87 protein-coding genes and 3 pseudogenes are annotated in these 115,343 nt (G+C 38.4%); 38 read left to right on the plus strand and 52 right to left on the minus strand.

The window, feature by feature from the left end; translation table 11 throughout:
* Positions 1 to 522 precede the first annotated feature (522 nt).
* A complete protein-coding gene (locus CXF71_RS17685) occupies positions 523 to 3,657 on the plus strand; it encodes a S8 family serine peptidase (protein ID WP_101234272.1) in 3,135 nt (1,044 codons plus the stop codon).
* A gap of 671 nt (positions 3,658 to 4,328) precedes the next feature.
* Here CXF71_RS17685 and CXF71_RS17690 read toward each other — a convergent pair.
* Positions 4,329 to 4,850: a PEP-CTERM sorting domain-containing protein gene (locus CXF71_RS17690; RefSeq protein ID WP_101234273.1), complete on the minus strand. Its 522-nt coding sequence runs from the start codon at positions 4,848 to 4,850 to the stop codon at positions 4,329 to 4,331.
* A gap of 390 nt (positions 4,851 to 5,240) precedes the next feature.
* Between CXF71_RS17690 and CXF71_RS17695 the strand changes: the two genes are divergently transcribed.
* Complete coding sequence (locus tag CXF71_RS17695; protein ID WP_101234274.1) at positions 5,241 to 5,726, plus strand: DUF4124 domain-containing protein; 486 nt, start codon at positions 5,241 to 5,243, stop codon at positions 5,724 to 5,726.
* A gap of 104 nt (positions 5,727 to 5,830) precedes the next feature.
* Here CXF71_RS17695 and clpB read toward each other — a convergent pair whose 3' ends face one another.
* From clpB to rluD, 3 genes are all read right to left on the minus strand, one after another.
* A complete protein-coding gene (clpB, locus tag CXF71_RS17700) occupies positions 5,831 to 8,407 on the minus strand; it encodes an ATP-dependent chaperone ClpB (protein ID WP_101234275.1) in 2,577 nt (858 codons plus the stop codon).
* Between the two features lie 137 nt (positions 8,408 to 8,544).
* On the minus strand, positions 8,545 to 9,459 hold the full coding sequence (gene pgeF / locus CXF71_RS17705; RefSeq protein ID WP_101234276.1) for a peptidoglycan editing factor PgeF: 915 nt from the start codon (positions 9,457 to 9,459) through the stop codon (positions 8,545 to 8,547).
* Positions 9,437 to 10,414 carry a 23S rRNA pseudouridine(1911/1915/1917) synthase RluD gene (rluD, locus tag CXF71_RS17710; RefSeq protein ID WP_101234277.1) on the minus strand — a complete coding sequence of 326 codons (978 nt, stop codon included), beginning with the start codon at positions 10,412 to 10,414 and terminating at the stop codon, positions 9,437 to 9,439. The genes pgeF and rluD overlap by 23 nt, the downstream gene beginning before the upstream one ends.
* Positions 10,415 to 10,588: 174 nt before the next feature.
* Between rluD and CXF71_RS17715 the strand changes: the two genes are divergently transcribed.
* On the plus strand, positions 10,589 to 11,347 hold the full coding sequence (locus tag CXF71_RS17715; protein ID WP_101234278.1) for an outer membrane protein assembly factor BamD: 759 nt from the start codon (positions 10,589 to 10,591) through the stop codon (positions 11,345 to 11,347).
* A gap of 616 nt (positions 11,348 to 11,963) precedes the next feature.
* On the opposite strand, the pseudogene CXF71_RS17720 reads toward CXF71_RS17715, so the two are convergent.
* Positions 11,964 to 12,206: pseudogene (locus CXF71_RS17720) on the minus strand (transposase); the annotation flags it as partial.
* 481 nt (positions 12,207 to 12,687) lie between these two features.
* Between CXF71_RS17720 and CXF71_RS17725 the strand changes: the two are divergent.
* Positions 12,688 to 13,422, plus strand: coding sequence for a PEP-CTERM sorting domain-containing protein (locus CXF71_RS17725; protein WP_101234279.1), 735 nt, complete (start codon positions 12,688 to 12,690; stop codon positions 13,420 to 13,422).
* Between the two features lie 346 nt (positions 13,423 to 13,768).
* Here the strand turns inward: CXF71_RS17725 and CXF71_RS21975 are convergent.
* From CXF71_RS21975 to CXF71_RS17735, 3 genes and pseudogenes are all read right to left on the minus strand, one after another.
* A pseudogene (locus CXF71_RS21975) lies at positions 13,769 to 14,419 on the minus strand (IS4 family transposase).
* 33 nt (positions 14,420 to 14,452) lie between these two features.
* Positions 14,453 to 14,773, minus strand: coding sequence for a transposase domain-containing protein (locus tag CXF71_RS21980; protein WP_442871942.1), 321 nt, complete (start codon positions 14,771 to 14,773; stop codon positions 14,453 to 14,455).
* A 154-nt stretch (positions 14,774 to 14,927) separates the two neighbouring features.
* On the minus strand, positions 14,928 to 16,814 hold the full coding sequence (locus CXF71_RS17735) for a S8 family serine peptidase (RefSeq protein ID WP_232771538.1): 1,887 nt from the start codon (positions 16,812 to 16,814) through the stop codon (positions 14,928 to 14,930).
* A 352-nt stretch (positions 16,815 to 17,166) separates the two neighbouring features.
* Between CXF71_RS17735 and CXF71_RS21450 the strand changes: the two are divergent.
* Positions 17,167 to 17,721 (plus strand): annotated as a pseudogene (locus CXF71_RS21450) (IS1595 family transposase); the annotation flags it as partial.
* A 51-nt stretch (positions 17,722 to 17,772) separates the two neighbouring features.
* Here CXF71_RS21450 and glnB read toward each other — a convergent pair.
* A complete protein-coding gene (gene glnB / locus CXF71_RS17745; RefSeq protein WP_011044661.1) occupies positions 17,773 to 18,111 on the minus strand; it encodes a nitrogen regulatory protein P-II in 339 nt (112 codons plus the stop codon).
* Positions 18,112 to 18,261: 150 nt separating this feature from the next.
* On the opposite strand from glnB, the gene nadE reads away from it, so the two are divergent.
* Complete coding sequence (nadE, locus tag CXF71_RS17750) at positions 18,262 to 19,107, plus strand: ammonia-dependent NAD(+) synthetase (RefSeq protein ID WP_101234281.1); 846 nt, start codon at positions 18,262 to 18,264, stop codon at positions 19,105 to 19,107.
* A 92-nt stretch (positions 19,108 to 19,199) separates the two neighbouring features.
* Positions 19,200 to 19,841: a GspH/FimT family pseudopilin gene (locus CXF71_RS17755; protein WP_101234282.1), complete on the plus strand. Its 642-nt coding sequence runs from the start codon at positions 19,200 to 19,202 to the stop codon at positions 19,839 to 19,841.
* A gap of 34 nt (positions 19,842 to 19,875) precedes the next feature.
* On the opposite strand, the gene CXF71_RS17760 is transcribed toward CXF71_RS17755, so the two are convergent.
* Positions 19,876 to 20,991: an ABC transporter substrate-binding protein gene (locus CXF71_RS17760; RefSeq protein ID WP_101234283.1), complete on the minus strand. Its 1,116-nt coding sequence runs from the start codon at positions 20,989 to 20,991 to the stop codon at positions 19,876 to 19,878.
* 236 nt (positions 20,992 to 21,227) lie between these two features.
* Between CXF71_RS17760 and CXF71_RS17765 the strand changes: the two genes are divergently transcribed.
* From CXF71_RS17765 to CXF71_RS17785, 5 genes are all read left to right on the plus strand, one after another.
* Entirely contained in the window at positions 21,228 to 22,487 is a 1,260-nt protein-coding gene (locus CXF71_RS17765) for an efflux RND transporter periplasmic adaptor subunit (RefSeq protein WP_101234284.1), read from the plus strand.
* Positions 22,488 to 22,497: 10 nt separating this feature from the next.
* Positions 22,498 to 23,292 (plus strand): ABC transporter ATP-binding protein, encoded by a 795-nt coding sequence (locus tag CXF71_RS17770; RefSeq protein ID WP_101234285.1) that lies wholly within the window; start codon positions 22,498 to 22,500, stop codon positions 23,290 to 23,292.
* Positions 23,293 to 23,294: 2 nt separating this feature from the next.
* The gene (locus CXF71_RS17775; protein ID WP_101234286.1) at positions 23,295 to 25,733 is read left to right on the plus strand and encodes an ABC transporter permease; all 2,439 of its coding nucleotides are present in this window, start codon (positions 23,295 to 23,297) and stop codon (positions 25,731 to 25,733) included.
* A 156-nt stretch (positions 25,734 to 25,889) separates the two neighbouring features.
* Positions 25,890 to 27,254, plus strand: coding sequence for a sigma-54-dependent transcriptional regulator (locus CXF71_RS17780; RefSeq protein ID WP_101234287.1), 1,365 nt, complete (start codon positions 25,890 to 25,892; stop codon positions 27,252 to 27,254).
* Complete coding sequence (locus CXF71_RS17785; RefSeq protein WP_232771539.1) at positions 27,255 to 28,610, plus strand: sensor histidine kinase; 1,356 nt, start codon at positions 27,255 to 27,257, stop codon at positions 28,608 to 28,610.
* A 118-nt stretch (positions 28,611 to 28,728) separates the two neighbouring features.
* Here CXF71_RS17785 and CXF71_RS17790 read toward each other — a convergent pair whose 3' ends face one another.
* On the minus strand, positions 28,729 to 28,965 hold the full coding sequence (locus CXF71_RS17790) for an RNA recognition motif domain-containing protein (RefSeq protein ID WP_101234288.1): 237 nt from the start codon (positions 28,963 to 28,965) through the stop codon (positions 28,729 to 28,731).
* Positions 28,966 to 29,106: 141 nt separating this feature from the next.
* Here CXF71_RS17790 and CXF71_RS17795 point away from each other — a divergent pair, with 141 nt between their 5' ends.
* The 6 genes from CXF71_RS17795 to CXF71_RS17820 all read left to right on the plus strand — a co-directional run bounded on the left by CXF71_RS17795 (position 29,107) and on the right by CXF71_RS17820 (position 34,734).
* Entirely contained in the window at positions 29,107 to 29,451 is a 345-nt protein-coding gene (locus CXF71_RS17795; RefSeq protein WP_101234289.1) for a 5-carboxymethyl-2-hydroxymuconate Delta-isomerase, read from the plus strand.
* Positions 29,452 to 29,517: 66 nt separating this feature from the next.
* Entirely contained in the window at positions 29,518 to 29,829 is a 312-nt protein-coding gene (locus CXF71_RS17800; RefSeq protein ID WP_101234290.1) for a cupin, read from the plus strand.
* Positions 29,830 to 29,883: 54 nt separating this feature from the next.
* Positions 29,884 to 30,303, plus strand: a complete 420-nt coding sequence (locus CXF71_RS17805) for a hypothetical protein (protein WP_101234291.1) — start codon at positions 29,884 to 29,886, stop codon at positions 30,301 to 30,303.
* A gap of 90 nt (positions 30,304 to 30,393) precedes the next feature.
* Positions 30,394 to 31,788 carry a MipA/OmpV family protein gene (locus CXF71_RS17810; RefSeq protein ID WP_101234292.1) on the plus strand — a complete coding sequence of 465 codons (1,395 nt, stop codon included), beginning with the start codon at positions 30,394 to 30,396 and terminating at the stop codon, positions 31,786 to 31,788.
* 251 nt (positions 31,789 to 32,039) lie between these two features.
* Positions 32,040 to 32,855, plus strand: a complete 816-nt coding sequence (locus CXF71_RS17815) for a substrate-binding periplasmic protein (RefSeq protein WP_157826787.1) — start codon at positions 32,040 to 32,042, stop codon at positions 32,853 to 32,855.
* 400 nt (positions 32,856 to 33,255) lie between these two features.
* Positions 33,256 to 34,734, plus strand: coding sequence for a transporter substrate-binding domain-containing protein (locus tag CXF71_RS17820; protein WP_101234294.1), 1,479 nt, complete (start codon positions 33,256 to 33,258; stop codon positions 34,732 to 34,734).
* A 331-nt stretch (positions 34,735 to 35,065) separates the two neighbouring features.
* Here the strand turns inward: CXF71_RS17820 and CXF71_RS17825 are convergent, their stop codons facing one another.
* Both CXF71_RS17825 and CXF71_RS17830 read right to left on the minus strand, forming a co-directional pair.
* Complete coding sequence (locus CXF71_RS17825; protein WP_101234295.1) at positions 35,066 to 38,155, minus strand: efflux RND transporter permease subunit; 3,090 nt, start codon at positions 38,153 to 38,155, stop codon at positions 35,066 to 35,068.
* Positions 38,155 to 39,279 carry an efflux RND transporter periplasmic adaptor subunit gene (locus CXF71_RS17830; protein WP_101234296.1) on the minus strand — a complete coding sequence of 375 codons (1,125 nt, stop codon included), beginning with the start codon at positions 39,277 to 39,279 and terminating at the stop codon, positions 38,155 to 38,157. The genes CXF71_RS17825 and CXF71_RS17830 overlap by 1 nt, the downstream gene beginning before the upstream one ends.
* Before the next feature lie 175 nt (positions 39,280 to 39,454).
* Here CXF71_RS17830 and CXF71_RS17835 point away from each other — a divergent pair, with 175 nt between their 5' ends.
* The 3 genes from CXF71_RS17835 (at position 39,455) to CXF71_RS17845 (ending at position 42,544) form a co-directional block, all read left to right on the plus strand.
* Positions 39,455 to 40,333 carry a hypothetical protein gene (locus CXF71_RS17835; protein WP_101234297.1) on the plus strand — a complete coding sequence of 293 codons (879 nt, stop codon included), beginning with the start codon at positions 39,455 to 39,457 and terminating at the stop codon, positions 40,331 to 40,333.
* A 127-nt stretch (positions 40,334 to 40,460) separates the two neighbouring features.
* Positions 40,461 to 41,969, plus strand: a complete 1,509-nt coding sequence (locus CXF71_RS17840) for a methyl-accepting chemotaxis protein (RefSeq protein WP_232771540.1) — start codon at positions 40,461 to 40,463, stop codon at positions 41,967 to 41,969.
* Positions 41,970 to 41,989: 20 nt separating this feature from the next.
* Complete coding sequence (locus CXF71_RS17845; RefSeq protein ID WP_101234299.1) at positions 41,990 to 42,544, plus strand: cytochrome b; 555 nt, start codon at positions 41,990 to 41,992, stop codon at positions 42,542 to 42,544.
* Here the strand turns inward: CXF71_RS17845 and CXF71_RS17850 are convergent.
* On the minus strand, positions 42,541 to 44,628 hold the full coding sequence (locus tag CXF71_RS17850; protein WP_101234300.1) for a hypothetical protein: 2,088 nt from the start codon (positions 44,626 to 44,628) through the stop codon (positions 42,541 to 42,543). The two genes, CXF71_RS17845 and CXF71_RS17850, sit on opposite strands and share 4 nt — an antisense overlap.
* 132 nt (positions 44,629 to 44,760) lie before the next feature.
* Positions 44,761 to 46,278: a MocR-like pyridoxine biosynthesis transcription factor PdxR gene (gene pdxR / locus CXF71_RS17855; RefSeq protein WP_101234301.1), complete on the minus strand. Its 1,518-nt coding sequence runs from the start codon at positions 46,276 to 46,278 to the stop codon at positions 44,761 to 44,763.
* Positions 46,279 to 46,373: 95 nt separating this feature from the next.
* Here pdxR and CXF71_RS17860 point away from each other — a divergent pair, with 95 nt between their 5' ends.
* From CXF71_RS17860 to CXF71_RS17870, 3 genes are all read left to right on the plus strand, one after another.
* Complete coding sequence (locus CXF71_RS17860) at positions 46,374 to 47,009, plus strand: GNAT family N-acetyltransferase (RefSeq protein WP_232771541.1); 636 nt, start codon at positions 46,374 to 46,376, stop codon at positions 47,007 to 47,009.
* Positions 46,996 to 47,664 (plus strand): FMN-binding negative transcriptional regulator, encoded by a 669-nt coding sequence (locus CXF71_RS17865; RefSeq protein ID WP_101234302.1) that lies wholly within the window; start codon positions 46,996 to 46,998, stop codon positions 47,662 to 47,664. Before CXF71_RS17860 ends, CXF71_RS17865 begins: the two co-directional genes overlap by 14 nt.
* Before the next feature lie 142 nt (positions 47,665 to 47,806).
* Positions 47,807 to 49,858, plus strand: coding sequence for a M13 family metallopeptidase (locus CXF71_RS17870; RefSeq protein ID WP_101234303.1), 2,052 nt, complete (start codon positions 47,807 to 47,809; stop codon positions 49,856 to 49,858).
* A 105-nt stretch (positions 49,859 to 49,963) separates the two neighbouring features.
* Here CXF71_RS17870 and CXF71_RS17875 read toward each other — a convergent pair whose 3' ends face one another.
* From CXF71_RS17875 to CXF71_RS17885, 3 genes are all read right to left on the minus strand, one after another.
* Positions 49,964 to 50,470 (minus strand): nuclear transport factor 2 family protein, encoded by a 507-nt coding sequence (locus tag CXF71_RS17875; RefSeq protein WP_101234924.1) that lies wholly within the window; start codon positions 50,468 to 50,470, stop codon positions 49,964 to 49,966.
* 38 nt (positions 50,471 to 50,508) lie between these two features.
* Positions 50,509 to 52,233 carry a 2Fe-2S iron-sulfur cluster-binding protein gene (locus CXF71_RS17880; RefSeq protein ID WP_101234304.1) on the minus strand — a complete coding sequence of 575 codons (1,725 nt, stop codon included), beginning with the start codon at positions 52,231 to 52,233 and terminating at the stop codon, positions 50,509 to 50,511.
* 158 nt (positions 52,234 to 52,391) lie between these two features.
* Entirely contained in the window at positions 52,392 to 52,937 is a 546-nt protein-coding gene (locus CXF71_RS17885; protein ID WP_101234305.1) for a carboxymuconolactone decarboxylase family protein, read from the minus strand.
* Positions 52,938 to 53,174: 237 nt separating this feature from the next.
* Here CXF71_RS17885 and CXF71_RS17890 point away from each other — a divergent pair, with 237 nt between their 5' ends.
* Complete coding sequence (locus CXF71_RS17890) at positions 53,175 to 54,074, plus strand: LysR family transcriptional regulator (RefSeq protein ID WP_198559907.1); 900 nt, start codon at positions 53,175 to 53,177, stop codon at positions 54,072 to 54,074.
* Between the two features lie 201 nt (positions 54,075 to 54,275).
* Here CXF71_RS17890 and CXF71_RS17895 read toward each other — a convergent pair whose 3' ends face one another.
* From CXF71_RS17895 to CXF71_RS17910, 4 genes are all read right to left on the minus strand, one after another.
* Positions 54,276 to 54,827: an outer membrane beta-barrel protein gene (locus tag CXF71_RS17895; protein WP_101234306.1), complete on the minus strand. Its 552-nt coding sequence runs from the start codon at positions 54,825 to 54,827 to the stop codon at positions 54,276 to 54,278.
* 420 nt (positions 54,828 to 55,247) lie between these two features.
* Positions 55,248 to 56,456, minus strand: a complete 1,209-nt coding sequence (locus CXF71_RS17900; RefSeq protein WP_101234307.1) for an aromatic amino acid transport family protein — start codon at positions 56,454 to 56,456, stop codon at positions 55,248 to 55,250.
* A gap of 210 nt (positions 56,457 to 56,666) precedes the next feature.
* Positions 56,667 to 57,812 carry a bifunctional chorismate mutase/prephenate dehydrogenase gene (tyrA, locus tag CXF71_RS17905; protein ID WP_101234308.1) on the minus strand — a complete coding sequence of 382 codons (1,146 nt, stop codon included), beginning with the start codon at positions 57,810 to 57,812 and terminating at the stop codon, positions 56,667 to 56,669.
* 174 nt (positions 57,813 to 57,986) lie between these two features.
* Positions 57,987 to 59,081, minus strand: a complete 1,095-nt coding sequence (locus tag CXF71_RS17910; RefSeq protein WP_101234309.1) for a 3-deoxy-7-phosphoheptulonate synthase — start codon at positions 59,079 to 59,081, stop codon at positions 57,987 to 57,989.
* A gap of 754 nt (positions 59,082 to 59,835) precedes the next feature.
* Between CXF71_RS17910 and CXF71_RS17915 the strand changes: the two genes are divergently transcribed.
* Entirely contained in the window at positions 59,836 to 61,236 is a 1,401-nt protein-coding gene (locus CXF71_RS17915; protein WP_101234310.1) for an alanine/glycine:cation symporter family protein, read from the plus strand.
* A gap of 161 nt (positions 61,237 to 61,397) precedes the next feature.
* Here CXF71_RS17915 and CXF71_RS17920 read toward each other — a convergent pair whose 3' ends face one another.
* The 3 genes from CXF71_RS17920 to CXF71_RS17930 all read right to left on the minus strand — a co-directional run bounded on the left by CXF71_RS17920 (position 61,398) and on the right by CXF71_RS17930 (position 65,359).
* Complete coding sequence (locus tag CXF71_RS17920) at positions 61,398 to 62,873, minus strand: M20 family peptidase (RefSeq protein ID WP_157826788.1); 1,476 nt, start codon at positions 62,871 to 62,873, stop codon at positions 61,398 to 61,400.
* A 118-nt stretch (positions 62,874 to 62,991) separates the two neighbouring features.
* Complete coding sequence (locus CXF71_RS17925; protein WP_101234312.1) at positions 62,992 to 64,629, minus strand: AMP-binding protein; 1,638 nt, start codon at positions 64,627 to 64,629, stop codon at positions 62,992 to 62,994.
* A 439-nt stretch (positions 64,630 to 65,068) separates the two neighbouring features.
* Entirely contained in the window at positions 65,069 to 65,359 is a 291-nt protein-coding gene (locus tag CXF71_RS17930; RefSeq protein ID WP_101234313.1) for an ArsR/SmtB family transcription factor, read from the minus strand.
* Positions 65,360 to 65,466: 107 nt separating this feature from the next.
* On the opposite strand from CXF71_RS17930, the gene CXF71_RS17935 reads away from it, so the two are divergent.
* Together CXF71_RS17935 and CXF71_RS21895 are read left to right on the plus strand one after the other, a co-directional pair.
* Positions 65,467 to 66,405: a permease gene (locus CXF71_RS17935; protein ID WP_198559908.1), complete on the plus strand. Its 939-nt coding sequence runs from the start codon at positions 65,467 to 65,469 to the stop codon at positions 66,403 to 66,405.
* 25 nt (positions 66,406 to 66,430) lie between these two features.
* Positions 66,431 to 66,547, plus strand: a complete 117-nt coding sequence (locus tag CXF71_RS21895; RefSeq protein ID WP_332871784.1) for a M14-type cytosolic carboxypeptidase — start codon at positions 66,431 to 66,433, stop codon at positions 66,545 to 66,547.
* Positions 66,548 to 66,678: 131 nt separating this feature from the next.
* Here CXF71_RS21895 and acs read toward each other — a convergent pair whose 3' ends face one another.
* Positions 66,679 to 68,625 (minus strand): acetate--CoA ligase, encoded by a 1,947-nt coding sequence (gene acs / locus CXF71_RS17940; protein ID WP_101234315.1) that lies wholly within the window; start codon positions 68,623 to 68,625, stop codon positions 66,679 to 66,681.
* 620 nt (positions 68,626 to 69,245) lie between these two features.
* Complete coding sequence (locus CXF71_RS17945) at positions 69,246 to 69,566, minus strand: DUF6172 family protein (RefSeq protein ID WP_101234316.1); 321 nt, start codon at positions 69,564 to 69,566, stop codon at positions 69,246 to 69,248.
* Positions 69,567 to 69,582: 16 nt separating this feature from the next.
* On the opposite strand from CXF71_RS17945, the gene CXF71_RS21850 reads away from it, so the two are divergent.
* Positions 69,583 to 69,717 carry a hypothetical protein gene (locus CXF71_RS21850; protein ID WP_269800825.1) on the plus strand — a complete coding sequence of 45 codons (135 nt, stop codon included), beginning with the start codon at positions 69,583 to 69,585 and terminating at the stop codon, positions 69,715 to 69,717.
* Between the two features lie 7 nt (positions 69,718 to 69,724).
* Here the strand turns inward: CXF71_RS21850 and pip are convergent, their stop codons facing one another.
* The 10 genes from pip to CXF71_RS17995 form a co-directional block, all read right to left on the minus strand.
* Positions 69,725 to 70,681 carry a prolyl aminopeptidase gene (gene pip, locus CXF71_RS17950; protein ID WP_101234317.1) on the minus strand — a complete coding sequence of 319 codons (957 nt, stop codon included), beginning with the start codon at positions 70,679 to 70,681 and terminating at the stop codon, positions 69,725 to 69,727.
* Between the two features lie 115 nt (positions 70,682 to 70,796).
* A complete protein-coding gene (locus CXF71_RS17955) occupies positions 70,797 to 71,174 on the minus strand; it encodes a DUF2237 family protein (RefSeq protein WP_101234318.1) in 378 nt (125 codons plus the stop codon).
* Between the two features lie 179 nt (positions 71,175 to 71,353).
* A complete protein-coding gene (locus CXF71_RS17960) occupies positions 71,354 to 72,013 on the minus strand; it encodes a sensor histidine kinase (RefSeq protein WP_101234319.1) in 660 nt (219 codons plus the stop codon).
* A gap of 433 nt (positions 72,014 to 72,446) precedes the next feature.
* Positions 72,447 to 76,871, minus strand: a complete 4,425-nt coding sequence (locus CXF71_RS17965; protein WP_101234320.1) for a PKD domain-containing protein — start codon at positions 76,869 to 76,871, stop codon at positions 72,447 to 72,449.
* A 471-nt stretch (positions 76,872 to 77,342) separates the two neighbouring features.
* Positions 77,343 to 78,710, minus strand: a complete 1,368-nt coding sequence (locus CXF71_RS17970; protein ID WP_101234321.1) for a tetratricopeptide repeat protein — start codon at positions 78,708 to 78,710, stop codon at positions 77,343 to 77,345.
* Positions 78,711 to 78,831: 121 nt separating this feature from the next.
* A complete protein-coding gene (locus CXF71_RS17975) occupies positions 78,832 to 79,479 on the minus strand; it encodes an energy transducer TonB (RefSeq protein WP_101234926.1) in 648 nt (215 codons plus the stop codon).
* A gap of 56 nt (positions 79,480 to 79,535) precedes the next feature.
* Positions 79,536 to 79,946 carry an ExbD/TolR family protein gene (locus CXF71_RS17980; RefSeq protein WP_033084043.1) on the minus strand — a complete coding sequence of 137 codons (411 nt, stop codon included), beginning with the start codon at positions 79,944 to 79,946 and terminating at the stop codon, positions 79,536 to 79,538.
* A 96-nt stretch (positions 79,947 to 80,042) separates the two neighbouring features.
* Positions 80,043 to 80,570, minus strand: coding sequence for a MotA/TolQ/ExbB proton channel family protein (locus CXF71_RS17985; RefSeq protein WP_101228544.1), 528 nt, complete (start codon positions 80,568 to 80,570; stop codon positions 80,043 to 80,045).
* 3 nt (positions 80,571 to 80,573) lie between these two features.
* The gene (locus CXF71_RS17990; RefSeq protein WP_101234928.1) at positions 80,574 to 81,971 is read right to left on the minus strand and encodes a MotA/TolQ/ExbB proton channel family protein; all 1,398 of its coding nucleotides are present in this window, start codon (positions 81,969 to 81,971) and stop codon (positions 80,574 to 80,576) included.
* Between the two features lie 140 nt (positions 81,972 to 82,111).
* Entirely contained in the window at positions 82,112 to 82,936 is an 825-nt protein-coding gene (locus CXF71_RS17995) for a DUF3450 domain-containing protein (protein ID WP_101234322.1), read from the minus strand.
* Positions 82,937 to 83,439: 503 nt separating this feature from the next.
* Here CXF71_RS17995 and CXF71_RS18000 point away from each other — a divergent pair.
* Positions 83,440 to 85,950, plus strand: coding sequence for a hypothetical protein (locus CXF71_RS18000; protein ID WP_101234323.1), 2,511 nt, complete (start codon positions 83,440 to 83,442; stop codon positions 85,948 to 85,950).
* A gap of 213 nt (positions 85,951 to 86,163) precedes the next feature.
* On the opposite strand, the gene CXF71_RS18005 is transcribed toward CXF71_RS18000, so the two are convergent.
* The 3 genes from CXF71_RS18005 to pdsO all read right to left on the minus strand — a co-directional run bounded on the left by CXF71_RS18005 (position 86,164) and on the right by pdsO (position 90,074).
* On the minus strand, positions 86,164 to 86,835 hold the full coding sequence (locus CXF71_RS18005) for a class GN sortase (protein WP_101234324.1): 672 nt from the start codon (positions 86,833 to 86,835) through the stop codon (positions 86,164 to 86,166).
* Positions 86,828 to 89,035, minus strand: coding sequence for a marine proteobacterial sortase target protein (locus CXF71_RS18010; protein ID WP_101234325.1), 2,208 nt, complete (start codon positions 89,033 to 89,035; stop codon positions 86,828 to 86,830). Before CXF71_RS18010 ends, CXF71_RS18005 begins: the two co-directional genes overlap by 8 nt.
* 160 nt (positions 89,036 to 89,195) lie before the next feature.
* Positions 89,196 to 90,074: a sortase-associated OmpA-like protein PdsO gene (gene pdsO / locus CXF71_RS18015; RefSeq protein WP_101234326.1), complete on the minus strand. Its 879-nt coding sequence runs from the start codon at positions 90,072 to 90,074 to the stop codon at positions 89,196 to 89,198.
* Positions 90,075 to 90,150: 76 nt separating this feature from the next.
* Here pdsO and CXF71_RS21455 point away from each other — a divergent pair, with 76 nt between their 5' ends.
* The 3 genes from CXF71_RS21455 to pdsS are packed head-to-tail and all read left to right on the plus strand — an operon-like array spanning position 90,151 to position 93,290.
* On the plus strand, positions 90,151 to 90,324 hold the full coding sequence (locus CXF71_RS21455) for a hypothetical protein (protein ID WP_157826789.1): 174 nt from the start codon (positions 90,151 to 90,153) through the stop codon (positions 90,322 to 90,324).
* A 15-nt stretch (positions 90,325 to 90,339) separates the two neighbouring features.
* The gene (gene pdsR / locus CXF71_RS18020; RefSeq protein ID WP_101234327.1) at positions 90,340 to 91,056 is read left to right on the plus strand and encodes a proteobacterial dedicated sortase system response regulator; all 717 of its coding nucleotides are present in this window, start codon (positions 90,340 to 90,342) and stop codon (positions 91,054 to 91,056) included.
* A gap of 2 nt (positions 91,057 to 91,058) precedes the next feature.
* Entirely contained in the window at positions 91,059 to 93,290 is a 2,232-nt protein-coding gene (pdsS, locus tag CXF71_RS18025) for a proteobacterial dedicated sortase system histidine kinase (protein ID WP_101234328.1), read from the plus strand.
* A gap of 158 nt (positions 93,291 to 93,448) precedes the next feature.
* Here pdsS and CXF71_RS18030 read toward each other — a convergent pair whose 3' ends face one another.
* The 3 genes from CXF71_RS18030 to CXF71_RS18040 form a co-directional block, all read right to left on the minus strand.
* On the minus strand, positions 93,449 to 96,139 hold the full coding sequence (locus CXF71_RS18030) for a TonB-dependent receptor plug domain-containing protein (protein ID WP_101234329.1): 2,691 nt from the start codon (positions 96,137 to 96,139) through the stop codon (positions 93,449 to 93,451).
* A 128-nt stretch (positions 96,140 to 96,267) separates the two neighbouring features.
* Positions 96,268 to 97,935 carry a hypothetical protein gene (locus CXF71_RS18035; RefSeq protein ID WP_101234929.1) on the minus strand — a complete coding sequence of 556 codons (1,668 nt, stop codon included), beginning with the start codon at positions 97,933 to 97,935 and terminating at the stop codon, positions 96,268 to 96,270.
* A 255-nt stretch (positions 97,936 to 98,190) separates the two neighbouring features.
* On the minus strand, positions 98,191 to 99,492 hold the full coding sequence (locus CXF71_RS18040; RefSeq protein ID WP_101234330.1) for an ammonium transporter: 1,302 nt from the start codon (positions 99,490 to 99,492) through the stop codon (positions 98,191 to 98,193).
* A gap of 275 nt (positions 99,493 to 99,767) precedes the next feature.
* Here CXF71_RS18040 and hemF point away from each other — a divergent pair, with 275 nt between their 5' ends.
* Complete coding sequence (gene hemF / locus CXF71_RS18045) at positions 99,768 to 100,706, plus strand: oxygen-dependent coproporphyrinogen oxidase (RefSeq protein ID WP_198559910.1); 939 nt, start codon at positions 99,768 to 99,770, stop codon at positions 100,704 to 100,706.
* Positions 100,707 to 100,795: 89 nt separating this feature from the next.
* Here hemF and CXF71_RS18050 read toward each other — a convergent pair whose 3' ends face one another.
* Positions 100,796 to 101,014 carry an alternative ribosome-rescue factor A gene (locus CXF71_RS18050; RefSeq protein WP_101234331.1) on the minus strand — a complete coding sequence of 73 codons (219 nt, stop codon included), beginning with the start codon at positions 101,012 to 101,014 and terminating at the stop codon, positions 100,796 to 100,798.
* A 206-nt stretch (positions 101,015 to 101,220) separates the two neighbouring features.
* Between CXF71_RS18050 and CXF71_RS18055 the strand changes: the two genes are divergently transcribed.
* Positions 101,221 to 101,958 (plus strand): dienelactone hydrolase family protein, encoded by a 738-nt coding sequence (locus CXF71_RS18055; RefSeq protein ID WP_101234332.1) that lies wholly within the window; start codon positions 101,221 to 101,223, stop codon positions 101,956 to 101,958.
* Positions 101,959 to 102,044: 86 nt separating this feature from the next.
* On the opposite strand, the gene CXF71_RS18060 is transcribed toward CXF71_RS18055, so the two are convergent.
* The 7 genes from CXF71_RS18060 to ffh all read right to left on the minus strand — a co-directional run bounded on the left by CXF71_RS18060 (position 102,045) and on the right by ffh (position 110,478).
* Positions 102,045 to 104,333, minus strand: a complete 2,289-nt coding sequence (locus tag CXF71_RS18060; RefSeq protein ID WP_101234333.1) for a sensor domain-containing protein — start codon at positions 104,331 to 104,333, stop codon at positions 102,045 to 102,047.
* 275 nt (positions 104,334 to 104,608) lie between these two features.
* Positions 104,609 to 104,962, minus strand: coding sequence for a 50S ribosomal protein L19 (rplS, locus tag CXF71_RS18065; protein WP_101234334.1), 354 nt, complete (start codon positions 104,960 to 104,962; stop codon positions 104,609 to 104,611).
* Between the two features lie 26 nt (positions 104,963 to 104,988).
* The gene (gene trmD, locus CXF71_RS18070; protein ID WP_101234335.1) at positions 104,989 to 105,780 is read right to left on the minus strand and encodes a tRNA (guanosine(37)-N1)-methyltransferase TrmD; all 792 of its coding nucleotides are present in this window, start codon (positions 105,778 to 105,780) and stop codon (positions 104,989 to 104,991) included.
* Positions 105,781 to 105,819: 39 nt separating this feature from the next.
* The gene (gene rimM / locus CXF71_RS18075; RefSeq protein ID WP_101234336.1) at positions 105,820 to 106,350 is read right to left on the minus strand and encodes a ribosome maturation factor RimM; all 531 of its coding nucleotides are present in this window, start codon (positions 106,348 to 106,350) and stop codon (positions 105,820 to 105,822) included.
* Between the two features lie 26 nt (positions 106,351 to 106,376).
* Positions 106,377 to 106,622, minus strand: a complete 246-nt coding sequence (gene rpsP / locus CXF71_RS18080; RefSeq protein ID WP_101228528.1) for a 30S ribosomal protein S16 — start codon at positions 106,620 to 106,622, stop codon at positions 106,377 to 106,379.
* A gap of 283 nt (positions 106,623 to 106,905) precedes the next feature.
* On the minus strand, positions 106,906 to 108,525 hold the full coding sequence (locus CXF71_RS18085) for a putative bifunctional diguanylate cyclase/phosphodiesterase (RefSeq protein WP_101234337.1): 1,620 nt from the start codon (positions 108,523 to 108,525) through the stop codon (positions 106,906 to 106,908).
* Positions 108,526 to 109,104: 579 nt separating this feature from the next.
* Positions 109,105 to 110,478 carry a signal recognition particle protein gene (gene ffh, locus CXF71_RS18090; protein WP_101234338.1) on the minus strand — a complete coding sequence of 458 codons (1,374 nt, stop codon included), beginning with the start codon at positions 110,476 to 110,478 and terminating at the stop codon, positions 109,105 to 109,107.
* A 198-nt stretch (positions 110,479 to 110,676) separates the two neighbouring features.
* Between ffh and CXF71_RS18095 the strand changes: the two genes are divergently transcribed.
* From CXF71_RS18095 to CXF71_RS18105, 3 genes are all read left to right on the plus strand, one after another.
* Complete coding sequence (locus tag CXF71_RS18095; protein ID WP_101234339.1) at positions 110,677 to 111,777, plus strand: SO_0444 family Cu/Zn efflux transporter; 1,101 nt, start codon at positions 110,677 to 110,679, stop codon at positions 111,775 to 111,777.
* A gap of 115 nt (positions 111,778 to 111,892) precedes the next feature.
* A complete protein-coding gene (locus CXF71_RS18100; RefSeq protein WP_101234340.1) occupies positions 111,893 to 112,690 on the plus strand; it encodes a cytochrome C assembly family protein in 798 nt (265 codons plus the stop codon).
* Between the two features lie 99 nt (positions 112,691 to 112,789).
* Positions 112,790 to 114,073: an HlyC/CorC family transporter gene (locus tag CXF71_RS18105; RefSeq protein WP_101234341.1), complete on the plus strand. Its 1,284-nt coding sequence runs from the start codon at positions 112,790 to 112,792 to the stop codon at positions 114,071 to 114,073.
* Between the two features lie 329 nt (positions 114,074 to 114,402).
* Here the strand turns inward: CXF71_RS18105 and CXF71_RS18110 are convergent, their stop codons facing one another.
* Positions 114,403 to 115,023: a transglycosylase SLT domain-containing protein gene (locus CXF71_RS18110; RefSeq protein WP_101234342.1), complete on the minus strand. Its 621-nt coding sequence runs from the start codon at positions 115,021 to 115,023 to the stop codon at positions 114,403 to 114,405.
* Positions 115,024 to 115,343: the final 320 nt, after the last annotated feature.

Below are 115,343 nucleotides of genomic sequence, written 5' to 3' on the forward strand. Positions count from 1 at the left end.
CCGTTGATGATTCATTTTGCGTGAACCCTTTGGAACTGGAGCGCATTATAGAGAGTGTTAGCTTTAGTACAAGGACTAATTCACCCTTTTTGTTTGTTTGCACAGTAAACACACAACCTATGATACTTCCTACACACAATTAAGTAAGCGTCAGTTTTTTTTACAATAAATTAACAAGATTCACATCTTATCAACAAGCAGGGTAAATAACTTAAAATACAATAAGATAACAAAAGATTTGCATGTGAATATTTAAAATAAGACAGATAACATGACTGTAATTGCAATATATCCACATAAATATGTAAATATTTTTTACAATAACGACTGTAATCTTAATGAAAATATCTTCTAGTTCCCCTCTAACCCCCAGCATGCCTTAATTGTTAACATTATTGCAACAAAGGCATTATTATTGCTTATGAATAACACTCGCTATTTTTCATTCAGCTTTGCTAATGAAGATAAAGAAAGTGTAATAAATATGCACAGCGAAGATATAACAATAAATCGGAGATAAACATGCATTTCAAGAAATCCATAATAGGGAGTCTGATTACATTAGCTTTTACAGCTGCTGCGTCTAACGCTGCTGTTGCTAACGAAGTTACTGGTGATATCAGTAAATTCAAATCAGCAGGTAATGAAGTAAGTACTTCGAAACAAGCTACTAACTTTATTGTTCAATTAAAAGGTAATACTGCAATTACCCAAGCCCAAGATATTGGTGAACTTTTACCAAGCAATCAACTAGTCGCTAATACAGGTAATCGTTATAACGCTTACACGCCTGCAATGAAGGCTTATACACAGGCAATGGAAAATAAGCAGAAACAAGTTGCTGCTTCAATTGATTCAATCAAAATATTGCACTCTTTCAAACATACCTATAACGGTTTTACAGCGAAACTTAATGCTAAGCAAAAACAGCAATTAGAAGCTCATCCTGACGTTCTTGGTGTATGGGAAGATAGATTAGAAATTATTAACACAGCTAATACCCCTGAATTTCTTGGTTTAACAGGTCCTGGTGGTCAACACACCATGAATGTTAAAGGTGAAGGCGTTATTATTGGTATTATCGATACGGGTATCTGGCCTGAAAACCCAAGCTTTGCTGATGATGGTTCATATTCGAATGCTGCCGAACTTGGTTGGCAGGGTGCTTGTGATACCGGTACAGATGCCGAGTTCACTTGTAATAATAAATTAATTGGTGCTCGTTACTTCGGGGACAGCTTTAGTTCACAACACACCATTCAATATGCATTAGGTGAATTTGATTCTCCACGTGATGCTGATGGTCACGGTAGTCATACGGCAAGTACTGCTGGTGGTAATGAAGGCGTAGCAGCAATTCTTTCTGGCGCTGCTGCTGGCACAGTTTCAGGTATGGCACCTCGTGCACGTATCGCAGCTTATAAAGCATGTTGGAACAGCGATTATGAGACCCCAGAAGGTGCAAAAGAAGCAGGTTGTTTCTATGGCGATACTATGGCAGCAATTGATGCTGCGGTAACTGATGGTGTTGATGTTATCAACTACTCAATTGGCGGTAGTAAAACTGACTTAACTATTCCATCAACAGCTGCAATGTTAAATGCTGCTGCTGCTGGTGTATTTGTTTCAGTATCTGCAGGTAATAGTGGTCCAGATAAAGAAACGGTTGGTACTCCTGCTCCATGGGTAACCAGTGTAGCTGCATCGACTTACAATGGTACTTCGACAATCATCGGCAAAGCACTTGATATTACCACTGGCGCTCTTGCAGGTTCTTCATTGATGTCTGTGCCTGCTGGATTTGTTCCAGCAGCTGCGAACCTTGCTGGTGAATTAGTTCTAGCTGAGCCAGTTGTGGCTTGTGATGCAACGCCTCTAACTAATGGTCCTGATTTAGCAGGTAAAGTTGCTTTAATCGCTCGTGGTGCATGTGCTTTTACTGAAAAATTCATGAATGCACAAAATGCTGGAGCTATTGGTGTAATTGTTTATACCACAGAAGGCACTTCACCATTCTCGATGGGTGGTACTGATCCTGCCGTAGTTACTCCAGGTTCAATGATATCATTTGAAGATGGTCAAGCACTAACAGCAAGTATACTAGCTGAAAGTACTTCAATTATTTTCACTGATAACGCAGCTTCAGGTGAAGCTGTTGAAGTAGGTAATACTATTGCATCATTCTCATCACGTGGTCCAAACCTAAACACTTACGATATTATCAAACCTGATATTACCGCCCCTGGTGTTAAAATATTAGCTGCAACAACTTCAGCTCCTATGTTTGGTACGCAAGGTGAAACATTTAAATACCTACAAGGTACTTCAATGTCTAGCCCACATATAGCTGGTTTAGCTGCATTATTTAAAGAGTCGAATAGCTCTTGGACCCCTGCACAAATTAAATCTGCAATGATGACAACTGCTCGTCAAGATTTAACTAAAGAAGATGGTACTACACAAGCTGACCCATATGATTTTGGTTCTGGTCATGTAGCACCAGTTTCAGCGTTAGATCCAGGTCTATTATTTGATACTAATCTTGCTGATTATTTAGCATTCCTTTGTGGTCAAGACAAAGAAACATTTGTTTCTGGTTACGGTACTACTTGTGCTGAGTTAACAACTAACGGTTTCAGTACTGATGCGAGTCAATTGAACTTACCTTCAATTGCAATTGCTGAGTTACTTGAAGATGAAACTATATTCAGAACAGTTACTAATGCAACTTCTTTTGGCTCTTCTTACACTGCAACAATTGAAGCACCTGCTGGTTTTAACGTTAGCGTTCAAACTTTTGATGTAGATGGTAATGAAACACCTACTTCTACATTAGATGTAGCTGCTGAAGGCGGTAAAGCAAGCTTTGCATTAACGTTTAGCAAAACAGATACAACTGAGATTGAAGCATGGAAGTTTGGTGCAATTACGTGGACAGATAGTGCTGGTCACTCAGTACGTTTACCACTAGCAATTAAAGCGGTACCAACAGTTAAAATTGAAGTACCTGAGTTAATCTCTGGTGATCTTAACCGTGGTCGTTTCCGCTTCCCAGTTAAGATGCTTTACTCTGGTACTACAAGTATTTCACATACCGGTTTAGTTGCACCATTTGGAGCAGCTGGTAGCGTAGAACAAGATGCAGATGCTGAATTTAGCTTTAACGAAGCTGGTTTGGGTACGCACTTCTTTAATATCCCAGAAGGTACACAAGTAGCGCGTTTTAGTTTAAGTGACAGCTTAGTAGGTGATGGTTCTGGTGCTGCTGATTTGGATATGTACGTATATCGTTGTGATAAATGGTCATGTACTCAAGTTGCTAATTCATTAAATGCTGGTTCTAACGAGAATGTTATTTTAACTAATCCCGAAGGTCGTAGTGATATTGATGTTGGTGATGTTTATTTAGTATGGGTACACGGTTATAACACTGCAGGTGTCAGCCCTCTAGATTACACTATGGTTGGTTGGGTTGCTGACCAAGCAGATAGCGCTACCCGTGTTATCTCAAGCCGTAGAGCAATTACAGGTCGCTTTAATTACACTACTATATTAACTCGTGGTTTACCTACGGATACTACTTATATGGGTGCAGTAACTTACTTCAACGCCGATGGTGAAGCTGAAGGTACTACTGTACTTGAGTTAAATAATTAGTTGAACACAATATTAAAGGCTAACTCGCTAATTTAGTGACTTAAACTAAGTAATATAAAAAAGCCTTCTTAAAGATAATTTAAGAGGGCTTTTTATTAACTATTTATAAGTATGATTCAAACGTTATTTTTCTGTAAAAGCTTATTACATTATCCTAACTACTATTTATACTACTACAACAGCTCTAGTAAATAAGTTTAAGTAAAGCTTCTCAATACTGCCTTCTGTAATCTATTCCAACAACATTAACGTCATACAGCGCATTACCATACGCAGACTCAGTCCTCACTAGTTAATGAGTATTAAGTCACAGTAAGCTGTCACTTAATAGCTAATAGCAAAACGTCACCATGCTTACCCGTGTATATTTTTAAGCGAGTAACAAGTTTAATGACAGCGTAGACTTAAGGTAAGGCAACTAACTTAAAATGACACTAATGCCTTTAGTGGGCTTAGCTTAATGCTAGTTTGAAAAGCGGATGCATTATAATTATGAAATTAAAAAAGGAATTGATTAAAAGAAAATGAACATCACTCGAAGCTTAAAGCATTCTATGAAAGACAGTAAATAACAGGCACAAAAAAGGCCTTACCGAAGTAAAGCCTTTTTGTATTATTTTAATCGCTAGCCCAAATAATATAAGCCGCTATTTACAACTAACAGTTTTAAATTAGCTATTTTTACGACGTGCAGCTAAACCTGCAACAGCAGTTAAAAACAATACTAATGTAGCAGGCGTAGGAACAACAGTAGTATTCCCAAAAGCTAAAGTACCAGTAGTAACTAAACTAGCATCAGCATTATCGAAGAACGAATATGTAAAACCTGCAGTTGGATCATAACCATCGATGAAGCCAGAAAAGCTAAGGCTACTAAATAAAGTAACATCGAAATCAAGTGACTCAATACCTGCAGAAATGTTATCTAAATCAACAAAAGCTGAAAATAAGTCCGCAGAAGTATCAGCCTCATAACCGTAAAAAGTGAATGATTCCCAAACAGATACCATTCCCCAATTATCAATCGTATCTAAGCTAATTGTTATATTACCAATAACTTCAAATTCATCAACGGTATCAAGCGCAGAATCGAAAAGAATATCTTGACTGATTAAAGTTGCATTAGCTGCACCAGTAAAACTTAACGCAAGAGAGATTGACAAAAAAGCGTTTAAAATTAATTTATTTAACATGTTACTTCCTATTTATAATATGGCTATTTTATTTTTGTAGTATTAATAGCGGTAAGCTTAAAGGAATATTCATAAAGCATTAAACCAATACCGACATTACTGTAGATAAAGCAATAATCACGCCCAAATATAATTAGATAACAATTACAGCTACATACCACTAAACAAACAAATAATTTACCTTTAATTAACAACAAGGATGATGAGTGTAAAAAAAACTGACACCTTACTTTGTAAGGCCGTAAAATTAACAAATTGTTATTAGATTAATAATTTGCTAGCTTATGGTCATAAAAATTAAAGCTATACTTACTTCTGCCAACATGGATTGGTATATTAGCTATGCTATTCGTTGTACTATTACCTATAAGTTATCAATAAGGCTTTTCTATGAGCATAAAAAAATTATCTTTCACTGCAGCACTATTAACTGGCGCACTACTCACCTCATCAATCGTTAATTGTGTAAATGCAAAAGAAATTGCTATTTATCGTTGGGTTGATAACAATAACGTCGTTCATTTTAGCCAAAATCTTCCGAAAAATGATGAGTATAAAGAATTTAGTACTATTTCATCTTATAAAGCTTTGTCTAAAGCCGAAAGAAAAATGATTGCAGAACAGGATAAAGCTAATAAAAAAGTTGAAGATCAAGAAAAACAGTTAGATGAAGTTACCGCTAAAAATAAAGCACTCTATGAAAAAAACTGTAAAGCCGCCAAGCTTAATATTAAAATGTTAAACTCGTTGGATGAAATTCATGTTAGTGAAGAAAAGAGTGATGGCACTATAGGTAGTCGCCCATTAACTCCTGCTGAAAAAGAAGAAAAACTAGCATTAAGTAAAAAGCACGAAGGCCTCTACTGTAGTAAATAGAGAGATTCGTTTTACTTAATCCCACTACCTGCAATGGTAGTTGGATTAAGTAAGTAAGCTAAGTGATATTATTACTTAGCTTATTTCCCAAGTTATCGTTAAGATTACTTACCTGAAAAGGCTAATTTCCCGTCGACAACACCCACCTCAATTGTGCTACCCTTAGCAAAATAATTACCCAGTATTTTTTGTGCTAATGGATTTTCAACACCTTGCTGAATTGCACGTTTTAGCGGTCTTGCTCCAAATATAGGATCAAATCCAGCCGTAGCAATTAACGAGAGTGCTTCTTCATTTATAGCTAAATTTAAATCTTGCTCGATTAAACGATCCGCCAAGGCTTTAATTTGTATTTTTGCAATTTGCTTAATTTGCTCTGCAATAAGTGGATGGAAAACTACTGACTCATCCACACGATTAATAAATTCAGGTTTAAAGTGCTGACCTAATATATTCATTACTTGCACTTTCATTTCCTGATACTGACTATCACCCTCAAATTCTTGAATGATATCTGAGCCAATATTTGAGGTCATGATGATCACGGTATTTTTAAAGTCTACTGTTCGACCTTGTCCATCAGTTAATCGACCATCATCAAGCACTTGTAATAATATATTAAATACATCTGGATGAGCTTTTTCTATTTCATCGAGCAATATTACTGAATAAGGTTTTCTACGTACCGCTTCAGTTAAATAACCGCCCTCTTCATAGCCAACATAACCAGGAGGTGCTCCTACTAAGCGCGCAACTGAATGCTTCTCCATAAACTCTGACATATCCACACGAATTAATGCATCTTGTGAGTCAAATAAAAACTCTGCAAGCGCTTTGGTTAATTCAGTTTTACCAACCCCCGTTGGCCCTAAGAACAAAAAGGATCCTATGGGCTGATTTGGATCACTTAAACCTGCACGAGAACGTCTAATTGCATTAGACACTGAAGTTACCGCTTCATGTTGACCAATGACATTCTGATGTAAATCATCTTCCATATGCAGTAATTTATCACGCTCTTGTTCCAACATTTTAGCAATAGGAATACCGGTAGCGCGACTAAGAACATCAGCTATTTCAACTTCGGTAACTTTGTTTGCTAATAAAGTCATTTCTTGCATTTCAGCTTGGCTAGCTAAGTCTAATTGCTTCTCTAGTTCAGGTAATCTTCCGTACTGTAGTTCAGACATGCGATTTAAATCGCCTGTTCTTCTTGCCGCTTCAAGCTCAATTCTTGCCTGTTCAAGCTCTTCTTTTATCGTGTGAGCACCATAAAGCGCCGCTTTTTCTGTGGTCCAAACTTCATTTAACTCATCATATTTTTGCTGTTTTTCAGAAATCTGCTCAGAAATGATTGCTAAACGCTTGATAGTCGCTTCATCTTCATCTTTTTCTAACGCCCTTTGTTCAAGTTTTAATTGAATTAAGCGTCGTTCGAGTCTATCTAGATCTTCAGGTTTAGAGTCCATTTGTAAACGAATACTTGAGGCCGCTTCATCAATGAGATCAATCGCTTTATCAGGTAATTGTCTATCACTTATATAGCGGTGAGATAACGTTGCAGCTGCCACAATAGCGGGATCAGTAATATTTACCGAATGATGTAGTTCATAACGCTCTTTTAAACCACGTAAAATAGCAATAGTATCTTCCACACTAGGCTCTTCTACCAATACCTTTTGAAAACGTCGCTCAAGCGCAGCATCTTTTTCAATGTATTTACGATATTCATCAAGCGTAGTGGCCCCTACACAATGTAAATCACCACGCGCTAACGCGGGTTTTAACATATTACCGGCATCCATAGCACCGTCTGACTTACCAGCACCGACCATAGTATGTAATTCATCAATAAATAAAATGACTTGTCCTTCTTCTTTGGCCAATTCATTCAAAACAGCTTTTAAACGCTCTTCAAACTCACCCCTATATTTTGCTCCCGCAATAAGGCTGCCCATATCCAGTGATAATACCCGCTTATTTTTCAACCCCTCTGGTACTTCATTATTTACGATGCGCTGAGCTAAACCTTCAACTATCGCCGTTTTACCGACCCCTGGTTGTCCTATTAACACTGGATTATTTTTAGTACGTCGTTGTAATACTTGTAAAGTCCGGCGGATCTCATCATCTCGACCGATAACAGGATCGAGTTTTCCTTGCTTAGCAAGTTCAGTTAAATCAATGGTATACTTATTTAAGGCTTGGCGTACATCCTCTGCATTTTGCTCTTCAACATTTTGACCACCACGGATATGATCTATTGCCGACTTTATCCGTTGTTGATTTGCGCCTAATTCAGCGAGCATTTGTCCTAAAGAGCCTTTATCATCGATAGCAGCGAGTAAAAACATTTCTGATGATATGAATTTATCTGACATTTTTTGCGCATGTTTATCGCAAAGGTTTAAAATTCGACCTGAGGCTGCTGATAATTGCACATCGCCAGCGCTGTCTTGCACTTGGGCGAGTGAACTTAACGCTTCTTCAAGTTTTTGACGCAAAGAGCGCACATCAACACCAGCACTCTTCAATAAGGCAATAACTGAATTTCCATTTTGATTCAGTAACGCCATCATTAAATGGACGGGTTCGATAAACTGATGATCCTTGCCAAGGGCAAGTGATTGCGCATCGGCAATGGATTCTTGAAATGATTGGGTAAAACGATCTAATCTCATTTTATATCTCCTAGATTTTTCCTATAACACATAGTTAAGTTATAGGGCTAAAAGATTATTTTTCAATGAAATTTAAAGATATGATTGATATAAAACAATAACGAGTACGTTAAATACGCTAGTTAAATAACAAACAACTAACGTCGACAGATTACACTCGCCATACGACCCGTTATTTGCTCTTTGCGATAGGAATAATATTTTTCTGTTGTGTGGTAAGTACATTCTTCAAGATTAGCAATGACAGTGACACCTAAAGACTCTAGTTGTCGTCTAGCTATTTGCTGTAAATCGGCTAGGTACTTGCCATTTTCTTGCTTTAAAAAAGCATTATTAAAAGTCTGGTCTTGCTGAGTAAATGCCTGTTTAACGTCACCACCCACTTCAAAAGCATCTTTGCCAATACACGGTCCAAGCCAAGCGACAATATCAGCCGGTTTGCTGCGCATACCTTCTATTGTCTTAGCTATAATATTAGCAACTAACGGCCGCCAACCACCATGAATTGCAGCAATCTCAATACCTGCCCTATGACTTAATAGTATGGGTAAGCAGTCGGCTGTCATTATTGCTAAAGCAATATTTTTCTGACGAGTGATACTAGCATCGGCAATCATAGGTTGTTCATCTACACTAGTCACTGTCACTACTTTATTACCGTGAACTTGTTCTAGCCACTGAATTTTTAGCTCTGCAACTAGTTTTTTATTGGGCAAAGCAGAGTTAGTTGATAGTTGTTGGCTAATAAAGTGTTTTAGCTCGTTACGATTGGCAATTACTCGCTCAGCATTATCGCCAACATGTAAGCCTAAGTTAAAGCTATTAAAAGGTGATTCTTCACTGACTAACGTTTTAATTTCAAACGGGGGAGCAGCTGAAACTTGATCATTTAGGGCTAGTGCTTTTGTTTGTTGAAGAGGAAAACGTGTTGTTTGTAGAGCGAGGACTTTATCATCGAGTGCATCCGATGGATAAAGTGGCCATTTTACCAACTCAAAAGTAGTGTTGGTAAAATTAGCCGGTTTATTATTATAAATATTCGTCTTGGGCATTAAGCTTGGTATCTTCTTGAAGCAGTTCAATTAGCTCAACAAAGTCTTCTGGTAAGTCTGCATGCCAAGTCATTTCCTCTCCCGTTATAGGATGGAACAAAGATAACATAGCCGCATGTAAAGCTTGGCGTTTAAAGGCACGTAACTTCATTAATAACGCTTCAGTTGAGTTTTTTGGTGGACGGGGACGACCGCCATAAACAGGGTCACCTACTAACGGATGCGTTATATAAGACATATGAACACGGATTTGGTGTGTTCTACCTGTTTCTAAACGTAATCGTAAACGTGTATGTAAACGATATTTCTCCATCACTCGGTAATGTGTTACCGAAGGTCGGCCAATAAAAGACACAGCCATTTGCGTACGCTTAGTAGAATGACGACCAATAGGCTCATCAACTAAACCGCCAGCAGTCATTACACCATTTGCTACGGCTTCATATTCACGCGTGATCTCACGTAACTGAAGAGCTTCAACTAAGTTAGTTTGCGCTGGAATAGTTTTAGCCACTACCATCAAACCAGTAGTATCTTTATCAAGACGATGAACAATACCGGCTCTTGGTACTACGCTGAGTTGAGGATAGTGATGTAACAATGCATTGAGCAAAGTTCCATCCGGATTACCCGCACCAGGATGAACAACTAAACCTACAGGTTTATTTATTACTAAAATATGCTCATCTTCATAAACGATATTTAACGGGATATTTTGTGCTTCAAAACGTATTTCGTCTTCAACGGTTGCATTGATTTCAATCTCTTCGCCGCCATACATTTTCTCACGAGGAATAATTAAAACTTCTCCATTTACTCTCACTTGTCCGGCAACAATCCAATCTTTTAACCGTGATCGTGAATAATCAGGAAACATTATCGCTATTGTCTGGTCAAACCGTTTACCTAAACATGACTCAGGCACTATATCTTTATGTTGAATGATTTCTGACATTAAATTCTCTTTTAACTGGTTTAAACCTAGCGAATTAATCAAATTACCATTTGCACTGTGCAAGGTAAGATTGCTAGGGTAGAATGCATATTCTTAAATATAGAAACATTTTACCCGTTTACGTGGTGGTTTGATATTTATTTTAATTAAAACAAAGTAGCGATAATAAATTTCATGGCAAAATTGACAGTAAAAATTATTTTAACCGTTCTAGCATTGGCTCTAACTGGTTGTTCATCCTCTCAAGATGACATAGAGAAAGTTCCTGATAAATCAGCACAAGCGTTATTTGTTGATGCGAGGTCTGCACTTGATAATGGTTTGTACCAAAAAGCCATTCAAATATTGGGAGCTATTGATTCACGCTTTCCATTTGGTCCTATCTCTCACCAAGTACAGCTTGATTTAATTTATGCTTACTATAAAAGTGGAGATGCAGCGCAGGGCATTGCGCTAACTGATAGGTTTTTACGCCTAAACCCTAATAACTCAAATATTGATTACGTTTATTACATGCGTGCACTTATCAATATATCTACCGAAGAAAACTTATTTCAAGATATGGCCGGCATTGACCGTACCGATCGAGATCCTGAAGCTTCACGTAGTGCTTTTAATGATTTTAAGAAAATAATTACTGAATTTCCAGATAGTAAATATGCTGCAGATTCACGTAAACGTATGATTTCAATAAAATCTCGCCTTGCACAATATGAAATTGCAGTCGCTAAATATTATATCAAACGTGAAGCTTATGCTTCAGCAGCTAATCGCGGACGTTATGTGGTTGAATATTTCGCACCTAGCCCTGAAATAGAACAAGCACTTGAAATAATGATTGAGTGTTACGATAAGCTAGGACTAAAAGATTTACATAAAAATGCAATGCAGGTACTTGCTGCTAACTACCCAAACAACAAATTAGTTAACTAATAGTCATTTATAAAATCGGTTCTCAGAGCACTGATTTTAATTAAAAAAGCTAAATTACCTAGGTAATTTAGCTTTTTTGTTTCTGTACGCTAACACCGACTAGCAAACTTAACTGTCAGCTATTTTTACAACTACTTAATACTAACAAGCAATATGCTTTTAAATAGTAAAGTCGTGCTTGATATTGGCTATAAGGCTACACCAGTACTTTTCAACCGCAGTAATATCAAAATCACACCAAACAGCATTAATAAGCTGGCTCTTGGTTCAGAGATGACAGTCGTACCATCATCAAGAATAGGGTCATGTGCATAAAGTGATATATGAGAAATAACATGTCCGCAGGACCAATTAAAAGTACAGGATAAATTATATACCCGTGACCATTCGAAATGAATATTTCAGTGGGAGGTAAAAACGATTAAAACAAGGCATTGATTGCAGAGAATGGTTGTTCCATTCTCAAAATCAATAACGACGTATCAATCGTTTTTAGCCCCATCACAGAAACGCTTGAGCAAAATCATTTTATTGTTGCGCCAAAGAAATAGGGATGGCCATGATTTAATTGACGCGCCTCAAACTGGCATTGCTCAAGCACTCTGAATCGAGCATTTTGATCTCGTTTAAAGTGCTTTTTGACAAATTTATCCACGCTGAAATGACAAATACTGTCGACCACTTCCATTGTAATAAGCCCTGATTTTTTATCCTAGCTTTGACAAGCGATTAGCACATTATTTTTTCCTGCTGCGCCACGACCTCGTTTGCCTTTTTGTCTACCGTCAACAAACGCATCATCTAGCTCTATAGTGCCACTTAGTTGATACAAACTATCTCTATGCCCCATCGCGTTTCTAAATCATTAACGAATGCTCAGAGCTTGCATAAATTACTCATTATATTGCTTTGGAAAAGCTTAAAACCCTGATTTTAGCAAGTGACCTAGTTTAGCGCTGATATAGGAGTAAACAGGGCTGACAAAAATAATGACTACGAAATTCAAGGTGTAAAAAATGAAATAGAGAGTTTGTAATGTTAACTTATTTTAACTTATTTTAAAAAATAGGATTAATTTCTTTAACTATTTATACCAATCAGTGGTTAGAACTCTAGTGATAAAGTGTCCATTTTTTTTACACTGCTATCGCACACGTGAATTGGTTGCTTTTCAACCAACTAATAAATAAAGCTAAAAAATAATAGGTATGTAATATGCACGTATTTAGCGTGTGCACAGCCGTTAAAATAAGCTTGGTGCATACACTTACTTCTTAACAATAACGTGAGAATAATCTCTTTTGAATTTATATATTGGGATTGTTAATAAGGAATTTACTATGAGAATATTTACAAGATTTACTAGGTTTATAAGCATAGTGTTTATTGCGCTTGCTAGTTTTTCCTACACAGCTCAAGCAACATTGATTATTGAGTTGGATACGATCTTTGCAGAAGATGGCGGCGGATTAAAGCCCACACCTGCGGGTAGCGCTCCATGGTTGACAGCAACCTTTGAAAATTATGGGATTGATGGAGATACGGTTAGGTTAACAATGGAAAGTAATCTGGGTGGCGATGACTTTGTTGGTGGTTGGTATTTTAATCTGGATCCGCTTCTTAGCGCTGTTGATTTGACCTTTAATCGAGTTGATGTGGGGTCAACCTCTGGACTTGTGCCTGCTGATATTTGGCAAGATGGGCCATACAAGGCTAATGGTGAACATTATTATGATATTTTGTTTGATTTTGTACCTTCAGGCGGAACCAAGTTCGATGGAACCTCTACATTAGTCTACGATATAATGTTCAGTAATTTTAGTTTGTTAGATGAATTAGATTTTGACTTTTTCGGTAGCGGTGGAAAAGATAAAGGGGGACCTTTCAACTCAGCTGCCCATATTCAAGGTCTTGATGGTGGTCTTAGCACTTGGATAGGAGGCGATGGAGAAGCTGGTTGTACTGGTTCTGACTGTGGTGGCGGTGGTGGCGGTCAATCCATTCCTGAACCCAGTATTTTGTTTCTACTTGCGGGTGGCCTAATTGCCTTAAGCTTACGTAAAAAAATTGGTTAACAATTATCGTAATAATAACCAAAAAAAGACACTGCCATGGCAGTAATGCCGTTAACTTAAGGTGAACGGCATTTTTATTTCTAGCATATCGTTGTGGTCTAGGTTTAACTTGTCGAGGAAATTCTCTTTCTCGTCGAGGCGGTAAAATAAGGCTTTCTGCCATATTATAAAAATTCTTTAATTATCTAGGTACTGCTCCAGGCGTGGAATACGGCAAACCAACAAGTAGTCGCATTATGTGTGCTAATGCCCCATTAAAACTCAGCGGATAAGGCAAGTAATTTCCTTTTAACGTATGACACATTTTTACCATTTGATAGCGGAGCATATTATAGGTCAGTAATATTCACCATAACTCTTGTTTCACTAACTCTGGTAGCCGACTCCTGAGTGTTAATCGGTTTCCGAGCTTGTATTGCTTTTGCTCTCGATAACCAAGCTCTATTTCCCAGCGATGCCCGTATAAATCAGCTATATCACACGATGAAAAACGCATTGGGTCAACCATTGAGGTAAGTACATCGTATTGTTTCCTTTTGATTTTACGTGAAACTAGCGTACAACGAGTGTCTCAGGTACTGTAGACCAAAGCTTTCTAGCACTAGGGTAGTACCAACTTGTCATTACGCCCAAGCTTACGAATTTATTCATACTGCACATTCTTTTTAAGTGGAATAAGCCAGTGACGCTCTGCCCCTGTTGATTGCCATTGGTGCAGTAATCCAAGCGAATAGAAGCCCTTATCGAATAGTGTAAGACTATTGCCAGGTGTAGTATCGATGAGCTTTTCTGCCAATATCATTTCATTTACCGTGTAATAATCAAAGGCACTGGCGGTAGTTAGGTGACTGCTTAGCTCTATTTGGCACACCATACGTACTTGAGGATATTGTGTGTTTTGGGGGACAGTAAATGCTTCATTATTCGCTTCAGAGTCAGGGGCTCTGTAAACAACACCATCGACACTCAATAAAGTAAGGCCGTTCCATTGTGGCAAGTTAGCTTGCTCAAAATAATGCGCTTGAGTACATTAAAATAAGGCTTTCATTGCCGCCTCACCTAAATTTTTTCTGCGTTGTGTTAAAGCACTTGGCGCAACAAAATGTTTACCTGTTCGGTCAACGATATCGAGTTGGTTAACAATATCAGCCATTGATTTGTCATTGTAGATAGCCATACCGACAAGTAACCACGCTATAGATTCTAAGGTTAACTTACGTTTTCGCATAGTCACAGTATCAGTTAACGCATAAGCTTCATTGATTAGCTCTAGCGGTAAGAGGTCGGCAAGTGTTTCAACTTGATTAGGTTTCCATTGATTAATGATGTCTAGTGCTTGCGATACTTGCATAAAGTAAAGGCTTCTAAGTAAACTTAGAAGCCTTTATACAGAGTATGGGTGATCGTTCAACCGATCTGTTTTAGCTTAAATAATCAGCATTACTGCCATGGCAGTGTCTTTTTATTTTAAGTGTTTTAATAAAACACTATGTTGTTCGATAGCTTTATTTACGACCTTTTGTCTTTGCCACTAAATTGACTTGAATACTGGTTTGACTCTGATTGCCAGCAGCATCAAAAGCCTTGCTTACAATGGTGTGATATCCTTGCGTCACTTTACGAGTATTCCAACTATAAGACAGTGTAGACTCAGTCGTTTGTGTTTTTAGTTGGCCATCTATATAGAGTTCAATTTTAGTTACTGCGGTGTTGTCTGATGCACTAACATTAATCTCTTGGCTACCGCTTATGTTACTACCGTTAACAAGGTTGGTAATGTTCACAGTAGGTGCTGTGGTGTCTGCGACATCAACTATATTGTCGATAGTCAACCAGTGAGTTGAAGAACTACCTTGATTGCCTGTTGCATCATACGCCTGAGCGGTGAAAGCTACACTACCATCAGCAATATTATTACTGTCAAAGTTAACGCTATATGGCGCGACAGTATCCGTGCCAATTAACATGCCATTGGCATAGATTTTCACTGAACTGACGGCCATATTATCTTGTGCATTGGCGTTGATATTAAAGAGGCCAGATTGAAGACTATTTTCTGTCGGAGAAGATATAGCCACTGTTGGTGCTTGCTGATCAATAGTCGGTGTATTTGCTACCATGGCAACCGCAGCCGCTGCATCAATTCTGCCATGACCATAATAGCTATTAAATGAACCGCCATTTTTGGACTTATCTGCGCTAGTCTCTAAAATATTTTCAAGTTCATCATTACTAAGGTTGGGGTTAGCTGATTTTATCAGTGCTAATGTTGCTGCCGTTGCCGGGCTGGCAAAAGAAGTACCACTGACAGCACCATAACCACCACTCTTGGTCGTGGTCCAGATACCTACTCCAGGCGCTGCAACATCAACACAATTGCCGTAATCTGACCAGCTGGCTTTATTATCAGCACTGTCTGTGGCTGATACTGTGATAATGCTTGGGTTATCGGTACAATTTAAGTTTGCACCGCCGTTGCCTGCTGAAGCAACAACCAAACCACCTTTATTGCGCATGTATTGTGCCGCATTGGTTACTGTTGAACTTGTGCTTACTTTATAGCTAATATTGGCAATGTCAGCGCCGTTGTCAGCTGCCCAAGTTAAGCCATTGGCTACATCGCTCCAATAGGCATAACCCGCACTATCGTTAGTGATACGAATAGGCATAATTGATGCGTGCCAAGCGATAGACGTTACGCCGTTATTATTATCACTTATTGCCGCTACAACACCAGCAACCTGGGTGCCATGACCATTGATGTCATCAGTGTCGTTGTTACGACTAACACTGTTCCAACCGGCAACCATATTGGCTGATAAATCAGTGTGGTTACCGTTAACACCACTATCTAGGATAGCAACGACTACGCCACTGCCCTTGGCAGATTCCCAAGCGGTTGGTAAGTTCATGGTATTAATATGCCAAGCATTATCATAATAAGTATCGTTGGCGATGATTTCGCTTGGTTTGACTAATAAATCTAACTCAGCAAATTCAATGTTAGGGTTATTAGATAATGCTCGGACAATGGCTTGTTCTGCATTTTCCGGTACATTGATGATATGGGTGCGTAATTGATTTAACTTACCTTTAGAGCTAGTCTTATGTTTATCGAGGATTTTTTGAAAGTTTTGCTCTGATAAACCCGGCTGTGGCTGTACTAAAATTTGACCTTTGGCCCAAGCAGCTGAATGTTCTTCAGTCTCGGTACCTGCCGCCGTTGGAAATGATTCGGCCATTTTATTGATTTGATAGGTTTGATATTCATGCCACGCTTGGTAGCCAATAAAAGCGAGCAATAAAACGATCACTCCAGTCAACACAATAAACTTTGGCGACCTCATCTTGGTAGTGAGGCTTGCTGTGAAAATTTCCCGTAGTTTAAACATAATCAATCCCCTTAGTACAATCTTTATGGTGACTATCGCTAACTTTACAATCACCGAAGGGCCCATGCAGATTCAATATTAAGCATTTACAAATAAAGTGTCACGCAGTTGACTTGACTTTTTTTGTAAATGGCTCTACTCGGGCGTTTATGCTATTAATAATAGTCGATATTAGAGCTAATACAACTTCAAAACCGTTTGTCAAACTAGATTAATGACAGTTCCCTTGTAGCAATAATATAAAAATATTCGATACATTACATAGGATACTGAAAAGGTTGGTTTTACTATTAGCTAACAGATTCAGGGCTTCAATGTCGGCGATCAATGATGGGAAAATGCACTAACAAAACCTATTTGTGGCAATGACCATAGTTATGACATTACAAGTCGTGATTTATAAGAGTGTACGCAATGTAAAAAGCAAAACTCAGTTATGGCCGGAACACTTTTTTACCGGAGTAAAATCACCTTAATCCAGTGTTTTATGGCCAGTTACTTTCTTGGCTCAGATAAAGGCAATATATCGGCGTTAAGGTGAAGTAAGCTGATAGAAGTCAATTGGCGAACAGCAAGACTGATTTTAAAGAAACTTACAATGGCTATTGGGCATAGAGATAGTTGGTATCAACTAAGTGGCACAATAGAGTTAGAAGATACGCTCGTTGGCGGTAGACAAAAAGGAAAGTTAGGACGTGGTTCCGCAGGAAAAAATACAATGCGTCTAGTCAGTGAAAGTAAAGATAAAAAAGGGTTTATCGCCATGGCAGTGGTCGATAGTATTAGTTATTTCAGCGTGAATAAATTTGTCAAAAAGCACTTAAAGCAAGGTAAATAAGTTTATTATGATGTATTGCCAACATTAGATATTAATGACCAAACACAAAACTACGAAGTACGAGCAACGGCTTCAAATAATATTGAACCGTTGCTGTGTGTGTAAAACCGAGATACTTTATTAAATCGCTTCTCGATTCTCTTCACCCGTTCTGATACGGATAACACGCTCTACGTCAGTAATAAAAATTTTACCATCGCCAATCTTACCGGTTTGTGCTGTTTCTAAAATAGCATTAACACAGCGCTCTACATCTTCTTTGGCAATAACAATTTCTAATTTCACTTTCGGTAAGAAATCGACCATATACTCGGCGCCGCGATATAATTCAGTATGTCCTTTCTGGCGGCCAAAACCCTTAACCTCAGAAACAGTCATACCTGTAACACCAATTTCGCCAAGGGCTTCTCTTACATCGTCCATTTTAAATGGCTTAATAATCGCTTCAATTTTTTTCATCTGCGTTGCTCGTCAGTTAAAGTTGTATAGATTTAAACAATAAAGATATTACAGCGTGTTTATTGTGATTTAGCAATATCCAATTGGCTTTTAATTTTGTTAAACTAGTGAAAACACCTTACTTTATACTCAAGCCAGCTAGGAATTCTTATGGATCAGCAAACCATCATTGCCGAAATGAAAGTTTTACCTGAAATTGATGTTCAATTTGAAATAAACCGCCGTGTTGCCTTTATCAAAAAACAATTAGTGCAATCAGGACTAAACAATTTAGTGTTGGGCATAAGCGGTGGCGTTGACTCTTCGACTTGTGGTCGATTAGCTCAACTTGCTATTAATGAACTCAATGAGCAACAAGAAGATAATGAACATAGCACTACATACCAATTTATTGCTGTACGTTTACCCTACGGTATTCAAGCAGATGAAGATGACGCTCAGCAAGCGTTAGATTTTATTCAACCTAGTCATTGCTTAACCACCAATGTATTAGCAGGCGCTGATGGCATCCATCGTGAAGTTTTACAAGCGATGAGTAAAGCCGAAATTTTAACGGCTAGCGATGCCCAAATAGATTTTTCGAAGGGCAATGTTAAGGCTAGAGCTCGTATGGTCAGTCAATATCATATCGCTGGAATTATTGGTGCTTTAGTAATAGGTACTGATCATAGTGCAGAAAACATTACTGGATTTTTCACTAAATGGGGTGATGGAGCTTGTGATTTAGCGCCACTTTTTGGTTTATCAAAAAGGCAAGTTAGAGCGATTGCAAAGGAACTTGGTGCACCCAGTATTTTAGTAGAAAAAGCCCCTACCGCTGATTTAGAAGAACTTGAACCCGGTAAAACAGATGAAGATGCCTTAGGTATTAGCTATGACCAATTAGATAACTTCTTGGAAGGTAAACAAGTCACTACAGCCGTTAGCGAACATATAATAAATATCTATAAAAAAACTCAACATAAAAGACAAACAATACCAACAATTTATGATTAAACGTTTATTGAAGGCCTGTTAATACTTAGCTAAATCCATTTTTATTATCTATAACTGAATAACACAGGGCAGTTAATAAAAATGGATTTTTTATGCATCATACTCAGCCGCATTACTATACCCAAAAAACAACGATAACCTCTACTTCTGATAGCCAATCAAAGCAATGTAAGATAAACCTATGCCAAGGCATGACACTGATTGAACTAATGGTCAGTATAGGAATTACCTCTATACTTACTACAATTGCTTTGCCTAGTTTTAATGATTTTATTGTTCGATTACGGGTCGACAATGAGATTTCACGTCTTGGCCGTTTATTACTCACCGCACGCAATCACTCTATTAGTAGCGAAAGTAACGTCATTATCTGTCCCATAGCAGATAATGGTACATGCTCGGTAAATTGGCATGAGCAGCTTAGTGTATTTATAGATAACAATGGCAATCAGCAATTTGATAGCGCTGAAGGTGAACTACTCATAGCAACAAAAAGCCCTGTAATCTCCGGGGATATACTAAAATACGCAACCAATAGAACCAAAATAACGTATCAGGCAACTGGCCATTTATTTGGTTTAAGCAATGGCACATTACGCTATTGCCCGAAAGGACATGAAGAGAAATCAAGGGCTATTGTAGTAGCGCGGTCAGGAAGATTTTATGCAACCACTGATAGCAATAATGATGGTTATGATGAAACACGGAGTAATCAGATAATTAGCTGTGATTAACTAACATAATTGCTATAACAAGATTTAGACTGCGTTAATTTTTATTCACCGTTAGGGGATTGAAAGCCTTAGCCAGATTTTCTACGGTGAAAGTTAAAGGCATTGTTGATGACAGACTAAATCGTGAAAAATCATAATAATCTAGCTTTTTATGACTTAATCTATCAGTGAAATTAATATAATGTGGACTTAAACTCGACTCAAATATGTCAATCACTTGGTGCCTTTTATCAAGAGTAAGACTATTACTATCAATATCTTTGAGCATAGCTAAAGACTTTGCACCTAACGCTACATGCCCACCAAAAGATAAATTCACCGGGTAATGCATATCGTCTACATCCCAATTAATACCACCGATGATAATTGGATGATCAATATTAGCCGCTAACAGTGCCTTTTTTGCCCCAAAGGCCATAGAATCGTTAGCTGTCCAAATGATATCAATCTTAGCTTGTTGCAAAATACCTTTTACTTTTTCATAACTTTGTTTCTTAGACCAGTTAGCGACTGTGCTATCAACAAGTTGTACCGACTTGTTAGCTTTTATAACATCTAATAACCCTCTTTCTCGCTCAAGAGATGCCGGTGTAGTGTAGTCCCCTTGCATGGCAAGCACATTGATTAATGGCTCAACATTGGCACTATTATCCTGTAATTTATTTTGCGAGCTATAGAGTGCAATCAAACCATTGAGTAGTTTTTTTCCTGCATTATAATTATTGGGGATAACGCTGCCTTTTAATAAAGATTTTTCTTTAGCCGACAACAATGCTAGATCTTTATCATTTAAATTATTCAACAGCATAAAACTTGCTATATCGCGACTAGCGAGCTGCTTAATAATATTTAACGCTATGCCTTTTTCATTGACTAAAACAACATATTTAGGCTGGTGTTCTGCTATTTCGTCCACTAATGACTTCATTAGAATATGATTACGATAAGCATATACAGTAACCAACTCAATATCTAAATCTACAGCCGCGGCGTCCATAAATTGAGTTACATTTACCCAAAAATTACCGGTAGCGTTTTCCTCTGGAAAACCTGGATTTAAAAAAACGACTTTAAAGCTTTTAGCGAGACTATAATCTGGCTGACATAGCAGAGCTAATAAGAATACCCATTTTAATAAATTTTTATGCATAGAAGTCTCTCATTTTATATTGGGAGCTGCTCTATCAAGCTTAGCTCACTTTCAATATAGACCTACTACCCTGCACTTTCATTCCCACTTTTAATTTTCAATTCCCTTAGGGGGGAAATGATTAAACTCACTGAAACATAAACTTCTTATAAATCAATGCATAAAACTTTGGCACGCATCTAGCTATTTAATATTCCATAACAACTTATTCCTTACATTATTGAAAAGGCCACAGCATGGACCTAACAACGACACTTCAAAAAAAGCCGCAAGGCTTTAATAAAAAAAGCCTACTCGTGATCTTCGTTTTATTGATGACCACAATACTCCTCTGGGGGGCAGCTTCACTTAACAGTGAACCACAGTTGGAGTTGACTTCACTGCGCATTGGAGAAGTAAAACAAGGTGACTTTAAGGTAAATGTCGCAGGTTATGGTCGTTTAAAAGCAAAATATCAACGCTTATTAACTAGTCAAACTCAAGCTATTGTCGAAAGTATTGCACTCTACCCTGGCGCTAAAGTCAGCAAAGATAGCATTATCATGACGCTATCTGATCCGCAACTTGAACAAGCAGTGATCAATGCAAGACTAGAGTTAGCACGACAAAATGCAGAGTTTAACCAGCAAATAATAGCCCATAAGAGTGAGCTTTTAGAGCACGATGCACAAATAGCCCTATTAAACAGTGAACTGGAAAATGCGCAATTAAGAGCCGAAGCTGAGCAGCAATTAATTGATAAAGGCATTGTTAGCGCACTTGATTTTAAACGTAGCCAGTTAGCTGTTCGTCAATTAAAGCAAAGAGTTTCCATTCAAAAAGTCAGACAAGAACACTTAAAAGCCATGCAAATTGAGCGCACAAAAATAGGCGAAGACCTTATTACCCAATACAAACACAACTTTACTATGATCAAAAAACGTTTTGATCGATTAACCGTTCGTGCAGGTCTTGATGGCGTACTGCAAACAATGCCTGTTGAGATTGGTCAAAGCTTATCACCCGGTACTCAGTTGGCGATGGTTGGCTCTGACAAAAAGTTAGTCGCGCAATTACGCGTACAGCAGAACCAAGCAGACCAAATAGCGATAGGTATGTCAGCCTCTATTCAAACCTCTGGTAACACTATAACGGCGACAGTGCTAAGAATTGACCCTGTAGTAACGGATGGTCGAGTCATGATTGAATTAGATTTAACCGGAGAATTACCAGCAAATGCTCGTCCAGAGCTAACAGTAGAAGGCAAAATTCACGTTAAAGAAATAAGCAATGCCCTTTATGTAGAACAACCTAACAACGTTTACGGTTTTAAAGAAAAAAACATCTATCGACTCAACCAAGATACACAAAGCGCGCAACTAACTTCAATAAAATTTGGTACACTTTCGGGTAATCAAATTGAGGTGCTTAGTGGTGCTCAACGCGGTGACAAACTCATTGTTTCAGATATGTCTCAATGGCCTGCCACCCAACAAAACCTACTTATAAATCAATAAAGGAATGATAATGAACAACACAACAAGCCCTATAAAAGCAGTAGAAAACACTAAACAAAAGCCAATAATTTCATTAAACAACATTTCAAAAGTCTATCATTCATCCAATATAGAAATTAAAGCGTTAACGGATATCAGTCTAGACATTATGGCCGGCGATTACTTATCTATCAGCGGACCGTCTGGCTGTGGTAAATCAACATTATTATCACTACTAGGTTTACTAGATTCACCAAGTAGTGGTGAATACCGTATTGAGAACGTTGAGACTCACAATTTAACCATGGACCAACAGGCAGAATTAAGAAACCTACATATAGGCTTTGTTTTTCAATCATTTAATCTAATTGATGAGTTAAGTATTTTCGACAATGTTGCCTTACCACTGACCTACCGAGAAGAGACGTTAACCAAAGTAGAGATAGAGCAACGTGTCATGCAAGCATTGACTCAAGTAGAAATGGAACACAGAAAAAGCCACAAACCCAATCAACTTTCAGGTGGCCAACAACAACGTGTCGCAATCGCTAGAGCACTCGCTGGTCAGCCAAGTATATTATTGGTCGATGAGCCTACAGGTAACCTAGATTCTAAAAATGGCGATGCGGTGATGGATATACTTAACAATCTAAATAAGCAGGGAACGACTATTTGTATGGTTACCCATGATGTTAGATATGCAGGCCATGCAACGAAACAAATTCAATTACTTGATGGTAAAGTTATTCATTTTTCACACGCCCAAGAAAACACACCAAGCAATGAAGATGTTATCGCTCACTTACCTGAAAAAGCCGTGGTGTAATTATGAATGCTTTTATCAAAACTAAAACGCAATTTAACCTTGCATTTAGGTCACTAAAAAATGCACCAGGCTTTGTTGCCTCGGTAATGGTTACCATGTCACTCACACTGGCAACCTTGTTTGTGGTTTTTTCCTTAGTAAATACGTATTTTTTAAAACCTCTCAACGTATTAGATGAACAAAAACTTTATGTCGTTGAGCAAGAAGTCGATACGCCTGCAGGTACTCACAGCGGTTATCAAAGTTATAAAGCTATTATTCATTGGTATAAAACTCAAAGTAGCTTTGACAAGCTTACCCCGGTAAGCCCTAATAATTTGATACTAACTAGTCTACCAGGTGAGCCTAAGGTAGTGGCTACTTTTGCCATGCCAGACTATTTTGACCTATTCAAAGTACCTATGTTGTTAGGGCAAAGTTTTGCTAATAACCTGTCTTTAGAACAAGCATCTGATAACGTTGTTATTTCAGAAGATTTTTGGCACAAATATTTTGACCGTAGTCCTGAGATTATCGGTCAAACAATTAACGATGGCGATCGCTCATTTACCATCATTGGTGTAGTCGCTAAAACGTTTGAAGCACCTTATATGTTCTATAGTGGCAAAACAGATATTTGGTTGCACTTTGGCTCTGACCAACGCTTCTTTAATAATGGCGCATTTGACAACCCATGGGACAATACTTATAAGTCATTAAAATTAGTGGGCACTGCAAAAGTAGGAACTAGCCAAGCAAGTATCTTGCAAGACCTTGATGATCGCATTGAAGATATTCGTGCAGAATGGCTCGAAGGTTACGAAACATCCATTGATTTTAGACCGCTTGTTACCCCTTATAGAACGGTCGAGTTAGGTGACAAGGGACATTTAAGCTTATTCTTATTAGCTGGTACTTTAGGACTATTACTTATCGCGGTAGTCAATGTCTGTAATTTATTTTTCTCTCGTGCTTTAGCCCAGCATAAAACCTTAGCACTTCAAGCAGTACTGGGCGCAAAACGTCGTTTATTGTTCAGTGCTATTTTAACTCAAACGCTACTATTGATGAGTTCATCGGTGGCAATTGCGCTATTTTTATCTGCTTGGGGCATAAAGTTATTTAAGCACCTCGCCATGGGTAAATTACCTTTAGTACAATCACTTACTATTGACGTTAACTTATTAGCCGTTGCTATCGCCCTAAGCTTATTTTTAGCCTATCTATTTGCCCTAGTCACCTCACGCTTAGTTGATTACAAGGCGTTAAAAAACCAATTACAATCGAGTGGTAAAGGTAGCGTCAATCAAGTTTCAGCCCGTACGGTAAAAATACTCATAACAACACAAATGACCTTTGCGAGTTTGTTAATCATCTTTGCTTGTTTAGCACTGACCAAAACCCATCAAACACTCGACCGTCCAATGGGCAGTAAAGTTGATAACATGTATTCTTTTACCGCCTTTATTCGAGGTGAAAATGAGGTGCTTTCAGTACCTGAGCGTTTTGATAAAAACCAAAGGGTTAAAAGAGCATTTGAGCAACTGCCTCAAGTTGAAAAAGTATCAAGTGGCAGAAGCCCTGTCGCGATTCGAATTACCAAATCAAACTTAACAGATATGGATGGTAAGGCGACCGACTTTGTACCACAGGTCTGGGTGGGCAGTGATTATTTCGAACATACCGGTCTAAAAATACTTAAAGGACGTACCTTTAGTGATGAAGCACTGCGTGGTGAAAAAAATGAAGTGATGGTTACCCAAAGTTTGGCCTTTCTTCTAGATCCAAGTGGCGATGTACTGGGCAAAGTCTATGATGGTCATAATCCAAAAAATGAAATAGTGGGTATTACCGAAAACTTTAATCACCCTAACTTTTTTGATCAAGATAAAGGCAGACATATTTGGTGGCCTAACCAACCCTTTAGCTACGACTTAATTGTTGAAACTAAACCCGGTTATGCCCTAGATCAAGAAAAGGTGTTATTAATTCTTCGCAAAGAAGATGCTCGCTTTAACATATGGGAGTTTCGTTCACTTGAGACAGTGTTTGAGCAGATCATTTATATGGATATAATCACCTTATATTTAAGCTATATACTTGCCGCTTTTACTCTACTACTTGCTAGTGTTGGTATTTATGGAGTGCTGAGTTATAACCTAGGTTTACGCCGCTTTGAGTTTGGTATTCGTATGGCACTTGGCGCTAAAAAAGCGAGGCTCTATAAATTGCTTATTAAAGATGCCATAGTACCTTTACTACTCGGCGTGGTATTGGCAAATATTATTACTTTGGTGATTTATAATCAATTTAAGGCAAGCTTAAGCCCTTGGTTAACCTTTGATATTAGCTTTGCCCTACCGGCAATATTAATAAGCACGAGTATTGCAATATATGCCAGTATCAGACCTATGCAAAAGATTATTAAAGCAAGACCAATGAAAGCCTTACGAAACGAGTAATTAATACAAGTTCATTATACATGTAACTGCATTAGCTAAGGTAAACTACTCAACTCAATAGCTAATGTCGTTACCTGTTTTATCAGTTGATGTATCTTAAATAATTTAATTGAAACTCACCTTATTGAATAAGCTAAATGGAAGTCTAGTCATACTATGAATAAAGTTCTGATTGTTGACGATCAACTTGATGTACGCATGTCAGCATCAATCGCCTTAAGCAACCACGGATTCTCTTGTGTTGAAGCCGATAGTCCGTTGCAAGCGATGCAAATAGTCACCACCGATAAGATTGACCTTATCTTGCTTGATATGAATTACTCCAGTGATACTACTTCAGGGCAAGAAGGACTCACCTTTTTACAACAGCTGCAAAGTAAAAATATTAATGTACCCGTTGTGGTAATGACGGCTTGGGCAAGTATTGATATCGCAGTGCAAGCTATGCAACTTAATGCGGTTGATTTCATCGAAAAACCTTGGAAAAATACTCGTTTGGTCGCTATTGTCAAACAGCAAATTAGCAGCGCACAATTACATCGTGAAAATGCTCGCTACACCGCGCTCAGTAAACCCTCTACTAGTCAAGATTACTTAGTACAATCGCCCGTTATGCTTGAATTATTGGCCAAAGCCAAGCGAGCAGCGCCAACGGACGCTAATATTTTACTTACCGGCGAAAATGGCACCGGCAAAAGTCTATTAGCCAATTATATTCATCAACATTCAAACCGAGCAGATAACCGCTTTGTTAGTGTCAATATGGGCGCGATACCTGAATCTCTTTTTGAAAGTGAATTATTTGGTCATAAAAAAGGCGCTTTTACTGATGCTAAAGAGAATCGCTTAGGGCGATTTGATATTGCTTCTGACGGTACACTCTTTTTAGATGAAATAGGCACGCTAGGCGCTAACTTACAAAGTAAGATTTTACGGGTACTAGAAAGTGGAGAATATGAAGTGGTTGGTTCAAGTCAAACAGAAAAGACCAACGCTCGAATTATTTCAGCCACCAATGCAAATCTTGAACAAATGATTGCCTCTGAGGGCTTTCGTCGTGACCTACTCTTTAGGCTAAATACTATTGAGCTTCATATTCCGCCGCTACGAGAACGCCCTGAAGATATCACATTACTTGCAGAGCACCTTTTAGCAAAACATGCGACTAAGTATCACCGTGGTGAGATGACATTATCTAGCGCTGCGCATGCTGCTATTTTACAACATCCTTGGGTAGGTAATGTACGTGAACTAAGTCATAGTATAGAGCGCGCAGTAATCATGTCAGAACACAACGTACTTGATGTTAACGTACTTAGTTTAAATAACCACAGCGAGAATACATCACAAAGTTGGCCGCTAATGACTTTAGATGAAAGTGAGAAAAGAACCTTAATTGCCGCGATAAAACATTTTCAAGGCAATGTTATTGAAGCGGGTGACTACTTAGGCATGAGTAAGTCAGCCATTTACCGACGACTAGAAAAATTTGCTATTGATCCTAAAAACTTGGAGCTTTAATTGAGTAAGTTGGCAAACAAAGAAGTAAGTAGTCACTTACGCGATAAATCATCACTAGAGGGTAAGCTGATCTACCTATTCAGCTTTTTGGCTTTAATGCCTCTAATCCCATGCGTTTACATTATCAACTCATTAGCATTAGAGTTACTTAGCGCTAGTACTTTACTTCTTGTTATGATTATTCCAAGTCTGTGGGCAGCCAATCGCTGTTTTCACTATGTTACCGATACCCTTGAACGCATTAGCTTACAGCTAGATTCTATAGGTAATGAAGAGTTCAATAGTTGGCATTTAGCTGAGTTTAATAGTGGCCGAGTAACTAATCTTAAACGTGATTTTGAAAAACTCAGTGGCAAGTTACAGGCAAAACGCTTTGAATACATGCACAATGAATCATTTTTGTCTGAATTCATTAAAGAGTTAAACTTGCCCATTCTGGTGCTGGACCATCATCAACAAATATATTCTGCTAATCATGCCATTGAATTATTGTTAAAAATACCAACAAATAACTTACTTGGTAAGCATGCACAAACATTAGGTTTAGCTTTTGAGGATAACAAATGGCAGCAGACCAATGATACTCAATTGGTACAACGCTTTGAAGTAACACATCACGTAGTAAAGCGCAGTGGTCGGAACTATCAACTACTGGTGTTATTTTCTATTGAACAACAACTCAGAGCCAACGAAAAACAGGTGTGGCAACGATTAATTAGAGTGCTCAATCATGAAGTCAGAAACTCATTAACGCCCATTTACTCTATGACACAGTCTTTACAAGAGATGAAACTCACGGGGCCATTAACACCTGAGCAAGAAGTCCTTGAAAAAAACATTTTACACGTCATCGAAAAACGCTCGTTACAGCTTTTAGAGTTTGTCGAAAACTATTCTGCCTTTAGTAAATTAGCGCCTGCAAAAATGGCGGTGGTTTATCCAAAAGACATCGCCCAGCGTATGCAAGCCATTTTCCCTAAGCTAATGGTAAAACTTGATGATAGTGAGTTGCCATTTCTCGCCGACGCTGGTCAATTAGAGCAAGCGTTAATTAACTTAATTAAGAATGCTTTTGAAGCCTGTGAAGGCAATGAAACTAATCCTGATGTACAAATGCAATGGCAACAAAGCAGCCAACAGACAATTATCAATATTATCGATTCAGGACAAGGCATAGCCAATAACGATAATTTGTTTGTGCCGTTTTATTCCACCAAAGCACAAGGATCCGGTATTGGCTTAATTATCAGTAGGGAGTTTATTCGTAATCAAGAAGGTGAACTGACTTTAAAGAACCGCAAAGATGCCAGGGGGGCTATAGCGAGTGTTAGTTTGTCGACTGTGCTTGAGCAATAGTATGTAATGCACAGATCTGAAAATAGTAAACTAGCTTAAGTATAATGACTTTATGACATAAAAAAACCAGCGATAAGGCTGGTTTTTTACTTTCAATAATATGACGAGAATAATAAATTTACTGAGCCATTTTTACTCGGATTTTATTCTTAGCAACTCTTGTTTCATGCAAGTTAGATAGTGCTACTTTTGCTTCTGCCTCATTAGGCATGATAACAAAGGCAAAACCTTTTGATTTAGCGGTTACTTGGTCTAAAACTAAGCTACATTCTGTGACTGCGCCATGGGCGGAAAATAAAATACGAAGTTCTTGCTCGGTTGTTGAGCGAGAAAGGTTACGAACTAAAAGTTTCATAATGAACCGTTTGATTGTGATTTATACGCTAATTGTCTCATAATTTGGTAATAGACCAAGCTATATTATGCATTTAAAACAAAATAACTTATTGTTGAGCTCTAGACCTTCAACAATTTCTCTCTCTGACAAGGAATAGCAATGCCACATTTTGTCATGGACTGCTCACAAAGCGTCTTAACATCACATAAAGAAAGCTTTATCATCGAACAAGTTCACTTTGTTGCTTACGCAACAGGATTATTTGAAGAGGGTGATATCAAAGTAAGAATGAACCCTTTTAAAAATTTTATTGTTGGTAATAAATCCGACGACTTCATTCACGTTTTTGCTCATATAATGCAAGGACGAACCACAGAACAAAAAGCATTTTTATCAAAAGAGATAGTAACTAAGCTGGCAACCATGTTTCCTGATATAAAAAATATTGCCATGAACATTAGTGACTTTGAAAAGGCCACTTATTGTAACAAAGCTATGCTGTAATCCTCCCTCCTTTAATATATTCATGAATAAAGTTGAAACTCCTATTTATAAAGTTCAGGAACTGTTTTGGAAATAACAAGAAGTAAAGAGTTTACCGCCACACGTGCTTGGGGCGCTAAAGACATCGCTAGTATGAACGGTATTACCACGCGTTTACATTGGACCGACAAGCCCTACCAATGGCACATTAATGATGGTGAAGAAGTCTTTGTCGTTTTAGGTGGTGTCGTCGAAATGCGTTATAAAGAAAATGACCTTGAGCTAACAACCCGATTAAATACGGGCGATATTTTTTATGCTAGTGTTGGTACAGAACATGTTGCTATTCCCCTAGGTGAAGCGAGAATATTAGTGATTGAATCAGAGGGCAGCATATAAGTTAGCTGTGCTCTAATCGCCCATAAATCATCTCTATAAGGACGTTACCAAACCATGAATATATATTTACTCATCGCTGGTTTATTAAGCGCTGTTGCTGCCCTTTTACATCTGGGCTGTATCTATTTTGGCGCCTCATGGTATCGCTTCTTCGGTGCAGGTGAACAAATGGCATTAATGGCTGAGCAAGGTAGTTTACAACCTACCATTATCACCTTGATTATTTTCTCCGTTTTATCATTCTGGTCAGCTTATGCTTTTTCTGCCGCAGGGCTTATTATTCGCCTGCCCTTTATTCGAATAGTACTTTCCCTCATTACCCTAGTATATATAGTGCGTGGCATAGCTGGCTTTACGCTAATAAATAGCCCTATGGGACGTAGCCCTGAATTTTGGCTGTGGAGTTCAGCAATTTGTTTAAGTTTAGGTGTTATTCATATTATGGGTTTAAAACAAGAGTGGGCGAAACTGTAGATCCAAAAAAATTTTTAGTACCACAATTGACTAATGATACACTAAACAAAATAAACACCACTTTGCCTTATAAAGTTACTTAGGATCACAATGCGTTACTTTGCTGCAATATCATTTACTCTCACCTTACTATTTTCATCAAGCCTTTTAGCGGAAACCTCTACAGAATCAGGTATTCAGAAAAGTACTCAAAATAGCTCTCAAAAAAATAGTAATACCACGCTAGAATCCAATGCAAGCAATAAAATTTTTCAAGAGCAAACATGGGGACTCGGTGTGCTCTTTAGAAATGCAGAAATCCCCTTCGATACTAAAGCTGATAATGTCACTAGCTTTGTTCCTATGATGTTTTATCAAGGAGAAACCTTTTTTCTTCGTGGCATTGAAGGCGGTGCTCACCTATACAAAAAAAACGATTGGCAGTTTAGTGCCATAGCACGTATGCGTTTTTTCGATATTCCTGCTGAATATCAAAATGAAGTACAAGGTGACACGGTAGATTTAGGCTTTCAAGCAAGAAAGTCATTCAGTAAAGGCAGTTTTTTTGATGTTGAACTCTTTAGCGATCTTGAAGGTAACCCTTATGCTAACTTGAGTCAAAGTTGGTACTTTCAACACGACAGTTGGGAGTTTATGCCCAAAGTTAGTGCCCGTTATAAGAGTGCCAGCTTTAATAGTCATTATTACGCCTTAACGGGGATAACTGAGATATCTGAACAAAATATTGGTGCGGGTATTGAAGTGAATGCCGGTATTGAAACTCGCTATCATGTAGCAAAAAACTTTTATTTGTTGGCCTCAGTCAATGGCACCTTACTTGATAAAAATGCCTATGATAGTGACGTAATTAGTCAGCGGTGGCAAAGTGAAGCCTATTTAGGCTTCGCCTTTTTTAATGATATCAGTAAACCCAAAAAATCAGACCTAACGAATCATGGCTATTTACGTTTAGCTCATGGTTGGGCAACGCCTTCTAATATTGGCGATATTCTCGCAGGTGATACGGTCAAAGATGAATATAATAATCAACTCTCCTCATTATTTTACGGACTACCATTAACGGATGAGTTATTTTCACTGCCGATCGATATCTATTTAACCCCTGGTTTTGTTTGGCATTGGAATTCAGAGGTTCAAGATTCAGAGCAAGAATATGTACTGGCAATAAAAGCCTACTACACCATAAATTGGCCTGTACGTTGGCGTGTAGGATTGGCAGAAGGATTATCTTATGTTTCTGATGTCTCTTACGTTGAAGCATCAGAAATGGAACGAAAAGGCTACCGCCCTAGTGAGTTAATGAACTATATAGATTTTACGGTAGATATTAATTTAGGTGATATTTTTAATGTGAATGCGCTCAATGAAACTTGGCTAGGTTATAGCATCCATCATCGTTCTGCTATTTTTGAATCCGCATCGCAATTTGGCCGTATTAAAGGGGGCAGTAATTATAATACTGTTTATGTACAATTTGACTTTTAATCACTATGACCTTAGTTAGTCTGGCTAAGTGACATGTTTTAGATGAATAACGTTAAGATTCCCAACAACTATATACTTCAAACGTTACCAAGCTAGTTGATTGATATCTAGTATATAAATATGAGATTCATCAATATTTAGCTTGAAAACTCGACTATCAATCAGTGAATAGCTTGTAATGTCGTGCTGGCAAGCTACTATATTTATAATAGTTTTATAATTATATACGTATCATGCTGAGTAGGATTATTATGTTTATCAAGGAGTTAAATAAAAAGAGTAAGCCAGATTTATTTACGTCTAACTGGCTAAAAATATCACTACGAAATAGGTGGTCACATTTAATTTTAATATTGATGTTAACTTTTCCCTCATCTGCCTCTTTTTCTCAAGCAGAAAAAATTAAAATAGCCATTGGCGACGATTTAGCACCATGGATATTTGGCAATGGCCAGTCGGGTATTTTAATTGATTTGGTTAGAGATTGCCTGAAACCTGCCAATTCTACACTAGAATTTATTGCCTACCCATATGGTCGACGACTTATGGCATATAAAAAAATGGATGTTGACGCCGTCATAGACATCAACACTAAAACTATTAGCAGTGAACAATTAGTGGGTTTTTTCACTGGTAATCTATATGCTTATGAAAATTTCGCTTTTTCACTTTCTGAAAATAACTTTTCAGTAATAAACATAACCGATTTAGAAAAGTATTCTTTGCTTTCGTGGCAAGGTGCTATCAATCATCTTGATGGCGAGTACGCAGATATGGCAAGAGGAAATCCAAATTATGCTGAAACTAGCCGTCAAAGTAATCAGGTAAGCATGCTGTTCAGAAAGCGAGTAGACTTTATTCAACTTGATTATCAGATATACAATTACTACAAAACAAAATTAATAGAGGCAAATGAGATTGACAGCAAGTTAGATGTGACCTCATTCGCACTGTTTGGTAAAAGCCCTAATGGACTGATGTTTAGAGATAAAGAATTAAGAGATATTTGTAGAAATGAATTAGAGAAAATTGAGATGAAAATTAAATATAAAGAAATATCACCATGAAACATAGTTGCGTTTAACTACAAACGACGAAGTTTTTCTCAACTTCACCGCATTAATGATGGTTGAGATTGTAACCTAACGGGTAGATATCATTCATCTTCGTTAGCCTATATCAGATAGGGTTCCGCTTTCCTTTTCTACTAGATACTCAGTGGAAGCCCTGCACAATCGATACTTTAACTCAGTAAGAAGCTATCGTGTTTTATCCCAACAAAAGGTGGTTTTGACATCTATTAAATAATTAATATCATTATACTATCGCTTTGATAAACTTGAACTTAAGAGTTAACAAACATAGCGCTGCTAGGTCTACGCTAAGTTAACTTAAAATTGTATTAAATTATCACAAGCATTTTCTATTATTTAGATGTATATATATATACTTGATAAAAGTTTTTAATTGAAAGAGGACTTGAATATTAAGGCTTTATTTTTTTTATTATATCTAATCAGTTATTGCTCTTATGCTCAACAATTAAAAATTGGGGCTGATGAGTGGCCAGGCTTTACAAATGCTAATGGCACAGGGATATATTTCGAATTATTACAACGTATATACTCTGAAAAAAACATTGGTATTAGAATAGATAGCTACAACAGAGTGCTTAATAGCTTTAATAAAAACGAGATTGATATCATTGTTGGTGTCTACCGAGAAGATGTCCAACAAGCCCTCATCCCCGACTGGTTTTTAGATACCGAATATCCGATAACCGCCTTTTATAACCCTGCACTGACCAAGATAAATAACGTCTCAGATATTAAGAATAAAAGAATATCCTGGAAGCGAGGTTATCATTTTGAGAAGTTTATATCTGATATTAAAGATGTTTACTTGGTTAATGAGGCTGACACTGGATTTGAACTGCTTAACAAAAATCGAATCGACGTCTTTATAGATTTCCCTAAGAATATTCCCAAAAAATATCAGCAACGTTTCATTTCTCTTGAAGTCGTTCCGTCTCGCCATATTTATTTGGCATTTCAAAAAAATAAACAAGGTGAATTATTAGCCAAACAGTTCGACGAAAAAATGGCTGACTTAAGAAGTTCAGGAGAGTTAGCTGAAATTTTTAATAATGAATACATTCATTCAGATTTAGATAATTTCAAGACAAATTTAGAACCTATAATTGTTATCACTGAAGATTCAAATCTCTCAATTCAGTATGAAAATTTAGATCAAAGCTCAACTGAAGGTCAAATTATCAATTTAATTCAAGCAAAGTTAGAAAATTACCGCATTGAATTTAAAGTTTTACTGTCTTTAGAAAATATTAATCAATACAGTAGTGAAGAAAGAACATGTTTTAATGTCATGTTAAAAACAGCTGAACGAGCTAAACGTTTTATATTCAGTGAGCCATCAAGTTTATATATGGGATTGCGTTTATACAGTAAAACAGATCTCCACTTGTCTGATCCAATAGAACTATCTGATTTATTAGCTGCACACCCAAAGGCTAAAATAGGCATTACACTAGGACAGAATTATGGCTCTCAAATAGAGCAACAACTAAGTAACATTAACCAAACTCAAATAGTACCTATGCCCGTTGATAAGTCTTCAAAGTATCATATGTTTGAAGACGATAACTTTACTTATATGCTGCAATATCCAGAAGAAATTGCAAGTAATTGGCCGAAAATTAGCGACGAGGATTTATACAGCTACGAATTAAAAGATGTGGATAAATATGTACTTGGTCATATGATGTGTAGTAAAACAAAATCTAGTGAAAATTTCATTCGAGCCTATAATAAAGCCCTAAAAGATACAATTCAAAGTGGTGTTTTTTTCGATATCCAATACCGTGTCGTGAGTAAAGATAGTCAAAAAGACTTTATTAAATATTTTAATAAAGTCTTCAACAACTGATGTGCTTGCTGCCCATTTCAATAAGTAACCTGAACTTTATAGCCGTTACCAATCAAAGTGCATGATTTTATTGATAATTAAAATGCCTTTAGGCAAGAGAAATAATTAAAGCATAGTTAGTCTATAGTTTAATTATTTAACGCTGTATAAAGTTATTTTAACCCCATCACAGCGCCTTGAATTGAAATTTATCGAACACTCTAAAACATGCATCTTGAATGATAACAGGTATAGATAAGCAGTACTTTTACTCAAATCGACTCACACCGGTAAATGGTCCAAACCATTTTCACTATTAAGCTCTCTTAGCCTTAAATATAGTAATGAGTCATTAACTTTTCTGTTCTGCCTTTTCAATTTCATTGGCAATCGCTTGCGGTGAGCTAGTATTACGGCATAACCAATAATAGGCGCCAGGGACAATAAATAAAGTAAATATACTCGCCAATGATACACCCGCAAAAATTACCACACCAATAACCATTCGACTTTCTGCGCCTGGGCCAACCGCTAATACTAAAGGAATAGCACTAGTTACTGTGGTGAATGTTGTCATAACAATAGGACGTAATCTTTGCTGTGAAGCACTAATTAATGCCTCTTCAAAAGCTATACCTTTGTCACGTAACTGGTTTGCAAATTCTACAATTAAAATACCATTTTTAGCCGCTAAACCAATCAGCATGACAATACCAATTTGACTGTAAATATTTAAACTCATGCCCATCAGTTCTAGCCCGGCAAGTGCCCCAACAAGCGCTAGCGGTACGGTGAGTAAAATAACAAAGGGATGAATAAAGCTTTCAAACTGCGCAGCTAACACTAAATAAGTAATTAACAGTGCCAATAAGAAAACAAACATGATGGAATTACCTGACTCTTTTAGCAATAACGACTCGCCTTTATAATCCACTTGTACATGTTCTGGCAGTTTGTTCTTAGTCACATCAACAAGGAAGTCTAGCGCGTCACCTAAAGCGTAACCATCAGCCAAGTTCGCGGTAACAGTAATACTGCGCAGGCGGTTATAACGATTCAGTCGAGATGACGTGGCATTTTCACCAATATTCAATACGCTAGCTAATGGAATGAGTTTATCTGTTGTTCTAGAACGTACATAAAGGTTGTCGATATCAGTCGGACTTTGAAATTGCTTTTCATCACCCTCAACAATGACATCATATTCTTCACCTCGATCAACAAACGTAGTAACACGACGTTGGCCTAGCATTGTCTCTAAGGTTTCGGCGATATCACCAACAGGTACACCTAAATCATAGGCACGTTCACGGTCTATTTGAACTAATAACTGAGGATATGTTTCTTGGTAATCACTGTTGATATTCGATAAGTTAGGATTCTTTTGCGCTTCAGTGATCAAAATATCACGCCACTGAGCGAGTTCTTCAAAGGTATTACCCTGTAGAACAAAAGACACTGGTGCATTACTACCGCCACCGCCACCAATACCACGTCGCATAATGGCAAAGGCACGTACATCAGTCACACTTTGCATATCAGAGTTTATTTTATTAATAAAACTAAAGGTATCAATGCTACGTTTATCCCATTCAGGTAAGCCAACAATAGCAATACCACCGCTGCCACCAAAGCCAGGTACGCGCACTAACACCCGCTCCAATTCACCTTCAGCTTGATAACCTAAAAGCTTCTCTTCAATTTTATGCATGTTTTTCACGTTACTTTCATAACTTGCACCTTCAGCGCTTTGCATCATTAAAAAGAAATTACCGCGATCTTCTTTAGGTGTGTATTCAGAAGGTAATTTATTAAACAGTAAAAAGACTGCTGCTAGTGCTAAACCCAACACAAGGACGATAAGCATGGGTTGATGAATGCTGCTTTTCAGGGCGCGACCATAAGACGCTTCAAGACTAGCAAAAGCACGATCTAACTTTTGACCAAAAGAAGAACTCCTTTCTCTGTGCTTCAACATTTTTGAACACATCATGGGCGTCAATGACAACGCAGTTAGGCTTGAAAATATTACCGCGGCGGCTATAGCGATAGCAAACTCGGTAAATAATCGCCCCATATTGCCGGATAAAAATATCAGAGGCACAAAGACGGCAACCAGTACTAAGGTAGTGGCAACAACAGCAAAAGCAACTTCCCTGCCCCCTTCATACGCGGCTATGAGTGGCGCTTGACCATTTTCAATACGACGATAAATATTTTCAAGTACAACGATGGCATCATCAACTACCAAGCCAATAGCGAGTACTAAGGCGAGTAGTGTTAATAGATTAATGGAGAATCCAAACCAAGATAACGCCATCATTGAACCAATTAAGGCTACAGGCACGGTAACAGCAGGAATCAAGGTCGCGCGAACATTACCGAGGAATAAAAAGATAACTAATACCACCATCAACATGGCGATAATTAACGTGTTATATACTTCATCAATCGAGCCTTGAATGAAAACAGAACTGTCGTAACTATTAGTAATAGTGGTACCAACAGGTAAAGTATTACGAATAGCGATCATCTCTTTTCTTGCTGACTTAACAACATCTAAGGTATTACCTTTTGATTGCTTGATTACACCTAAGCCAACCATATTCTTGCCATTACCACGAAACATGTTTTCATCATCTTGCGCGCCAATAAAAACCTCAGCAACATCGCCTAAACGTACCAATGAATTACTTTCAGAACGATCAATAACCATATTGGCAAAATCTTGTTCTGATAAATAACTACGCTCTACCCGAATAGAGAAATCTCTATCAACCGACTCAATACGTCCTGCTGGTAATTCAACATTTTCATCACGCAAAGTACGCTCAATATCCTGCACCGTAATATTACGCGCCGCCATTGAAGCACGGTTAAGGCGTATTTTCATTGCATAGGTACGTCCACCACCAACACGCACGCGAGCAACACCGTCAACCACAGCAAAACGGTCTACAATATAGCGGTTTGCATAATCAGTTAGCGCAAGTGTACTCATGGTTTCACTTTGTAAAACAAACCAAACAATGACGCTTTCATCATCATTAGCTTTAGAGACTTCAGGTGGATCTGCTTGCTCTGGTAAGTTATTGAGTGCCCGTGATATACGGTCGCGTACATCATTAGTCGCCGCATCAATATCACGGTCTAAATTAAACTCAATAGTAATGCTAGAACGACCAACACGGCTATTTGAGTTAATGGTTTTAACCCCTTCAACGCCACTAATTCTGTCTTCAAGTAATTGGGTTATTTTAGTCTCAACAATGGCCGCTGATGCACCGGGATAATTGGTGCTGATATTAACAATAGGCGGATCAATATCAGGATATTCTCGTAATGGCAGCATTAAAAAAGCAACAATACCAAAAGTGATGATAAGTAAGTTTATAACCGTAGCAAAGACCGGTCTTTTAACCGATAAATCAGATAAAATCACTAGGTCTTGCTCCCATTTTCAGGAGTAGCAATTTCAGCTTCTGGCTCAATAATACTTACAGCAGAGCCATCACGAAGTTTCAGTGCCCCTTCGACAACCACTTGTTCACCTTCAACTAGGCCTGATGTAACTTCAACCACACCAGGGTGACGTCGACCAATTTTTATTACCTTACGCACAGCTTTATCTTCATTAACAACAAACACGTAATGAATATTTTCTATCGGAATAATACTACTTTCAGGTAATTGCAGGATATTTTCTACTTGTAATAACACGCTAATATTAAGCAACATACCTGGGCGAAGTTTTAACGCTTTATTACTGATGGTAGCGCGAACTTTAATACTGCGAGTACTTGAGTCAATGCGGCTATCAATAGCGGTAATTTTTCCCACAAACTTTTTATCTTGGTAGGCACTATTAAAAGCAGTCACTTGTTGACCCACATGAATATGGGTAAGTAAACGTTCAGGTAAATGAAAGTCGACCTTGATACTACTTAAGTCATCCAAACTAGTAATAACATCACCAGCATCAATATAGGCCCCTTTACTCACTTCACGAAAGCCAAGCACACCAGAAAATGGTGCACGAATAGTTAAATCATTTAATTTAGCGTTTGCACTAACAAGTTGTGCTTCAATCGCTTTAGTTTTCGCTTCTTGCTGCTCGACTAAAGACTTAGAGGTTGCTCTACTTGACAGCAACTCAGTTAAACGCTTTAAATGCGCTTGTGATTCTGACAAATTGGCAGTTAACTCGTTAACTTTTGCCAACTCTTCTTGATTATTCAGCTTAACTAACACAGCGCCTTTTTTTACTTTCTGACCATCGTCAAAATAGATTTCATCAACAAGGTCTGAATATTTACTAGTGATAACCACTTGCTCATTTGCGCGTGCTGTACCTACTCCTTCAACACTTTCAATAAATTCAGTAAGTACCACAGGCACCATTTTAACGGCAACGACACGTTTAAATTGACTTTTTTCCTGCTTAGCTTCAGGCCATTGCAAATAAGCAATTAAGGTCACTAAAATGGCAACTAAAATGAATAAAGGTAAACGGCTAGTAAAAGTCGAAGTACTCGTTGGCGCTGTGGATACAGACTTATTTGACATAAAGATTCTCTAATAGAATATTGATAATGAGGTTAAACAGTACATTTAGCGACTATTTGCACACAAATACTATAACCTATAGCCTAGTTAATAGCATTTACCTAGCCGGTAACTTAGCTTAAAATATTAACCACTTAACGCAAATTAACTCAAATTAACGCCAAAGAGAAAGCCCTTGAACAAATTAGCCGTACTAGCCTTTGCCCTATTAATATTTCTTAGCACCATGTTATGGTATCTAGCTAATGGCTCTTTAAATGATTACCTTAAAAGCCAAGTTATATTACAGAGTGAATACTATAGCGCTCAACAAGCAAAACTACTCAGCGCTGATTTCTCAAATAATACCGGCATTACCAGCTTTACTGGCTTTTCACTGAGCAATTTAGATGGTTTAACTCAGCCTCAGCTATTCATTATTGATAAAATTAGCGCACAGCTGGCAGTGGTGCCTACCCACCAATTGGATTCGCCGAGCATACAGAAAAAAACGACTACTATCGTTCATGTTAAAGAGCTTAGCTTTGGTAACTTGCATGCTTGGTCTGAAGTGCCTAAAGCAAATGAAGCAGGTACAACTAATATAGAAATTTTGTTTAAAAAAATCAACACTCAACTTGCAATAGATTACCCCGCGTTATACCCAAGAATAAGTGCTGAGCTTTACGCAAAAATGTATCCGGAGCGAAGTGAAACATTGGCCTTAGAAGATTTGGACACCAAGCAAAGAGTACTAGAGGTTGAAACCAACCAAGCGATTATCGCCTCCAATGAAGCTAAACAGAAAAAACGTCTGTTAGGTAAAGCACAAACTCGCGTTATCATCACTTCGGTGATCATTGAGAAGTTAACTCTGACCATCATTAAAGACGACCAAGCAATAACAACACAGATGAAGAATGTAGAGTTAGGTCGTTTTGGTGATGAAAATGGTTTAGCGAGTAATCAATTGGGCGGTGAATTACTTAAAAGGATACTTGCTCAATTAATGAAGATAGAAAAATCTAACGTTTTGAAAAGCGAAGCTAATGAAAAAAATAACGATAATAAATAAATACTATTATTTATTAAACATTCACTCAAGTTAATGAGTTTTTGCCGATATAGATCAAAGCGATAAATTTATCTTACTGTTACTATTAACTTAACCACTTTATGTTGTGTAATCTATGTCATCTATTATGAAACAATTAATCTCTGTTACCGACTTAAAGGGTAACTACACCTACGTTAACCAAGCGTATTGCCAAACCACTGGTTATCAAGAAAGTGAACTGCTTAATATTGATACGCGTAGTTTAACGCATCAACAAATGCCTAAAGTCGTACTTGATGAATTATCGGCAACTTTATCAAAAGGATTTTCTTGGCAAGGTTTATTACAGCTAAAAAGCAAAACAGGTAAAAGTATCTGGCTTGATGTTTTTATCACGCCACAGTATAGCCAGAGTATAATTACGGGTTTTCAATGCATTAGTACCGTAGCAAGCACATCACTTGCGAATAATGCTGATAATATTTATCAAGCACTCAATAATAAAAATAACTGGGTAACGTTTGAATTCACTAAAAATCATAAGTTTGCCTTTTTAGTAGTACTCTCCGTTATTGCACAAGGTTTTATTTTTACACACTTGGGTTTTCTTGCCTCAATTATTGCTGGCGTGAGTGCCGTTACCCCTATTCTTATTTTTTGGTCTGATATTATTCCTACCGCTATGCGTGCACAACGCATGCAAAGCATGTTTGATTCCGTATCTCGTAAAGTCTACTTTGGCAAAGGCAGTGCCAGTGTTTTTGATTTTAACTTCTCACTGTTAAAAACCAAAATCAAAGCCATTATTGAACGTACACTTGACGCGGCCAAACCGATAAAAGCAGTGATGGCGAAAGTGAGCCAAGGGCTGACAGATACACGAACAACCTTAGCGCAGCAAAAAGATGATTTAGAACAACTCAGTACTGCGATGAGTCAAATGCAGGAATCTACGCAAGACATTGCCCAGAACACTGTGCATGTCGCCAGCGAATTAGAAGTAACTTTTGAGCACTGTGAGAAATCTCAACAAAGCATTTATGAAACCAGTGATAAAATAAGTCATTTAGCGAAAGCCGTGGAGAATGCTTCAAGCTCTGCTGATAGCTTAACTCAGTCGGCAAATAACGTTGGTGAGTTGATGGAAGATATTCAGTCAATTGCCGACCAAACTAACTTATTAGCGCTAAATGCTGCCATTGAAGCAGCACGTGCGGGTGAACATGGCCGAGGTTTTGCTGTCGTTGCCGATGAAGTACGTAACTTGTCATCCCGCACCCAAGAGTCTGCGGTAAAAATTCATCAACGTCTAACGATTATGCTCAATACCATAGAGCAATGGGTTGTCTTAATGAATAAAAATAAAGATGAAGCGCAATTCTGTGTTGATAGTGCTCAAGCATCTCATCAACAAATAGATTTAGTTGTAGAGAAAATGCAAAACATTAACCAAGCCGCAACTCAAATTGCGACAGCAGCAGAAGAGCAGTCTTGTGTGTCTCATGAGATCAATAGCCACTTAACTGATATTGCGCAAAATACTGAGTCGACTTGGCAGCAAACCGACCGTGTTGCCGAACAAATGCAAGAACTGGCAAAAAGTGTTGATGACATCGCTGACTTAGCGAGTACTTTCGTTCCCCAAAAAAAATAAAAAATAAATAAGGACTGCTCATGTCATGGAAAAACACTGCAAATCACTATGGTTCACTTTCAATGAAGATGCACTGGTTAATGGTGCTTTTAATGATTTGTGTTTTTGCCAGTATTGAAAGCAGAGTGTTTTTTGAAAAAGGCACTGAATTGCGAGATCTATTCAAGATGTGGCACTTTATGCTAGGTTTATTGGTTTTTATCTTAGTCTGTGCCCGTATCTATCTACGTAGTCAGCAAATTACGCCACAAATAACGCCGCCACTTTCGACCATGCAAACTTGGGCAGCCAAAACTGCTCACTTAACGCTGTATGTTTTCATGATTGCTATGCCAATATTTGGCTGGTTTGTGCTCAGCGCCAAAGGTAAAGTCATTCCCTTTTTCGGACTAGAGCTCCCGGCACTTATCCCTTATGACAAACCTTTCGGTAAAATATTAGAGGGTTGGCACAAAGAGGTTGGCTCATGGGGGTACTATCTTATTGCTTTTCATGCTGTGGCTGGATTAGTACATCACTACATTCAAAAAGATGACACGCTAATACGTATGTTGCCAATAAAGAAAAAGCGCTAAGGAACTAGCTCTTCGTTACTCTCAATAAAAACAGTTTTGCTGCCATCACAATGTAAGTCAGCAATTAAATGTGGTGAGCCATCATTATTGAGTTCTAAATAACCCAAGCCACTTTTAGGTTGCAGCCTTTGGTGGCCTATGTTCAAATTTTTATCTTGTACTTGGTCATGCTCATGCTCAACCATTAATTTACGTCCTTTAATACGCATAGAGCGGCGTTTAGTAAACAAATTAAGCGGTGAGTAAGGACCATAGAACCAACGATTCATCCGATCAAAAAAACCAATCAGTGGCTGAGGAAACTGGTTTTTAATGCCACTGGAGGTAATTTGCCAAATATGTGGTGAATGGTCACGAAACCTGAGCTCAACATCATAAACAAAAGAATAATGCACATCGCCTGAAAGAATAACAAAGTGCTGCGGTGTTTTCGGATGCTTGAAAATATTCAACAAAGTACTCGCCGCGCCCGGATGTGCCATCCAGTTTTCAGCATCTACTGCTAATGGGTAACCTGCTAAGGTAACAATTCGCTGTATCGTTTCAATAACCTTAACGCCAAAAATAGGTGCCGGTGAGACCAATAATATCGAGTCATGCCCTATCAATTCTTGCTGTAATTCACATAAGGCTTCCCAGTCCATTAACCCTGAAGGATCGTCTAAGGCATGCTCTGAACGCCAGCGACGTGTTCTACTATCAAGCACCACTAACTTAGGGTGACTATCAAGGGTGTACTGCCAATGGGAAAACTTTAATAAATAATCAATAAACCGATCTTGCGAACATAAGTCGTGTGAGTCCGTAGCTTTTAGGTCAGAGTCTTGTAAATCTGATCCTTGTTGCACGGGAGCGGTTTCTTTTTGCTTAGCATTAGCACTTTGGTAAGCATTGGCAACGTGATAAAAGTCGCCTTTAAATTGCTTGGGATCATTACCCCAACCTTGACATAACCAGTAAGCGAATAAGCTATTACCAATCATGCGTTTTGCCAACGGGTCTTGATAAGCAGCTTGTTCCCAGCTGGCAGTTAAATTCCAATCATCCGTAACATCGTGATCGTCAAAAATCATATAGCTTGGTGTGTGTGCTAACAAACGTTGGACTTTATCTAAACCACTAACAAAACTTTTAATTGAGGCTAATTCTTGCTGATGGATCGCTTGGTATTTAGTAGGAACATTAAAACCTTCCAATTCAACCTGTTGCCATAAGGTAGGTGACCACACTAAACAATACATCGCCATATTTTCAGCAAATGTAATCAGGTGATTATTCGCATAAGTGGAGGTAAAAATAGGATGTTGCTTTTTGGATGTGAAAAAATAGGCTCTAAAACAAGACGCAGCTGAAGTACTTGTAGGTAACAGTAACTCACGCTGAAAATACTGATCACCAAACTGATAAAGTTCACTACCACAGCTAATGCCCAGCTCAGCTAAGTTGCTATCGGTAAAAGTTTCATCATTTAAGCCCAATAAAGCGATAACTTGATGAATAGCATAAAGTGTAACGCCGGCAACATGATCCGCATAAACTTGATCGCCAGACATCATCAATAACGCTGGCCTTTTCTCAACATTCGTTAAGGTTTCTCCCACTAAATGATCACCTGCGATTAAACTATCTTGACTCGCATGATGTGGGTTTCGACATGAGCCATGCAGTAAGTTATTAATATTTTCTTGGATAATAAAGGAAGGTCTACTTTTACCAGCAAAGGTCAAATTTGGGATGATATCCGCTAGACAATGACTATTACTTTGACCGTCTAGTGGGTCTGTTAATAGTAAGTCATATTCAATATAGGTCTCAACAGGTAAATTAATGCTTACATCCAACAAATGAACAACTGCCTTTTTACCGACACGAAATGTCGTTAAATTATTCTCATCAAGCAAAGCTATAAAAACTGGCTGCTCTTTAAGTGAGCCGACATCGTTTAAACTAGCATCACCTGAGCTTACATCACTTAAGTAACAGTGAAATTCACCACTACACTCAAACGGACTAAGCCACCACAGCACTAATTGTTGTGATGTTAAGCGTCGTAATATTGGCCCTACTAAAATATCTGCTAGCACCTAAATCTCTACTATTTATTGTATGTGAAAAGTAATCGTTAAAAATAATGGCTAAAATGAGAAAACAAAAAGTGTTTATCTCGTAAAATTCCCTTAATAGCAAGACGAAGTTGTTACCTTATGTAATGAACATCAACCAGTAGGCTCGCTACTGCCGCTGTATAATAAATTCATTACAATGTTCAACCCTTGTGCAACTTCTGTTTCATTCATGGCGGCAAATCCTAAACGGATAAAACGATACTCTTCTCTAGGTAGTTCTTTACGTATATTAAATTCTAATTCAGTTTGTAAGTAGACTCCTTTTGACAATAGCTTTTCTTTCAAATTAACAATAGATTTTCCGGTATCAAGCCATATTGCCATACCGCCAGCGGGCACTTCAAAATGTATTGGCAGACCTTTTTCTTGATAGGATTTTAATTGCTGAACCATGAAATCACGACGCTTTTGGTACAAGCGGGTCATTCGTCGTAAGTGTCCTTCAAAGCCACCTTGTTGCATCCATTTAGCCACCGTTTGTTGCACTAGCACATTGCTCTTGTGGTTCATCAGCATTTTATAAGCCGCCAATTGTTCAATTAAGACATTATTGGCCACCACATAACCAATACGTGCGCTACCAAACATCAATTTTGAAAAGGTAGAAATATAAATAACTAAACCGGCAGGATCATCAGCAGCCATTGGCGCAATGGGTTGGCTGTCATAATGAAACTCATGATCATAATCATCTTCTACTATGGCGACCCCATATTGCACCGCTAATTGATAAATTTGCATACGTCTGGTGATATCTAAAGATACTGTCGTTGGGTATTGATGTAACGGCGTGAGATAAAGCAGCTTTACCTTACCCAGGGCAAGTACCTGCGCCAAATGCTCTGGCACTATGCCGCGTTCATCTTGGTTGATAGAGATTAACTCAGCGCCAGTTCGCTCAAAAGCAGCCCAAGCGGGTGGATAGCCAAGCTGTTCAACCGCGACCTTATCACCGGGTTGTAACAGTAATTGTGAAATCATATACAAGGCTTCTTGTGAGCCATTGCAAATCATTAACTCTTTGTCTGTTATTGAGCGAACACGTCGTAAGTAAGTCGAAATTTCTTTAATAAGCTCGACTTCTCCACGACTATCGCCGTAACTTAAATCATCAATTTTAGGTCGCTGACACGTTTGGGAAAAATGACTTTTAAATTCATCAAAAGGGAATTTTCTGATATCTGGCTGACCACCGGAGAAATTATAAGGATACTGGCTCGCTTTAACTTTTGGTGTAACAGGCACGTTTTGTTTTAGCCGAAATTGCCAGTCAAAATCTTGCTTCGCTTGTTTCACTTTACTGGCGGTAAAGCTACTTTGAATAGGTAGGTTTTCTACCACACGATAACCAGAACGCTCTTTCGCTTCAACCCAACCTTGTGCCACTAATTCAGCCAGTGCCGCCATAATAGTATGACGATTTACCGCTAACTGCTGAGCCAGCTTTCTCGCAGAAGGCAATGCTTCAGTCGGTGCAACCTGCCCTTCTTTAATGGCTTGTCGTAAGGCATTGGCAATAGCTAAGTATTTTGCTTGTTTAGCTGACCTATTATTTGCAGCTAAGTTCGGATCTGGGCTGAATTCTAAATTTAGGTTTAGCGCTTTCAATCTGGTCTATCAACTTATATAAATCTGGTTGTAGTAGTTATACCAAAGATATTCATAATAACAACCATCAACGAGCCCTTTTCATGGAATAATCAATGGAACAACCAATGTTACAACCAAGACTAAAACCTATTACCCTAGAAACAAGTTTACTCAAATTAGTCCCTATGACTATGCAACATCTTAATGATTATTGCTTGGCAGGAAACTACCCTCAAGTATGGCAACATATGCCTCTCAATCGAAGTGCTAGTCACGATATTGCCAGACCATGGATGCAAGAAGCGGTTGATGAAATGGCGCAAGGACTGCAACTAGCCTTTATTACCCTTGATAAAAAAACCAATAAAGTGATTGGCTCGACACGCTTATTTCGCTGCAACGAAAAAGATAAAAGCATTGAACTTGGCCACACCTTTATCACCCCTGAATTTCAACGAAGCTATGTTAATTCACATGCAAAGTACTTAATGTTAAAGCACGCCTTTGAACACTTAAAGATGGTTCGTGTCGAAATTTGCACGCATGAGAATAATCAGCAATCGCGTAATGCTATTGCCCGTATTGGTGGTCACTTTGAAGGTATTTTAAGAAAAAACAGACGTGCACCTAACGGAGACTACCGAAATACTGCCATGTTTAGCATCCTTGATGAAGAATGGCCTCAAGTAAAACAACAGCTATTAGCTAGTGGAACAAACCAAGAGGAGTTTGAGCATGTATCCACCTAAATACTTTCAAACAAGTGATGAAGAAAACCATAAGTTAAGTGCACTAATTAATGACAATCCACTGGCAACATTGTTAGTAAATATTGATGAACCCTTACCGCACATTAGTCATATCCCTTTTCACTTTGCAGAAGATGATGCGACTACTGAGGTAAAAAGCAAAGTGTTGATTGCTCATGTCAGTAATCAACACCCGTTAGCAGCAAGATTATTAACGCAAGGAGATGTACCACTGAGCATAGTGTTTCATGGGGAGCAGTGTTATATTTCACCTCACTGTGGCACCAATGTTAATACTAATAATGCTAATGACAATACCAATGGCCAAGTTGTGCCAACATGGAATTATGCCAAAGTTCATGTCACAGGCATCGCCACAGCAATTATAGATCCAGAGCTTAAATACCAACAAATGAAAATAAGCAGCCAACATTTCGAACGAGAGCAGCAAAGACCTTGGGAATTAACAGAGGTTAGCGATAAAAAGATACGACAAATGCTAACCGCTATTACTTTTTTTAAAGTCTATATTGATACGTTTGAGGGGCGTTTTAAATTCAGTCAAAATAAACCAACCGCGGTAAGAGCACAAATAGCTGAACAAGTCGCGAGGCGCAACAAGCCTCTTTTAGCACAACAAATACGTGATCTTTAACAGATCACTGATTTCCCTTATCCCTACTGTTGAAATTGCGACCAATTACTTTTACTGATATCTTACCTATTCAAGGTTAACACCGCTGTAACAATGTTAATCTTCGTTTATCCAAAAATAATAAAACAAAAAGGACGTTACGATGAAAAAGACATTAGTATCTTTAACTGTACTCATAGGATTAATGGGGTGTAATAATAGTAATAACTTAAATGCATCAAATGGCGATAACAGCGGCCCTGTGCTCATCTCTGGTCTAAATGTTACCTCGATGGATAGTACGGTAAAACCTGGCGATGACTTTAACCTTTATGCGAATGGTAATTGGATAAAGCAAACCGAAATCCCCGCTGACAAATCATCTTATGGCGTCGGCACTGTCGTTCATGAGCAATCTCAAAGTGATGTTAAAGCGATTATAGAAGCCGCTTCTGCAGGAGATTTTGCTCAAGGCTCTAATGAGCAAAAAGTCGGTGATTTATACCAATCTTATATTGATTGGGATACCCGTAATAAAATTGGTTTAACTCCTCTTCACAATGAGTTTAGCCAAATAGATACTATTGCAAATCATAACGAATTAGCTGTGCATTTTGCTATGGCGAATAAACTAGGTTATGCCATTCCCTTTAATCTAGGTCAATATGTCGATTTTAAAAATCCAAATTCTTATATGCAATATACTTGGCAAGCTGGTTTAGGCTTACCTGACAGAGAGTATTACTTCTTAGATGACGATGCTTCAAAAGAGATCAGAGCAAGTTATCTTACCCATATCGAAAAAATGCTAACCCTTGCTGGCTTAACTAATCCTCAAGCAGCCGCTAAAGATATCTTTGCCTTAGAAACTAAGCTGGCTAATGTTCACATGAAAAAAGAGCAAACCCGCGATATGGTTGCGCTTTATAATAAAATACCTACGCCTGAATTAACAAAACTCATGCCTGATTTTAATTGGGACGGTTTCTTAGCGGAGTCTGGCATTAGTGATATCGATGGCGTAGTAGTCACGCAAATAGATTATATGAAAGCACTGAATAACATCATAAAAGATACGCCAATATATACTTGGCATGTTTATTTAAAGTGGGGAGTGATTAATAGCTCAGCAACGAGATTGACTCAGCAGTTAGATCAGCAGCACTTTGAATTTTATGGCAAAGAATTACGCGGTGTAGAAACTCAGTTACCAATGTGGCGTCGTGGCGTTAGTATAGTGAATCAAAATATTGGTGAAGTTGTTGGCAAGGTTTATGTGAAAAAGCATTTTCCACCACAAGCAAAAGTACGTATGGAAGAATTGGTGAATAACCTCATTAAAGCCTATGAAGTGAGTATTAAAAACATAGATTGGATGACACCTGAAACCAAAAAACAAGCACTTGATAAACTCTCTAAGTTTACCCCTAAAATTGGTTACCCTGATATATGGAAAGATTACTCAGCATTAACCATCAAAAAAGATGACTTATTTGGTAACTTAAAACGTTCGGCTTTAGTAGTTTACCAGCAAAACTTAGCTAAACAGAATGGTCCTGTACAAAAACATGAGTGGGCAATGACGCCTCAAACCGTTAATGCTTATTACAACCCACCACTCAACGAAATCGTATTTCCTGCAGCAATACTACAGCCACCATTTTTTAATTTAAGTGCCGAAGATGCTGTTAACTATGGTGCTATTGGTGCTGTTATTGGTCATGAAATTGGCCATGGTTTTGATGATGCGGGTAGTACATTTGACGGTGACGGTGTATTACGTAACTGGTGGACAGAGGCTGATAAAGCTGAGTTTAAAAATAGAACCGCCAAGCTAGTAGCACAATACGACGAGTTTGAACCCCTTGATGGCGTTAATGTTAATGGCTCTTTTACCTTAGGTGAAAACATCGGTGACTTAGGCGGATTAAGCATTTCATTGATGGCCTATAAAATGTCATTAGGTGATAAAACAGCCCCAGTTATTGATGACTTTACTGGTGAACAGCGTGTGTTTCTAGGCTATGCGCAAAGCTGGAGTAAGAAATACCGTGAAAAAGCATTAAAGCATCAAATAAGTACTGACCCACATTCACCTTCTATGTATCGAGTGAATGGCGTTGTTCGTAATGTTCCTGAATTTTATGAATTATTTGGTGTAAAAGAAGGTGATAATCTTTACTTAGCACCGAGTGAACGCGTTAAAATTTGGTAATTATATTTTTAATCTAAGTATTTTTACTATTAAAAAAGCCCTGAGTTGTTAGCAACTCAGGGCTTTTTAACTTCGTTCATTTGATCAATACTTGATGACGTCTCGTTATAACCCTAACGCTGTTAGGCTAGGATGGTCGGCGGGTCTGCTGCCTTTAGGCCAATGGAACTTACGCTCTTTGTCAGTAATTTTAACATCATTGATGCTTGCATGACGCTCAACCATCAGTCCTTTGTCATTAAATTGCCAATTTTCATTACCATACGAACGATACCATTGCCCTTGCGCATCTAACCATTCATAAGCAAAACGTACCGCTATGCGCTCGCCATCAAAAGCCCACAACTCTTTTATCAAACGATACTCTTGCTCTCGTTGCCATTTTTCTGCTAAAAATTTAACAATAGCGGGTCTGCCTTGTAAAAACGACTCTCTATTGCGCCAAACGCTTGTTAAGCTATAGGCGGTTGCGACTTTAACGGGATCTTGGCTATTCCAACCATCTTCCGCTTTTCGTACTTTCTCTTTTGCCGTCGCCAAGGTAAATGCTGGTACAGGTTGGCGGATTTCTTCATGCTCTATATCAAAGTTCAAGTTAGGGCTCTGTTTCATATTCGGTTTCATATTCGTGTTCATAATTATTCCTTATTTTAAATATCTAGCTCTAACGTGTCTTGGGCAGCTCTTGATACGCACAGACACATCAGTTTATTTGATTTTTCAGTGTTGGTTAGGCATTCATCTTTATGAATGACATTGCCTTTAGTTACTGATACTACGCAAGTTTTACAGGCGCCTGTTTTACAGCTGTAAGGCACATTAATACCCTGTGCTAACACCGCATCTAAAAGTGATTCTTGGGCTGAGACTGTGATTAGCTTTTGCGAGCGTTTAAGCTTCACCGTAAAGGCTTTTGCAGTGCTATCTACCGTATTATCTAAGGTAGTAATAAAACGCTCAAAATGAAGTCGGTTGGTCGAAATCCCAAGCTGTTGAGCAATACTTAGCAACTGATCTATCATCTTTTTCGGGCCACAAAAATAAAAATGAGCATCCGAGGGTGACCTAGTTAATAGTTTCTCTACATTGAGTTTGTTACCTTCAGCGGCTGCGTATAAATGTAATTTATTGCCGATCTGTCTTGATAACCGATCGCTAAAGGCCATTTCATCAATTGAACGACCGCAGTAATGTAAAGAAAAATCACGCTGCTGGCTTGTTAACGTTAAAGCCATCGCTTTAATTGGCGTGATGCCAATACCACCGGCAATCAAAACAACAGGAGCGGTTGATTGCTCAAGTGGAAAGTAATTTTGTGGCTGTGCACAATCTATCCTAAGCCCAAGGGTGAAGTGTTGATGGATAATTGCAGAGCCACTTTCTGCAAGCTCGCTATTATTTAATTCATTTTGCTCTTTTAAATTAAGTGATTCACTCTGCTCATTTAAATCACTTTGATCATTGAGTACGGCAATTTCATAACAATCCGTTCTACTGGGATTTGAAGAAATTGAATAATGTCTGTGCGTTAACTTTCCGTTATTTAATATGACGGGTATGACCAAATGTGCTCCTGCTTCAAAGTCAGGTAATGGCTCATCTTTGGCATGTTTGAGTTCAATCGCTCTAATACGAGGCGTCAATTGTCTAATACCACTAATGACTAACGGTAATTCACCCTCACCTGATCTTTGCGGATAACTTGCTAGTAGTGGTGCAGGTAACGAAGCTTCATTTGATGAAGCCGCTTGCTGCTGTAATTTTAACGAAGCTTTCAACTGTACTGCCAACTGAGCTTTTACGTCTGCTAACTCATTAGTTATCGGGGTAATTAATGACTCAAGTTCACTTTCAGTGTACCGAGGGGTAATATGTTGTGGGCAATTCCAATCAAATGCTTCAACTTTAATGATAAAACCACGCTCTACTTTGGCGCGATAATCATCATCTTCAAGACTAGCCAGTGTTTGCCAATCATTTTCTGGCACTTGACTCATTCGTCCCATTAATTTTAAACGGCGTTTATTTGGATAATCGACAAATATAATAGACACACGATCATTATTTCGAAAGTTCCCGGCACTCACGTATTGGCGATTACCTTTATAGTCAGCAAAGCCTAATGTTGATGCATCAAGCACTTTAAGAAACCCCTTCGGCCCGCCACGGTGTTGAACATAGGGCCAATCGGTTTCACTAACACTTGCCATATAAAAGCTATCACGCTGACCAATAAAGTCTGCTTCAACCCTTGATAAGAGAAAGTTGTAATCTTCTCCTTGGTCCATACTGGCATAGCCTGCTCGACTATTTTGCTCTTGTTGCATGGCCCTGACTGAATCAGTAAATGCCAGTTGTGCATATTTATGTGCCATGGGTCTACTCCTACGAGGTCACTACTTTTCATTGATAGCTAGACTAGGTGATAACTACACTAAGCAATAACGGGACTTTCTCTATAACTAAATATTTTTAGTAAAACTAGCCCAAACGAATCCCTTGATTGTCTGAGCTACTAACGCTAATAATGATACTAAGATGCTTTTTGCAAGGAAATTTTAGGGAAATCGATAGCAACACGACTTGCCTTACCCAAAATGTTTGTCATGATATTCATGCCGACATGGGTAATTATTTCAACAACTTCTGCATCCGAATAACCTGCATTACGGATTTCTAGTAACTCAGCAGTGGTTACTTCACCGTTATGTTCAGCTAAAGAGCGAGCAAATTTAACTGCAATAGCTGCTTGTGCATCTTGACTACCACCGGCTCTGTTTGCTGCCATTTCATCTGTCGTTAAACCAACACCTTTACCTATAGCAGTATGTGCCGAAACACAATATTCACAAGCATTTTGCTCAGCTAAACCTAGAGCAATACGTTCTTTAGTTTTAGCCGTTAAGTCTCCTTCGCTTGCAATAGTGTGTAGACCTAAAAAGGCTTTTAAGGCCGCGGGTGAATTAGCCAATACTTTTAAGAAGTTTGGCACCATACCAAGTTGACTGGTGATAGCGGCATAAAGCTCTGCTTGTTCTGGGTTTGCTTGCTCTGGTGTTACTAAATTGATACGGCTCATGTTTATTCCTTAGTTTTTTAAAGTGAAAGTTTTATGTTCATGCTGCTAGGATATTTTTAGCAACGTTAAATTGTCTTTAACTGATCTGTATCGCTTAGTTAATTTTCACCTCACCTAACGATTAAAGCGGCTAACCAAGCGATGAAGCTATTGTGAAACAAAACGGTTTAATTAAGAATAGGCATGATTTACAATTGATTATTCCAATTAGTGAAACAATGGACAGGTAAACACCCAATGGATCTATTTCATTTAATGAAGGTTTATATTGCTGTCGCTGAAGAGCAAGGTTTCTCTGCTGCCAGTAGACGGCTAAATATGTCGGCTCCTACCGTCACCAGAGCTGTTGCGCATTTAGAGGATAAGTTAGCAGTAAAACTGCTCAATAGAACCACACGCTACGTGCGAATGACTGAGGCTGGCGCTCGTTATTTAGAAGACGCCAAAAGAATTTTACAAGATGTGAATATTGCCAATGAAGCTGCGTTGGGTATAAATTCAACGCCACAAGGCAACATTAGCGTCACGGCGCCTGTTTTGTTTGGCCAACAGTTCGTGCTGCCAACTATCACCGACTATTTACTGCGTTTTCCGCAAACACAAGTTAATGCAGTTTTTTTAGATAGAGTGGTAAATTTACTTGAAGAAGGTCACGACGTAGGTATTCGCATTGGTGAATTACTTGACTCAAGTATGCGTGCGAAAAAGGTAGGTCACGTTAGGCTAATACTCGTTGCCTCCCCTGAATACTTAGCAAAAAATGGTATTCCACAAAGCTGCCAGCAACTCACACAACATACCCTTATTGCTGCCAATACCGGTAGCCTTAATCCTGATTGGCAGTTTTTGGTCAATAAGCAAAACCAAACAATAAAGATCAAACCACGATTAACGGTTACCACCAATCAGGCTGCCATTAATGCAGCCAAAAATAGCTTAGGTATAACACGGATTATTTCATATCAAGTGGCTGATGAACTAAGGGATAACAAACTTAAAATTGTCTTGGAAGATTTTGAACATCCAGCGAAGCCAATTAATATAGTACATAGAGAAGACAAGTTTTCTTCCGCTAAAGTGAGGAGTTTTATCGACCTACTAGCTAAACAGCTGCAAGCTAACCCTGCATTGAATTAAGTTTTACTCGACGGTGACGCCGATAGTGTTTGAAATGAGTAACCTGTGATTAAAGTTACTTGTTCATTATTAGAAATGATGCACATTAAGAACATTTTTTTGATACTAAAAAGCCGTCTCATAAAAACGGCTTAGTGCTAAAAATATTCACTATCAATGACAAAGTAGCATGCATGCTACAGTGTTATAAATAGTTATTGCTTAAAACAGATACGAAATAGTTAAATTTCCAGACATTGCAAAATAAGTTCCAGATTCATACATGAAATCTTCATACTTATCAGCTTGGCGTAATGTTAAAACAAAATCTAAAGCTGCTGGTCCCCAGTTGTAACCCAAACCGCCACCAACTTGAATACCTGAAAAAGACTCACTATCACTTAAAGCAGTCCATTTATCTGAAAAGAAGCCTGCTCCACCGTATCCCCTAAATCCCCGTTTAGAAAAACCTACACCGCCGTAGGCCATCAAATCGAATCCCTTACTTTCTAAAGCACTATAATCGTCATTTTCTAGTGAAAAATACGTACCTCTTACTTGAAAGTGATTATTGAAGGCATAGCCCGCAGCTAAATTAAAGCCACTAAAATCTACATCAGCGCTAGAATTACTCTCATTTGCTACAGAGAAAGCGTAAGAGCCGACGCCTACACTCCAATGAGTTTGTGGAACAGATTCTACTTCACTCGCATTGATTTGAGCCGCTAGTAACAAAGTAGATAAAAACAAAGTTCCCTGGAATATTTTTTTCATTATTTTTCCTATTTAATATTTTTAAAATTATCTTTATAGATAACTATCTTTAATCAGTTTCTCTAATAGAGTCTGCAATATAATTTAAGATTCACAAACAAATCACTGAGCGAATTGTATTAACCCGAATAAACTATAAAACATTGATATTTTTAGTATTACACTTAAAATTCGGCAGAATGATAACGTAAGTAGCTGTTATGTGTCCAATGGTGATTAATTGTTTTTCATAAAACTAGTTTTACCGCAACCTTTTAAAAATAGAGGATAACCACGCAAGAGACAGCAAGTTGCTGTCTCAGGTTATAAAATCATGAAGATATGAATTAGAGCATCACGCCAACGAGAATGTTAGCGTAATAAAACGTTTAAAACTGAATGCGGAGCTAACGATTTTCAGTTAGTTTTTAAGCGTAGCTATTATCCAAGCGGTGGTATTAAACCCAGCATTTGTAAACACTGAGCGCTTATAATCAACACACCAGACAAAGTAGCGACGGCTAAACCAACACTACTACCTTTAACACGATAATTATCATCATGTTGTTCACTTTGCTTTCGTTGTACCCAAACCATAGCGACAGGTAAAAAAATGGCTAAAATAACTAGCGCTATCGCTGCATAGCCAAGTGCCATAATAAAACCTTTTGGATAAAAAAGTGCAAAAGCTAAAGGTGGAACAAAAGTAACTAAGCCGGTAATCAACCTATCTTTTTTAGTATTACCTTTGCTTAAAGTATCACTGAAAAAGTCAAATAATCCTAAACTAACACCTAAGAATGAGGTAGCTAGTGCTAAGTCAGCAAAAATGGTTACAGCATTACTAATATTTGGGCTTTGTAACATGGTACTAATACCTGAAACAAAACTGGGGAAATCTTCATTTTTCATCAAACTTGACTGACTCATTACGCCTTGGCTAACTAATTGCCAAAACAAGTAAATTCCTAGGGGGAGCGCTGAGCCAATGATCATTATTTTTCGTAGTGACTTCATATCCAGACCAACATATTTCACGATTGATGGAATAGAGCCATGAAACCCGAAAGCCGTAAACATAACCGGAATAGCAGAGAGAATAAGTCCTTGTTCTATTGGCATTTCAAGCAGGTGTTTTCCCTGTACATAAGGCGTTAACATATAAAACACACTGGCTAAGGCTATAATTTTGATTAAAAATAAAATGCGATTGACCTTATCTACAGCTGCCGTACCTAAGGTGATGATAGCGCCAAAAATAATAGCAAACATGATAGAGCCTGTTTGATGGGGCAATTCAACACTTGTCCACTGAACCAGCTTTAACTGAAGCTGTGAGCCTCCTCCAGCAATATAGGCTGCGCATAAGGCATAAAATAAAAATATCATTGAACTATTAGCAATGATCTGACCTTTTTTCCCTAATAATGATTTAGCAAGCGAGTTGAATAAAGCCTCGACATGTGCGTATTGATGTAGCTCTATCATTAATAAAGCGGTATAAGTCATCAATAACCACGCCATAAATAATAACAACATTGCTGTTGAAAAACCTAAGCCAGCAGATGCTATAGGCAAAGCTAACATGCCAGCGCCAATAGTCGTTCCAGCTATAATTAACATACTTCCAATCAGTTTACCTTGGCTCATGGTTTTCCCTATTTTTATAGCCGACGCGACACTGTATATCATCACACTTCAATATGCAGATTTTAGTACCTGAAAGTGATCATTAACTCGTAATCATTGAGGCAGAAATTTGTGTTGAGCAAGCTTAGTTGACCAGAAGGATATACGAAGAGTAAGAAGTGAGGGGGTATTGCTGATTACCTTTACATTAATAATCAGCAATATTAGTGTCTAATGTTTTTTTAACTCATTCGCTTTAAGTAGCATTGATTTACTTTCTTCGAGAAAGTCACCCGCATAATCGCCAAACCAATCGGAGACATGATTAAACATATCAACAAAGGCATCTTTATCATCCAGGCTAACATCTTCAAGCAGCTCTAAAAATCGGTAAGCAAAACGTTTCATCATGCCAACATTCTCTTTATTAGCAAAAATGATATCTGCATAAAGAGTAGGATCTTGAGCAAATAATCGGCCAACCATGATCAGCTCTAAGCGATAAATGGGAGAACTCATCGCCACTAACTTTTCTATATCAGCGCCTTCACTCATCAAGTGATAACCGTAGGCTATGGTAGAGAAATGTCGCATAACTTGCACCATCGACATCGCTTCATCATGCTCATGGGCTTGCACGGGATAAATATTAGCGCCCCATACTTCAAATTGCTGCAATAACCACTGATATTGTTCAGGGTAACGCCCTTCACAACTAATAATAGTTTGCTTAATCAAACCAGTAACATCAGGGCCAAACATTGGATGTAAGCCAACGACCGGACCTGCATGTACCTTTTTCATTTCAAATAAAGGCGACTCTTTAATACTGGTTAAATCCGCAAGAATACAGCCTTCAGGTAAGTTATTAAGATGATGAATAACCATGGAGGTTAAGCGGATAGGCACAGCGACAATAACTAAACCTGCATCAGCTAAAATAGCCTCACTGTTTGGCCAATCATCTTGCTCAATAATGCCAACCTGATAGTCTGAACGCTGGAATAGATCAACAAAAACGGAACCTAATTGGCCTTTACCACCCACCACCACAACTTTTTTACATTCAGGATTAACACAGCGATAACCACTAGCATCTTGACTGACGTAAGAGTCACGCATTAAACGACGTAACACATCTTCAATTAAGTCGGGTGATAAACCTGCATCACTGGCTTGTTGGCGACGTTTAGCAAATAAGCTCGCTTCACGTGTGGGATCATAAATAGGTTTGCCGACATTACTTTTCAATTGACCCACTTTACTGGTAACGCTAAGACGTCTTTGTAATAGTTTGACTAAGTCACTGTCAATCTCATCAATTTCGTCACGTAAATGGGCTAACTTTTTATCAAAGTCGGGATCTGAATTGGTCATTACTATCTCTTATATAAAACATCTTAATTAAAGAACATTGCTGAAAATAAAGCGTTCTGAAACAAAGAACTTAAAATCTTTTTTCAATATTTTCGCTGAGAAACTTAAAATAGAAAACGCGACAGGAGTCGCGTCTAACTAAAAGATTTTACCTACGTACCTTAGGGGAAAACGTTAAGCAATACGTGCGGTTAAACAACCCGATAGGTTTGCGTCCACATCAGCCAATAATTGTTCGGTCGCAGCAAAATCGATACATGCATCAGTAACCGATACACCGTAAGCTAAGTCTTCTTTCGCTAAGTCGCTGCTTTGATTACCCGCATTAATATTACTTTCTAACATTATACCAATAATCGATTTATTACCCGTACAAATTTGATCAACTACATCTTGTGCCACAATTGGCTGACGGGTGTAATCCTTGTTTGAGTTACCATGGCTACAATCCACTATAATACCCGCATCAATACCCTGTTTAGCAAGAACTTTCTCACACTCAGCAATACTTTTTGCATCGTAATTAGGCGCAGCGCCGCCACGTAAAATCACATGGCCATCAGGGTTACCACTGGTTTGAATCAAAGCAACCTGCCCTTGACGATTTATACCCATAAAATGGTGTGGCGACTCGGCAGATTGTAATGCATTAACCGCCACACCTAAGCTACCATTAGTGCCATTTTTAAAACCGATTGGCATGGATAAACCACTGGCCATCTCACGATGAGTTTGCGACTCAGTAGTACGCGCACCAATGGCTGACCAGCTAAATACTTCAGCTAAATATTGCGGGCTGATAGGATCAAGCGCTTCGGTTGCAAGTGGTAAACCAAGCTCTGTTAAGTAAAGGATCAATTCACGGGCTTTTCGAAGGCCGGTTTCAACATCGAAGGTACCATCCATATGCGGGTCATTTATTAAACCTTTCCAACCAACCGTAGTACGGGGTTTTTCAAAATAGACACGCATAACCACATACAACGAACCTTGGTATTTATTGTGCAAGACTTTTAACTGACGGGCATAGTCTTTAGCCGCTTCAACATCATGTACCGAACACGGACCTGAAATAACGAGTAAACGCGGGTCACGTTTGTGAATTATGTCACTAATCGTTTTACGCGACTGCTGAACAAACTCACGACCTTTTTCTGAAAGAGGTAATTCAGCACGCAGCGCTTCTGGGGTAATTAATACATGCTCGGCATTAACATGAATGTTATTTGAGCTGGTTGGCACTATTGATAATTCGTTGGCTGTTGTCATAGTTTTTCCTTAATTTGCATATTGCCCACTGAGTGGAACTTCAAATTGTTCTTTAATATGTCTCTAAATTTCTTTAAAGAGGGTATACGCTAGCTAAATAAACAGATTAAACATGTGAAATTCAAGGTAGGAAAACAGCGACTAATAAGGGCTACAGCTCAACCAAAAACAAAAACAGTAAATCGTAAAGATTTAATTACGCGATTTGTATTGTTATTTTTACACTCTTTTTTACGTATGTATAGTGTTTATTCGAAAAATTAACAGAAAACGAGGGAAAAACTTTATTGATGAAGTAACGTAACAAAAACAGCTGTTTTTTTGGGCTAATCATGACGACTGTTATGCTAGTTTTCATTTAAGCGGCAGTCGAAAGTGCTGTTTCTGGATATGCCCCCACTCCTTCATTCCGGTTATCCCTTAGGCAGGAATCCAGTTTATTCGTTCCGTGATGGAGAAACTATGGACCCCCGAATTACACAACTTGGGAATGACGCTTTTAATGACAGCGGGAATAGCGGTTTAAATGAATGCTGCCCCTTCTCAGCAATGACAGTACCCCACGTCGTCATACCGGTTATTTATTAAGCCGGAATATCAGTCTTTACGGCTAAAGGTTAATTTCATATATTAAAAAGTTGTGACTCATAAATATTGATATTTATTCTTATATATCAGTCGATGACATAATGATTAAAAATAACCATTCTAGTACATGCCGTTGCATGCTAGTTATTAAAATTAAGGACATACTTTGAGCGATTTTATCGGCTTTGCTAATAACTTACTCTGGAATAACGTACTCATTTACTTGTTAGTTGGCGCAGGTATTTGGTTTAGTTATAAATTAGCCTTGTTGCAAGTGCGTCACTTTCCTCACATGTTTAAAATACTTTTCAACAAAAGTGGAAGTGATAAAACAGCAATATCATCATTTCAAGCATTGATGACTAGCCTTGCGGCACGTGTTGGTACAGGAAACTTAGCCGGTGTTGCTATTGCAATCACACTGGGTGGTCCTGGCGCTATTTTTTGGATGTGGGTAATCGCTTTCATTGGCATGGCAACGGGGTTTGCTGAAAGTCTTCTGGGACAACTCTACAAAGTACGTAATAGTGATGGCGAGTTTCGTGGCGGCCCCGCTTATTACATAACCATGGGCTTAAACAAACCGTGGTTAGCCTTTGGTTTTTCTCTGTGTATTTTTATTGGCTACGGCTTAGTCTTTAGCTCTGTGCAAGCCAACACCATAGCCGATGCCTTACAAAATGCTTACCAAGTAGATGCTACCTATTCTGGTATGGTTATTGTTGTTCTCGCTGCCTTCATTTTTATTGGCGGCGTAAGGGCGGTAGCGCGCACTGCTAGCGTTATAGTACCGGTAATGGGCTTAGCGTATTTACTGTTAGCACTCTATATTTGCCTCATTAATTTTCAGCAAATACCGGCAGTATTTATGACTATTTTCAGCTCCGCTTTTGGTTTACAAGAAGCAGGCAGTGGCGCCTTAGGTGCCGCCATTATTAATGGTGTTAAGCGCGGATTGTATTCAAATGAAGCTGGCTCAGGCACAGTTCCACATGCTGCAGCGTGTGCAACGCCTAATCCTCATCACCCAGCTGCGCAGGGTTACGTGCAAATGCTCGGCGTATTTATTGATACCATTGTAGTGTGTACTGCAACCGCGTTAATTATTTTACTGGCATTAGGCTCAGACACATCTGACTTAACTGGTATAAGATTAACCCAGTTTGCGATGACTGAGCATGTGGGGCTTTGGGGCAATCATTTTGTTTCGCTAGCCATTTGCTTGTTCTGTTTCACTTCAATTATTGCTAACTATGTTTACGCTGAGAGTAACTTACATTTATTCAAGCTTGATAACGCCTACGGTCGTTGGGGTTTTATTTTAGTCTTTTTATCGATGACATTTTGGGGATCTATTGCCGCTTTACCTGACGTATGGGCATTAGCCGATTTATCTTTAGGCATACTAACGGTTATCAATGTCGCTGTTATTTTAGTGCTAACACCAACCATTGTCGCCGTAACAAAAGACTATAACCAACAGTTACAAGGTAACAAGCAACCTCGATTTAACTTAACTAAAAGTCATAACGTTCAGGGCTATGTAACCAAAAACATCTGGAAGTAATTTAAGGTAATTACCTAACAAATAAGTTTTGACCAAAGATAATTTTAGAAGCATGCATAATATAGCTTTATATTTAAAGCTATATTATGCCAAGAGGTAACATTATCTTAAGCTGATAGTGCCGTATACTTACTAAAATACAGCCACTCTTATTAAACCTATTAAATTAACGCTTCTGTACCCAGTATTAACTCTCTATAGAACTTCACCATGTCGATGTAATCATCAACTTTAATCTGTTCATCAATACCATGCATTCGATCAAGTGTTGATGGTGTTAAGCGATTAAAGGTGAAACGATAAATGCTGTCACTTAATCCTGCGTAATGTTTAGAATCTGTGCCTCCCACCACTAAATAAGGCGTAATAATCATTGCTGAATCTTGAGTTACTCGGTAAATACTTTCTTTAATTAATAGGAAATTTTGATTATCACTTTTAGAGACTGTCGAAGCTTCTCGTCCAAAACTTCCAAACTGACTCACTTTAATACTGTCGTTATTAATTGCCTGTGTGACATAAGCAATCACTTGTTCAACAGTGTCACCCGGCATTAGTCTAAAGTTGACAACAGCACTTGCTTCCGTTGGTAAAACATTATCTTTGTCTGAGCCTTTTGCCATAGTGACAGCAGTTGTTGTTCTTATCGCCGCATTGGCAGTTTTACTTTGGCTCAATATATTTTCGACTAAGGGTTGGCTTAGCCACATATTGGCAAAGATCGCTTTTTGAATTCCCGCCATCGCAGGAAGAATATTTTCAAAAGTTTGCTGAGAGTATTGAAATTTTACCGGGAAAGGCGTGTTTTCAAGGGCAACTATTGCCAGAGCAACTTCACCCAACGCAGAGTGTTTAGGTGGCATTGAAGAATGTCCACCGATTGCAATTTTTGTTAACTTTAAACTGAGATAGCCTTTTTCAGCGATACCAATTAAAGCAACAGGGCTGTTAATCCCAGGGATAACACCGTCACTAACAATGCTCCCTCCTTCATCTAAAATATATTCAAATTCAATATTTCTATTTCTTAACCGATCAGCTATTTGTAGGGCCCCATTTAGACCACCAATCTCTTCATCATGACCAAAGGCTAAATAAATACTTCTTTTAGGTGCAAAACCTTTACCAATTAGGTTTTCAACGGCTTCCATCATGCCTACTACACCAGATTTTATGTCGATAGCGCCGCGCCCCCAAATAATGCCATTTTCAATATCACCTGAGAACGGTGCATGGCTCCATCTATCTAAGGTTTGTCCGTCTGCTGGCACAACATCTAAATGGCTTATTAATAAAGTTGGTTTTAACGATGGATTTGTACCCTTCCAGTGATACAGCAAGCTATAATTATTTACTTTTTCTAGCTCAAGAGTTTGATGAAGTTTTGGAAATTCTTCCGCTAAAAACTGATGAAAATCGACAAACGCCTGTTCGTTAACTTTATTGTCATTATTACTAGAGATCGTTTTAAATTGAATAGCCTCAGATAGTCTTAATGCTAAAGCTTCTTTATTTAAAGTGGAGTTGTCTAACAGCGGTTTTAACACTGTTTTTGACGAGGTAAAATTTGCCGTGTTAACAGTGATAATAACAATAAGCACAACAAATAATGAACCGAGTAACTTTATAAATTTCATACTGGCGTTTTCCATGTGATTTTTTATTTGAAAAGCGATGATTTGACCTAGAATACGACACCTTAGATTTGAGCAAGAAATAAGGGGTGAGATTAGGCTTTTTCATTCAACTATCCACTTATTCTTCTTCCCAGACCACCTTAGCATCAGGCGAATTAGGAATTAAATTGCCGTACTTTTGTTCTAATACATTGCGTTTAATTTTCATTGTTGGCGTTAGACAATTGTTTTCTATAGTCCATTCACTTTTGCACAGGAAGAGATAATCGACCTTTTGATGTACCTCTAACTCATCATTGACTGTTTTTAAAAAACATTTAAGCCTATTTTCTACCGCTACATCCTTTCTATTTAATAACCCTGCCAAGACGACTAAAGCGATGGGTTGCTTTAGTCCTATGCCTATAACGCACACTTGTTCAATATCAAGGCTGGCACTTAATGCACTTTCAATAGGCACGGGGGCTACATATTTACCTTTCCCTGTTTTGAACTGCTCTTTGATACGGCCAATAATGTTGTATACACCCTCATCATTAATTTCGCCTATATCTCCTGTATGAAACCATCCATGAGTAAAAGATGCTGCTGTAGCCTCGGGATTTAAATAATAATCACTAAATACCGCATCACCACGAATAAGAATTTCTTTTTCGGCTGACAGTTTCATCTCAACACAATCAATAGGCACTCCAATAGTACCGATATTTTTCTCAGACCAAGGAAAATTTCCGCATGACATACCTGATGTCTCAGTCATCCCCCAACCTTCGCAAATCGGCATGCGTAATTTTTGATACCACTTCAGCAAAGACTTGGCAATAGGTGCAGAGCCTGAGCCAAAAATAGTGACATGCTGCAAGCCTAATTCACTGCGAATTTTATACGCAACGAACCGACCGACTACAGGTATCGCTAATAATATATTAAGTTTATTTTGTGGTATTTTTGTCAAAACACGTGATTGAAATATTGACCATAATCGAGGCACAGAATAAAAGGCAGTGGGTTTAGCATATTTTAGATCGTCAATAAAAGTATCGAATGATTCGGAAAAAAACAGTTCGAAGCCAACATATAAACTAACAAACTCAAAGCTTCGCTCTGTAACATGCGCTAACGGTAAATAAGAGAGCACTCTATCACTATCTTTAAACTTGATTGCGATGGATGAATGTTGCGCTGCTGACGCTAAGTTTTTATAAGTTAAAACAACGCCTTTTGGATCGCCGGTTGAACCCGAAGTATAAACGATTGTAGCCATATCATTAATCAAGGGCATGTTGATAACTGACAACGGTTTGAAATCAATTAACCAGTCACTGAAATTTACCCGAGCATTCACTGTAGGATAAGGAAAGGCTATACGCAGTACATTTTTTGGAATAGCTTCTTCGGCAGGATTAGTATCATCAAGTTTACCAATAAATACCGCTTTTATATCGCTATGTTCAATAACGTAACTGATGGTGCGTGTATTGGCTGTTGCATAAATGGGTACACTTACCATACCAGCCATCATAATAGCTAAATCTGCGATAATCCATTCAGCGCAGTTCTTAGATAAAATGCCTATTTTACTACCTTTTTCATAATGTTGAGCTTTCAATCCTGACGCTATGCAACGCGCCTGATGCTCTACATTACGCCATGTAAACTGATGCCATTCGCGATTTACCGGCTGGTTCATTAGCACCTCATCAGGATGAGATTTTGTATGCCTTAATAAATTATCTATAGGTGTAAAGTATTCCATCAGTCATTCCTATATTATTTGTATTGCTAAGGTAGTTTGCTGCGCACTTATCGTGATTGAGCTAAAGCCCATGTTTGCCTACTAGTTATAGCCCTCACAGATTGACTCACATCTGTAATAGGTAATGGTCTATTCAATAGTTTTGATTAAAATAGTACTGTTTACTGGCTCCCAAAAGACATCCCATTGCAATTATCTGAACAGCAATGAGCGTTGAACGGACGTAGATAATGACCAATTACCTGTCGACCTTATTAGCTCAACTAACTAGCGAAATCCGACCTTATTCATCGATAACTCATCTAATCTAATGATCACTGATATAGTTAAGCTGACGTTACAGGCTTCAAGGCTAAAAGTCACCAATATAGACCAAAGCAGCCATTAGTCATATCTAAAAACGAGAAACTGAGTTCTGCTTTTAGCTTTCAAACACCCCTTATGTTTCATCAATACAGCAATCATCTTGAAAAAAAGCAATAACGGCTTGCAGCTTTTCATAGTTAACAACGCAAAACAAAGTGCGACCTTCACGTCTTTGTATAATGAGATCAGCTGATACTAAGCTCGATATATGATGCGACAACGTAGAACCAGGAACATCAAGCTCTTGCTGTAGGCTGCCAACCGCAATGCCTTGCTGCCCTGACAGAACTAATCTTTTAAAAATAGTTAATCTGGTTGGATGTCCTAATTCTTTCAATGCTTTAGCTATTACTTCAATGGTCATAGTTAATTTCTCTCGTTTTTTATATTTCGATATTACCAGAAATATATTGACAAGGATAATTTAAATCTCTATATTTCGATTATTCCGGAAATATAGAGATTAAGATTATGTCTACAGAAATGAAAAGTGCACTTGAGTTTTTTATTACAACCTTCGCAGAATTAGCCATTTTATTTATTATCATTAGCTTTGTTGTCAGCGTCATAAACGACAAACTACCACCTGAAAAAATCAAGCAATTACTCAGCGGTAACCGAGGGTACGGTGTGGCAGTTAGCCTTGGTGCGTTAACGCCATTTTGTAGTTGTTCTACATTACCAATGACAATCGGATTAATAAAAGCTAGAGCTGCATTTGGCCCAATAATGGCTTTTTTATTCACATCACCTTTATTGAACCCATTTATTGTCGGCCTTTTTTGGCTAACATTTGGGGTTAAAGTTACCTTGATTTATAGTGTTTTCGTTATTGTGTTAGCCATTGTCAGCGGTTATTTCTTAGAGAAATTTCATTTCGAACGTTTTATTAAAGCTGACTTATTCACATCCAGTTGTGGTGAAAAGTCGAATAATGACAAACAAGACAGTGTGGAATGTAATAGTTCAAAAAATCAGAGTCCAAGTACTGTGCAACAGTCTTCACAACATTGGAATAAATTACTCGTAGATACGACTAAACAGTTTATATCCTTCGCCCCTTATATGATGATCGGCGTTGGTGTTGGTGCCTTATTACACGGTTACGTACCACAAGATGCTTTTGAAAACTTACAGGGTTATAGCGTGATAATAATAATTCCACTCGCGGCAATCGTTGGCGTATTTCTCTATGTTCGTGCATCAACCATGGTACCGATTGCTACAGCTTTAATTGCTAAAGGCATGAGCATGGGATCGGTCATTTCACTCACTATAGCAGGCGCTGGAGCAAGTTTACCTGAAATGATTATGATGAAACGCATGTTCCACTGGCCATTAATGTTTGCTTTTATCTTTGTAGTGTTTGCCACAGCATGTATCACTGGCTTTGCTATTGAGCTGATTTAATAATTAAAGCATAAGGAACTAAATAATGAAGATTTCACATAACTTTGACAGTGGTAGTATTGCGGTAATCGATACTAAAGATATTAGTAACATTCAGTTAGAACTAACAACTGATAGTAACTATTTGAAGACGGACAATTAATGCGTGTAATTGGTATTATATTGAAAGATCAATTTCTTATATTTACAAGGTTTTGTACCGTAAACTGGAACCATAAAAAAGCGCCTTTCGGCGCTTTAATTATGATACTAGTAGTGATAAACAATTAGTGTTTATGCACCGTGAATAATACGTTGAGAAATCAAGTTCTCAACAACACTTGGGTCTGCCAAGGTTGAAGTATCACCTAAAGTATCGACATCATTCTCAGCAATCTTACGTAAAATACGACGCATGATTTTACCTGAACGTGTTTTCGGTAAACCTGGTGCCCATTGAATGTAATCAGGTTTAGCAAAACGGCCTAATTCTTTCGCAACAAATTCACGTAGCTCTGCATTTAACTCGTCTGATTCAGTTGCACTGCCCATTAAGGTCACGTAACAATAAACGCCTTGGCCTTTAATTTCATGTGGGTAACCAACAACTGCAGCTTCAGCAACTGCTGGATGAAGTACTAACGCACTTTCAATTTCAGCTGTACCAAGTCGATGACCTGATACGTTAAGCACGTCATCAACACGGCCTGTTATCCAGTAGAAACCATCTTCGTCACGTTTCGCGCCATCACCAGTAAAATAGTTACCTGGGTATTGACCTAAGTACGTTTGATAGAAACGATTGTGATCGTTATAAACCGTACGTAGTTGTCCTGGCCAGCTAGCCGTCATGACTAATAAGCCTGCGTTTTCACCTTCTAAGGTATTACCTTCTTTATCAAACAGCGCTGGCTGTACACCAAAGAATGGCTTACCTGCACAACCTGGTTTCATGTCGACTGCACCCGGTAGTGAGGTAATTAAAATACCACCTGTTTCTGTCTGCCACCACGTATCAACAATTGGGCAATTACTCTTGCCAACCACTTCATAATACCAATGCCATGCTTCAGGGTTAATGGGTTCACCTACCGTACCTAATAAACGTAAAGACGATAAATCAGATGCGTTAACTAAGTCATCACCAATACTCATCAATGCACGAATCGCTGTAGGCGCTGTGTAGAATACGTTAACTTTATGTTTTTCACATACTTGCCAAAAACGACCTGCATCTGGGTATGTTGGTACACCTTCAAATACTAAAGTCGTTGCACCGTTTGCTAACGGGCCATAGAAAATGTAAGAGTGACCAGTGATCCAACCGGCATCGGCTGTACACCAGTAAATTTCGCCTTCTTTATAATCGAAGACATATTTATGGGTCATTGCAGCATAAAGAATGTAACCACCACAAGTATGAACGACACCTTTGGGTGTACCTGTTGAACCTGAGGTATAAAGAATAAATAATGGATCTTCAGCATCCATTATTTCTGGCTCACAGACTGCTGTTTGTTTCGCTACCGCTTCTTCGTAGTTAATATCTACTTTTTCATTCCAAGCAACATCACCACCGGTACGGGCAACAACAATAACTGAATGAACATTAGGACAATCGGCAACAGCCGCATCAACATTCGATTTAAGTGGAATGCGCTTACCGCCACGAAGACTTTCATCAGCTGTGATAATTACTTTACAATCGGCATCTAAAACACGTGCTTTAATAGACTCTGTCGAGAAGCCACCAAATACTACTGAATGGATTGCACCAATACGGGCACACGCTAACATAGCGTAACCCACTTCAGGGATCATCGGCATGTAGATACAAACACGATCGCCCTTTTTAACACCGCGTTCTTTTAATAAGTTAGCTAAGCGACACACATGATCGTGTAATTCTTGGTAAGTAACTTTTGAGTCATCGTTTGGATCATCACCTTCAAAGATGATGGCGGTATCATTTGCTTTAGTCGCTAAATGACGATCAATACAGTTATAACTTACGTTAAGTTTAGCGCCAGAGAACCAGCTAATCTCAGAGTTTTTAAGATCAACTTTACTTACGCTGTCCCAAGGTTGATACCAATCAATAAATTCTTTTGCTTGCTCGCCCCAAAATTCATCAGGTTGTTCGATTGATTGCTTATACATAGCATCGTATGTAGCCGCATCAATATGAGTATGCGCTTTGGCTTTCTCTGAAACTGGATAACAAGATTTTAATTCTTTCATTTCTCTTCCTTCGGACTTAACTTGATTTTTATGTAAGTAAGCTAACTCTGTGGTTAACTTTTGGTCACGTTCAACTGCTATAAGACATGCTAAAATTTTTAGAAGGCTTTTGATATACGCCTTTAGTCTTGATTTTACGCTTTTACTCTATTTATTTGACCCAATAACTTTTACCCATATTGGTAGAAAGCTCAAGTAATTAAAACAACTAACTCATAACTTAACATTGAACGCACTAATTGACAACGCTGTCATAATTTACTTAAATGTTGCCAATAAAAAGCACCTGTCGTTACGTTGGGTGCTTTTATTGATCTATTCACTTTGTTTTTCTAAATATTAATGCGGATGCATGATACGAGTTATACCCGTTACATTAATTTAGTGATCAAAATTCAATGAGGATAAATTTTCAAGTCAAGGCGTGTGATTGAGCAATAGCTGGCTATTGGGATTGAGTGCAACACAGAAAGTGTAGATTTAGACCATTAGAAGAGGGGCAATTAATTAGAGTAATTAGTACGCTACCAAAAGAATAAATCCAATTTTAATAGACATAAAAAAACCGAGCGCGTGGCTCGGTCCTATAAATGATTACTAAAGTTAGCGCACGTTAGCGACTACTCGTCATCTAATTCAATATCGTCTTCATCTCTTGGCGTAAAGGTTCTAATACCTTCTTTGGCTACGATCTCAATGTAAAAAGACGTTAAGCCCTCAACTTGTGTTTGATCAATACGCTTATTAATGTCTGACAATTCTACTGGCTCTGCTTCTTCTTTGGTATTACCAAATTGGCAATCAAAATCCCAAAAGTCAGCACCTGAAGGTAATTTTTTATTACGTTCTCTTTTAAGATATTTTTTAACTTCGTGTTTAACAGAATCAACACGTCTTTCAAGTTTAATTTTCTCGTGGGTTAATTCAAATACTTTTTTCATGGATGGCCTTAAGTCGATGGCTACAATTACTCGCCTTTACGGTACGAATAATAGGTGTAAATTAGATAATGGCAGTATTTTACGTTACTTTCACGCAAGTAGCGAGATAGTGATGGCAACACAGCATAAAAAAATTACTGTCTTGCCATAAGCCAATGCTATAGCGCTAACATTGCTTGAGTTGCCGCGATTAAATGATGCTTAGTATTGGGTTCAACAGAGGCATGACCCGACGCTTCACTAAGTACTAAGGTTGATTTAGGCAATTTTTGGTGTAATAACCAAGCATTATCTGCAGGACAAACTATGTCGTAACGGCCATGTACTATTGCGGTTGGAATATCTTTTATTTTGTCGCAATTGGCTAAAATTTGGTTGTCTGTTAAAAAACAATCATTAACCATGTAATGTGCTTCGTGACGCGCTAATGTCCAAGCATGGTCATCACCTGTTGCGGCATCAACAAATGCTTGGTCTGGTTTTAAGGTACAACAACGAATTTCCCAAATACTCCAAGCGGTAGCAATTTTTTGCGCAAGTTCTTTATCTTCACCCACTAACATGGCATAAGCTGCTTTAGTCGTCGCTTGTGCGCGTCCTTCTGGCAGAACATCGACATAATCTTGCCAGTAATCAGGGAAAATACGTGCCGCGCCCCCACCAGAAAAAGTCCAATTAGTGTCAACGTCTCTACCTAAGAAAATTCCACGTAAGACTAAACTACTCACACTTACCGGATGAGTTTGTGCATAGACTAAAGAAAGAGTAGAGCCCCAAGAGCCTCCAAAAACATGCCATTTTTCAATCGCTAAATGCTGACGAATCTTTTCTATATCAGCCACTAAAAAAGTGGTTTCATTATTATCTAAACAACCGTGCGGTAATGAACGGCCACAACCACGTTGATCAAATAAAATTATATGATATTGCTGGGGATCAAAAAAACGTCTGTCATTCGTTGAACAACCACCACCTGGGCCACCATGAATAAAAAGCACAGGTTGCCCTTTTGGATTACCACATTGTTCTACATAAATTTGATGTTGACCATCGACATCAAGTAAGAAGTCATTAAAAGGGGAAATTTCAGGGTAAAACTCATTCAGGGTGCTCATTATATTATTCTCTTTATTCGCATTAGGTATCGCCTGCTATGGCGTGAATAGATCATTTAACTCAGTTAGCAGCGATGCACTTTATTTACTTGGATTATTTCTAGCTGGTTAATGCTTAACTTAGATCTAAAGCAAACTTCTTTAATATCTCGATTGGTACTATTTCCAAGGCTTTAATATGGGTTTTTCTTAAATGAACTCTTGGGGCTCTATCACTTTGATAAGCTTCTAGCCAGCGCTCTGCACATAAACACCAAGTATCTCCAGGTTTTATGCCTGCAAAATTAAATTCAGGTATTGGCGTAGATAAATCATTACCCTTAAAGCGAGAAAATTCTAAAAACTGCTGACTTGCTTCAATACAAATGGTATGCGAACCAACATCTAGCTCAGAGGTATTGCATTTATTATCACGAAAAAAACCAGTGATGGGATCGCCACCACAACCGACTAGCGCTTCACCGAATACATTAATTGACTCATCCATTTCCATAATTTTTCTCATTGCTACGACAGTTGAACTCATCTTATACCAGTTATCATTCAAAGTGCAGGATTTCAATGGGAATTAAAGTGACTTTAGCCTTGAGGGTAATTACAAATAAAGGACCTATTTTTTTGATTAATCTCTCGTCGTGAATTATCTGAAATAATGGGCATAAGTAACATCAATTACTCCTGGTAATAAGGCACTAAAGTGCGAATCGTTGTGCACTTACCTTCAACGGAAGAATAACTAATTGAATAACCATGCTTACTGGCTCCTTCCACAATACTTCTTGTGCCTATGCCATGTACTTTACCATCGCCATGTTGAAATAATATTGTTTTGTCTAACTCTTCTTGGCTCATGCCTTTACCATTATCAGTAAAAGTTCCCACTAAATAAGTCTCTTTCATCTCGATATGTACATCAAGCTCTGTGGCACCTGCGGCTATAGCATTACTGACAATGTTTTCACGTAAGCGTACCAATTCAACGGGGTTTAAATAAGCATTTTTAGGTTCATCAATCATAGTGACTTTTAAGTTGATTTTTATATCATAAATTTCCATCAACTTATCATAAGCAGGTTTTGAATTTTTAAGGAAATGTTCCTGGACGGCCATCAGTACAAAATCGTTATTGGTGTGTTCTGTTTCCTGATAGGTTCGAGCCAACTCATGTGATAAATCTCTCGCCCTCAGTAAGCCGTTAGTCACACGTTCTGCATAAGCATTCTGCTGTAATTCAGGATTCTTTAGTAACAATAACTCAAAAGACCCCATGGCAATGCCTAAGTGGTTGTTAACATCATGGTTTAAAAACAATACATTTTTACTTTCACTCATAGATAAGTTCCTTTTATTTATGCCCTGTTATATAAGGTAGACTATTGTAGTAAAAAAAAGGTTGAGGTATCACCACACAGTTAGCTCTGTATTGCAGACTATTAATACAAATAGCCTACTTATTTAGTCGTGTTACTCAAAGTTACTCGTAGTCGCGACATAAAGAAATATATAAAAACATTGGTGTAGGAGCATTTAAAGCTAACGTTATAGCAGTTTCATTAAAGCACTATTCTATTTTAGACTTAAAATAAATACCGAATATTAGGCATTTATTTCAACAACAAGTATAAATGACCAATAAATTAGTGAGATTGATATTAAAACAGCAATAAAACAAAGGGCGACTAAATCGAAAGCACCTTTGTTTGTTAGCGAGCTGCGGCTAGTTACCTCATTAGCCAACGAGATGTCGGCCATTGAGGAACACTAACTAATTAATTTCCGTGACACCTGGATAGAAGGTATCTATCGGCGTGTCCGCGGGTACCACGTTCTTAGTGAAGGCACCGCCGCTTAGCTTATAAGCGTACATATGATCTTCTTTTACATTGCCATTTGATGCGAAACCAACGATATCGCCATTTGCATCTTCAATAAGAAAGCCGACCATTGACGTATTCGTAATCGCCGCTACTTCGGTTACCGTGCTAGCCCCATCAAACTGCATCAACTTGCCGCCCTCGGTACCGTAATAAAATTTACCATCTGATGCGGCAAGTAACGCCGTAGAGGGTAAATCAATCAACCCCGTAACAGCATCAGTAATCGTTGGCGTTGCACAGTCGTTTTGAACCTGTTGAATAGTACCTTGGTTTGGCGAAGCACTTTCGCGTGTTACAAAATAACCATTACCGCCCGCCGTCGCGAAACTTAGCGCGCGAACGGGATCATGCGGTCCATTTGTCATGAAGTCATGAACGCCACGCTGCATGCTGGCTGGATCCACACAATAGAGCTTGTTATCAGTAAAAAACCATAAATTATCGTTATCTACTACCAATTCGTAACTCGGTATGCGCGCCGTCGTTGTATCAAAGTCCGCTAGCTCGTTAATCGCCAATGTGTCAACGTCAATGGAATACAGAGCATAAACTTGTCTGCGAAGATCCACTCCTAAACCATAGAGAGTATTAGATGAAGTCTCCCCCAGGCCAATCCCTGCTCTAAAGTATTTCGATGGTGCAATTTCTTGCGTAACACCGAGTGCAGAATCAAAGTGAATAGTCGCACCTTCAATACTATTACTACTGGCGCTACCCGATATCGTTGAGAAAAAATAATCGCCAGTCGATGCCTTCGTTACACGGCCAAATGGAAAACCACCATTTTCAAAACCAAAGTCGAACTGTTGCACGCTGTTATTCAACCGATCAGCCGTTAACAGCGCTCCCCGCTTATTAACCCCTCCGTCATAGCTCAAGGTTGTAACGAATCGATCGTTAATTGAATCGCTTGCACGATCCAAAATAGCAGGGTCACCGATAAAGTAAGTGCCCCTGTCACCACCACCGGTAATAATAGGACGGTCGACATAACTTCCTTTTGTCACTTCACTTAAGGTAGGTGAAGCAATGGATATTCCTAACGAAGCAGCGTTGAAGCCTATAAATGTTGATGCACTTTCATCAACAATATTCATATAAGCGGTATCACGAATTATCGAAGCAGTCACACCGCTAACTTGAGAGGTTTGAAGATTACTAAAGCTTCGAACAGCTACCGGTTGTGTAACGGCGCCATTAGTGCGGTATAAACCAGGGGCAAACCCCGCGGAACCGTCGCACATCACATAAATATCTACCAGTCCCCAACGAAAGGTGCCTTGTGCGTTGTGGCAATCACGAAGAGTAAAACCACCTCCGCCATTGCGTCCATTACCAGTTAAGATCAATGGGGAAAAGCTTTCAAGCATGATCATATAATCTTGATCGACAACAAATTTTCGTGCATTTGCCTCAATAGGAGAGCCAAATTCGGCAATACTCCACGCTTGACTTAGGTTGTTATTGTCAGTTGGCGTCATTTCAATTGCCGACAGTGCCTGCGATCGTAAACTGCCAAATGCCGCTAATATCTTATTACTATTACCGTTCCACGCTAGATCGGTATACGGTGCCAATCTCGAACCTGGGAAAGAACCTTGCGCTATACCAAACTCGGCAATAACGGAAAATCCCCGATAGTCAGCGCTACTAGGATCAGCGTTAACGTGGATTAGTACTCCTGCATCATTAGTTCCGCCTTTGAGGGTAAAGATAAACATCGATTTACCGTCAGGATGAAACAGAATTTGATGCCTAAATTGACGTACACGATGGCCGTTTAAAGTTATGTCTGGCGCATTAGCGAATATGACCGCAGTATTCGTTGCAGGGTCAAACTCAATAATTACTCCGGTATTATGTAACCCAGTTGCATCGATTAAGGCGTACATTTTCTCATTACTAGGGTGTAACACGGGAGACTGAACATGATCTATTGATCCCATACGAGGCAAACCATGAAGGCTTAAGATTTCTGTCGCCTTTGTCAAATCTCGTTCCTCTAAGGATATCAATGAACCCGAACCACTATCTCCGCCAGTAGCACTTAGCATCATTAAGTTATGCCCCGGAGGAAGCGGTATTGCAGCGCCTTTAATCGGGTCTTTCACGGACACCGTTTCGCTAATCCAATGACTATTTAACTGCCCATCATTCACAGCTAAAGTAACGGTGTAATTGCCTGCGACATCTGGGGTAAAAACAGGTTGAGCGACGGTACTATCGCTTAACGTCGCTAAACTTGCAGATGGCGTGAATAATATCCAATTATAGGTGAGCGTATCGCTATTTCCGTCAAAACTATTACTACCGTCCAGCGTATAGCTTGTACCCGTTATCCCATCAAGTGTCGAGCCTATACGAGCGACCGGCTCGATATTTTTTTCAGTATCATGAATCACGACAACATCGGGTAGGCTTATGCTCTTACCGTCGCTGACAAACAGCTGAATAACAAAATCGCCTTGGACATCGGGTGTAAAGTCCGGATTTCTAGTCTTATCCTTGTTCAGTTGTGCCAAACTACCCACAGGTCGGCTCAGAATCGCCCAGCTGTAATTCAGAGCATCGTTATCGGCATCGCTAGAGCCTGAACCATCGAGTACCAAATTCGCATTGAGATCAACTTGTCGATCTGGACCCGCATCAGCTACTGGCAGCGTATTACTCGCGCCGTCCCGAATAACGACCACATCTGAAGATTTTTGTCCCGTTGGATCGGTCACCGTGAGCTGTACTACGTAATCACCAGCACGATCAGGCATGAGGGACGCTATGGCCTGACGGCTGTCGTTAACAACTGTCGCGCTGCCGCTTGGGCTTGATAACATGGACCAATCGTAACTTAGTGGCTGTAACTCCGGATCACTCGAAGTAGAGCCATCCAAGGTCACTAATACACTGGTGGCCGAAGATTGATCTTCCCCAGCGTTCGCCATCGGCGGCAGATCTTGATCAGATATAATAACCGTCGCTGGGGCACTGCTTCTTTCACCGTCATTAACAATTAACTGAAAAACATAGTTGCCTAGTTCATCGGGCGTAAACTCGGGCGCGACAATATCCTTTGCTGAGAGTGTGGCGGCACTACCACTTGGTGCGGACACTAAACTCCAGTGATAACTTAACATGGCTCCTTCGGGATCAGTCGATTGCGTGCCATCTAGGTTGATTTTCTGGCCTGTCACTACCAACATTGGTGCGCCGGCATTAGCAGTAGGTGCTAAATTTTTAGTTGAAATAGTCACCGAGTCAACCGTACTTAAATACTGCCCGTCGTATATAATAAGCTGTACCACATAATGCCCAGCTACATCGGGGGTTAGCGAAGGGTGAAAGGTATGAGTATCTGCGAGAGTGACCGCTGAATTTTTGGGCTTCGAACTAATTGACCAACGAGGTGTTAATGTATCACCATCAGCGTCACGCGAACCGCTGCCATCAAGATGAGCTAACTGTCCCAACTGCCCACTAATATCTGCGCCAGCATTTGCGATTGGTATGTGATTACTTTTATGCAGTATTACCGTACTGACTTCGCTATCGACTTGGCCATCATTCACCGTGAGCGACAATACAAAATCGCCTGACATATCAGGGGTAATACTCGCCTTCACCGCCGTTGCATCAACAATCGTAGTGGTACTGCCCGCAGGGGCACTCACAATACGCCATTGATAGCTGAGTGAGTCGCCATCAACATCGCTAGAACCCGTGCCATCGAGCACCAATGAAGTGCCTACAAAGAAGGTGGTATTAACACCCGCATCGGCTACCGGTGGTAGATTTTTGTCACTGATTAATACTCTATCAGCTAGGCTATCACTACTGCCATCGCTGACGACTAACTGAACTTCATAATCACCGGCAACGTCGGGAGTTAAAATAGCATAAGGACTATCGGCACGCGCCAGTATTGCCGCACTTCCAGAAGGTATCGAAACCAAAGTCCATGTATAACTTAATAGATCGCCATCGCTATCAAAGCTCAAGCTACCATCGAGCGTAACTGCATCACCAGTTTGGGATTTTCGATCCAGCCCAGCATTGGCTATAGGTAAAGAATCACTGTCACTAATAGTCAAAATTACCGGTAGGCTATCTTCTTCGCCATTATTGACAATTAACTCAATTTTATAATCACCAAACTCATCAAGATATAAACTTGGGAAAGGGCTACTTGAATCACTCAGTTTACTAGTACTCGTTGTCGGCTGGCTGACGACCCGCCAAAAATAGGTCAACGGCGCACCATAGGGGTCATAGGACCCACTACCGTTTAATACCGCTGTAGCGCCTCGCTGAAGCATCATAGAATGTCCAGGATTAGCAATAGGAAGCACTATCTGAGAGTGTTTTTTGTTATCACTACAACCTGATAAAATAAGAACGAGTATTAGCAATATATATCGCATAGCAACCTTTAAATGATATTAGACTTGTTTGTAATATACATTTAAATAAATCATTTCGCCAAGATAACGTCAAATATAAGGCGTTTATTTAAATAACGTGTTGTTATTATTACTAAGTGAACAACAAAGTAGTTAGTAATGATAACAAATATAAAGGACCCATTAATTAGTGAAATTGCTCAAGCACTCTGCAACCTGCATCTGCAATGATAACGGGTATATACATTGCATTAAAACTGTATGTAACCCAGTTATCATTTTATCAATCGCTAGTAACTACAACCAACACTTTCCAAAGTGGTTTTATTTATTAACTCAAAAAAGCGCCCTAAGGCGCTTTCAGTTATGTTTATTTACTAAACAAAATAACTAATTAAGCATGGCTAACTGCACTTTATGTTGTTCTTGCTCTCGCTCAACATACTTGCCCCATTGTAGGGCGGCTTTTTTAGTACTAGCAAATTGTGATGCTTTTGAAAATGCTGCTAGCGAGGGCTCAAAGCTTTTCAAGTTGAAGTTCGCCATACCTACAATCAAATGCATATTAGCGATGTCCTTAACATTTTTGTCCTTGCTTTGCTTATGCTCATCGTAACGAGTTAAAGCAAGTTTTGCCGCATTTATCGCCGCTTGCCATTGCTCATTGTTTAAGTAAGTCTGCGCTAACAAAGCATCGTGCTCGCCAGACTGGGCAATATCGCTAACGCGAATCAACACCTTAATCGCTTTATCATCTTCTTTAGCTGATAAATAGGCACGAGCTAACATGCTTAAGTTATCTTCATCGGCAAATATACTTCCTTGATCGATAGCATCATCTAACACGGCGGCACTTTTATAGGGTGCGCCATGGAATAAATAAAGTTGTGACAAAGTAATAATATCACTAGTTTTGGTAATATATCCCGCTTGGTAGGCCGCTTCCATTACCGCCATTTGTTTAGCTTCTTCCCCGATTTCACCGTACATGCTTGAAAGCTGTAACCAGTATTGTGGTTTATCATATAAACGCACTAGCTTTTCCATCACCTTAGTGACTTGCTTAGGTTGTTGTAGTTCATAATAAGTAGCACGTTGTAAAGTAAGCCAATTTTCTTTAGGCAGTTTATTTTCAGCTTCAACTAAACTCACGGCTATTTCAATATGCTTTAAACTATTAACAAAATCTTTATCTTGAAAATAAACTTGTGCAAATAACATTTCTTGATTGCCAGTTAGCTCCTTGTCATTAAGATTTTGCCATTGGATTAGGTAATCAAGCGCTTCTTTAAAGTCTTGTTGTTGCATGCTTAATTGCGCTAGCGAATAAAGCGTTGAGATGATCAAGCTATCTGGAATTGCTGTCTCAGCAATAACCTTATTAAAACTATCAATCGCCAATGTTAAATCGTCGTTACCGTAATACATAAAGCCGTAAAAATTAAATAACATGGCACGTTCATAACTATTTAAGCTATCAAGTCGCCCCTCGACTTCGGCTAACACTTCAAAGCCTTCTATTTTATCACCTTCATCGGCCAGCTGTTGGGCACGGGCTAATTGTGAATATACGCGGTTACGCATCGCGGGTACTTTTTTACTCGTGCGATAACTTTTTTTATCGGTTTGAGCTGTTGCGACACTGTTTTTATCCGTATTGGTCGCTGTATTTTCTTCTGCAGCAAAAACTTTGCTGGTTGTTATTGTGACAAGTAAAGTAAATAGGGTTGTCAGTAGTAAGGAGTGTTTGTTTTTCATAACTGGATCCTTAATTAGCTATTAATAAGTAATGTGTAAAAGCTTAAAAATGGATTTACGATCAGAGACCACAGAATCCATTTTTACCTTGTGAGTGTTTTGAAATATTAGGCCAAACGGCTTAACCATCAATTTCAAAACTAATTTTGTTTTGCACGCCAGCAACTTCCATCGCTACACCATCAACGACCCGTGGTTTGTATTTGAACTTGGCAACCGCATCAAGTGCTGCTCGGTCAAATACTCCTTCAGGTTTTGCTTGTACTACCACGGCATTACTCACTGCACCTGTTTTTGTCACAACAAATTCAACAATAACAAAGCCTTCAATGCCACGAGATTGCGCTCGACGTGGATAAATCGCTGCGACCTTAACAATCGGTAAATAATCACCATCACCACTGTCTAAACTCAAACCGCCAGATAACCCCATATCTGTTTGAATATCCGCTGCAAAACTACTTTTTACGGCATTAGCATTAGGGTTAGATTGCTGCATTTGAGGTGCGTTCATTGGCGGTGGTGGCTCTTTTGGCTTTGCTGGCTTTTGTGGTTTTCGTTCTTTTTTTACAATGGTTTCATCTTGTTTTAAGCGGATAAAATCAAGTACACTGCCTTGTGCAGGGTCTGTCATCACTTCATTGCCACCAGCAATTAGCTTCTGCATACCCCAGAGTAAAAGGAAGGTCATGCTTAATGCTAATACTCCAGCAATTACATAACGAGTACCACTACGTACAATTATCTCTTGAGGTATGTCTTGCGACATTTGCTGTGACATTTCTTTTGGCATGTTTGTTAACATGTTAAGTCCTTAAGCTATTCTTAGGCCTCTTGTGCTGCAATAGACACATCATAAACACCCGCGGCGCGCGCAGAATCCATCACCTTAATTAACGTCTCAGTAGTAGATTTTTTATCGGCTTGAATAACAACAGTACCTTGGGGGTTTTCTGCTTTTAAGCGTTCAATATTCGCTTGGACACTACGAATATCTACTTTACGTTTGTTGATCCAAATATCACCCTTGTCGCTAATTGCAACCAAGATGTTGGCTCGCTCTTTCTTTACCGCCGTAGCGGCTTCTGGACGATTAACGTCAATGCCTGCTTCTTTAACAAAGGAGGCGGTGACAATAAAAAAGATTAACAAAATAAACACCACATCAAGCATGGGGGTCATATCAATTTCTTCTTTTTCATCTTGATCTTGTAACATTTGGTTTAAGTGACGCATAACTAACTCCTACAATTCTATTTTGAAATAACTATTTCATTCAAACAAAATAGTTATCCGCTATTAATTTACGGTCTAATTCTTACGAGCTAATAACTAATGACTAACCGTCAAACTATCAGCTAACAATTCCGATTCTTTTTTAGCATTACGGCGTAACCAGGTTGCAGTAAATACACCTGATAACGAACCGACCATACCTGCCATTGTCGGGATAGTGGCGCGTGATACACCCGACGCCATAGACCTTGCGTTACCGCTGCCCGATATTGCCATCACATCAAATACTTCAATCATGCCAGTTACCGTGCCCAGCAAACCTAATAGCGGACATAAAACCACCAAGGATTGAATAAGTGCTAAATTGCGATTTAACTTAGTAGTACCACGAGAAATTAAGGCGTTGCGTATTTGTTCGCTATACCAAGAGGTTTGATCTTTACGACCTTGCCATACACTAATCATGTGTTTCTTTACGCTACGGTAGCTGTAAAAAACAAAAACAAAGCGTTCAAAAATCAATAGCCACATAATGAAGATAACGGCGGCAATCACGATTAATACTTGACCACCGGTATCCATAAACTCATTAATGGCGTCGTACATTTCCATTAAGGCAATCACGATTTATGCTCCTTGACCTGCAAGCTCAGGGCTTTGTGATGCTTTATCGCTTTGCGCTTCAGCGCGCTCAGCTCTTTCCGCAATGAGTCCGGTACTTTCTTGTTGTAAAATATTAACGATGTTACGACTACGACCATTTAAGTAGGCAAAGATAAAAACCATTGGGATAGCAACAACTAAACCTAAAACGGTAGTTACCAGTGCTTGAGAAATACCACCTGCCATAAGCTTAGGGTCGCCGGTACCAAATAAAGTAATCGCTTGGAAGGTATTAATCATACCGGTTACCGTACCGAGTAAGCCGATTAACGGTGCCACCACTGAGATGATTTTAATTAAGGTTAGACGTTTTGATAACTTAGGTACTTCTCTTAAAATAGACTCAGATAATTTAAGCTCTAAGGTTTCAGTGTCTAGGTTTGGATTGTTATCTTTAACTTGCATAACACGACCCAGCGGATTATCACTAGATGCTATTGATGATTTAAGTTGACGTTCAACTTTTGAGCCGATAAACACTAAACTAATTAAACGTTCAAGTGCAATAAGTAGCCCGACAAAGCCAATGGCTAAAATGATGTAACCTACTGGACCACCTTGATCTACTCGTTCTTTCAAGTCAGGTGCTTGCACTAATAAACTTAAAATTGAACCACCCGTTGGGTCTAAGGCAAAAGCGGTTGTACTCTGTTCTGATGAACGGCTGTTAAGTAAATCACTGGTTGTCGCTAAGTATCTATTAGACGGTTGCCTAATAAGCTCTGCAACCGTACCTGTTTCGTCAATATATTCTAAATACTTGCCATCTGAAATTAAGTTAAAGCCACCAACACGCGTAACTTCAGCATTTTTACGGTCACCATTAGCTAAAACAACTTCACGGTTAAACGTTGTTACTTTACCGCTTTGTGTCATTTCGCGTTGTAATTCAAACCATAAACGTTCTATCTCGCTAATGGAGGCAAGCTTTGAACTTGATCCCATACTTTGCGCAAATTCATCTAAAAACTGACCACGGCCGGGTATTTGCGCAGAAATAACTGACGTTTGAAACTTACTGCGAGTATCACCTGATACTTGCTGTAAAACACCAAACAACTCTTTTAATTCACCTAAACGTTTATCTAAAGCCTCGGCCTTATTCGCTAAGTCAATCTCATTATCAGCAAAGTTTTGTTCAAGCTGCACACTAAGTACTAAGGCATTATCACGCTGGTAACCCATATCATTCAGCATATTTTGCTGTTGATTAACTTTGCCTTTAAATTCACTTTCTCGTGCTTGGTTTTGCTTGGTCTGCGTTATCTTTCCTTGCGCTAGCTGGTTTAATAAATCATCTAGGTTTACGGCATCTTGGGCATAACTAAGCGCACTTAAGCTACTTAATGAAGCGAACGTCATTGAAAGTGCAGACACGGTTAACGCTTTTTTACCTGACTGGCTTAATTTTGTTACTGTGTTAATTACCGCTTGGCCCACTTTATTAGTGATGGCTTTTCTTACTGTGTTTTTTATTGCATTAGGATAAGTAGTCATCATTATTACTCTGCTTGTGTCGATGTTTCATTGAAAGACACTGGTACCATAATCAAATCAGGTGCTAGCTGTTTACGGGCTATACGTAAGGCTTTATTAATGCCTAAACGATAATCTTGTGACAAAGGTTGCCACTGACCCGTTCCTTTTGAAGATTGCTGCCATTCACCTAAACGACTACCGTCACGTGTTTGATAAACCAAACTCACACGGCCAATACGTAAAAAGTCAACATCCATTTGTTTACCGTCAATAGGTAAAATACCGCTATACGCTTCAATAGTACGGCCGTAATCAACTTCTATTTGATACGCTTCTAGTACACGACGAAACTTCTCAGAAACTGAAATATCGGCACGATTCATCATGGTTTTTAAGTCTTCAACACGCTTTGTTCTTTCGCTTGGCAAAAAAGGTACATCCAAGTCAACAAAGCTATCTAAGGTACTGATCATACGCGCCATTAATGGTGATATTTGACGTTCAATAACACTTACTTCTTCCATTGACCTAGCTAATTGGGCTAGTTCAGTTAATTGGCTATCAAGCTGTGTTTGCATTTGCTGGTTATAAACACTGAGACCATCAACTTCTTTTGTGACTACATGAAATTGCTGTAATTTAGTTTGTACTTGATCGGTAAAACGGTTTATTTTTTGTTGTGACTTAGCAGCAGATTGATTAATTTGCTGTCCTGCATCAACAACATGGGTTAATTGATCGCTATTAGTTTCAGGGAGTTGCTCTGCAAACGACAGAGATGAAAAAACTAAGCTTGTGGTACTGATGCTTAACAACAAACTTGCTTGCGCTAGTTTAGATAACTTCATAGGTTTACCTTCATCGCTAAAAATTAATTATTTTTATGAACAATGCCTTTATGGTTCTGCGTAATTGCGCAAATCAATTAAAGCATTAAATGTATGAGGCGAAGTTTACCGAGCAAATGTGACACTTAAATTGTAAAAATATGACACTTAAGTTTCAATAATGTGTCTATTTAGTGACAAAGCTTATCTGGCGGGTATTTAGTAAATGGGTTTTAGAAGGCGTTAGCTAAGTTAAACATAGCTAATGACTATAACTAATGAGGCTGCACAGTGTATTATAAAAAATATAAACGTCTTCAGTTGTATTCTAAACAAGCTATTTTACCCGCAGTAAAATATCCAATAATGCTAGCCTATATACTCTGCAGCCTCACTATTCGATATAAGTACGCTTTTTTGCCTATATTTAGTACTATGTATTAAGCGTAAACTAATAACGTTCGCGAGTTATGGCTTGCGTACCTTTAAGTGTGTTTAGATGACAACATAAGGTTCCACGATTAATGAACAGTGCTATAAGCCCCCACTTACAAAGATTTCAAAAACAAATATTAAGTTTGGTTCCTTATGCAAGCAACGACAGATTAGAATATCTTGTTCAAAAACTTCTCCCTGAAGAAAGCCCTGGTAGACAACTTGCAGTTAAAAATGAAATAAAGAAACTTGCTCAACAAGCCACTAAATCAATTGATCTACGTTTGATTTTTACCGACTGTGAGGTGATTAAGCACAACAAAGTCACCCATTATTTGGATTCAGCAGGTAAAGAGTTCTTCAATAAAAAACTCCTTGAATATCAAAATATCTACACTATAGCGGTATACCATGAGGTTTTTGAAGATGCGCAAGAAAGGGCTATCAATAAAAACAAAAATGATACTGAAAGCAGTAAAAATAATGAAAGCAGCGAAAACAGCGAAAGTAAATTTTCTGAGTTTAAAATAGATAAAACTCAGCCTAAACCCTTAGTTAATAAAAACAGAATAATTAATGAACTAAAGCAACTTAACTCTTCTTGTAAAGTATTTATCAATCCTATTATGGGGATGAGCCCTCAAGGAAAAAGAGAAGTTGGTATTACAGCTAGTATTGAAAAAATGAATAACCGAAAAGTTGTCATTCGAACATCAAATGAAATAGAAAATATAAAGTCGCAAAAAATATATTTATGGTTATATGATCATCATAAAGAAATTGATTTTACTGAAGAGCTTGAGCTTGGCTTTGAAATTATAGATAGTCAAAAATCTTCACTAAAGAATGGTTTTGAATACCTGTTAAAATATTCAAGCCCCTTAACAGATAAACAAATGCGGGTTTTATTCGGCTATTACTTAAGGAAAAAGAATTTAGCAATAATAGGTCCCACAGCACAATTTATCACACCATTATTTGATTCAATCACCTCTAAAGGTTACGAACAATTATACCTAAATAAAACCCATGACATTCCACTACTTTGCTATAAAAAAAATAATGAATGGCATGCAAAAGTAGCAATGAAAACATCAGGTAATGATGAATTATGGAAATTTTTTAGCGATGAACAAGAAAACTTTCATCTACCCGTATTGCTTGGACATAAAGATATTCAACATGCTTTAAACGAACAAAAAAATGTTGATAAGTATGCCTTTTTACTGAAGTCTATTTATAAGGGTACTTTCACCTATTCACTTATTTGGTATGACGAATTTGTTAATGATAGCAGTGTTAAAACGGCTTTTAATCATTACTTCAAAAACAGTCTATTTAGAGTGGTTAAGATATCGTCATCGTTTATTAATCCTGAAGAAGATGCCTACGTCCCCTCAGCGTTACCTTGTCATGTTCATCCTAAAATGGCGGTATTAAATAGAGCAACGCCTAAATCGGCTTTAGATATGATTAGTGATTGTGACCACATGCTCACAGTATCTGATATAACCAGCTTGTATGAAACTATATATCAACCAATACGTGATGATGTTACTGAATTAGCAAGCCTATTACCTGAACGTTACCAACTTAGCGCTATTGATGTTCTGTCTGAAACCGAAATAGTAACCGCTGAAAATGATGATTCACGAAATGAAGATCGCTTCGTATTATCATTTAACATGGCGATAACACGAAGTAATAATGTCGTTACCCATATTTTAGGTAAAACTAAAAATATTTCTATTCAAGGTTTATTAGTCAACCTTGCACAAGAAACTAAATTCAAAGGAGGGGAAGAAATTGAAATTGAATTATTAGTCCCCTTTACCGGACAAGAACGTACACTGACAAAACAAAAATACGTTGTGTTAGGTTATGACAGTCATGGCGCAGTTCGGTTATTAATGAACGCAATTGAAAGTAAACATTTAGCCGGTAGAGCCATACGAAAATATCTTTATCAACATATTGATAACCTTGAAACATGTGGTAAACGGGGTAGCCGCATTTATGGCCTGCAAAAAGCAATGAGAAATATATATGCCCATAATCATTTCTCTATTCCATTTTACTTAAAAGCAACTAAGCACCAGCAATATATTAATGCCGCGAGCTTTAGTGGTAACTCAGCGCTTAAACACCTTGTTTATAAAAATAATAATAGTGAAGAAATTATCCTCAACTTGTTGAGTAATAAAAAATTTAGAGATTCATGCTTGTCAATCATCGCAGCTATCGCATATCAAAAGTTAACGGCTCGTGCTTTCTATATTCTTGTTTTACCGAAAGATAAAAATGAAAGTGAAGAGTACTCGTTTTGGTATCGTGATTTATCGGTACTGAAAAAATCGTCTCAATTAAAAGAATATACCAATAAAGTATCTAATCTTGGTCAGCCCGCAATTTTAAAAGTTGAATTGAAAAAAAGTAATAAAGTTAGGAATATGTATTACCGTGACGAAATAAGTTATTTAAGGAGTTTAGATAAAGATCTGGCTCATGACCTTGAAATTCAATTAGAAAATACTATTGGTATCGGAGAAGTTACTGATTTAACTGATATAGCAATTCAGATGATCCGTAATGCTAAGTAACGGTATATATCCGTTACCAATCAAAGTGCAGGATTTCAGTGGGAATTAAAATAACTTTAGGCCGGAGGATAATTTAAGCATAGCCACTCTATACTTTGATTATTTAACGCCGCATAACGTTATTTAAAACCCATCAAAGAAGCGTTTGAGCAACATCACTCCATCGTTGCTCAAGCACTCTGAAACCTGCATCTTAAATGATTACGGGTATAATCATCTGAGGGAATCTACATGAACCGCTTGAATGACTAGTCGTTGTGTTTTTGCTTTATTTGTCACTTTAAAGGGGTAACAGGTAATCAAAGTTATCATTGTTTCATCTTGGAATAGATAGGATGAAATATCGTATTGCGAGACTATATCGATAGTCATTACGCGGTAACTTAATATTTGCCCCTGTGGGTCTTCCAATAAAAATTCTTCCCCGACATCGCTATTTTCTAGCACATTAAAATGACTGTCGTTATGTGCAGATATCACCGTATTTCCATATTGATTTGGCTTAGCAGAATCTTCGAGCCACGTGGGTGCAAACGCCATAGCTCGTCCTGTCATTCCTGCCATAATAATCCAAGAAACATTCTTCTTTTTATAGGTTAATTTTGCAACTGGATAACTATCTGCCCAGTGCCAAGGCCGATTTCTTTGATCTTTTTCCTGATGCTGTGGTTGAATTTCTTGCTGATATTCATGCTGAGATTCCTGCCATGCATGCTTTAGTAATACTTGTGCTAGCACTGATTTTGCGTACAAGTAACTGGGTTTTATCAGTAATAAACAGGCAATAACAATTAAGCTTAGTAAAATGATTTCATAAGGTTTTTTACTAAGCTTATCCACTGTACTTTTGTTAACAGCGATCTTGGTGGAATTAGTGTTAATCATTATTTTTTCTTTGCGGTATTAACAAGAGCGATATCACTGACATTAGCAATAAACATATCGCGCCATTAAATTGCCATTGCCAATTTAATGCTGTTGACGGCAGCTTTTGTCCCGCCGGTAACATATTTTTTAACTGTTTAGCATTCGCTGTTTGATGGTGTGGCCTAGAGACTTCTTTTTCAACCGCGACTAGACTGGTGAAAGGGGTAACCAAATGATATTTCAAGGCAAGTTCAATAATATTGTCTTTTGCTTTAGACTCTTTATATAACATCAATTGACGATAATGATCGGCAATTTTACGTCTTGCCCATAGGGTCGCCAGTGGCGGTATATTTAACTCCTCCGTCGCCTTAGTGGACACTGTTTTATTCCCCTCAAGACTTCCTAAAAAATTTGCGTCAACATTCTCTTGTTGATAATTTTCAATATTAATGGACCAGATTTCCCCCTGATATATACCAGTAAGTAAACTGTCACTTTGTTCACCCGTTACTTGATAACTGAGAAATAACGGCTCATTCGCATAAACATCTGGAATAGGATTCGGTGTTGTCACTAACACACCATTAGGATTATTCAGGCTCATGTTTAAATCAGTCAGCACTGGTTGACTAAGCTTGGTAAAAAGTCGGTCCATTTGCTTTACCAATTCATTATGATTACTGATAAATTGGTAACTACCACGACCAATCTCCGCCGCTTTTTTCATAAAGTATCGATTAGGTGCCGTACCTAAACCCACAGTAAATAACCGTTTACTACCAATTTTTTTCGCGATATCTGAAAAAATTTCCGCTTCATTACCTACTGCCCCATCCGTTAAAAAAACAATTTGTTGGAGCTTTTCATTTTTACTATTTTTTGCAGTTAACTTTTCATTGAGTACTAAATCTAACGCTGATTTAATTTCAGTGCCTCCGGTAGACTCTAACGCTGAGACAAAACGCCAAGCCTGTTGTTTATTGGTTTCACTAGCAAGCACGGGCGCTTGAAAAAGTTTTGTTGGGTACGAATTAAAAGCAATGAGTTGAAAGCTGTCATGCTCGTGCAAACTCGTTAGTGCATATTTAAATGCTTGCTTGGCTTGTGCTAAAGAATCACCGGCCATAGAGCCCGATGTATCTAATACAAAAGTAAGCTCACGCAGTGGCGTTATTTTATTTGCAGCTGAGTTCTCATTCAATTCCGACAATCCCGGTAGCACCATTAACAAACCATACTTTTTATTTTGATAGGTCTGTTGAAAATTTAATATTTGAGGTAAAGCTTGTGGCTGGTATTGCCATGTTAATTTGAAATCTTTTTCAATCAGTTGATTGACTAGCTTAAGCCTGTAATGCCCCAGCTCCTGTTGTTCAGCGATTAAAGAATGATTTATGCTGTTAACTTGTTCTAATTCTGCACCAGAAAAAAGATCAACCGTTACATCAATAAACTGACCTTGCACTGGATCAGTAGTGGAATATTGCTCGAATGATGAGGTATTTGAGTGTTTTTCTGCTCGACTTTCCGCACGTGCTTGAAAAATCAATGTAGGTAACAAATTATGCGTTGCAGATGTTTTAGAGCCCTTAGGTTGATACCTTGGCGTTATTGCCATAGGAAAATGTAAACTGAACTCCCCTGCTTGATAATCAACCTGTTGAAAGTAACTTAGCTCTACTTCAACTTCTTCATTCGGCGGGATATTTGCCAATTGGGTGGTAAATAAGTTGGGCCTATATTGCTCAATTAGAGCCGCCTTTTTGCCACTTTTCTTAGCATTATTAAAGGTTTTTCTCGCTTGTTTCTTTTCTTGAATTTCTCCAATAATAACGCGATCGCCAACACGCATGCTAAGTTGATTAATTGCCGCATTATCGGGTAAAGGAAATGCGTAAACGCCATGTTGCCAATTATTGCTGGTATTAGTAAATTTTTGTTTCACTTTCACATTCGCTACCAGGCCGTTAATTTCTATCTCGACTTGTGTTTTAAGTTGGGGGGCTTGCAAAAATCGTTTGCTGTTGCTCTGCTTAAAAAGCAAGGTACCTGAGCTAACGTCATTAAGGCTAACTTGATGGTAGTCAGCATCATCATGGTTGTTTTTTTCGACTGCATAAACATGACTACTCATACTGAGAGTCATGCCCAGAGTTATGATCGGAGTTATGCCCGAGATAATAAATAAATTGAAAATAAGTGGGCTGAATTTCATGCCACTACTCCGTTAGCAAACGGTGATTATGTTTTCCCAAGGGTATTAATACCTTGGGGATAATAACCTAAGCACCAAAAGTTGAATAAAAATGTCGAGCAATCATCAGTAAAGATTAGGCGTTAATGAGAGCTCGACCAAGGTTGGCCGTTGGAGGGAATTAATTTACCTCAGCTAATATTTGCGTTTGTGCTATCACTTGCTTGTGTACTATGACAGGCAGCTCTTCTTGACCTGGTACTTTCTGCTCTAGTGTTTTTTGTTCTAGTAACGTCACCTGCTCTTTCGCAATATCCTGCTCAGATACCATGACGGGTTCATCTGCAAATAATTGCACTTCAACACGACGCTCATTAAAGTTGCTACTTGTCGAACGGTTAGCTTGCATTGAGTGACTTTCACCAAATGCTTCCGTGCTGATATAGTTTTCATCAACGCCTAGGTTAACGAGCATTAACTTAACCGACTCAATTCTTGCCTGAGAAAGTTTTAAGTTACTGTCTTCACTGCCACTGGGATCTGAATAACCTGATAAATTCACCGATAACTCAGGGTTTTCTAGCATCATCATAGCTAAGTGCTTAATTTGAGGTGTGTAAAAAGATTCAACTTGTGTTGAGTCAATATCAAATCTAAGGTTTAACTTAAGCTGCTCTAATTTATCAGCATGATTCAATGTTTTTTCTGTTAACGCTAACTCCTCGGTTAACAGGTGTTGTGTTTTTTCACTTTGCGCGAGACGTTTTTCCAAGCTTAGCTTGTCATTGCTCAGTGATGTCATTGCCAGTTTGTTTTTTACTAAATTTGTCTCGACCAGTTCTATTTGATTTTTTTGTTCCTGCGAATGCCCAATAAATAAGCCGATAGTACCCGCGACGACTAAACCAATGGGACCGGCAATCAATCCGCCGATAACAGCACCGGTACTTAGTCCTATTATCTCATTGGTGTTATCAGTCTCTTGTGTTTTGGAAGAAGCCATAACAGGGCTCATTGCTAGAGATAAAATGATGCTTGTGGCGATTAGTTGTTTTTTCATGTTGGTACCCTTAATAATTTATTTAATCGTTTAATTAATATGTCTTAAAATTGTTTACTGTTTTTAAGATTGGTTAATGTTGCTTACGGGATCTATTAAACAACAACCAAATGGCAAAACGGGGGTTGAAAAATGGCAATGTAATGAGCAATTGTGGCGAAAAAAGGGCAATCACGGTTTGACTCTATTTATGTTGGATTTTATGGTAGATAATGTTGTTAAGCAGTTTAATGACAAACTAACTATGTAGTTACAAGGACGCTCAATGAGCCGAAGTATTGCAATCGTTGAAGACGATATTTCCATTAGAAAAAATTATACTGAGCTTTTAGAAAAGCAAGGTTATAAAGTGCAAGCCTACAGTAATCGCAAACAAGCTCAGCTTGCCTTAACAGAGAAATTGCCTGACTTGGCCATCATTGATATTGGTTTAGAAGATGAAATCGATGGTGGATTTACCTTGTGCCAAGCGTTACGTCAATTGTCGAGTTCATTACCTATTATTTTTCTAACAGCTCGTGACAATGACTTTGACACGGTAAGTGGGTTAAGAATGGGCGCAGATGATTATTTAACTAAAGACATTAGTTTACCGCACATGCTCGCCCGAATTGCGGCACTGTTTAGACGAATTGAGGCAAGCCATAAACCCACCAGTAATGATGATAATATTGTAACCGGTTCACTCACTTTATGTCTTGAACGCATGTTGGTTCATTGGCAACAACAGTTAATTGAACTTACTGTTACCGAATTTTGGTTAGTACATTCTTTAATTAAAGTTCCAGGGCATGTTAAAAGCCGTCAGCAACTCATGGAAGATGCCAAAGTGTATGTTGATGACAGCACTATTACTTCTCATATCAAACGTATTCGTAAAAAATTCATCTTGTTAGACAATGATTTTGACTGTATCGACGCGGTTTACGGTATGGGTTATCGATGGAAAGCTGAGAAAGCGGCTGATGGTAAAGTTAATTAACCATGAAATTTAATCGTTTTTCCTTTCGCTTTGGTTTAAGAATAAAGTTATTTTTACTTTCTTTGTTTTTATTCGCGATCCCATTATTAGGTTATCAATACGTATGGGAAATGGAAAAGTATTTACGTATTGGCCAAGAAAAAACCTTAATGGGTACAGTACGTGCTGTTGCAACGGCTCTGCACGAACGACCAAATTTATTTAATCGACAAGCCAGTTTCTTACCTACGGTACAAAAAGGCCGTGATCTATACGCCTACCCTATTGTTGATCCTATCCAGCTCGACGGAAAATTAGATGATTGGCATAATCAACATAGAGCATTAAATTATCAACAAGATTATTTAATTGAAGGACATGATATTTATCAAGCGCAAAGTCTCTCTTTTAAACATATGGTGGGTAAATACCGTGATCATCTGTATGCCTATTTTTCGGTAATCGACGACAGCGTTGTTTATAGAGCTGAAAACAGTTTAAAAATAGATAAAAATGATTTATTACAAATTGCATTTATTACTCCTGCGGGTGATTTTCGTCGCTATATTATCTCAACTAAAGCGCCTGGCTGGGTAACCGCTTATCAGATTGATACTCATTCATCCGTTGGCTCATCCGACAGCTCATATGATAGCTCATACGGTAATAAACCTTTAGCTCCAGAGCCGAGAATTCAGGGCATGTGGATTGAAACAGAGCGAGGTTACACTATTGAATTACGACTACCGTTAACCTTGTTAGGAAGCCAATTAAGTTTCGCCATTAGTGACATTGATCAGCATCGTAAAGAACAAAAAATTACCCTAGGCACTTCACCCTTTAAACAAGCAGATCAATTAGGCACCGTTTTATTACCCTCACCTGAAATTGAACGCATTTTAAAAGGCTTAGATCATACTGAATCGCGTATATGGGTGGTCGATAAACATGGTCGCGTATTAGCCAAAGCGGGTGATATTAAAAACTCAGATGGAGTTTGGGGGAAAATGACTAAACCAGAACTTACTGATACTTGGTATCGCCCACTTCAGCAGCAGTTATTAGCAATATATGACAAAATTTTAACAACACCACCTAAAGATTTTAATGATCAACTTTATGATGTTGCCCATTTGCAAGGTAGTCATCTCACCAAGGCACTCAATGGTAAACGCGGGGCAACTTGGCGGTTAACAACAGACAATAAAGCAGTTATTTTATCTGCGGCTTATCCTATTTACAGTGACGGCGAAGTAAAAGGTGCGGTCATTGCAGAAGAAACCACCAATGGTATTAGAACCTTAAGAAATCAAGCATTACAAAGTTGGTTTAACGTTATTCTGGCCGTAATGGGGCTAGGCACATTTGCCTTGTTTGTTTTTGCATCTCGCACGTCAAACCGAATTCGTGCCTTACGTAATCAAACGGAACAAGCGATTGATGAGCAAGGTAAAATAATTCACCCTATTGCAATGAGTAAGGCATCTGATGAAGTTGGCGATTTACAGCGTACTTTCGCTTTAATGGTGCAACGCTTAAGTCAATATACACAATACCTTCAAGGCATGTCGGCAAGTTTATCACATGAATTAAGAACGCCAGTAGCCGTGGTAAAATCGTCACTTGAGTCGTTAGAGCTAGATTTACCTGCCAGCCAAAATAATGTTTATATGCACCGAGCAAAAGAAGGTGTTAATCGCTTATCGACAATTTTAACCTTAATGAGTGAAGCGACCCGTTTAGAGCAGAGTTTACAAAATACAGAGAAAGTAAGTTATGCCATTGACGAGGTTGTTTCGGGTTGCGTGCAAGGTTATCAGTTAACGCAACCTCAGCAAGATTTTACCTTATCAATCGACTCATTTAACGATAATTCTAACGATAACCTTAACGAAAATAAGGTTAATGGTGGGCCCGAACTATTGGCGCAACTTTTAGATAAGTTACTTGCTAATGCCGTAGAGTTTTCGACGATAGATACCACTATTGATATAAAACTAACCCTTAAAAATGGTTACTTTATTTTAACCATTAGTAATATAGGTGAGTTATTACCGAACGCGATGCAAGATCGTTTATTTGATTCGATGGTGTCTGTCCGTAAAGGTAAGCAAGACCCACAACCGCATTTAGGCTTAGGACTCTACATTGCTCAGTTAATTGCACAGTTTCATCTTGGCAGCGTTGAGCTAGTTAATAATGAAAATGCGACCGGTGTTGATGCCATAGTAACTATTCCTTCAGCAAAAAAATAAAAAAACGTATATTTATGTTTGGTTGAACCAGACAAAGAAAAGCGCAATATAGTCGTTAAGTGGCTATATTGCGCTAAAAACTAATATACATTAAACACATCTTAAAAAGCTAAAAACACTGCTAATTTTGCGCTCAACAGTATCTAAATAATTAACCATTAAAATTCATATTTATAACTCAATTCCATTATTGTACCGACTTCTTTAGAGCGGACTGTTATATCGGATTGAGTAACATCCTGACCTTCACCTAGTATATTTTTAACTTTTAATTTAATGGTTGAATCAAAACTTGGATAATATGTATACACAACATCTAATGAATTAAATGGTTGTTCAAAGGCATCTTCACGCCCACCAACGCCGGAAGCCAGTATACGCTCACCAAAAACATTATATAAAAGTGAACCAGAGTGATTACCGTTATCAGAATCATAACCTAACTGAAAATTCACCACATACTTTGAATGACCAGTCATCCTTTTAGTTGAATTTGTTAAATTCCCTGCATAAGCAGGATCAATAGAGACTTCTGAATCACTCAACGTAATATTACCAGAGGTAAATAATCCACTAGTAAGCCAAGTTAGGCTATGTAGCCATTCCATTTCAATACCATACACTTCGGCTGTCTCACCATTAACAAATGTCATGGTGTAATCTTCATCGCCAACCGACAATACATTTTCAATAGGTGATTCAATATCTTTATAGAAAGCAGCAATACTATAATTATCGCCATTATCGCCATAATATTCGAAACGGGCGTCATAGTTTTTCAATGGACTACTTTCCAAGCCGCTTCTACCGATAGTTCGAATATCGGTTAGAGGGTCATAGTAAGCCACTGGCACAACCTCACGTATATCTGGGCGCACTACCGTTTCACCATAACCAATACGTATTTGATAATGACTATCCGCCACGTATGTCATTGACAATGCAGGGAAAAAATCATGAGATAAAATAGTGCCATCTTCTATTTTTTCTGGAGAGAAAAATATATCTAACTCAGCTTTTGAAAAAATCAAACTTGATGTACCAACAGAAACTTGCTTGAATTCTTCATATCGTATGCCGCCACTAATGCGCCATTTATTATCATAAAACACATCAAATTCACCATAATAGGCATCGATTTTCTGCGCGGCTAAATAATCATCGGCATCTGGAGCCGTTGGTTCATTAAAATCAACTAAGAATGAGTGAGTATCAACTAATTCGTCAGTAAGGTAACTCGTAATACCTAAGACCCTATCTTCATTATTATTAACAGGTATAAAAACCCCTGAATCATTATTTACCGCAAAAGAAGAAGTATTATAAAGCCGAGCTTTATCGGTAAAGTCATAACCAGCCTTAAACTCCATTTGATAATTACCGACATAGACCGGTAGCACTAAATTACCACCATAAGACTTTACATTGTCCTCTAGATCGATAAAAGAATATACCGCTCGATTATCATCACCCGACACTTCTGATTTACTGTATTCACCGTCAATATAACTGTCATCAAATTTATACGTTACATCAATTGGGATTTCAGTTTTTGCCGTCGACTCAGTGTATTGCCAATCAAAACCTAAACCGCCATAATCTAAAAAAGTATGTTGGCCAATAGCTTGTGTTATACGTAATTCACGATCTTCATAACTAAACTCATGAACTCTATCTGCTTGACCATTACCAAAAATAGTATTCACTGTACTGCCATTAGGGCTTTGTGAAATACCTACTTCAGTTGTATCATCAGAATCAGCTAAATAAATTTCGGATAAAGACACACTATGGGTATCAATTTCATAACCAAGACTTAATACTCCGCTTAGCCGTTCACTTTCTGTGGTAACTAAAGACTCTGTTGCGGTATTAAAACAAGAGTTGGCGATATCTGCTGTTGTTAATAATTGCTGGCTACAATCGTCAGAAAAATTTTCGCTTAGTACCGCTTGAAATTTATTTGAGCTGTCCCACTCATTTTTATATGAGCCTGCCAATAAAAAGCCAATTTGACCACCAAACCAGTTTTCATCAAAGCTATTACCAATATGAGCTTTAATGCCGTAATTTGGATCTAACGACTCCTCAGTCATTTCCATATTACGCGGTAAAGATTTTAATAAGTCGCTATTAATAACTCTTGCTTGGTCAGCTTTATCGTCACCGACTAAATGATCATTATTGATAATACTACGTAGGCTAAAATCCCCTTTATATTGAACAATAGCGTTATTTAGTAGCTCTGGAATTCCATCATCATTACGATTGTAGGTATTGCCAGAGCCTGAATTGGAATTGTATCCCGCACCTAATTCAATACCTGCAGTAAAATCTTTTGGTACTGTCTTAGTACGAATATCAACATTACCACCGCCAAATGCTGCAGGCATAGAAGGAGAGTAAACTTTTTGCACGGATAAACTTTCTATAATACTTGCAGGAAAAATGTCTAACGGTACAACATTCCTTGTCAAATCTGGGCTTGGAATACTGGCTCCGTTTAAACGCGCACTTGAGTAACGTTCACCCAAACCACGCACATAAATAAACTTGCCATCAACCAAGGTTAACCCTGTAACACGACGTAATGCCGAAGCAGCATCACTATCGCCTGTTCTTGACATTTCATCTGCGCCTAATATATCAGCAACAAAAGCTTGATTTTTTCTTTCTTCAATTACTGCGGCAGCACTACCTTTTAAACGACTAGCGACTACAACAACTTCTTCCATTCCGTCTTGTTGAGCTTGTGTATCTTGCTCTTGAGCATGAAGGGTATTGGTGTACGATAACAATCCCAAACTGACTGCAAGCGTCACTTTTTTGAGTTTATTTTGAGTTTTCATATGGAAATTCTATCCTCAAATAAAAAATAGGCACACCACGCATATAACCAGTAGGTACCTATTTTTATAAGCTATTCTTTATAAAAATTTACAAAAGCACTTTGTAAATTAGTGTAGAGAAACTGAGATTAATCTAGATCTGCGGCAGTAATTGCTGTTTCTACCCACTTATACCAATCTGAACCAGTGTCTTGGTCTGAAACAGCTCCAACATGACTTACTGTTTCAAAGAAACTGTCATTTAACGAAGATAAGTCATTTGCTGTTACTGTGATGTCTGTAGACGAAGTGTTTGTTGCAAAACCATTAGCAACAAGTACTGAAGCATTGCCACCTATACGTTCGTTGGCGCCGCTATTATCAAACCAATCTGTTTTCGCTGTACCTTGTAATGCAACTGGCGCTTTACTACCAAAAACACTGTCGCCTTTAAATTCATTGATACAAGCCATTGCTGAGCTAGTGAAAGAAAGGGTGTCTGCATTTTTTTCGCCGTCGCTCTTAAACTGCACACAATCAGTACCATTGGTACCGTCATTTTTTACCATCAATACGTTGTAGTACATGCCTTTAATAGCATCATCAAATTTAAATGCTTGTGAAGGGTCACCGTCACGTAAAGACTTACCGTCAGTAGTAATAACTGTTACGTTGGCAATAATTGGGTTAGATGCTGGTGCTTGACTATATTCTGCACCGGAGTTTTTCTCACCATCTGTTTCAAAACCATTATTTCCCATGAATAATGGCGTGCCTGCAGGAAATATTTCTTCTGGTTTTTCTTCAACGCCATTTTCAACAATAGCCGGACTAATAACTTCTTTCTTACTTTTAACCGTGCCATGCTTAACTACGATAAATTGTGCTTTACCCTGCCAACCACCATCAATATCAATGCCATCATCTTGAGTATCAGTTACTACAATATGCTTAAGTGTGGCTGCACCACCAAAAAACTCAATGCCGTCATCAAAACCTTGGTGAATGTGTATATAATCGAAAGAAGTACCTGAGCCAACACCGTTTAATGTAAGTGAGTTAAGGTCGTCGCCTGCACCGCCTGTTTTAGGTCCAGAGCCTGCATACCAAATTTTAGCGTACTGAATGGTGCCACTATTATCAGTATTGTCATTGCCGCCAAAGTGACTTAACACACCTTCTGTAGGTGCATTACAAGTACCTGCATCACGTGATACATCAGTACATTGATTAGTAATACCAAAACCGTTAATTATAATACCACCCCAATCAGCAAATTGAGGACCATCACCAACGACATCTAAACGGTCATAAGCATTAGTAGAAGTAAAGTTGATAGGTTTATCAATGGTACCAACCGCATTAATTTTAGCACCTCGAGCAACACGAATAATCGCTTCACCAGAATCAAATGCTAAATTAGCACCTGCAGCAATAGTTAATGTGGGTCCATTAGCCGCTACCGTACAGGAAGTTGTAGTATTACAGTCTTTACCAATTAATAATGCACCGCTAAAAACATGCACTCCATCACTTTCAAGCTCAGCAAAAGTTAAATCTTCAGTTACTTCAACATTTTTACTAGCAAAAGCAGCGCTATAAGAACAATCTTGGCCATCAAAAGCACCTTGTAAATCACCACGTGTAGCACATGGGTTGGTATCGCCAACAGGAGGTGTAGTGTTACCTGAATTGTTGGTACTATTGTCAATACTATTGTCATTTACTGTAGGTGTAACATTAATGTCTCCACCACAACCTGCCAACGCTAATGCACCTGCAACGATACTTACTTGAAATATTTGTTTTAATTTAATTTGCATTTTATCTCTGCTCCGCGGAGTTATAATTGTTAAAATATGTAAACCTGAGTAATTGCCCGACATGCTACAAGAGAAAAATGACAGAAATGTTTTAGAAGTGTGACTATTTGATGTTGTTAATATTTCATAAAAATGACAGTGACTGGTAAAGTAGGGTACAAAAAAAGCGCCGAAGCGCTTTATTTAAAGGGGTTGTAAAGAAGTTACCAACGACTAACAATCGATTATTTATCTTCCTTGTAAAGACTCTTACAAATGATAACCTGATTCTTCATGTGCAGACTGATCTAACCCGTTAACTTCTTGCTCTTCATCAACACGTAAACCGCCCGTCATTAAACTAACCAATTTAAGAATAATATAGGTAACTATTGCGGTATAAATGAATGTAGAAACGATACCAATAAGTTGTACTCCGACTTGCTCAGCCATAGTAGCAATACCCTCAGCAAAACCATAACCACTAAACACTCCAAGGCTGGTTGCTGAGAAAACACCGACTAATAGCGTACCTAAAATACCACCGACACCATGGACAGGAAATACATCGAGGGAATCATCAATTTTTAATTTTTGCTTAATATAAACGGTTGAATAAAAACAAACAAAACCTGCACTGATACCAATAACCAATGCGCCGCCAGGGCCTACAAAACCTGAAGCGGGTGTAATTGTTCCCAAACCAGCAACCATACCCGTAACAGCACCTAAAACACTAGCCTTGCCAAATTTTTTCCATTCAATAGCAGCCCAAGTTAGGGTACCTGCTGCGGCTGAAATATGCGTAACGAGCATAGCCATAGAAGCATCGCCGTTAGCCGTTAACGCACTACCACCATTAAAACCAAACCAACCTACCCAGAGCATACCCGCACCAGTAACTGTCATTGTTAAGTTATGTGGCAACATAGGTGTTTTAGGGAATCCTCGACGAGGACCAACAACCACTGCCGCAACCAAGGCGGCGGTACCTGCAGTAATATGTACTACAATACCGCCGGCAAAATCATAAACGCCCATTTGCGCTAACCAACCGCCTCCCCAAACCCAATGGGTAACGGGGGCATAAACAGCCAATAACCAAATACCACTAAACAGCAACACTGAGGAAAACTTCATTCGCTCGGCAAAACCACCAATAATTAGCGCAGGAGTTATAATCGCAAAAGTCATTTGAAAGAGCATAAATAAACTTTCAGGAATGTCTCCTGATAAAGTATCTTTAGGAATACCATGCATCATCACTTTACTGAAATCACCAATAAAGGCATTACCTTCAGTAAAAGCTAAGCTGTAGCCGACCAATAACCATAAAATTGAAGATATTGAACCGATAGCAAAACATTGCATTAAAATTGAAAGTACATTCTTTTTACGGACCAAACCACCGTAAAAGAGCGCTAATCCCGGTAAGGTCATCAATAAAACTAATGCGGTGGATGTTAATATCCAACTAGTGTTTGCCCCATTAAGTTGAGCCTCCTCTGCCCACACAATAGTGGGGAAAAATAGGCTTAGTAAAGTTAAACACAAGATTAAGGCTTTGCTCATAGTTGTTTCCATAGTGAATTATTCAATAACTGGACTCTATAAAGCACAAAACAAGCCAAAAAATAACAGACCATTTTTCATGACGTTAGAAAGTACAAGCGTTAATACAGTGCCTTGATGCACCATAAAGACCCAAAGACCCGCATCCACCGCCCCTTAATGGTGCGAGCTGCACGAAATAAGTGAGTCTTTTATTTTTCAGGTTAGCTTGCCTCTCTGATAGCCATTACCTACAATGACTTCCTCACAGTTAATGGCTAACCGACGGTAAGAAGATGGACTCACAATTAAGTTCGACAACGAACATTGAAATCACACCAATCATCGCATTTTTCAAAAGCCTACAAGATAAAATTTGTCAGGCATTAGAAGAAGCTGACGGCACCGGAAAATTTATTGAAGATAACTGGCTCCGTAAAGAAGGTGGCGGCGGAAGAACTCGCGTCATGACCAATGGCACTGTTGTAGAGCAAGGAGGGGTCAATTTTTCTGTGGTATCTGGGGATAAATTACCGCCATCTGCCACGGCTCATCGTCCAGAACTTGCCGGTAGAACTTGGCAAGCCTGTGGCGTCTCACTTGTTATTCATCCAAAAAATCCAAACATTCCCACTGCACACGCTAATGTACGTTTTTTCATTGCAGAAAAAGAGGGTGAGAAACCAGTTTGGTGGTTTGGTGGTGGTTTTGATTTAACGCCTTTTTATCCTAATGATGAAGATGTTCAACATTGGCATCAAACCGCTTTCGATTTATGTCAGCCTTTTGGTGACAATGTGTACAACGATCATAAAAAATGGTGTGATGAATACTTTTATTTAAAACATCGCGATGAAACACGCGGCGTCGGTGGCTTATTCTTTGATGATTTAAATCAATGGGATTTCAACACCTGTTTTGATTATGTTAAAGCCGTTGGCCAAGGATTTATTGATGCTTACGTCCCTATTATGCATCGTCGTAAAGATGATATTTATGGTGAACAAGAACGTCAATTTCAGCTTTATCGCCGTGGTCGCTATGTTGAATTTAACTTAGTCTTTGATAGAGGTACTTTGTTTGGTCTTCAATCCGGTGGCAGAACTGAATCTATTTTGATGTCGATGCCGCCACTTGCCCGTTGGGAATATAATTTCCAAGCGGATGAAGGGAGTAGCGAGGCTAAATTAGCTGACTATTTAAGTCCAAAAGATTGGTTAAAGGTATTGAAGTAAAGTGTCGTTAATACTGCACAAAGAACTTAGCTTTAAATAGGCAATATAAATTAGGAAAGTCTTATTTAATAAGGGCTTTAAGTAAGTACTTAAGCCGCCATTAAATAAGACTCTCGTCCTACGTTCTTAGCTTTACGCTGGTATGAACCTTTTCCTTTTTTAGCTTTTACTACCTGCATTTTATAAACTTTTGATGTAACTAGCGCGGCTAAAAAGTTACCTTTAATTTGTCCTCTACCCAATTCTGTTTCACTTTTATTTACTTTAACAGTGCCCGCTTTCGCTAAGGGCTTCTTCGGCTTATTCATGATTTATCCTTTTAATGTGTCTTATTTATTACGTTAAAATTAGTAGATTAAAGTCATCACACTCATGTAATGACGCTTTATTATACGCTTTAAATCTTAAATAGTAAGCTAGTACTATTTTTATTGTCAGTCTACAAGTAAACTAAATTGCAATAATATATGCATCCTCTTTCTTCCTTTTCAAGTACAAGGACACTTTAATACTAATGATGATTCAACAACACAACCATGATATTGACACTCCCACTGGCACAATGCGCACCTACGTCTACCGTCCACAAGCACAGGGCAAGTTTCCAACGATTATTTTTTACTCTGAAATTTTCCAACAAACGGCGCCCATAGCAAGAACGGCAGCATTGATGGCTGGGCATGGTTTTGTTGTACTCGTACCCGAAGTTTTTCATGAACTAAATCCGATAGGAACAGTGTTAGGCTACGATGATTCGGGTAAAGATAAAGGTAACCAAGATAAGTGGGCTAAGCCTTTAGAGCATCACGATAGTGACACACAAGCCTTAGTGAGTTTTGTTCAACAACAAGATTATTGCACGGGCAACATAGGAAGCATGGGCGTTTGCATTGGCGGTCATCTCGCTTATCGCGCCGCTTTACATAAGAGTATTTTAGCCGCCGCTTGTTTATACGCCACAGACATTCATTCAGGCGATTTACCAAGTGATGAAGGCAATGATTCGCTAACACGTACCCAAGATATTAAAGCCGAGTTGCTGATGATTTGGGGTAAGCAAGACCCACATATTCCTGATGAAGGTCGTATGATGATTCATCAAAATCTATTAGCTTCAGGTAATGTTTTCTCATGGCATGAGTTTAATGCCTCGCATGCCTTTATGCGCGATGAAGGCGAACGCTATGATCCTCAGCTTGCTCTACGAGTGTACGGTATGTCTGTTGAACTTTTTAATAGAACATTAGCCTAATCGAGTATTAGCTTAACACTCGGTTTACTGCAGTAGCTTGGCTCTTACAGCCAAGCTACTGCTCAAAGGTCTATGCCAAATAATAGCTACGTTGACGGTAAGTAGCTTAAAGGCTCAACCTGAATATCTCCGCCCTTCTCAACAAGTAAGGTAATTAACTGCTCTGGCAACACAGGTTTACTAAACCAATAACCTTGGATTTCATCACAACCTAAACTGCGTAAAAAATCAACATGGCTTTCCTCTTCCACCCCCTCAGCAATTAACGATAGGTTTAAACTTTTTCCTAAAGAGATAATAGTTTTTATAATGGCTTTATCTTCATCATTTTTATGACAATCACGAATAAAGGACTGATCAATCTTCAATTTATCAATTGGAAAACGTTTTAAATAAGAAAGTGATGAATAGCCAGTACCAAAATCATCAATAGATAAATGTAAACCTGATGATTTAAGGTGCTTCAATACTGACAGGGTATTTTCTTCATTGTTTATAAATACGCCTTCCGTTATTTCTAACTCAAGGTTTCCAGGGGGTAACTTCACCTCGTCCAAAGCACGTTGTACCGTATGGCAAAACTGTGGGTGACTAAATTGTCGGGGTGATACATTCACTGCAACAATAATGTCGATATAACCTAAATCAACTAATTGCTTAGCAAATCGACAAGCTTGCTCTAATATCCACTGACCTATAGGAATGATTAATCCTGACTGCTCAGCTAAAGGAATAAAATCTACCGGGGAAATTACATCCCCTCCGTGACGCCAGCGAACTAAGGTTTCGATGCCCGTTACTCGGTTCGATTTAAGGTCTAATTGTGGCTGAAAGACTAAAAATAATTCTTGTTTAGCAACCGCATGACGAAGTTTATTAATTAACTCGATACTCTTTTGTCTATTTTCTGAAAAAATGGCCTCATAAAGACAAAAATTATTATGTTGGTTTTCACTGGCAACCGCTAAAGCACTATGGGCACACATAATTAAAAAATTACGATCTTCGCCATGTGTAGGATAACAGCCATAGCCAAAATCTAATTCGACAAAGAATTCCCCACAATGAGTAATCAGTGATTGGTCCGCAACATCACTGACTACTTTAGTCAATCCTTGCAAAGCGAGAGAGTTATTACTCTTGCTACATAACAAGCCAAACTGACTATCATTGATTTGGTAAAAGTAAACGCCCGTAGGTAATGCTTGTGAAATGTTTATCACTAATGCCTTTACTAGTGCTTCGGTCGCTTCCAAACCTAAAGTACTGACTTTTTCATCAAAAGCACGAATAGCAAAAATACCTAATGAGAAATGTTCACCTCGAGTAATAGCGCTATCAATATCTTTATTAAATTTATATTGATTGGGTAAGTTTGTCTCTTGATTATAAAACGCTAGATGTTTTACTTGCTCTTCAGCTAATTTTCGCTCGGTAACATCCTTGATGTGAATATCATAAGCATCAATTTCCTCATGCCAATAAACGCTAATTTGTAAAATATGATCATTAAGCATTTGATCAACAGTAACATTGTGATCTTGTTGCGAGCTTAATTTTTGTCTTAAAGAGAGAAAATTACTGGGCAGCAAGTAATTGAAGTCAGCCGCTTGATGTCCTACACAAAGTAATAATTTCTCACTGGCAGGATTCGCAAAAACAACCTCCCCCAAATTATTAACGCTTAATATTGGATTAGGGTTTTGATGTGAAAATAATGCCAAACGGGTGTTTTTTGCTTGTGTGAGCATATACTGACGGATATACCAAGAAATGACCCCGGCAATGAGTACAATAGAAATGCCATAAATAATGACTAACCAATGCGATATCGCCATCTGCTCTAAGGTAGCTTTGTGACCTTCATCAACTGTTTTTTTTGTTTGCTGTTCAATAGACTTAATTGTTGGCAGTAGCTGCCTTCTTACCGTTGACACTTTTGTTAAAATAGCCCGCAGTTCATCCCAATTATCTTCATCAACTTGCATTGCTTGATAAAAATTTTCAAACAAAGCCGCTATTTTTTGCTGACCTTTAACGATAACGCCTGCTTCATCGGCAAAACGGTCTTGCGATAAAATAACGGCTAAGTGCATATTGAAGTTATTTTTAACCTCTGCAGTAGACGCGATAAAAATACCATTATCTTGTGAGCGATAGTATTCATATATGATTCGTTCCTGCTCGCTCAAATCAGCTATTAATTCGTTAATACTAGTTAATATTGGGATACGATTACTGACTAAATCAATAGCATTCGTTTTGACATTGACCGTTGATTGATAAACAACAAACGATAATGCCAACCCCATAAAAATTGCAAAGCCAGCTAATAGTGATGCTCTTACTAAATAAGGCTTGCTCATTGATGACATGGTGAATCCTTGTTTATTGAAGAATTTTTACTAGTAAATAAGTTGACACGGTTTTCAATGAAATAATTGCAGTAATTATAAATTATCTTCTAACTCTTACTCTGTCAGTAAAGATGTAGTGGCAATGAAATGCAAGATTTCATATTGTAGGGTGTTATACGAGGTAATATATTATTTGGTTATCTATCAGCGAATAAAAACAAAAAGGCCTGAATAATGAATTATTCAGGCCTTTTTTCAAACTTTCTTTACAGAAAATTGTACTCGAAATATTTCTATCTCTTAGCCAATTTTTCTTTGATACGTGCTTTACGGCCAGATAGCTCGCGCAAGTAGTAAAGTTTAGCTTGACGAACATCGCCACGACGTTTAACTTCAATTGAATCTACAATTGGGCTATGTGTCTGGAATACACGTTCTACACCAACACCGTTCGAGATTTTACGAACAGTGAAAGCAGAATGTAAGCCGCGGTTTTTAATAGCAATAACAACACCTTCAAATGCTTGAAGACGTGATTTGTCTGCTTCAGTAACTTTAACTTGAACTACAACAGTATCACCTGGGGCGAATGCTGGTAGATCTTTTTTCATTTGCTCTTGTTCGAGCATTTCAAGAATTTTACTCATAATACCTTCTTCCTAGTGTTCACAGTCTAAGTGGTTTGCTTCGCTTGTTTTTTAATTAAAGCGAGAGCTTTTACCTGCTCAGCTGTCAGAGCTAGGTTAGTTAATAATTCTGGTCTTCTAGTCCACGTTCTTAGCAAAGATTGCTCTTGTCGCCATAAGCGTATGTGTTCATGATTACCACTAAGTAACACTTTCGGTACTGACATTTCTTCCCCGTTAGGAGTCGTTAGTACGTCTGGCCGAGTGTAATGAGGACAATCTAATAAACCGTTAGAGAAGGAGTCCTGCTCTGCTGATTCTTTATGTCCTAAAACGCCTGGCACTAAGCGTGCTACAGCATCAATCACATTCATAGCAGGGAGTTCACCACCACTTAAAATGTAATCACCAACCGACCATTCTTCGTCAATATCTGACGCAATTAATCGCTCGTCTATGCCTTCATACCGACCAGCAATAAATACCAGTTGGTTATGTTGTGCTAATTCACTTACGCCTTGTTGATCAAGCTTTCGTCCTTGCGGAGACAAATAGATAACTTTGACATTACTGTCATCATTACCCGACTCAAGCGCCGCTTTACGTGCTGCAGTTCTTGCAGCATGTATTGCATCTCGTAATGGTTGCACCATCATTAACATACCCGGACCACCGCCATAAGGACGATCATCAACGGTACGATGTTTATCATGGGTAAAGTCTCTTGGATTCCATAAATGAAAATCAATTAACCCATTACGAATCGCTCGGCCTGTTACTCCATACTCAGTAATAGCATTAAACATTTCGGGAAAAAGGCTTATCACCCCAATCCACATTTTGTTATTCTCTTTATCAGAGGTAGTGCTAGTCACAAGTTAAAAACCGGGATCCCAGTCAACACAAATTTGTTTATTTTCGATGCTAACAGATTCGATTACTTGTTCAAAAAGATAAGGTATTAACCTTTCTTTTTTACTAAAACCATCTTTTAAGTTAGCTTTCACAACCAGTACATCATTAGCGCCAGTTTCCATCATGTCAGTAACTACACCCAGGTCGTAACCCTTGTTAGTCACAACAGACATACCTATTAGATCGCGCCAGTAAAAATCATCTTGCGACAATTCTGGCAACGCTGTTTCATTGGTTAATATTTCAGAGCCGACTAATGCTTGCGCTTCATCTCTGTCATCAATACCAGCCACTTTCACAATAAGTACTTTGTTATGCTTGCGCCAATCAGTTATTTCAACTGTTTGTGTGTTATTCCCTAATTTTAATGACCAAGGGAAATAGTCAAGTATGGCTTCAGTTTCATCAGTGAATGAATGAATTTTTAACCAGCCTTTGATGCCGTAAACAGCGCCTACTTTACCCAAGATGATTTGTTTTTCTTCTGTACTCACGAAATTCTCCTATGCCTACTAAGCAATTAAGCCGCAGATGCGTCTTTAACTAACTTAGCCACACGATCAGATAACGTCGCACCTTGACCTACCCAATGGGTAATACGGTCTAGATCTAAGCGTAATTTTTCTGCTTGACCTTGTGCTGTTGGGTTGAAGAAACCAACTCTTTCGATGAAACGACCATCGCGAGAGTTACGGCTATCTGCAACAACAACCTGATAGAATGGACGCTTTTTAGCGCCGCCACGAGCTAAACGAATGGTAACCATATCGTCCTCTATTATATGTTAAGTGTAAAAACGGAATTTCCAGACACTTCCCGTCGACAAGCGACAGAAAAGCTCGCGTATTTTACGCCTCTAGTATATTTTTACAAGCTTTATTTATCTATCGAGTAAGAGGTGGTGCGGTAAACTTTGCAGTTTCCTGCTCAAACGACATCAACACACAGGCTTAATTGAATTTACAAACGCTTTTAGGCCGGTATTGGTTGAAGGTAATGGCTGATCCGCTAAATATGCTAAGCTATTGTCTCTAGCATTATTTAATAAACTACATCCATGACGGAGATTGCAAAAGTTGTTCAAATGCTTTTGCATCAACAGGGCGGCTAAAGTGATAGCCCTGCATAGAGTCAACATGACTAATCGCCATAAATTCTCGCTGTGCGGCAGTTTCGACCCCCTCCGCGGTTATGTGTAGTTTTAATTGCTTAGCTAACGCAATAATCGCTCTGGTAGTCATAACATCTCCTGCACTTTCAGGGATGTTTTTTATAAAGCAGCCATCAATCTTTAATTTATTGAGTTTGAATTTAGACAAATATTTTATCGATGAATAACCCGTACCAAAATCATCAAGTGCGATAGAAACACCTAAAGCACTCAATTGCCTCAGTTGCACTATCGATTTCTTTGCATCCTTCATCAGCGTATTCTCTGTAAACTCTAATTCTAAATATTGAGGTTCTAAGCGTGTTTCTTCCAGAGAGGTGGAAACCGTACCAGCATAATTTATGATGCCTAATTGCATGACTGACATATTAATTGACATAACTATTTTGGGGTAGCCCTGCCGCTGCCAAATTTTATTTTGCAGACAGGCTTGATCAAGTACCCAGTCACCAATTTTTGTAATGATACCTATCTCTTCTGCGATAGGAATAAATACATCTGGCGCCAAATCACCAAGCACTCCATTATGCCAACGTAACAACGCTTCTACGGCAATAATCTCATTGGATTGGGTTGCAATGATGGGTTGATAGTGAAGAAGTAATTCATCTCTGTCTATTGCACCGAGTAATTGTTCGGCAATTTTCTTCTTAGTATTGACTTGCTCTTGTAGATCTTTAGAGAAAAAAGCTAAGCTGTTAGGGCCTTTTTCTTTGGCAAAGCACATTGCCGTATCTGCGTTTTTCATTAACTCTTTACCGTGCTCACCATCACTTGGGTATAAAGCGATACCTACATTCCCCGTGATATAAACTTCTTGCATACTAATTTGATAACACTTAGCAAGCTTTAACAATATCTTCTCAGCAAAAGTATTTACATTATTTTTAGCTGAGGCCGCTTCAAGTATAATAAGAAACTCCACCCCGGTAATTCTTGCTAATGTATCACCTGAGCGTAATTCACTCGATAATCGTTTAGCGACTTGTTGTAATAGTTTATCTCCGCCATCATGACCTTGTTGTTCATTAATGCCTTTAAAGTCATCAATACCAATAAATAATACCGCGATTGAGGTATTATTTCTTGCCGCTCTTGCTACCGCGTGATCTAAACGATTTTGACAAAGTTCTTTGTTAGGTAAATTAGTTAAGCTATCAAAAAAGGCGAGTCTTTTAATTTCATCTTCGGCAACAAATTGTCTTTTCATTTTTTTACGTAAATAGAAGCTATATCGCGTCAGTAATACCAAAAGCCCCAAGACTGCAATACTAACGTGAGTGATAATGTCATCTAATCGCCACTGTTGTTGGTTACTCGATAACTTAATAACAAATTCAGGCACATCAACAATACGTGTTGACCAAATAAGTGCTGCGGTTATAGACACGATAAATAGACTCTCAAATACCATAATAAACCGTTTAAAAAAGCCCGGTTTTTCTCGCCTATCTAATTGGATGCGGGCAGCGGTATTTTTAACTTTATTTTTAGCCATTTAGTCGAGCACCTCAATTAAGTAGATAGTTGAGTAAAATAGACAGACAACGTGAGTTGTATTACTTAACCACTATAGGTAACCAAATTTCAGCAAATTGCTTCTAATTAATTGGTCATTAATGATTTATAAACAAGTATAGCTAGCCAATAAGAAAAGCGTGAATAACGAGCTAAAATGTCCTATTCTCCACGTATTATTTCTTGATGTGATTGTTGAACCGCCTTTATTGATTAAAATATATTTGCATCAAACCGTTGTGTCCTTGATGGTTAAAAAGGCACAAGAGTAATGCCAATTGCATTTAAGTATCTGTTCTTGTTGTGCACAAGAAAAATAATGCATGGATAAGCGCTTGATTGATCAATCTCTTGCTATGGGGATTGAGAGCAATAGCACCTTGCAATATTTTAAGCAGTACAAATGGGCAATCACTAAATGGGAGTGATATAAGTTCTCAACGCGGTGACTAGGCTGAATAGTAAATGATGCGTACTGGAACTAAATAATGCCTTTGTGAAAATAAAAAAGGCCGCAAATGCGACCTTTAATATAGGGGGAAAATATTTAAGAATAAGTTTAACGACCGAACATGCCACCGCCACCTGGTGGCATCATACCTTGCATACCACGCATCATTTTTTGCATGCCGCCTTTGCCTGACATTTTTTTCATCATTTTTTGCATTTGAGTAAATTGCTTAAGTAGCTTATTTACATCTTGAATTTGAGTACCTGAGCCAGCAGCAATACGACGTTTACGGGAGCCTTTAATAATATCAGGACGCTCACGTTCTCCTGGCGTCATAGAATTAATGATAGCTTCCATTTGTACGGTAATTTTATCACCCATCTGATCATTAATTTTATCAGACATATTACCCATACCAGGCAGTTTATCCATCATGCCCATCATGCCACCCATGCTTTTCATCTGGACAAGCTGGTCACGAAAATCTTCTAAACTAAAACCTTTACCACTTTTAACTTTTTTAGCTAATTTCTCAGCTTGTTTTCTATCAATTTTTTGCTCAATTTCTTCAACTAACGAGAGCACATCACCCATACCTAAGATACGAGAGGCAATACGATCAGGATGGAAGGGCTCTAATGCTTCAATCTTTTCACCAACCCCCATAAACTTGATAGGCTTACCAGTGATATGACGGATAGATAACGCAGCACCACCGCGAGCATCACCATCGGTTTTAGTTAAGATAATACCGGTCAGTGGTAAAGCATCATTAAAGGCCTTCGCTGTATTAGCAGCATCTTGACCTGTCATAGCATCAACAGTAAAAAGGGTCTCTATTGGGTTGATAGCGGCATGAAGTTGTTGAATCTCCCCCATCATGTCTTCATCAATATGCAAGCGACCCGCAGTATCGACAATTACCACATCAAAAAAATTCTTCTTGGCATGATCAATTGCAGCATTGGCGATATCAATCGGTTTTTGCTTGATATCACTTGGAAAGAAACCAACCTTTATTTCTTCGGCTAACATTTCAAGCTGTTTAATAGCTGCCGGACGATATACATCAGCACTTACTACTAATACTTTTTTCTTTTCACGTTCAGTTAAAAATTTTGCCAGCTTGGCTACAGAGGTAGTTTTACCCGCACCTTGTAAGCCAGCCATCAATACTACAGCAGGAGGAGCCGCTCTTAAATCAAGACCTTCATTGACGTCACCCATAGCCGCTTCAAGTTCTTTTTGAACTATCTTGACGAAGATTTGCCCTGGCGTGAGACTTTTAGAAACGTCAGTACCAACAGCTTTTTCTTTTACTTTGGCTACGAACTCACGAATGACGGGTAAAGCGACATCGGCTTCAAGTAATGCCATACGCACTTCACGTAAGGTTTCTTTGATATTATCTTCGGTTAAACGGCCACGGCCACTAATGTTTTTAAGCGTTTTACTTAAGCGATCGGAAAGATTGTCAAACATGAAATACTCTAACAGCGAAAAATTGATTAGGTTAATGCTGCTATTATACCCAAATATCTCTAAGATGCGACAGCAGATAATCCTACATATAATTTATGTGCCTATAAATGTGAATTAAATAGGCTTAAGTAATGATGCTGCGTTAATACTAGCCATGTTATAGTGATGCTGATTTTTTAAGTCTCTGCTAGGTATTTTATGGAACAGTTATCCGCCTTAACTATGAATTTTCTCGACTTGAGTGCTGAAGCAAGCCCTTGGTTATTATTAGGCTTACTCATTGCTGGGTTAATGAAGGCTTGGGTACCAAGTAAGGTATTAAGTAAACATCTAGGGCAAGGAAGGCTTGCCATTATAAAGGCCGCTCTAATAGGTGCGCCATTACCGTTATGTTCTTGTGGGGTTATCCCTGTTGCTACAGAGCTAAGACGAAGCGGTGCTTCGGCTTCAGCAACGTCATCCTTTTTAGTTGCAACCCCCGAAACCGGTATTGACTCAGTTTCCGTATCTTATGCCTTACTTGGCCCTGTTTTTGCCATTTATCGTCCTATGGCAGCAATTATGTCGGCCATTATTACCGGATTATTGGTAGCCACAATTAAAGAGGAAGATATAAAATCACCTCACATTCATAAAAGCAGCAAAAAAACGGGCTGTTGCGATAGTAAAACGAGTGTTAAAAAAGAAGCAGTACCTAAAAGCGAAACATCCTGTTGTGCGAGTAAAAAAGTGACACTAACTAAAACTGAAAATACCTTTGTAAGCAAAACTAAACAAGGGGTTTACTACGCATCAACTAAACTTATTGACGATATTATTATATGGCTTTTTATCGGTCTTTTATTTGCTTCCCTTGTACGCACCTTTTTACCTGAAGAGTTTCTATTAAGTTATGGAAGTGGTCTGCCCGCAATGCTGTTGATGATAATAATATCCATTCCTATGTATATTTGTGCAACTGCATCAACCCCCATCGCTGCAGGATTTATTCTAGCAGGATTATCGCCAGGTACTGCATTAGTATTTATGATGGCAGGCCCGGCAACAAATATTTCAACCTTAGGCGTTATTCGAAATGAAATGGGGAGCGCGGTATTAATTCGATACTTACTTGGCGTCTCGCTTTGCGCTATTGCTTTTGCGCTATTATTGGATTTTTCATTGAGCTTTTATGACATAAACATTAATGATCAAATGCAACATAGCCATGAACTTTTACCTAAGTGGTTTGGATTAAGCTGCGCTGCACTCATTGCGTTTCTATCTATAAAGCCACTAAGACGCTTGTTGATAAAATAACCTCTAGCTTTCTTTAATTTAAGTCAATAGTTTGCGCTAATCACATGGCGTTGTAGATTTTATCTGATAGAATCAATTTTTTACTGCGTCTTTTCAGTTGCTTTAGGGGTTTTTAGTGGATTTTTTGGTTATAGGTTCAAGTTTGGCATTTTTGCTTTATATACTTGCTACGTTGGCAATCGTTACACGATTATTTCATCCTAAAGGCCCTAATATTACCTTAGTTTTAAGTTTAGCTACGGCAGCTATTGTTGTGCACGCGTTCAATGATGCTTTGTTATTCTTTTCTCAAGATGATATTAATTTTAACTTACCAAACGTAATTTCATTAGTGAGTTTAATCATTACAGTAGTGGTTACCTTAGTCGCCTTGAGATTTAAAGTCAGTTTGTTACTACCCGTTATTTATGGTTTTACTGGTTTGTGGCAGTTAGTTATCATCTTCCTCCCGCCAATTGATTCTATTCCTTTGGTTGTTGAAAAGGTCATTTTACTCAGCCATATCAGCTTCGCTTTAATTGCCTATTGTGTTTTAATTATTGCGACGTTATTTGCTTTTCAAGTTACCTATATCAACGTAAAACTCAAAAGTAAAAACTTAACGGCTGTAGCTCATTTACCGCCTCTTATGCAGGTTGAGAAACAACTTTTTAGTATATTAACCGTTGGTACCGCGATTTTATTTGTTAGTCAAATAATTGGTTTTGCTTTTTTAGACGGTTTTTTAGCAAAAGAGAATGCCCATAAAACCATACTATCATTACTCTCTTTTGCTCTTTACAGTCTCATTCTTTGGGGACATTTTGAAAAAGGTTGGCGCGGTCACAAGGTACTCGTGTTAATGGTGAGTGCCAGTGGTTTACTTACCCTTGCCTACTTTGGCAGTAGATTCGTTAAAGAATTCATTTTATAAATATCGACTAATCCTCTCTAATCTTATCTTAAGGACACTGCTGCTATAAGCGGGCAGTGTTACTTAATTATTTTAACTATATAAATAGGAAAACCCTTTTTGGACAGTATAACCACACAGATGCTCTTTACTATTCTTGGCATCTTAATACTTATCTCCGCCTATTTTTCAGGTTCTGAAACTGGCATGATGTCATTGAATAGATATCGCTTACGTCATCTTGAAAAGCAAAAGCATAAAGGTGCTAAACGAGTTAGCAAATTACTTGCTCGTCCAGATCGCCTAATCGGTTTGATACTCATTGGTAATAACCTCGTTAATATTGCAGCTTCTGCTATTGCAACTGTCATTGGTTTACGCCTATTCGGCGATATGGGTATTTTGATTGCGACGATTGTATTAACGCTAGTCATTCTCATTTTTGCCGAAGTCACGCCAAAGACATTGGCCGCATTGTATCCTGAGAAAATAGCCTTTCCGAGCTCTATTCTCTTATCCATACTATTAAAATTACTTTTCCCGCTTGTTGTTATCGTTAACTGGATAACCAATGGTTTCTTAATGATTTTAGGTATTAATTCAGAACAAAGAGAGCAACACAGCCTCAGTAGTGAAGAATTAAGGACTGTGGTAAATGAATCGGGCGCTTTATTGCATCAACGCGATCAAGATATGCTGGTAAGTATTTTAGACTTAGAAAAAGTCTCAGTTGAAGACATCATGATCCCTCGTAATGACTTAGTAGGAATAGATGTTAATGATGATTGGAAAAAAATCCAGAAACAGCTTACCCAAGCTAATCACACACGGGTATTACTGTATCGTGACAGTATTGATGATGTTGTTGGTTATATTCATGCTCGTGACGCGTTAAAACTTGTATCAAAAAATCAGTTTACCAAGGCAACATTACTCAGAGCAGTACGTGAATTATATTTTATTCCCGAAGGCACACCGTTAAATATTCAGTTGTTGAAGTTTCAACATGCTAAAGAACGCTTAGGTTTGGTTGTTGATGAATACGGCGATATCCAAGGTTTAGTAACACTAGAAGATATTCTGGAAGAAATTGTTGGTGACTTTACTACCACCATGACGCCAACAACCAGTGATGAAGTAACTTTGCAGCCAGATGGCAGCTATTTAGTCGACGGTAGTGCCAGTATTCGTGATATTAATAAAGAGATGTCATGGGAGTTGCCCACAGATGGCCCTAAAACCCTTAACGGCTTGATTATTGAATATTTGGAAGAGATACCACAAAGCAATATTAGCTTACGTATATCTGGTTACCCTGTCGAAATCATTGATGTTGCAGGTAATAAGATAAAAACAGTGCGAGTAATGCCCGAACACTTTATTAGCGAAAACCCTGACGACTAGTAATTTAAATAATATAAAAGTTAACCACAAAGTTATCCACAGAATAAGGTTTTCTAATATCCTCATTCAGCTTTCCACAATTTCTGTGGATAACAATAGCCAACCCTATCAGCAGCAGCATTTTGCTATTTCAACATTTATTTCACAAAAAACCATACTTTATTTTCTGCTTTTCATCTGAAAATAGTAGCTATTCTTGTAGCGGTTATCGCACCTAGCTTTGCCGATTTTTTATCGTATAAAGAACATGTTGGCAGGCTTTATGCCTTTGTAGCATTATTAAACAAGCAAGTTAATTGGTTAAATACTGCCAATCAGCTTTTCATTGATTAGCCAAAAAACAGACGCCATAACCAACCATGATCGAGATCTTTTTCACACCCCTTTAGCTGACTACTGTAAAGTCGTGCGCGATTATCCACTTTCCTGGAAACTTTAACTAACCATGGCTTTTTCTTATAACTTTTATGCTTAAATCCGCCCCAACCCTCATGATAATTTAAGTACTGGCTGTAAGCATCCCACTTTGATACACCATTAACTTTTTGAGTTTTAAATATAAACCACCCCATAAAGTCTATTGCATCTTCAAAGTCATCTCGATCAGCACCTGAATTGCCTGTTTCCTTAATATAGTCTTTCCAAGTCATCGTTTTCGCTTGTGAATAGCCATATGCCGTACTTACCCTCCCCCAAGGAATAAAACCAAATAGATAATCCATTGGAGGGGTTGCGTCATGACGAAAAGAACTTTCTTGATACATCATACTCATAGGCACATGAATAGGTACACCCCAGCGTTCACGAGTATCTTTGGCAGCAAAATACCAATCTCGATGTTCGCGAAATATTTCACATATATTCTCAGGGTTTTTAGGTGGTGGGGTTGCACAACTTGCAAGTAATATAACACTTACGGTTGTTAACAATGTAGTTTTACATGAAGGCATAAACACATAACGGTTATTATAAATCGTTATTTATAATGACAGAAACCGTTAATTAATGGCAGTTTTTGCGAATAAAATTATGAGTTTTAATTAAATTAATAAATATTAAAATTAATTTGAACTAAACTATAAAACAGCACTCTTACTTAACAGTTATGTTATTCCCTTAGTGTTTCATGTTTTATGCGTCCTCTAGTTTTAGTTGGGCGCTTTTTTTTGTCCAAAAATCAATACGTAGACAGAACAACCTATGTTATTCCACTCATTATTAGTGATGTTTTATGTTTTATGCGTCCTCTAGTTTTAGTTGGGCGCTTTTT

Source organism: Colwellia sp. 12G3 (genome assembly GCF_002836775.1).
In the GTDB taxonomy this organism is placed as follows: Bacteria; Pseudomonadota; Gammaproteobacteria; order Enterobacterales; family Alteromonadaceae; genus Colwellia.

Excerpts from the sequence above, each read along its gene's own strand:
- CXF71_RS17685 (WP_101234272.1), top strand. The coding sequence starts at position 523 with ATGCATTTCAAGAAATCCATAATAGGGAGTCTGATTACATTAGCTTTT.
- CXF71_RS17690 (WP_101234273.1), bottom strand. The coding sequence starts at position 4,850 with ATGTTAAATAAATTAATTTTAAACGCTTTTTTGTCAATCTCTCTTGCG.
- CXF71_RS17695 (WP_101234274.1), top strand. The coding sequence starts at position 5,241 with ATGAGCATAAAAAAATTATCTTTCACTGCAGCACTATTAACTGGCGCA.
- clpB (WP_101234275.1), bottom strand. The coding sequence starts at position 8,407 with ATGAGATTAGATCGTTTTACCCAATCATTTCAAGAATCCATTGCCGAT.
- pgeF (WP_101234276.1), bottom strand. The coding sequence starts at position 9,459 with ATGCCCAAGACGAATATTTATAATAATAAACCGGCTAATTTTACCAAC.
- rluD (WP_101234277.1), bottom strand. The coding sequence starts at position 10,414 with ATGTCAGAAATCATTCAACATAAAGATATAGTGCCTGAGTCATGTTTA.
- CXF71_RS17715 (WP_101234278.1), top strand. The coding sequence starts at position 10,589 with ATGGCAAAATTGACAGTAAAAATTATTTTAACCGTTCTAGCATTGGCT.
- CXF71_RS17725 (WP_101234279.1), top strand. The coding sequence starts at position 12,688 with ATGAGAATATTTACAAGATTTACTAGGTTTATAAGCATAGTGTTTATT.
- CXF71_RS21980 (WP_442871942.1), bottom strand. The coding sequence starts at position 14,773 with ATGCAAGTATCGCAAGCACTAGACATCATTAATCAATGGAAACCTAAT.
- CXF71_RS17735 (WP_232771538.1), bottom strand. The coding sequence starts at position 16,814 with ATGTTTAAACTACGGGAAATTTTCACAGCAAGCCTCACTACCAAGATG.
- glnB (WP_011044661.1), bottom strand. The coding sequence starts at position 18,111 with ATGAAAAAAATTGAAGCGATTATTAAGCCATTTAAAATGGACGATGTA.
- nadE (WP_101234281.1), top strand. The coding sequence starts at position 18,262 with ATGGATCAGCAAACCATCATTGCCGAAATGAAAGTTTTACCTGAAATT.
- CXF71_RS17755 (WP_101234282.1), top strand. The coding sequence starts at position 19,200 with ATGCATCATACTCAGCCGCATTACTATACCCAAAAAACAACGATAACC.
- CXF71_RS17760 (WP_101234283.1), bottom strand. The coding sequence starts at position 20,991 with ATGCATAAAAATTTATTAAAATGGGTATTCTTATTAGCTCTGCTATGT.
- CXF71_RS17765 (WP_101234284.1), top strand. The coding sequence starts at position 21,228 with ATGGACCTAACAACGACACTTCAAAAAAAGCCGCAAGGCTTTAATAAA.
- CXF71_RS17770 (WP_101234285.1), top strand. The coding sequence starts at position 22,498 with ATGAACAACACAACAAGCCCTATAAAAGCAGTAGAAAACACTAAACAA.
- CXF71_RS17775 (WP_101234286.1), top strand. The coding sequence starts at position 23,295 with ATGAATGCTTTTATCAAAACTAAAACGCAATTTAACCTTGCATTTAGG.
- CXF71_RS17780 (WP_101234287.1), top strand. The coding sequence starts at position 25,890 with ATGAATAAAGTTCTGATTGTTGACGATCAACTTGATGTACGCATGTCA.
- CXF71_RS17790 (WP_101234288.1), bottom strand. The coding sequence starts at position 28,965 with ATGAAACTTTTAGTTCGTAACCTTTCTCGCTCAACAACCGAGCAAGAA.
- CXF71_RS17795 (WP_101234289.1), top strand. The coding sequence starts at position 29,107 with ATGCCACATTTTGTCATGGACTGCTCACAAAGCGTCTTAACATCACAT.
- CXF71_RS17805 (WP_101234291.1), top strand. The coding sequence starts at position 29,884 with ATGAATATATATTTACTCATCGCTGGTTTATTAAGCGCTGTTGCTGCC.
- CXF71_RS17810 (WP_101234292.1), top strand. The coding sequence starts at position 30,394 with ATGCGTTACTTTGCTGCAATATCATTTACTCTCACCTTACTATTTTCA.
- CXF71_RS17815 (WP_157826787.1), top strand. The coding sequence starts at position 32,040 with ATGTTTATCAAGGAGTTAAATAAAAAGAGTAAGCCAGATTTATTTACG.
- CXF71_RS17830 (WP_101234296.1), bottom strand. The coding sequence starts at position 39,279 with ATGTCAAATAAGTCTGTATCCACAGCGCCAACGAGTACTTCGACTTTT.
- CXF71_RS17840 (WP_232771540.1), top strand. The coding sequence starts at position 40,461 with ATGAAACAATTAATCTCTGTTACCGACTTAAAGGGTAACTACACCTAC.
- CXF71_RS17845 (WP_101234299.1), top strand. The coding sequence starts at position 41,990 with ATGTCATGGAAAAACACTGCAAATCACTATGGTTCACTTTCAATGAAG.
- CXF71_RS17860 (WP_232771541.1), top strand. The coding sequence starts at position 46,374 with ATGGAACAACCAATGTTACAACCAAGACTAAAACCTATTACCCTAGAA.
- CXF71_RS17865 (WP_101234302.1), top strand. The coding sequence starts at position 46,996 with ATGTATCCACCTAAATACTTTCAAACAAGTGATGAAGAAAACCATAAG.
- CXF71_RS17870 (WP_101234303.1), top strand. The coding sequence starts at position 47,807 with ATGAAAAAGACATTAGTATCTTTAACTGTACTCATAGGATTAATGGGG.
- CXF71_RS17875 (WP_101234924.1), bottom strand. The coding sequence starts at position 50,470 with ATGAAACAGAGCCCTAACTTGAACTTTGATATAGAGCATGAAGAAATC.
- CXF71_RS17880 (WP_101234304.1), bottom strand. The coding sequence starts at position 52,233 with ATGGCACATAAATATGCACAACTGGCATTTACTGATTCAGTCAGGGCC.
- CXF71_RS17885 (WP_101234305.1), bottom strand. The coding sequence starts at position 52,937 with ATGAGCCGTATCAATTTAGTAACACCAGAGCAAGCAAACCCAGAACAA.
- CXF71_RS17890 (WP_198559907.1), top strand. The coding sequence starts at position 53,175 with ATGGATCTATTTCATTTAATGAAGGTTTATATTGCTGTCGCTGAAGAG.
- CXF71_RS17895 (WP_101234306.1), bottom strand. The coding sequence starts at position 54,827 with ATGAAAAAAATATTCCAGGGAACTTTGTTTTTATCTACTTTGTTACTA.
- CXF71_RS17900 (WP_101234307.1), bottom strand. The coding sequence starts at position 56,456 with ATGAGCCAAGGTAAACTGATTGGAAGTATGTTAATTATAGCTGGAACG.
- tyrA (WP_101234308.1), bottom strand. The coding sequence starts at position 57,812 with ATGACCAATTCAGATCCCGACTTTGATAAAAAGTTAGCCCATTTACGT.
- CXF71_RS17910 (WP_101234309.1), bottom strand. The coding sequence starts at position 59,081 with ATGACAACAGCCAACGAATTATCAATAGTGCCAACCAGCTCAAATAAC.
- CXF71_RS17920 (WP_157826788.1), bottom strand. The coding sequence starts at position 62,873 with ATGAAATTTATAAAGTTACTCGGTTCATTATTTGTTGTGCTTATTGTT.
- CXF71_RS17925 (WP_101234312.1), bottom strand. The coding sequence starts at position 64,629 with ATGGAATACTTTACACCTATAGATAATTTATTAAGGCATACAAAATCT.
- CXF71_RS17930 (WP_101234313.1), bottom strand. The coding sequence starts at position 65,359 with ATGACCATTGAAGTAATAGCTAAAGCATTGAAAGAATTAGGACATCCA.
- CXF71_RS17935 (WP_198559908.1), top strand. The coding sequence starts at position 65,467 with ATGTCTACAGAAATGAAAAGTGCACTTGAGTTTTTTATTACAACCTTC.
- CXF71_RS21895 (WP_332871784.1), top strand. The coding sequence starts at position 66,431 with ATGAAGATTTCACATAACTTTGACAGTGGTAGTATTGCGGTAATCGAT.
- acs (WP_101234315.1), bottom strand. The coding sequence starts at position 68,625 with ATGAAAGAATTAAAATCTTGTTATCCAGTTTCAGAGAAAGCCAAAGCG.
- CXF71_RS17945 (WP_101234316.1), bottom strand. The coding sequence starts at position 69,566 with ATGAAAAAAGTATTTGAATTAACCCACGAGAAAATTAAACTTGAAAGA.
- CXF71_RS21850 (WP_269800825.1), top strand. The coding sequence starts at position 69,583 with ATGGCTACAATTACTCGCCTTTACGGTACGAATAATAGGTGTAAATTA.
- pip (WP_101234317.1), bottom strand. The coding sequence starts at position 70,681 with ATGAGCACCCTGAATGAGTTTTACCCTGAAATTTCCCCTTTTAATGAC.
- CXF71_RS17955 (WP_101234318.1), bottom strand. The coding sequence starts at position 71,174 with ATGGAAATGGATGAGTCAATTAATGTATTCGGTGAAGCGCTAGTCGGT.
- CXF71_RS17960 (WP_101234319.1), bottom strand. The coding sequence starts at position 72,013 with ATGAGTGAAAGTAAAAATGTATTGTTTTTAAACCATGATGTTAACAAC.
- CXF71_RS17965 (WP_101234320.1), bottom strand. The coding sequence starts at position 76,871 with ATGATGCTTCAGCGAGGCGCTACAGCGGTATTAAACGGTAGTGGGTCC.
- CXF71_RS17970 (WP_101234321.1), bottom strand. The coding sequence starts at position 78,710 with ATGAAAAACAAACACTCCTTACTACTGACAACCCTATTTACTTTACTT.
- CXF71_RS17975 (WP_101234926.1), bottom strand. The coding sequence starts at position 79,479 with ATGTCGCAAGACATACCTCAAGAGATAATTGTACGTAGTGGTACTCGT.
- CXF71_RS17980 (WP_033084043.1), bottom strand. The coding sequence starts at position 79,946 with ATGCGTCACTTAAACCAAATGTTACAAGATCAAGATGAAAAAGAAGAA.
- CXF71_RS17990 (WP_101234928.1), bottom strand. The coding sequence starts at position 81,971 with ATGACGTTCGCTTCATTAAGTAGCTTAAGTGCGCTTAGTTATGCCCAA.
- CXF71_RS17995 (WP_101234322.1), bottom strand. The coding sequence starts at position 82,936 with ATGAAGTTATCTAAACTAGCGCAAGCAAGTTTGTTGTTAAGCATCAGT.
- CXF71_RS18000 (WP_101234323.1), top strand. The coding sequence starts at position 83,440 with ATGAACAGTGCTATAAGCCCCCACTTACAAAGATTTCAAAAACAAATA.
- CXF71_RS18005 (WP_101234324.1), bottom strand. The coding sequence starts at position 86,835 with ATGATTAACACTAATTCCACCAAGATCGCTGTTAACAAAAGTACAGTG.
- CXF71_RS18010 (WP_101234325.1), bottom strand. The coding sequence starts at position 89,035 with ATGAAATTCAGCCCACTTATTTTCAATTTATTTATTATCTCGGGCATA.
- pdsO (WP_101234326.1), bottom strand. The coding sequence starts at position 90,074 with ATGAAAAAACAACTAATCGCCACAAGCATCATTTTATCTCTAGCAATG.
- CXF71_RS21455 (WP_157826789.1), top strand. The coding sequence starts at position 90,151 with ATGTTGCTTACGGGATCTATTAAACAACAACCAAATGGCAAAACGGGG.
- pdsR (WP_101234327.1), top strand. The coding sequence starts at position 90,340 with ATGAGCCGAAGTATTGCAATCGTTGAAGACGATATTTCCATTAGAAAA.
- pdsS (WP_101234328.1), top strand. The coding sequence starts at position 91,059 with ATGAAATTTAATCGTTTTTCCTTTCGCTTTGGTTTAAGAATAAAGTTA.
- CXF71_RS18030 (WP_101234329.1), bottom strand. The coding sequence starts at position 96,139 with ATGAAAACTCAAAATAAACTCAAAAAAGTGACGCTTGCAGTCAGTTTG.
- CXF71_RS18040 (WP_101234330.1), bottom strand. The coding sequence starts at position 99,492 with ATGAGCAAAGCCTTAATCTTGTGTTTAACTTTACTAAGCCTATTTTTC.
- hemF (WP_198559910.1), top strand. The coding sequence starts at position 99,768 with ATGGACTCACAATTAAGTTCGACAACGAACATTGAAATCACACCAATC.
- CXF71_RS18050 (WP_101234331.1), bottom strand. The coding sequence starts at position 101,014 with ATGAATAAGCCGAAGAAGCCCTTAGCGAAAGCGGGCACTGTTAAAGTA.
- CXF71_RS18055 (WP_101234332.1), top strand. The coding sequence starts at position 101,221 with ATGATGATTCAACAACACAACCATGATATTGACACTCCCACTGGCACA.
- CXF71_RS18060 (WP_101234333.1), bottom strand. The coding sequence starts at position 104,333 with ATGTCATCAATGAGCAAGCCTTATTTAGTAAGAGCATCACTATTAGCT.
- rplS (WP_101234334.1), bottom strand. The coding sequence starts at position 104,962 with ATGAGTAAAATTCTTGAAATGCTCGAACAAGAGCAAATGAAAAAAGAT.
- trmD (WP_101234335.1), bottom strand. The coding sequence starts at position 105,780 with ATGTGGATTGGGGTGATAAGCCTTTTTCCCGAAATGTTTAATGCTATT.
- rpsP (WP_101228528.1), bottom strand. The coding sequence starts at position 106,622 with ATGGTTACCATTCGTTTAGCTCGTGGCGGCGCTAAAAAGCGTCCATTC.
- CXF71_RS18085 (WP_101234337.1), bottom strand. The coding sequence starts at position 108,525 with ATGGCTAAAAATAAAGTTAAAAATACCGCTGCCCGCATCCAATTAGAT.
- ffh (WP_101234338.1), bottom strand. The coding sequence starts at position 110,478 with ATGTTTGACAATCTTTCCGATCGCTTAAGTAAAACGCTTAAAAACATT.
- CXF71_RS18095 (WP_101234339.1), top strand. The coding sequence starts at position 110,677 with ATGGAACAGTTATCCGCCTTAACTATGAATTTTCTCGACTTGAGTGCT.
- CXF71_RS18110 (WP_101234342.1), bottom strand. The coding sequence starts at position 115,023 with ATGCCTTCATGTAAAACTACATTGTTAACAACCGTAAGTGTTATATTA.